This is a genomic window from Erysipelatoclostridium sp. DFI.2.3 (genome assembly GCF_019132535.1).
In the GTDB taxonomy this organism is placed as follows: Bacteria; Bacillota_I; Bacilli_A; order Erysipelotrichales; family Erysipelotrichaceae; genus Clostridium_AQ; species Clostridium_AQ innocuum.
Map to the genome: position 1 here is coordinate 1 of NZ_JAHOOJ010000014.1, position 107,999 is coordinate 107,999.

Sequence of the window (107,999 nt, forward strand, 5' to 3'; positions counted from 1 at the left end):
TCATAGATATAAAAAAGGATATATGAAAGACTAAATGCAATTGTAAGTGTAAATTCAACTAGATTGTTGTGTAAGAGTCTTTTCTACTTAGCTACTTTGAAAGTGGAATTTAACTTTTCACTTCAGCTTCATGAAAATTTTTTCAAAACCATATTGACTTCAAAAGTGAATGTCTTTATAATGTATTAAAATATCAATTTTTAATTGGGAAAGTTTATAAAAAATTGAATATGGAAAAGGAGATGTGAAAATGGCATATTATTTTAATGAACCTTCACGTACATTCAGTGAGTATCTTATTGTTCCGGGATATTCCTCAGCAGAATGTACCCCAGCAAACGTTTCTTTAAAAACACCACTGGTAAAATTTAGAAAAGGAAAGGAAGAACCGGAGCTTTCCTTGAATATACCGATGGTTTCCGCAATCATGCAGTCTGTTTCAGGCGAAAAGATGGCATGTGCACTGGCTAGAGAGGGAGGCATTTCCTTCATCTACGGTTCTCAGACAATTGAGAATGAGGCTGCCATGGTTCGCCGTGTAAAGGCGACAAAGGCAGGCTTTGTATACAGTGATTCCAATATCCGTCCGGATGCTACGCTGCAGGATGTACTGGATCTGAAGGATGAAACCGGACATGCGACTATGGCGGTTACGGAAGACGGTACACCGGAGGGAAAGCTGCTCGGTATTATCACAAGCAGAGATTACCGTACCTCCCGTATGGATCCATCCACCAAAGTAGCGGATTTCATGACGCCGTTTGAAAAGCTCATTTACGGCAACGAGGGCTGCACACTGAGTGAGGCAAACGATATGATCTGGGAACACAAGCTGAACCAGCTGCCGATCATTGATGAAAATCAGCATTTGAAGGCATTCGTATTCCGCAAGGATTATGATTCCCACAAGGAGCATCCAAATGAATTGCTGGATGATCAGAAGCGGTATATCGTTGGTGCCGGTATCAATACCCGCGATTATGAGGAACGTATTCCTGCTTTGATCGAAGCCGGTGCGGATGTTTTATGCATTGATTCCAGCGAAGGATTCAGCGAATGGCAGGCACGCACATTGAAATGGGTTCGTGAGAAATACGGTGACAGTGTAAAGGTCGGTGCCGGTAACGTCGTGGATGCGGAGGGCTTCCGTTTCCTGGCCGAGGCAGGCGCAGACTTTGTGAAAATCGGAATCGGTGGCGGTTCCATCTGTATTACCCGTGAACAGAAGGGAATCGGGCGCGGACAGGCAACGGCTACGATTGATGTTGCGAAAGCGCGTGACGAATATTATAAGGAAACGGGAATCTATGTTCCAATCTGCAGCGATGGCGGTATCGTTCATGACTACCACATCACGCTGGCGCTTGCTATGGGCGCAGACTTCGTCATGCTGGGAAGATACTTCTCCAGATTTGAAGAATCTCCAACCAAAAAGGTTACAATCAACGGTACCTATATGAAGGAATACTGGGGAGAAGGAAGCGCACGCGCCAGAAACTGGCAGCGATATGACATGGGAGGCAGTAAAAAGCTGTCCTTCGTGGAAGGTGTGGATTCCTATGTTCCATATGCAGGAGCCTTAAAGGATAATGTCGATCTGACGCTGAGCAAGGTAAAGCATACCATGTGCAACTGCGGAACGCTGACCATTGAGGAGCTGCAGAAAAATGCCAAAATCACACTCGTGTCTTCTACAAGTATCGTAGAAGGCGGGGCACATGATGTTGTTGTGAAGGACAACACACTGGATGCCAAAGTAAAATAAATTTTCCAATATATATAAGGAAAGCGGAATGGAAGGAAAAACCACGCCGCTTTTTTTAACTTTACGGGAAATAGGATATAAATAGAAATAGATTACAACCATAACAAAATCAGATAGAATTTGCAGAACAGGGAAAGTATAGTTACTGATATCCATATTATAAGTATGATGCAATGCTGATTGAGAAGGGAAATACGTTTGTAGATACCATCGATACAAAAGAAAAATATCTTAAGAAAAGAAGGTATAAAACAAAGGCTAAGCTGAATATATATTTGAGCATACGTGTTCCTGAATTTGATTTTGGCAGATTACATGAAATTTATAAAAATTTTCCATGGGAACAGCATAACCATATTAAGACTGCATTATCGAAGTTAAAAAATTTGGAAAGTGATACATAACATAAGAAAAGCCGTTATTACCTACAGAATAACGGCTTTTTTGTATGAATCGTCACAGAACACATGCCTGCTGGTATTTTATTACCTGCGTCTTTTTTATATACATACATGCTTTTCCAGCCTCTGAATGGCATTCACAAATATGTCTATATACATACCAAACAAAAAGAACCCGCCTATGCATATCGGCATGAAATAAAAGCATTCATACATGCAAAAGACATGAACAATCAATAGCTAAAAAGATATTCCCGGGAAAGGAATATCATAAAACTAAGTATGCTGAGCTTTCCCGGCAATAAGCTGCTGCTGTTTCTTTGTCAGCGTACACAGAAAGCCTGTATAGCTCTTCTCCATGAGGTCCATCAACAAATCCCGGGAGGCCAGATCGTATCGTACACTGATCCAATGCACCTTGTTCATATAATAGCCCTCTGTTATAAACGCATACTCCTCGCGATACCAGGCACCATCCTGCGGCGGTAGCTTCAGCGTAAGAATCGGCTCCTGCTGTTTGTTGAATCCCAGCATGGCAAACATTTTATCAAACAGAAGAAAACGAAAGGCATCCCACTCCAGCTTGAAATCCATTACAACACCGTTTTTTGCCTGTAATGCGGATTGGATGCTTTCAGCATCCATCAGCCCGGAATACCTTCCTTCCAGCAGCGGCAGGTCTTTAGGCGTTCTCCCCCATCCCCCTGTTTTTCATCATAGGCAAACGCTTTCGCAAGCTCACAGGGAAACGTTTCGCATTCTCCGCAGTGCTGCAGCTTTTTTTCTTCCACACAGCTCTTCACCGGACAGCCTTCCCCCCAGAACGGCTTCTGTATGTGCAGACAGCCGGTGCATCCCATCTGCTCTTTGTAAGCACAGCTTCCGCATTTGATACCGCAACGTGATTCTATCATATCACCACACTCCTTTTCCTTCATAGAATATATACGCTATTATAAAGGAGGTACTGTATTTTGTATTGTAAAAAACCGCCATAAAGGCAGCGGTCATTTCTTACATAGTCTATAAGCAGCAGCTGTGTCGGTTTCTTTCGCTGTTTTTTGCCTGATAAAGTGCCGTATCCGCCATCGTGATGGCAGTTTCCAAATCAAAGCCTTCATCATTATCAAACAGGGAATATCCGATAGATACGGTGGCAAGAGAAGCTGCAGGGGATGTGGCATGCTCGATATGAGCCAGCCTTAAATCCTCATAGACCCTTTTCAGGTAGCTTTCAATTTCTTCTTTTTCTGTATTGACGCACAGACAGATGAATTCATCGCCGCCGTAGCGTGCCGCAAAGAAACGGGAGTCACCGTTTTCATCCAGACACAAGGCAACCCTGCGCAACAGCTCATCCCCCTTGTAATGTCCATACAGATCATTGTACTCCTTGAAATAGTCAACATCAACCAGGATGATACCGATGGCTTTAACATCCGGATTGTTCTGCATGACATCGCACAGGGTATTGAAATAGCTGCGATTGAACAGGCCGGTAAGTCCATCGATTTTCACGCGCGCCTCCAGCACATTTTTCTCACGGACTATGCGCTCCTGTTCCTCCAGCATATGCTCCATCAAAATCTTTTCCTTCATACTTTCCGCCTTGGTCTTGTTGGTGACATTCACCACCATTTTCTGCAGCAGATAATACTGCTTATAGGAATTGATGAGCGTATCCTCCATATGAAACACCTCTGCGAAGTTGATCCAGCTCAGGTGCAGCTGCAGCTGCTGTTCGATGTCATCCTCCAGACAGATTTCCCCCATATACTGCAGGAACTGTTCACAGCGCTTTTTATCCTTTATGTTCAGCAGAATGTCAAAGATATCATTATAGAAAGCAAAATACATACTGCGGTTGAGATGATGATGCAGCTTGGCGGAAGCAAAGTAATCCGCAATTTTCTGTATCTCATCGCTTCGGTGAAAGGCGTCCGCCAGAAACAGCTCACACAGCATAGCCACATGCAGACGAAGACCCTTTGCCTGCCCCTCATGCAGCAGCGGTCCATAGGCAGCATATATATTCACGGCCTCATTCAGCTGGCCGTTGCGGATATACAGCTCCACGAGGTTGAGAATAACAATCAGCTGTGCATGATCTTCGGGCGGTGTCTGCTGCTTTAGAAACACCTCATAGGCATTGCGGATATAGCGCAGGGCTTCAACCGTATCGTTCTTCTGCATAAACAGAACACAGAGATTGTTGAGAATCACCATCTGTTCATGCAGATTATTCTGTTCCAGAGCGATATGATAGGCTTTCATATAATACTGAACGGCGCTGATTTCATCAAAATGCGAGTTGTAATACAATCCGGCAATCGTGTAGCACATAAGCAGCAGATCGTCATAATGGTTTTCTTCCGAACAGGAAATCGCCTCGTGCAGATGCTGAAGACAAATGTCCTGCTGTCTGGTCAGAATGTAATAATCCGCAAGATAGGCGTGGGCAAATGCAAGGGCATAGCTGTCCTGCTGCTGGTTACCCAGATTCAAAAGCATTACGGAACAGCGGTACTCCTCTTCCATATCGCTGTTTTTGGATCTTTTTATGATATCCATGAGATCCTGCATGGTTTCCTTTATCGTATCCATAAAATGCTCCTTACTGTATGGTAGCTCGTATTCACATTATACTATAAATGTTGTCCTAAAAACACAGAAAACCGCAGCTTCCATATGATTTTCTTGAAAATATCCAGAATTGTGATTTTTTTCGCAAAAAGTGAAATTTCGTTTACGAAAAAGGCTCTTGGTGGTATAATAAAGCCGATACATAAGGAGGAATTTTACTATGGCCAAAAGAACTGTAAAAGATTTAGATGTTGCTGGAAAACGTGTCATCGTACGCTGCGATTTCAACGTTCCTAGAAAAGATGGCAAGATTACAAACGACAACCGTATTATTCAGGCTCTGCCAACCATCAAATATTTAGTGGAAAACAACGCAAAGATTATTTTGATGTCCCACCTTGGAAAGGTGAAGACAGAAGAGGATAAAGCAAAGAACGATCTGCGCTGTGTAGCTGAGCGTTTAAATGAACTGGTTGATACGAAGGTGACTTTCGTTCCGGTTACACGTGGTGAAGAACTGGAAAATGCAGTCGCTGCACTGAATGACGGTGAAATCGTCGTTATGCAGAATACTCGTTATGAAAAAGGCGAAAGCAAAAATGATCCGGAGCTGGCTGCTTACTGGGCAAAGCTGGGTGACCTGTTTGTTGAGGATGCATTCGGTAGTGTTCACCGTGCACATGCTTCCACTGCAGGTATCGCATCCATTCTGCCGAATGCGCTGGGCTTCCTGGTAGAAAAAGAAGTGAAGATGCTGGGAGCTGCTGTGGATACTCCTGAACGTCCGTTTGTCGCAATCATCGGTGGAGCTAAGGTTTCCGATAAGATTGCTGTTGTGGACAACCTGCTGAAAAAGGCTGACAAGGTCCTGATCGGTGGCGGTATGGCTTATACCTTCCTGAAGGCTATGGGCTGCAATGTTGGTAAGTCTCTTGTTGAAGAAGACAAGGTGGAACTTGCAAAGGAATACATCGAAAAAGCTGAAGGCAAGCTGATCCTGCCTGTTGACCACGTATGTGCTGATAAATTTGCAGAGGATGCAAACACAGTGATTGCTGACAATGACAGCATTCCTGCAGACTACATGGGTCTGGATATCGGTCCGAAATCTATCGAACTGTACAAGGAAGCACTTACCGGTGCAAAAACCGTTGTATGGAACGGGCCTATGGGTGTATTTGAAATGGCACCGTTTGCGAAGGGTACACTGGAAGTATGTACTGCTATTTCCGAGCTGCCAGGAGCTACGACTGTAATCGGTGGCGGAGACAGTGCTGCTGCTGCAATTCAGCTGGGATTCGCAGAAAAATTCTCTCACATTTCCACAGGTGGCGGAGCTTCTCTGGAATATATGGAAGGGAAAGTCCTGCCTGGAATCGCTGTAATCGCAGATAAATAATAAAAAACGAAAATAGGAGAACGAGACATGAGAAAACCAATTATTGTTGGAAACTGGAAAATGAACAAAACCATGAAGGAAACAAAGGAATTCATGGAAGCTGTAGATGCTGCTGCCGCAAGTGAAAATGCCGTATTCGGTATTGGTGCTCCTTACACGGCACTGTCTGCTGCTGTTGCCGGTGCGAAAAACCTGGTAATCGCTGCAGAAAACTGCCACTGGGAGGACAGTGGAGCCTTCACTGGTGAAATTTCTGTACCTATGCTGCAGGAGGTTGGTGTTACACACTGTATCATCGGACATTCTGAGCGTCGTGAAATGTTCAATGACACAGACGAAACTGTAAACAAAAAGGCAAAACGCCTGATCGATGCCGGTATTACACCAATTCTGTGTATCGGTGAAACAGAGGCTCAGTATGATGCCGGAGATTCTGAAAAAGTAATCCGTGATCAGCTGACTGGTTCTCTTGCGGATATGTGTCCAAAATGTGTTGGAAACATGGTAATCGCTTACGAGCCAATCTGGGCAATCGGAACAGGAAAGAGCGCTTCTGTGGAAATCGCAGAAAACTGCTGCCGTATCGTTCGTGACCAGGTACGTGTTATGTATGGTGACGAGGCTGCTGAAAATGTTCGTGTACAGTATGGTGGATCTGTTAAGCCTAACAACATCGTTGAATACATGGCGCAGCCGGATATCGATGGTGCACTGATCGGTGGCGCAAGTCTGAAGGCAGACAGCTTCATTGAAATCATCGAGAAAACAAAATAAGCTGCAGATAAACAGTATGTAAGGGATCAAATATATGGAATGAAAAATACGTCCGATTTCCTAAAGGACGTATTTTTTTTCTGCATTGCTTTTAAATCTGATCTGAATGCGTATCAGATAGGGGTATTATAAGGGATAATGTGGATGCCTCCACAATGTAACCAGACCGGCTGGTAAAGCATCATACAGATCATGTTGAAGGAATGAAGTAGGTAAGGCATACTGAAAAATCAGATCAACGGTATATCTTAAATTTTTGTTATATTTAACTGCATGTCTTGCGTATGCATCTGTTTTGTTTTACAATAAGGCAACAAGGTGGTGAGCGTATGAAGAAGAAAAAGAACATGGGAATCCGCATTCTCTGTGCATTGATTTTTCTGGGGGTCTGCGGTTCCGTTATGTTTGCAATCTACTCGTTATCGGCAGAGGACGGACAGATGTCCAATGCACGAAGTGAGATTGTAACGGAAAAAATCAAGGAACAGGTGAATACCAGACTGGAAACCACCGAAGAGGGAATAGCATTAAGTGAACGCATCAAGTACTTCGTTATTCTGCACTCTCCCTATGGCAGTGACTGGAATGCCAATATCAGAAAGCTTGCCCACTTTTCCATTTACTTTACACTGGCTGCCGGTATTTATATCACACTGGCGATTTTGGGAGTCAATAAATTCTGGCGTTTTCTGCTTACTGTCGGTATCTGCTTCTGCTTTGCTTTCGGAGATGAATATCATCAGAAATTTACCGGCCGCACATCATCGATGAGTGATGTGTATCTGGATACATTCGGAGCACTGGTATCCACCTGTATCTGGACGGTGATTTCCATCATATACAGCGGAATACATCTATTAGTGAACAAGGCCTATGGGGACGCTTAGTTCTTACAGTATTGAAAGATGACTGCGGTCATCTTTTCTTTTTCCTTACGGCTATTGTATAATGGGTGAGAGGCTTACAGCATCCCAAGGATGAAATATGAAATGCCTCCATTTCATTTTAGGTGTTATAAAGCTGTTGTTCCTATATGAAACAGAAAAGAGAGGAAATGCGTATGTATACGATTTTAATAATTGAAGATGATGAGGCAATCTGCAGAGAACTGCAGATGCTGCTGCAGAAACAGGGGTATGAGGCGATTTGCTGGAATATGCAGGAGGATATCAGAGAGCTTGTGAAAACGCATGATCCACACATTATCCTGCTGGATATCAATCTGCCGCAGATGGACGGCTTTACAGTTTGTTCCCAGCTTCGCAGCTTTTCCAAGGTTCCTATTATTTTTGTGACGAGCCGGAATACCGATATGGATGAGCTGTGCAGTATGCAGATGGGCGGTGACGATTTTATTACCAAGCCATACAATACAAGTATTCTGCTTGCCCGTATTGCGGCACTACTGAAGCGCTCCTATGAATGGAAGGATCAGAATCTGACACATCATGGTGTTCTGCTGGATGTCGCAATGAGCCGTATTGAATATCAAAATAATACAAGAGAACTGACAAAGAATGAGGTGAAAATCCTGCATTACATGTTCCAGCATAAAGGGGAAATCATTCCGCGGGAGGATCTGATTGACTATCTGTGGGATAATAAGCTGTTTATCGATGATAATGCCCTCAGTGTCAATGTTACCAGAATCCGCAATAAGCTGCGTGAGCTGGGGGTGGAGGATTTTATTGTGACACGTCACCGGCAGGGATATCAGATATGAAGCTGCATGAATATCTGGAGGATCATGGAATTCTCATGGCCGGTATGCTGCTGGTTTTTCTGCTGCAGTGTGTACTGCTCGTTTTCTTAGGCATGCCTGCAGGACTTGCGATTTTGCTGTGCGGAATGTGGCTCCTGTTTTTCTTATTGTATTTCATTCAGGATTATCACAGAAAAAACAGGCGCAGAAAAGAGCTGTGCGCAATTATCGATTCCATGGAAAAACGCTATCTCATGCATGAGATGCTGCCCAAAGGGGCAAACCATGAAGAGGCATTTTACCGGCGGCTGTTGTATCTCGGTAATAAATCCATGCTGGAGGAAATCGGTACTGTTCAGCGCTCCCGCCGGGAATATCAGGATTATGTCGAGCAGTGGGTACATGAAATCAAAACACCGATTGCAGCAATGAAGCTGTCCATCGAGAATCAGCAGGGGGAACGAAAACGACAGCTGTTTCAGCAGCTGGAGCGCGTGGAGCATTATGTGGAGCAGGTGCTGTTTTATGCGAGAAGTGAATCTGTGGAAAAGGATTTTCGTATCCAGCAGGTATCACTATCCTCCTGCATTCAGGAGGCACTGCTGCAATGTAAATATCTGTGTACACAGGCTTCTATGTCGATTCGTTTTCCCGAGCAGGATGCTCTTGTCTATACAGATGAAAAATGGCTGATTTTTCTATTGAATCAGCTGATTGAAAACGCAGTGAAATATAGGCGTAAAAAGGGTGCGGTTTTAAGTCTGGCAATACAAAAGGATGCGCGCCATGTTGTGCTGACGGTAAAAGATAATGGCATTGGAATTCCGGAACATGACCTGCCAAGAATATTCGATAAGGGCTTTACCGGGGATAACGGAAGACTGATTCATTCGCATTCCACAGGCATAGGTCTGTATTTATGCAAAAAGCTCTGTACATCACTGCAGATCGATCTGCATGCGGATTCAGATCAGGAGGGAACCGTGATGAGTCTGGAGTTCTCCCATGTATAAAGTTACAGAACTGTCATATTCCTGTAAGGAAACCTCCTACACTTACCTGGGCATATTTTGTATACTTCAGGTAGAGAGGACGTGAAGTATATGAGTGTTGTTATAGTTTCCCACGTGGAAAAATTTTATGGAAATCAGGGGAATATCACACAGGCATTGAATGATATATCCTTTGCAGTTGAAAAGCAGGAGTTTACAGCGGTTATGGGAGCAAGCGGCAGTGGAAAAACCACCCTGCTGAATGTCATTTCAACCATCGATGCTGTAAGCGCAGGAAATATAGAAATCAACGGAAACAGTATTTGTGAGCTGCGGGAAAATGAGCTGGCTGAATTCCGTAAAAAGGAGCTGGGATTTATTTTTCAGGATTTTAATCTTCTGGATACTCTGACCCTGCAGGAAAATATCGCATTGCCATTGACTCTTTTGAAGAAAAGGGCGGAGCAGATTGATCCACAGGTAAATGCATTGGCAGAAATTCTTCAGATTCAGGATATACTGGAAAAATATCCGTATCAGGTAAGCGGTGGTCAGCGTCAGCGGTGTGCCTGTGCAAGAGCGATGATTCATGATCCGAGTCTGATTCTGGCGGATGAGCCGACGGGTGCACTGGATTCACATTCCTCCTATCTGCTTATGGAACAGTTTCAGAGAATGAATACAGAGCTTCAGGCAACAATTCTGATGGTTACACATGATGCGTTTTCAGCATCTTATGCAAAGCGTGTTTTGTTTTTGAAGGATGGAACTATCTTCAATGAAATCTATCGCGGCTCCCTGACAAGAAAAGCATTCTTTCAGAAAATACTGGATGTGATGCAGCTGCTGGGTGGTGATGTGCATGCTGTACGTTAAACTTGCACTTCGCAATCTGAAACGAAGTCTGAAGGAATACAGTATTTATGTTTTTACAGTGACGATTACGATGACACTGCTGTATGCGTTTTTCGCGATTGCCTTTTCCGGTGAAATGCAGGATCTGGTTACAACCTATGACAATGTCAAAAGCATCATGATTATGGTCAGTATTCTGGTAACCCTGATTATCGCCTGGCTGATTTATTATATATCGAATTTTATTCTACAGAAACGAAGCCGTGAATTTGGTATGTATCTGCTTTTGGGGATGAAGCGAACACAGGTTAGCCGTATGTTCCTGTTTGAACAGCTGGCTCTTGGGGCTGTCGGTTTTTTTATCGGCTGTGTTCTCGGTATTTTTGTCTATGAGATATTGCACGCAATACTGTTGAATATCTTTGGTTTTGCATATGCATTTCAGCTTTCCTTCTCCTGGAGCGCATGCGGTGCTGCATTTCTCTGCTTCCTGAGTATTTATCTGCTGGAGATGATCAGGGAAGGGATTGCTTTGAAAAAGCAGAGCATTCATACCATGCTGTATAATGCGAGCAGGAATGAAAAAACAGCAAAGGGTTCTCGTTTATCCGGATTCTACTTCCTTGCAGCTGTCCTTCTGGCAGTAGCAGGATTATATGTGACACAGCAGTATCTGAGAAGTATGGTAAACGGCCAAAGCTCAGATTCCATGCTGCTCATGCTGGGGGTATTTGCGATTATCGTATCCGTCTATCTGTTCTTTTATGGCATATCGGCAGTGCTTGGGATTTTTCTGAATCGTCACAGAAAAATCAAATATAAGGGAAACTGCATGTATCTGTACGGGCAGATAGCGGGTCGCTTGCGTTCCAACCGAACGGTGCTTGCGACTCTGTCACTGCTGACACTGCTGACGCTGCTGTTTCTCTGTATTGCATTGAAATTCAATGAGGTGAAGGAGCTGAGTAATGCACGCTTTGTACCATTTGATATCATGGCAAGCAGCAGTGAAAAGCTCAATATGAAATCAATTGAAAGCTATTTGCAGGAACATAAGATTTCGTATCAGTCAGCGGATATTCATTACTATCAGAAGGAAGAGCGTGATGATTTCTATTCTGTAGTAAAGGGGAAAAGCTATTATACCGAGGATGAAAAGCATTCGGTTTATATGAAGCAAAGCGATTTTAATAAGCTTCGTTCCTTAAAGGGAAAACCGTCTGTAACGCTGAAGGCTGATGAATATTTGATCGTATGCGCAACAGATATTAAGGATAGCCTGCAGGAATATGGCGCACAGCATACTCTGCATCTGCAGGGGAAGCGTCTGCAGCTACGTGGTGTAGATGATACGGAATATGGACAGACACGGAACAGTGGCTATTATCTTATCGTTGCGGATGAGCATGTCAAGCATGCCAAGCCGTATTTTCGAGAATGGGTGGCGAATACGGATCCTGAGACGGAGGTGTCCTGGTATCAGGATACGGTCAATCAGTTTTTTGACGATAACAAAGAGCAGGTAGGGGACAGCTTTTACAGCTATGCCTCCTATCGTGTGAAGGCAAAATGGTTTGAGGAAAATGCAGTGGGCTTTGTCAGTATCTGCTTCTCCCTGTTCTATCTGTCTTTTATCTTCATCTGCATCAGTGCAACCATACTCGCCGTGCAGCAGCTTTCCGATGCTCACCGGCAGCGGTATTCCTACGCAATGCTGCATAAAATGGGGGTGAATCAAAGACAGCTTCATGCATTACTGGCTAAGCAGATTGCGGTTTATTTCATCATTCCGCTGGTACTTCCTATCGTGTATCTGCTTCCGATTATCCGTATGCTTGATGAGCTTTTCGAGATGACCTATGCCAGTGCGAATATGTTTATTTATCTGGGGGGAAGTATGCTGTTCTTCCTCGCTGTTTACGGCTGTTATTATGTGATGGCGTATCTTGGCTGCAAGAGGAATATCGATCAGATGTAATCAGAAACAGGGATTCTATACAGGAATCCCTGTTCAGTTAAAAATACCTGGCAAGACGGTTTGCGCCACGGATAAGGGTTACCTGCTGTTCCTGCAGGGGTGACATTTATGAAACTTGTAATTCCTTCAAAATATGATATACTAACACTATTCTATTGGAGGAATGTTTATGGATATTCGTGGTTTTTTTGCTAATCTGATCTATATACTGCCTGCGGTTGCGATTGCACTTTCCGTGCATGAATTCGCACATGCATTTGTTTCCTATAAGCTGGGTGATATCTCTCAAAAGCAACGTGGCAGACTTACCCTAAATCCCCTAAAGCATCTGGATCCGTTTGGAACTCTGTCCCTGATTTTCTTTGGCTTTGGATGGGCAAAGCCGGTACAGGTGGATCCATATTTTTATCGCAATAAGAAAGACGGTATGATCTGGACCGCAATGGCGGGACCGCTGATGAATTTCATCGTCGGCTTTCTGATGGTCATATTGTATATGCTGTTCATACGCTTTGGATTGCTGTATAAAAATGAATTCACTTATTATCTGTTTCAGGTAATCGGCACAACGGCATCCATCAATATTGGTCTTGGAATTTTCAATCTGATTCCGATTCCACCACTGGATGGCTCCAAGATTCTAATGGGAATCTTAAAGGAGGAAACCTATTTCAAGCTGATGCAATATGAAATGTATCTATCCTTCATCATGATATTCCTGTTAATGTCAGGTGTTTTGGATGGCCCGCTGATTCATGCCAGAGAGGCTATTCTGGATGTGTTCGTCAAAGCGGCAAGCATGATCACTGGCCTTGGCTAAATGAAGCTGTTGTTTCATAAAGCATCACCACAGCATGCAGCGCCCTTAACAGCCCTGCAGCATGTCTGTACGGATTTCTTACTTGCAAAGGGGATTCGCCAATGGACCTATATGTCGGAAGGTGATGTTATAAAGGAGCTTCCGTTTACCTATGTGCTTTTGTCAGACCATACCGTGGTTGCTTCCTTTTGCATAAAGCCGTATGAAAAGGATACAGCGTATGCAACCCGTATTGCTGTGCATCCCGATTATCAGGGAGCAGGCATAGGAAAGGCAATCTGTACCTGGCTGAAAGGCTATGAACAGCCTGTTTATCTGGATTGCTGGAACGGTAACGAGAAATTGAAGAGCTTCTATAAGGAAAATGGCGGACACATAATTGGCGTGTTTCCGGAAGCAGATTATGAAATTTGCGTTTTTTGTTTCTAAAAAAGGGATCGTGGCGGAAATCAGCGTTATGATCCCTTTTCGCTGAAAGGAGAACGAAGGACTTCTAAGACTGATATGTTTCCTATACCGGCAATTATCTGCATATCAATCCTTTGGGGATAATGAAAAAAAGCTTCATCCAGATTTGCACATAAAAAGGGCATTTTCCATGCCCTCTTTTCTATATTTAACCGCAGATGTGCAAACGTGTGTGTAGTATCAGGAAATTGAATGTAAGCGCACATCTTACGTTAAATACCTTATTCTACAGTGACAGACTTTGCCAGATTACGCGGCTGATCGATTTCACACCCGCGCAGCCTGGCGATTTCATATGCCATCAGCTGTAAAGGGATTACCGTCAGGATTCCCTGAATCAGCTTATCCACCTTTGGTATCACCAGCACATCATCATAATAATCCGAAGCGATATCAAGGTCATCGCTGATTAACAGCACAACATAAGCACCGCGTGCCTTAACCTCCTTGATATTGCTGATTGTTTTCTCATATAAATCCTCATCGGTCGCAAGTGCAATCACCGGTGTTCCCTTTTCAATAAGGGAAATGGTTCCATGCTTCAATTCTCCGGCAGCGTAGGCCTCGGAATGGATATAGGAAATTTCCTTCAGCTTCAGACTGCCCTCCATGGATAGTGAATAATCCAGACCGCGACCGATAAAGAAGACATCGTTGTGCTCATATATTTTTTTAGCAAATGCCTTGTACTGGTCGGAATCGATCAGCTGTTGCATATGCTGCGGCAAATCCTTTAGTTCCTTCGTAATGCGTGCCGCTTCCTCTGCATCAATATTTCCATGAACATAGGCCAGATTACAGGCAATCAGAGATAATACGGCAACCTGTGTACAATATGCCTTTGTAGTCGCTACACAGATTTCCGGACCTGCCTTTGTATAGATAACAAAGCTCGCCTCTCTGGCGATTGTAGAGCCGACAACATTGACAATTGCCAGAGTATCCACACCGTGCTCTTTCGCAAGCTGCAATGCCGCAATCGTATCGGCGGTTTCTCCGGATTGGGATACCAGAATAACAAGAGTCTTATCCGTGAATATCGGATTTGCATAGCGATACTCACTGGCGCACACACAGTCCACATGAATCCGTGCTCTGGTTTCAATCAGAGATTTTGCAATCATCCCCGCATACATGGCACTTCCGCAGGCAACAATGTGAATATCGTTGTACTTTGCCAGATTCGGCATGGTATTCAACAGGTCCTTCATATCCACCTGCATTAAAGAATCAATCGTTTTCTTAACGACCTCCGGCTCCTCATGAATTTCCTTCAGCATGAAATGCTCAAAGCCATCCTTTTGAATATCCTTTATATCCAAATCGGTCACAAGGATATCGCGTTTCACAAAATCACCGTCCAGTGTCTTGATAATAATACCTTCACTGCTGCAGCGGGCAATTTCTTCATGCTCCAGAAGCAGGTATTTATTCGTATACTTCAGAAATGCGGAAATATCACTTGCAAGGAATGCCTTGTCACTTGCAACACCAAGTACAAGCGGAGAATTCTTTCGCATGGCATAGATGACATCCGCCTCATCCGCAAATATAATGGCAAATGCAAAGGAGCCGCGGAAATGATGATAAGCACATGCAAGAGCCTGCTGCTTGTCCTTTTTCAAAAAATAACAGTAGTCGATATACGCGCAGGCGATTTCACTGTCAGTGTCACTCTTGAATGTATAGCCTGCATTTTCTAGTTCTTTTTTCAGCTCATTATAGTTTTCGATAATACCGTTGTGAACCAGCGTGGTATTGCCGCTTTGATGCGGATGGGAATTGATTTCGCTCGGTTCACCATGTGTTGCCCAGCGCGTGTGTGCGATTCCCACCTGACCGCCGGCTAAGCCTACAGCCTCCATTTTTTCCTTTAGAAAGCTGACCTTGCCCTTTGCCTTAACGACCTGAACCTCGCCGTCATGTACAACGGCGACTCCGGCAGAGTCATAGCCTCGATACTCCAGAGCCTCCAGACCCTCAATTAAAACACTATTTGAGATATTGCATAATCCCGCATAGCCTATGATTCCACACATAAATTGTCCTCCATTTTCGTTATTGTCAATTTTATGATGAAACTGCATACTAAAAAAATGTGTTTGTATACGCATGTACTGCAATGCGTATACGCAAATTCGTGAAGAGCATGATAAAAAAATGAAAATTCTGTTGTATGATATATAAATGTGTGATGAAATCAGTTTTGTAGCAGTATGATCTTGCTTTTGTCTGAAATCTTTCGATCCACACATAACCGTAACAGTACCCGCCGAATCTTTCGATAACTGTTATCCTCGTCAACCACGTAGGTCCTGGCGCTCATTACTATATTCCTCATGTCCCTCCCTGAAACATAATAACTGTTACTAGTATACTATACTTTTATGAGAATGCAACTTAAATTTTTTATAAATTTAGCTTCTCAAGGAAGGATTTTAAAAAAGAAGGTGTCGAATATAACAGGGATTCTTACTCACTTTGGGTGCAAGTATAAATAAGGAAAAATGAGGAAGTAATTATCCTGTGAATTTAGAAACTTCATGTTTTCTTTCTTTTAAACTGTTTTATCAATTCTCCTTTCCAAGTAAAAACCTTAGCACAGATTTCACGGCTTATTATCAGAAACGGGTGTAACTTTTCCGGTTCCATGTACGCATTCAACAAGCTTTCATGCTCCTTGTTATTTAATGACAGTACAGCTTCTGCAGAATACATCGCCTATCATTTGTTCAAGATGTATAAATTAAATACAATATCCTTGTTTACAATTTCTGCATTGAAATAAAACATTCATTTTATTTCAGAAAATTTCCATAAAATGTTAAGAAAACGCTTGCATTTATTTTTGTGTCCTAGTATTATATGGTATAGACCAAGTGGTATATACCATTTGCGATGAATGTGGCAATGACCATCACAGCACTGCTGCAGATTAGGAAGAGAGAGGAAAGAGACAAATGAAAAAAACGTTATTTATGGGTGCTTTAGCACTTACAATCGCTACATCCATGGTTGCGGGAACCATGGCCGTTTACACACATGCAGATACACTTGCCGGAGCAACGAATGATACGGTAAGCGCGAAAAAGTTTTATATAAACTCTACAGCAACGGATAAAATTAACATAAAGCTGGCTCCGGGAAACGAAGAATTCTGGGATTTCCAGGTGACGAATCATAAGGAGCATATCGTTACCGAGGTTCCGATGGATTTGAAGCTGAAGGTGGATTTGAAAAATGCAGCGGCACTGCCGGATCTTGTATGCACGTTATATCGCGTGGATGGTGATAAGGATGTCGCACTGGCAAGTGGAACAAGAGCAGATGGCAGCACAACGATTGAATTAGAGAAGCTCGGTGAATTTGCTCCGAATGTTGAAAAAGACAGCACCTATAAGCTTGGCTTCTATTGGAAGGATACGGCTGGAAGCAATGATGCGCTGGATACGGCAATCGGTAGTGATGGCGCTATTAAAGATGACGGACAGGCGAATCCGGGAGACACGCTATCCGGTATTTCTGTAACAGTGACCGGTACGCAGACCACGGATGCAGCAATCTTGCAGAGTATGAACCAGCCGGAATATAAGCCCGCCAATAAATAAGTAAGGAACATACAGGAAATGAAGCAGGATGTGTATACCAGCGAAGCACAGCTGCAGGCAATGCTGGACGAACTGGAGCATGCACATGATCTCGACAGCAAGGCACATACGCGCATTGCCAGAAGAAAGCTGTTCAAGCTGATTGGTAATCTGGCAGGCGTGCTTATCATTGCCTTTCTGTTTATCACATGGCTGCAGGTGGAGGATGCAAGAAGCAGGGGAGAGGTACCGACTGTATGCGGTTATCAGATATATGAAGTGAAAACCGGCAGTATGGTACCGACTATCCCTGTAAAATCACTCATCCTCTCCCGCATTCCAAAGGACGCGGCAAAGCTTGCGGTCGGAGATATTGTCACCTTTCAGGATAACGGAGTAACTATAACACACCGTATTGTTGAGGTGATACAGGAAAAGGGAGCGATTGGATATCGTACCAAGGGCGATAATCCCGCTAATTCTGTAGACCCCAATATCCTCACACCGGATCGCATACAGGCCGTTTATGTGATGAAGCTACCCTTCCGGTTCACATCGGAAAGTGATTAGGTGATCGCTATGGAACAAGCGAAGAAACGCGCTCAGTGCGTACTGATGGAGCATGTCGGCTCCATGGAATATTATCAGAGTCCGCAGCAGGATCCAAAACAGGTGTTTTCGGATATTAACTTTGAGGCGCTGGAGGGCGAGGTGTGGGCCATCCTTGGCACCAGTGCGTTCGAAGTGCGACTGCTGCTGGAAATTATAGCAAATGCAAGACCCTACAAGGACGGACGCTGTGTACTTGCGCAAAAGGGCATGATGCGCAAAAAAAGAACCATCCTTCCACATGTATATTATATAGGAAGTACAAATATGCTGTTTACCAATATGAATGTACTGGAGTATCTGATGTATATCACAGCGCGTGAGCAGGGGGATGCGGCAGTCAGGCAGAAACGTATACTGGAGAAAATCATGGAACTGAACATGGGCTATGTCGCGTTATCCGTAATAGGAAATCTCACACCGTCTGAGCGATCTGTGGTCACACTTCTTGTATCACTGTTCACGGAAAGTAAACTGATTATCTGGAATCTGGCACGGTTGGAATACGATGAACGCAGTCTTCAGGCAATTGCCGCAATCTGTGAAGAAATCCAAAAACAGAAGCGAACACTGCTGTTTTCCACATTTGACTATCAGCTGATCGAACGCTGTGCAACGCATATCGCTCCTTTATATGATGGCAGGCTGCTCTATACGGGAACGGTAGAAGCCTTTGTGCAAACCTGGGATCACCTGAGTACGATTATACAGGATGCACATATTACAGCTATACGACATGCGATAGAAACGGCGCACAGCGACTATACGGTTCTGGAACGGGAGCAAACGTTATATGTTTGGGATCAGGAACAGAAAACGGATACCTATCACAGCATCTGGAAACTGCTTACCGAGCATCAGCTGCATCCGGATAGTATCCGCCGCCATCCACTGTGTGTGGAAAATGCCTGGAAGGAAATAAGAAACCATCATGATTTACAACCATAATATAATTACAAAGGAACAGAAGCAGGCGTTTGTTGAAAGAAAAGAGAGCCGCAACAAGATTTTCTTTTACGGAATCATCGTAGCTCTTTTAACCTTTTCCCTGCATTTCATGCTGCAGACCCTGACGCGCAGCGTATTATCCACCGCTCTGCCGCAGCTGATGATGCCAAGCTACTTTTCCACACTCTCCCTGTATATTGTCATGGCCTTTATCTTATACACGGCCTACATGATTCGCTATTATGATTTTCTGACCTATGCGGAAATCTCACAAAATAAATGGTATACTCTGGCAAAAAACGGTTATGCGCCTCATCGCATGATTCTCGTCAAGCTGCTGATGCGGTTGTCCGAGGTGATTGCCTACTATACCATCGGTTTTTTGGCAACGCTGTTTCTGACCATGTTTCTGAAATATCCGTTTGTCGTATCATATATGCTTCCCTTATATATATGCGGACTGATTGATCTGATCTTTTTGTCCCTGATCACCATGAGCGCCTCTTTGTTCATCAGCCGTCAGAGGAATGCACGGTATGTGATTATCATCGGTGCGGTATGCATCTGGATGCTGCGACTGCAATGCGGTTATTATCATCTGATCAGTGATCGTATATGGATGAGTACACCCGGGAATTTATTTGATCTGTCGCAATGCTCCTACCTGTTGTACTTTATCATTATGATTATCCTCTGTGTTCTAGTGGTTGTCTTTCGGGCGAAGCGAATTGCCCAGTATACTAATTTTCCATTTTATGAACGGGATATGGATATGGGTGAGGATGTGAATATCGTTGTTCTTCAGGAGGACGGATATCGTGAGGTCGAGGAGCAGTATGTACGCAGACAGCGCAGAAAGGGAATGGATACACTGGTGAATCTGGCCATGGTTTTACTAATCACGGCCGGTGTTCTGATCAATGTGTTCGTGCTGTTTGTATCCTTATCCTCACCGGAGCGGGAAACCAACTTCTTCGGTGTGATACCGTTTGTCTTCCATACGGAATCCATGGAGCCGCAGATTATGTATAATGATTTGGCGTTCTTTGATGCAATCGACAAACAGGAGCCACTGCATGCCGGGCATAGTGTTCTGTACCATGAGGATGACGGTCCGCAGGTCGCAAGCATCAAGGCGGTAAAGGGAGAAAAGCTTTCCGTTGATATTTTGAAGTATACGGACGATGTGAAAAAAGGAGCCTATGAAAAAGTCATAGCACGCGATGCGGTCTATGGACGCTACAGCGGAAGAAGCCGATGGCTGGGGGCGATCATCCTGTTTGCCAATACTGTTTTAGGAAGGCTGATTCTATTGTTGATTCCGGCGTTTATGCTGTATTACTACAAACCGATTCTCGCCTATCTGAAAAAGAAAGGGTTTATTACAGAGTAAGGAGGAATGCAGGAATGAGAAATTATGCAATGCTTGCTGTTGTTCTGCTGTGCGCGATTGTGCTATCTTCCGTTTCGGATAGCGCCGCAGTCTATACGCATTCTCAATCCTACAGCGGTGAGCTTACCTTTCACCGAGAAATTACGATCGATGATTTCTTTCACTATGAAATGGTGGATACCGTGGCAGACAGCACTGCTGTCTATGACAAGGAACAGAAAAGCATTATCCTGCAAAATGAATCGGGAGCTTTTATACAGCATACCAAGCTACCCGCAAAGGGGGATTACATGGCCTCAGTGGAACTGACATCAATTATGCCGGATACCCTGCAATCCATCGCCTTTCAATTTGGCGGCTCTGCGAATGTGACCAGTGAAGGAGAGGAAGGCAGAACGAACTATACTGCAATGGGGAATATTTTGAAGTTTGAGGACAATGGGGATCTTGTGATTATCAATCAGGGATTTCAGAAAAATCTCAATCAACATGATCAGTATGTGGAGTATTCCAATCATCAGGTATATCATCGGATTCCAAAAGCCGAACTGCCTGCTTTGAATGGCCGTCCGGTTACGCTTCGGGTGTTTGTGAAATATAACAGAGATAATGAAAACTGCTCCATTTACATTGTGATCAACGATACTCTGCTAAATAAGGATGCTTTGATTCCGGCAGGCAGAGCAATGAATACCCAGTTTGCGGATCAGGTGGGCGCTAATCAGATCATCACAGGTGTATCCTCCTATGGCGCTGGTAAGCAGGTCACCTTTACAAAGCTGAAAATCGAACCTTGGGATGGAGAACGAAGCTCTGTTTATTAAAGCAGGGCTTTTTTTTAATCAAAAGCCATATCGGAATGCTGCCGGTATGGCTTTTACCCATTGAATAAGAAAAAACCTGACTATTACAAACTGCATTGCAAGAAAAACAGATGGAGTACTGTAATAAATTACATAATGTCATGAAAATGTGTGAAAAATTTGCAGAAAACACTTGAAAAAGAATCCGTGAGCGAATATAATAGAACTATCAATTTTAACGGTAATTGATATAAGGAAAATGAAAAGAGGAGAGAGGAACATGGGAAATTTTAAGAAATTTATGGCCATGGCAGCAGTCAGCTGTATGGCTTTGACAACGATGACAGCCTGTGGAAACAGCGGTGATGCAGGCTCCGGTGATGGAGATACAAACGAAATCAAAATCGGTTTAAACTATGAGCTGTCCGGGGAGACAGCAAACTATGGTACGCCGGAATACAACGGCTCCATGCTGGCCATCAAACAGGCAAATGCAAACAAGGACAACAAGTTCAGCTATAAGGCAATAAAAGGGGATAATAAATCACAGGCGGATGAATCCACAAACGTAGCTACCAAGCTGATTACATCCGATGGTGTAAAGGGGATTGTAGGACCGGCAACCTCCGGCGCTTCTGCGGCAACCTACCAGATTGCTACCGATAATAAGGTGCTGGTTGTTTCACCATCCGCAACTGCAACCAATGTGACGCTGCAGGACGGTAAGACGAAGGAAAGCGTGTATCCGTATGTATTCCGTGTCTGCTTCGAAGACCCTTATCAGGGAGCTGCCATGGCAGTTTATGCTAAGGATACCTTAAAGAAAACCAAGGCTGCTGTCATTTCCGACTCCAGCTCTGATTATGCAAAAGGTTTATCAAAAGCATTCCAAGATAAATTCAAGGAAAAAGGCGGAAACATCGTAACCGAGCTGAACTATCAGGCAAAGGATACCGATTTCAACGTACAGCTGACAAAAATCAAGGGAATGGACTTTGATGTGATCTATATCCCAGGCTATTATAATGAGGTAGGTCTGATTATCAAGCAGGCTCGTGAAATGGGAATTGATGTACCAATCGTCGGCGGTGACGGATTCGATTCTACCGACCTTGTGAAGCTGGCAGGAAACAAGAACCTGAACGATGTATTCTTTACAACAGCCTATACAACCGTGGATGCAAGTGATGCACTGACACAGTTTATTGCGGACTACAAGAAAGAATATAATGAAGATCCAAGCATGTTCTCCGCTCTGGCATATGATGCGACGAACGTCTTGATTCAATCCTTTGAAAAAGCAGGAAGTGCAGATACGGAAGCAGCACAGAAGGCTATGACTGAGCTTGATTTCAAGGGAGTAACCGGAGATTTCACATTTGATGAAACACATACACCGAAGAAGGCTGCACTTGTTGTTGAGCTGGTAGACGGCGAACAGAAAAATGCAGTTGAAGTTGATCCAAACAAATAGTAGAATACGATGAAGTATAGAATAGGGGAAAGATATTCTTTCTCCTATTTTCCAGTATAGAGGGGTGAAGTTATGACAGAATTTTTTCAACAGCTGGTAAACGGTCTTTCCATTGGCAGTATCTATGCTCTGATTGCATTGGGATATACGATGGTGTATGGTATTATCAAGCTGATCAACTTTGCGCATGGTGATATTTACATGCTTGGTGCCTATGTGGGATTCATCTCCATAGCACAGTTACATTTGGGCTTTTTTCCGGCACTGCTGCTGGCCATGGTGGTTTGCGGTGTGCTGGGTGTTATTATCGAACGCATTGCGTATAAACCACTGCGTAATGCTACACGAATTGCGGCATTGATTACGGCAATCGGTGTCAGCTATTTTCTGGAATATTCCACACAGAAGATCATGGGGCCGGGGGTTAAAACCTATCCGTCTGTATTGAGCAATCAAACCTTCCATGTGTTCGGCATCCAGATTCAGATGCAGCAGATTTACATTCTGGCGATCACCATCATTCTGATGCTTGCACTGCAGTTTATCGTACGCAAGACGAAAATCGGACGCTCCATGCGTGCTGTTTCCGTGGATGCGGATGCGGCAAAGCTGATGGGGATCAATGTGGACGCAACGATTTCCTATACCTTTGCCATCGGTTCCGCACTGGCCGGAGCCGGCGGTGTTCTGGTTGGTATGTATTACAATACGATCAACCCGCTGATGGGAATGGTTCCCGGTATCAAGGCGTTTGTCGCTGCGGTATTCGGCGGAATCGGTATCATTCCGGGTGCGATGTTCGGCGGCTTCTTCATCGGCATTGTAGAGGCGCTTGTCACAGCATACGGAAGCTCCTTATATAAGGATGCCGTTGTATATGCCATTTTGATTCTGATCCTCATCATCAAGCCGGCAGGACTGCTGGGCAAAAATGTGAAAGAGAAGGTGTAGGCGTATGAAACATATCTTTAGTAAGCTGAACCTTTGCTGGATTTTATTCACAACGGCATTGTTAACGATCATCACGCTGCTCATGCAGGGCGGTGTAATCAACTTCTATTATCAGAGTACCTTATATACCATCGGAATCAACATGATTCTGGCAATCTCCCTGAACCTGATCATCGGAGTGACCGGTCAGTTCTCTCTGGGACATGCCGGCTTTATGTGTATTGGTGCCTATGCGGCTGCCATCATTACCAAGGCAACACCGAATCTGGGCGGCTTTGCGCTTGCCGTTGTGATCGGCGGTGTGATCTCCGCGCTTGTCGCTCTGGTTGTTGCGATACCAACCCTGCGCTTGAAGGGGGACTATCTGGCGATAGCGACGCTTGGTTTTTCTGAAATCGTTCGTATCATCGTATTGAATATGACGATTACCAACGGGGCTGCCGGACTGTTCGGTATTCCGAAGCTGACGACCTGGCCGCTGCTGCTGTTCTGCCTGATCGTATCCCTGTTAATTGTACTGAACTTTTCACGCAGTGCACCCGGGCGTGCCTGTATTTCCATCCGTGAGGATGAAATAGCATCCGAGGCAATGGGAATCAATACGACAAAATATAAGACAATCGCCTTTGTGATCGGTGCTGTTCTGGCATCTCTGGCAGGTGCCTTGTATGCCTGCAACTTCTATGTTGTAAAGCCGGACCTGTTCACCTTCAATAAATCCGTGGACATCCTGATTCTGGTGGTGTTCGGCGGTATGGGAAGCTTTACCGGATCCATTGTTGCGGCGGTTGTTATCGGCTTTATCAATATGTATCTTCAGAATTTCGCAGATGTCCGTATGATTATTTACGGGGCAGCACTGGTACTGATCATGGTCTTTCGTCCGGAGGGCCTGTTTGGAACCAAGGAATTCACCTTCTCGGGTCTGCTGAGGCGGTTCTCGAAAAAGAAGGAGGTGCGTTAATATGGCATTGTTGAAGGTCAGCGGACTGACAAAGAACTTTGGTGGTCTTTGTGCGGTGTCCAATGTAAATATGGAAATCAATGAACAGGAGCTGATTGGACTGATTGGTCCAAACGGTGCCGGAAAGACGACGCTGTTCAACCTGCTTACCGGTGTTTATGAACCGAGTGAGGGGAAAATCGAGCTGAATGTCGATGGCGCGATGAAGGAAATCGGCGGTATGAAGCCGTATGCGGTAACGCGTATGGGGCTGGCGAGAACCTTCCAGAATATCCGTCTGTTTAAAAATCTGACAGCGCTGGATAATGTGAAAATCGCAATGCATAAGAATATTAAATACGGAACCCTGCAGGCAATCCTGCGTACACCAAACTATTATCGTGAGGAGGAACGTGTGGAGCAGCAGGCAGAGGAGCTGTTAAAGGTGGTTCATCTGTACGACAAGCGAAATGAGCTTGCCAGCAACCTTCCCTATGGGGAACAGCGCCGTCTGGAAATCGCCAGAGCGCTTGCCACAAAGCCGAAGGTATTGTTTCTGGATGAACCGGCAGCCGGTATGAATCCACAGGAAACAGCAGATCTGACCAGACTGATTCACCAGATCAAGGATGACTTCCATCTGACCGTGATCCTGATTGAGCATGATATGTCGCTGGTCATGACGATTTGTGAGCGAATTTATGTGCTGGATTATGGAAAATGCATTGCCAACGGCGTTCCGGAAGTGATTAAGAATGACAAGCGCGTCATCAAGGCGTACTTGGGGGAGGATATTTAAGATGCTGAAGGTAGAAAAATTAAATGTCCACTATGGCGTAATTCATGCATTGAAGGATGTATCCATGGAGGTTAAGGAAGGCGAAATCGTTTCGCTGATCGGTGCCAACGGCGCCGGTAAGACAACGCTGCTTCAAACCATCAGCGGCCTGCTGAAGAAGACGAGCGGAGAGGTTGTGTTCCTTGGAAAATCCATGAACAAGGTCAGTGCCAAGAATATCGTAAAGGAAGGTATCACACAGGTACCGGAGGGACGGCATATCTTCTCCGGTATGAGTGTATATGAAAATCTTCTGATGGGTGCCTATCTGCGTAAGGACAAGGACGGCATCAAAGCGGATCTGCAGGATATCTACCAGCGGTTTCCGATTCTGGAGAAGCGAAGCTCACAGGATGCTTCCACCTTATCCGGAGGAGAACAGCAGATGCTGGCGATGGGAAGGGCACTGATGGCCCGGCCGAAGATTCTGCTGCTGGATGAGCCGAGCATGGGGCTTGCGCCGATTCTGGTAAAGGAAATCTTCAATATCATCAAGGATATCAATGAAAAAGGGACAACCGTTCTGCTTGTTGAACAGAATGCAAAGATGGCATTGTCCATTGCGGATCGTGCCTATGTTATGGAAACCGGCAATATCGTCATGACGGGAACCGGTGCAGAACTGGTCAACAGTCCGGAAATTCAGAAAGCATACCTGGGAGGATAATACTATGTACGTAAAAAACAGAATGACAAAGCATCCGATCTGTATCGATGTGAACAGTAAAATCAGCGATGTTGTCGATATCATGAGTGAAAAGGAGCTGCACCGTATTCCGGTCATCAGCGGTAAAAAGCTGGTCGGACTGGTTACGGAGGGCATGATCTCCAAAAAGGGTGCCAGCAAGGCAACCAGTCTGAGTATTTATGAGCTGAATTACCTGCTTTCAAAGACAAGCGTGGACGCGATTATGATTCGCGATGTTATCACGATTCACGAGGACCGTTTTCTGGAGGATGCGGCACTGCTGATGTATAAGCATGATATCGGCTGTCTGCCGGTTGTCAATGATGCCAATGAGGTTGTCGGCATTCTGACCAGCAACGATGTTCTTTCTGCATTCCTGGATATTCTGGGCTATCGTACAAGCGGAAGCCGTGTCTGCATTGAAGTCAAGGACGAGCTGGGAACGATCGGTAAAATCTCGGAAATCTTTGTCCGCAATAACTGTAATATCACCCATCTGGGGGTATACTCTCAGCACAACGGCTTTGCGGATATGATCATCCGTATTGATACCTTCCAGACAGACGCGTTGGCAAGTGATCTGGAAGCAAATGGATACAAGGTGTTAAGTATTACCAAAAATCCGAATTAACACAGCGGGATATAGTCATCGGGAGTATCCTTCTATTATAGAATGAGAAAAGGGGTTGTTTGAATGCCAAAGTATATCATCAAACGTGTGCTGATCGGATTTGTGACACTGTTTGTATTAGCCAGCGTTACATTTTTTCTGATGAAGGCAACGCCGGGATCACCATTTTCCCTGGCGAAGTATAAGACACCGGAGGCACTGGCTGCCGCAGAGGCAAAGTATAATCTGGATAAGCCGCTGGTGGAGCAGTATGTGATCTACCTGAAGGGGGTCGCACAGGGGAATCTCGGAGAAAGTATGATCAATACCGGACGCAGCGTTTCCTATTATATTAAAACCGGCTTTCCGGTAACCGCACGTCTGGGGCTGATTGCCTTTGTCCTGGCACTGGTGGGAGGAATCGCACTGGGAACCGGGGCAGCGTTATCACGGCATAAGTGGGTGAACAACCTGTGTATGTTTGTGGCAACGATCGGTGTCAGCGTACCGTCGTTTCTGATTGCGATGATCATGCTGATCGTATTTGGGGTACAGCTGCATATTTTGCCGTTTATCGGCTTGAACAGCCCGCTGAATTACATCATGCCGGCGCTTTCACTTGCGTTTTATCCAATCGCTATGATAGCCAGACTGACCCGTTCCAGTATGCTGGAGGTTATGAATCAGGACTATATCATTCTGGCTCGCTCCAAAGGTACGCCGTATAAGAAGGTTGTCATCAAGCATGCTTTGAAGAATGCCATGCTGCCGGTGGTGACCTATGCAGGTCCGATGTTCGCCTTCATGCTGACGGGAAGCTTCGTCATCGAGAGTGTTTTCTCGATACCGGGTATCGGCAGTGCATTTGTATCCTGTATTACAACACGAGATTATCCGATTATCATGGGGCTGACGATATTCCTTGGTTTTCTTGTCATCACCTTTAATCTGATTACAGATATCCTGTCCGCCATTATTGATCCGCGGATCAAGCTGGATTAGGAGGTGAAGGCTATGAGTGATAAATTATTGCAGGAAGAATTGAGCGACGATCTGTTTGAACGTCTGGATGATTCTGAAAAAAATGCGGAAAAAATAGCATATGAAAGCCGGACCTATCTGGCGGATGCATGGCATCGGTTCCGACAGAACAAGCTGGCATTTGTAGGCTTCTGCTTTCTGATGTTCATGCTGCTGTGTGCGATTATCATACCAATGATATCCCCCTATACCTATGACGGACAGAATCTGGAGCTGCGCAATATAGGTCCGTCCCTTCAGCATTTGATGGGTACCGATAAATTCGGTCGTGACATTCTGGTTCGTATCATGTGGGGCGGACGTGTTTCCTTAAGCGTCGGCTTTGCGGCAGCGCTGATTTCTCTTGGTGTCGGTGTTCTCTACGGAGGAATAGCCGGCTACTTCGGCGGTAAAATTGATATGGCAATGATGCGGTTTGTGGATATGATGTATTCCATCCCGGATATGCTGTATGTCATTATGATCGTTGTGGTCATGGGACCGTCGATGAGCTCCATTCTGATCGGTATCTGTATCTCCTCCTGGATGGGGATGGCCCGGCAGGTACGAGCACAGGTCATGACGCTGAAGGAACAGGAGTTTTCCCTTGCAGCCAAGGTGCTGGGAGCGGGAACCGGACGTATTATTTTCAAGCATCTGATTATCAACAGTATGGGGCCGATCATCGTATCTGTCACAATGCTGGTTCCAAGTGCGATATTCTATGAAGCCTTTCTGGGCTTTCTGGGCATCGGTCTGAGCGCACCGCAGGCAAGCTGGGGAACGCTGGCAAATGAGGCAAGAAGTACCCTGACCTCGTATCCGCTGCAGACACTGTGGCCGATTCTGGCAATCTGTCTGACGATGCTTGCATTAAACTTTATCGGTGACGGTCTGGGGGATGCCCTGGATCCGAAGAAAAAGAAGAAGTAGGGAGGGAATCATATGAGTATGCTGGAAATACAACACCTCTCTACCGATTTTGAAACAGAAAACGGTATGGTACACACCGTGCGTGATGTGTCTTTGTCTGTGGATAAGGGAGAGGTTTTGGGAATCGTAGGGGAATCCGGTTCCGGAAAGAGTCAGACGATGTTTTCCGTTATGGGGCTGCTGTCAGGCAACGGGATCGTGAAGGATGGCAGTATCACCATTGACGGCAAGGAAATATCGCCAAAGGCTTTTTCCGACCGTAAGGAATATGAACAGGTAATGGATCACATCCGTGGAAATGATCTGGCAATGATCTTTCAAGACCCGATGACCTTTCTGAATCCGGTTCTGCGTATTGAAACGCAGTTAATGGAGCCGATTCTGAATCACATGGATATATCAAAGGAAGAAGCGAAAAAGCGCGCAATCGAATTGATGCGAAAGGTTGGCATTCCTTCTCCGGAAGCCAGAATACGACAGTATCCGCATCAGTTTTCCGGTGGCATGCGGCAGCGTATCATCATTGCAATCGCACTCGCCTGTGATCCGAAAATCATTATCGCGGATGAGCCGACAACGGCGCTGGATGTGACCATACAGGCACAGGTTCTGGAATTGATTTCCCATCTGAAGGAGGAAATTGATTCCGGTATTATCATGATTACGCATGATCTTGGTGTTGTGGCAAGTATCTGTGATCGTATCGCGATTATGTATGGTGGAAAAATCGTTGAAACCGGGACAGTATTTGAAATCTTTGAACATCCGCAGCATCCGTATACGATCGGTCTGCTGTCCTGTATTTCCAATCCGAATGAGCTGGAAAAAAAGGAGCTGCATCCGATTCCCGGAAGTCCTCCCGATTTATTGAATATTCAGGAGAATTGTCCGTTTGCGGATCGCTGTGCATCTGCAATGAAGATATGTAAGCTGCATATGCCTCAGGAAACACAGATATCTGCTACGCATCGCTGTTCCTGCTGGCTGCAGCATCCCAAGGCATGCAAAGGTGGTGAAGTCCAATGAGTGATGCAGTATTGAAGGTGGAAAACCTGAAGGTGCATTTCCCGGTCAAGGGCGGTCTGTTCACAAAAAAGCAGGTGGTAAAGGCCGTGGACGGTGTCAGCTTTGAAATCTATCCGAGAGAAACCTTTGGACTTGTTGGAGAAAGCGGCTGTGGAAAAAGTACCACCGGTCGTGCAATCGTCAAGCTTTATGAGCCCACAAGCGGAACGGTGTATTACCATGGAGAGGATGTTACGAAAATCAAAGGCAGCCATCTTGCGGAATTCCGCAGGAATGTACAGATGATTTTTCAGGATCCCTATGCAAGTCTGAATCCCCGTATGACGGTAGGAGAAATTATCCGTGAGCCAATGGATATTCATCATATTTTCAACACGAAGGAAGAACGGGAGCAGCGGGTTCGCGAGCTGCTGGATATCGTCGGGCTGAAGCCGGATCACATCCGCCGTTACCCGCATGAATTTTCCGGCGGACAGCGTCAGCGTATTGGAATTGCCAGAACACTTGCCCTGAATCCGCAGTTCATCGTCTGTGATGAGCCCATCAGTGCACTGGATGTTTCCATACAGGCACAGGTTATCAATCTGCTGGAGCATATCCAGAAGGAAATGGGCATTTCCTATCTGTTTATTGCGCATGATTTAAGCATGGTAAAGCATATATCCGACCGAATCGGTGTCATGTATCTGGGAAATCTGGTGGAAATCGGAGACAGTGATGATGTGTATCACCGCCCGCTTCACCCGTATACACAGGCTTTATTATCAGCGGTACCGATTCCCGATCCCCGTGTTGCCAGAGAAAAAAAGCGCATTGTACTGGAGGGCGAGCTGCCGAGTCCGCTGGATACCCCGAGCGGCTGCGTATTCCGTACCCGCTGTCCCAATGCCACAGAGCGCTGTGCCAGGGAAAAGCCGGGAATGGTAAACGTAGGGAAACGAACGGTTGCCTGCTTCCTGTATGAAAAATAATGTGATCATATAAAAGGAAAACGAAGCACTGTCCATCCGGCTGTGTTTTCGTTTTTTTGAAAGAAAGGAAAAGGTATGGTATGCGGCACTCATTCCTGCTGCATAAGATACCGGGAGGAAACATCATGAACAAGGGTTTGCTGTTTGTATTAACCGGCGCCAGCAGTGTGGGAAAAAAGGATATCCGTGACCGGCTGCTTGGTGATGAACAACTACATCTGAATTATTCCATTTCCATGACAACCCGTCCAAAACGCGGGGAGGAAGTGGATGGCAGGGATTATTATTTTGTCAATCATGAAGCCTTTGCGCAGGCTTTGCGAAATCGTGAGCTGCTGGAGTATACAGAGTTTGACGGCTATTACTATGGAACACCAAAGCATCAGGTGGATTTTCTGCTAAATAGTGGGAAAAATGTCATGGTTGAGGTGGAAGCACAGGGTGTTGGGCAGATCAAGCTGCAATATCCGGACGCTCTGTGCGTATTCGTGGAACCGGAAAGCATGGAGGAACTGGAGAAACAGATCATGCTGCGGTATCGGGATGATGCGGCAAGCGCACAGCGCAGAATTAACAAGGCGCTTGTTGAACTGGAGCTGTCCACACTCTTTCGCCATACTGTGAAGAATACGGATGTCAATGCGGCATATGAGGAAATCTGTGAACTATTGAAAGAGCATATGCAGGAAAGAGGAAATAAGGGATGAAAAAGGGTGTAGAGAAAACCGATCTCTATCAGCTGCATCTGTTGAGCGGCTTGAAAGCATCACCTTCCGGAAACCGTCTGGTTTATGTGCATACGCAGATGGCGGAAGCAAGTGATACGTACGAAAAAAATCTGTGGCTGTTGGAGGGAAAGAGGAATTTCTGTATCTATCAGAAGCAGAAGTTTTCCGCCTTTCTGTGGGAAAATGAACATACGCTGCTGATTCAAAAGCCTGCAAAGGAACAGAAAACGGAATTTGTTCGTCTGCATCTGGATACCTTATGCACCACACCGGCTTTTACAATACCTGCGAATGTTGTCCAGCTGGAGAGGATAAGTGTGCAGCACTATGCCTATCTGGCAGAGGAATCCGTACAGAAACAGAATGATGATGACACCATCGTGCTGACACAGATTCCCTTCTGGGATAACGGTGTCGGCTATATCAGCGGGAAACGAAACCACCTGTATGTCTATTATGAGGAAAGTCAGACATCCAAAGCGTTGTTTGCAGGAAACTGGCATGTGGAAAACCTGTCGGTTTCAAATACGCAAATTGTATGTAGCGCGCAGGAGTATTCCACAAAGAAGCCGCTGACACAGGGGATTTTTACCTTTACCACAGATACCCTGCGTCAAACAGAGCTTCTCAACTGTGACACCTTACGCATTGAAGCAGTTACCTGTGAGAAGGATACCGTTGTTTTCACAGGAACGGATATGCAGCAGTATGGCAATGAAGAGGCGGCGGATATTTATGTCTGGACGAAAGAACAGGGTGTGAAAAAGCTGCTGGACTGCGAGCATTACGCATATTGCAATATAGTGAGTGACTGCCATGTCGGAGCCTCCACATCCATCATGATGAAGAACCAGATTGTTTACCATCTGAAAAATGAGGAAGGTCGCTGCCTGCTGTACGCATTGTCCATGGATGGCAGGGATATCTGTCTGACACCAAAAGCCAATGTGATACGGGATATTGCCGTGAGCGCACAGGGCTGGTATACACTGGAAATGGAAGAAAATGCGCTGGAGGAAATTTATTACCGCAAGCAGGATGATTGTCAGAAGCTCACAGCATGGAATGCGGAGTATTTACAGACGCATCGGCATGTGCAGCCAAAAGAAATTCTGTATACCAATCGTGAGGGAGGTATACAGAAGGGCTGGATTTTATATCCGGCTGACTATGTGGAAGGAAACCGGTATCCGGGTCTGTTGAGTATTCATGGAGGACCGCGCTGCGCATATGGAAATGTTTTCAACCATGAAATGCAGATGTTTGCATCCATGGGGTATATGGTATTTTACACAAACCCAAGGGGCAGTGATTCCTTCGGTGAGGAGTATGCGGACCTGCGGGGGAAATACGGTACGATAGATTATGAGGATTTGATGGCGTTTACGGATGTGGTGCTGCAGGAAACCCCACAACTGGACAGCGGGCGCTTGGGTGTGCTTGGCGGAAGCTATGGAGGTTTTATGACAAACTGGATCATCACACAGACAGACCGGTTTCAGGCAGCCGCTTCCCAGCGCAGTGTCGCAAACTGGACATCGGATTTCGGTACGAGCTGTATCGGCTATACCTTTGATCCTAATGAGATGCAGACAACACCGTGGAAGGATGTCATGACGATGTGGACGGCTTCTCCGCTGGCATATGCAAACAAGGTAAAGACGCCAACCCTGTTTATCCATTCCCTGGAGGATTATAATTGTCCGCTGAGTGAAGGACTGCAGATGTTTACGGCTTTACAGTATCATGATGTGGAAAGCCGCATGTGTCTGTTTCCACAGGAGAATCATGAGCTGAGCAGGAGTGGAAAACCAAAGCATAGATTACGCAGACTGCAGGAAATGGCAGACTGGTTCGACGCACATTTGAAGTAGCATAGCAAAAGGCGGTTCAGCAATAGAATCGCTTTTTTCATTTTTACAATTTAAACTCATGACTGCGGGAAATGTTTATAGAACAAACTTGAAATATACGAATGTTGATGAGATCCTTAGGATATGCCTGTTCCATCATCGTAATGAATTTGAAATGATATCGTATTCTCCTACAATATTCTTTATTCCCCTATTTTATACAATATTATAGGAGAATATGGGAATTGATAGGAGATTATCTTTATTATTCTCCTATGAGCCTTAGCTTTTCTCCTGAATTTTTGCTATAATAGGAGAATAATGAGGTGGTACAGAATGAGATCTTTTGACTATCTGAAGATTAGAGATAAAAAATGGGATTTGGAAGTCTTAACATTGATTGCTAAAATCCATGAATACAAGGGAAAACAGGAACTCTATATCAAACAGAAACCGATGAGTTTGGAAAAGCTAGTGGAAATTGCGAAAGTACAAAGTACGGAAGCATCCAATCAAATTGAAGGTATTGTTACGACGGATACAAGAATTAAACAGCTGGTCAACGAGAAGACATCACCGCGAAACAGGGATGAAGAAGAGATTGCCGGCTATCGAGATGTTCTGAACATGATTCATGAAAGTCATGAATATATACCAATCCAAAGCAATTATATCCTGCAGCTTCATAAGGTTCTATATAGTTATTCAGGAGAATCCTTTGGTGGAAAATTCAAGAATACGCAAAATTACATTACAGAAGTACGAGCGGATGGAACCAGAGCTGTTCGATTTCAGCCGTTAGCTCCCTATGAAACATCACAGGCAATCCATGTAATTTGTGAAAGCTACAATCAGGCAATCGCTGCTGATATTGAACCCTTGCTGTTAATTCCATCCTTTATCACAGATTTTCTGTGTATTCATCCTTTTAATGATGGTAATGGTCGCATGTCAAGACTTATGACCGCATTGCTTCTTTATAAGAGCGGATTTGAGGTGGGAAAATATATCAGTATAGAAACTAAAATCGCTAAAACAAAATTAAATTATTATGAAGCATTGCAGGATATCGATGAGGGATGGCATGAAGGAGACAATGATGTCACACCCTTTATCAAATATCTTCTAGGCGTCATTTTAGCTTGCTATAGAGATTTCGAAAATCGTTTAGAATTGGTCGAAGAAAAGAAACCGGCTCTGGAAATGGTGCGAAATGCCGTAAAGGAACAAATAGGCAAATTTACAAAAGCTCAGATCGTTGAGTACTTACCTGCACTTCGGCGTGCTGCAGTTGAAAAGGCCCTGAAGATATTGGTGGATGAGGGTGAAATCACCCGTCATGGCGGTGGTAGATCTACGTTTTATACTAGAAATGATTAGGGGGAAATACGCCAAAGACATGGGAGGTATTCAAGGAAATAAAAACACTCTACTGAAAATAGGATATGATAATAAATAAAGCATAGTTCCATATGCATGTTTCTCTCCGTTTACCTCAAAAAGAGAACTTGGAAAGATAAAAATGTGATATAATGACGATACTATAAAAAGGAGCTGATGATCCTATGAAAATGCTGCCGATTGGAATAGAAAACTTCAAAGAATTGATTGATAATAAGTATTATTATGTAGATAAAACGGCGCTGATTAAAGATGTTTCTAGCGAAAAGGTTGCTTTGTACACCAGACCAAGAAGATTTGGGAAAACGCTAAATATGAGCAGGCGCTGCCCGCCCATGGCGTGTTATACTATTTCTTTTCCAACAAGGAAAAAGAAAACAGCTATTTGTTTAATGGATTAGAAATCTCAAAGGATAAAGAAGCATGTAAACATCAGAATCAGTATCCTGTTTTGTTTTTGACATTGAAGGATATGAAAAGGAATCATTTTGAAGCGCAAATAGATAAATTTAAATCTATCATCTCTATGCTGGTTGATCAATACGCTGAGCTGTTGGATAGCCCTAAATTACGAGAGTCAGAAAGAAAACTATTGTCACAGTATTTGAATGAAGCTGCCCCAGTAAATAAACTTATGGATGCCTTATTCAATTTAAGTGTTTTTCTGGAAAAACATTATGAACAAAAGACGATCATTTTAATTGATGAATAGGCACTGCCCGCCCAAGGCGCGATGTTCCACTGCAAAGCGCCTATCTTAATGGCTACTATGATGAAATGATAGAGTTTCTTAGAAATGTATTCAGTACAGCTTTGAAAACGAATGACGCGTTAGGGAAAGGCGTATTGACAGGCTGTTTAAGAATCGCCAAAGAGAGCGTATTTACAGGCTTGAATAATTTTAATGTATATTCTATACTTCAAAGAAAATCAAGCAGTTGTTTTGGCTTTACATCAGAAGAAACAAAAGAACTATTAGAATCCTATGATATGATTTCTTGCGAAGCAACTGTGAAAGAGTGGTAGGCGCTGCCCGCCCAAGGCGTGATGGTTATTTGTTCAATCAAACGGAGGTATATAATCCCTGGAGCGTTTTGAAGTATGTAAAAAAAGGTATGGAGGAATCGCCAGTACCTGAATCATTCTGGGCAAACACCAGTGGTAATGAGATCATTTATCGCTACATTCAACAGGGAACTGCACAGATGAAAGTCGAGTTTGATGAATTGATGAAAGGAAATGCAATTGAAAAGAATATTAAATCAGAATTAACGTATCGAGAAATGGATGATATTGATAATATTTACAGTTTTCTGTTATTTACTGGATATTTAAAAATTGAAAAATCATCAGACTTATACCGATATTACTTAAAGATTCCAAATAAAGAAATCGAAATGATTTATGTTCAGATATTCTCACAGTGGTTTGATGCAGTCATAAAGAAAAACAGTACTTCCTTTTATACAGCATTATACAAAGGAGATGAAGAAGAAGCAAGAAAAGTATTGAATGCAATTTTATTTCAATCCATCAGTTATTTTGATGCGAAGGAAGATTTCTATCATGGATTTCTGACAGGTATGCTTCAGGAATTTCATGTCATTTCAAATCGTGAATCTGGAATGGGAAGGTTTGATTTGGCTGTGATACCGGATGATTTTTCGAAAAGAGGACTGATCATCGAGTGCAAACATGCTGCATCCCTGAGAAGTTTAAAAGCGGAGAGTGAAGCAGCCGCAGAACAAATTAGAGAAAAACAATATATCGAGGGATATCTTGCAGATGGATATACTGATTTTATTGGATATGGAATTGCATTTTATAAGAAATCCTGTTATATAACAAAGCTTAATAAAAACAGATAAAAGAAAAGAATTGATGCTGTTTGTGATACTGGAATCATTTGGGACAACAAACAGTCGTGAAATCGAAAAACACGCAAAATCCTATTTGATCAAACAGAGAAAGCGTGTTTTTCGTATAGCATTCAAAAATTGATATTACTGGAGAAGCGTTAGCTTTAGGATACCATCTTATTTGTCACAACCTATTAACGAAAAATTTCGATTATAGTCGATAAAGTGATTAAAAACATAATTTATTTCGAGTATAATCGAAATGAAGGGGTGAAGTTTATGCTATATCGTGAGAATTACATTCTAAAATTGCTTGCTTTAAAGATATGGATGTAATTAAAGTGATTACAGGATTGCGAAGATCTGGAAAATTGACAATCATGAGGCAGGTTCAGGAATATTATAAAACGCTTAATACCACTAGAAAAAGCAGAGGATTTTAAGTCCTCTGCTTTTCCACGCAGTTTGTTTCAGAGTAAAAAATATATCAGCATTCACCGGTAAGAAGTTTAATGAACGCATCGTAGGACTTTACTTTGATCAATTCCTGTATGATGGTCATATCTTGGAGCTTTTCCAATAAATTACTATAAAGCTCTTTAAAAAATCTTCTCTGATTGTGATTTATACCAATCATAATTATAATATTGACCTCAAAATAGCCCCATTTCATTGGCGTTTTATTGACGATTACATAAGAGCAGTTTCTGCTTGTCGAACAAAGTATAGAATGTGGTATTGCAACTTTGTTGTCAAAGCTTGTTGAGGTTATTTCTTCACGCTCCAAGACAGACTGTGTGAAGGATGCAGGTGCAATTCCTGCATCAATAAGTTTTTGTGAGATATATCTTATCATGGCATTTGCATCAAGCTCGTAATGCTCCAGTTCAAACATATCCTTAGAGAAAAAGGAATGGAATTGATGCTTCATCGTATTTGTATGTTGCTGGTCAATAAGTTTATTAAGGAAATCATATACTTTATTCAAATCTTTTCTATCGAAAAGAGGGCTGATATATACCATTGGAACAGCATATGATCTGTTTTGTTCTCCGGACGCATCTATGATAAAATCTATACCTTCTGTATCTATCGAATGAATACTTTGCATAATGGAAACTATGTCAATTTTATTCTGAAATTCTTTTTGGAATTGATAAAGGTAATTTGAAACCGGATAATAGTATTCATTCATTATAAGCAGGGCTTTATACGTATGGCTTTCTTCCGCTTTTTTTTCGATAACTGCTCCAATATGTAAAGATATGAAGGTGATTTCATCTTTATTCAGCTTACAGTGATATCTATTTCGAATTTCATTCGCTATATAAACGGCAATATCATAGATGAGCGGATTCTGAATAAAAATCTGATCACTGAAAGGATTGGTATTAAAGGTATTGTTGTTCCATCGAAACAATACGTTTTTCAAATGGAGGGAGAAAAAGTTAATAAAATCAGAATCGTTTAGATCAATATAATAAATATAATTGATATTCTCTACCAACTGTTTTGTAAACTCTATGTATTCCAGACTTATGAAATCCTGTGTATACTTTCTAGTTTGATTATTGTGATCCAATCTAGTAGTTTTACTCATAAGTAAAAATATCAGCTGATTTTTCTCCTCTGTATTAAACATAATATTATAGTTTGTTTCTATTTCCTGAATGATATTTGCTGCACAAATGCTTTCCGGTTCCTTTTCCTTTGCCGAAGGAGAACTTTGTAATTGCAAAGAATACTTATTTTGTAATCTTGATAAAGTTATAATGACATGTGTTAAAATATTTTTTATCGCATAATCACTGGCATAAAGCTTTTGCTGACGGGTTTGATAAGTAATCAGATCCTTAAGCGTATCGAAGGGAATATGTATATCTTTACATATGGCATGGAGCGTATTTTGCACAGTTGCAGAATCTTGTTGAGAAAGCAGATAGCGTATAAAAGAACGCTTGCTCTCTTCACTACCTTGGATGGTGGCTTTCCCGTTACCACGCAGAAGAGTGAGATGGAAATCTTTTATAATACCGCGAATTTGTATCAGGTCTTTCTCAATGGTGGAATAGCTGATATAAATGTCATCTGCTATATCATAAAGATCTGCTTCCTCTGATGAAGTGATGATCCTTTCTGCTATATATAAAAGACGTTCATTTTGTGACGAGAAATCATAAACGAGGGAACTTTCAATCTTCCTTTTATTACATGGACTATCTAATACTGTTATCCAGTAGCCATTGCTAGAAGATTGAATGATAAGTTTTTCCTCATTTATTTCACGGATATAATTTCGAATCGTACGATCTGAAACGTTGAGGCGTGAAGAAAGCTCTTTTCCTGTAACAGGATGATTTGCACTTGATAATAAAGCAAGCAGTTTCTTTTTCTTATCCATAACGATCTCCTTATTCTCCCAATATACCCTCTATGTATATATTATAAATATATTTACCAAAAGGTACCAAATAATTCTTTTCCTATACCTAGGAAATTTATGGAAAGACAGATGTTCGAGCTTATGTGATAATGAAAATGCAAAGAGTGAAAGGAGATGAATTACATGAAGATTTTACTGATTTGCGGAAATGGTGTATCAAGTGGAATGATTGCACAGAAGATTAGAAAGGCAGGAATAGCGAGGGGCTATGATGCTGTTTCTGATGCATACAGTTATTCTCAGCTGTCAGAGGTTGTCGATGAATTTGATGTGGTACTCGTTGCACCGCAAATGAAATTCAATGAGGACATGATACGGGATATTTGTGCTGTGCATCATAAACCATATGCAGTACTGGATAATTTCGTTTATTCAACATTGGACGGAGAAAAAGGATTTGACACTGTGCTGTCATTGTTAAATGAGTGAGGGAAAAGGAGAAAATATGAAAAACATTTATGTGAGGATAACTGCCTGGCTGGCAGGTCCATTTAGTTCAAAGATATCAAAGTTTACACAAAATGCCTATGTAATGGCAATACAAAACGGCTTTCAGACAGTATTGCCAATGATCCTGGTAGGATCCATTGCTAGTCTGATCAATACTCTGCGTAATTTTTGGGAATGGGTACCGGATTTGTCTTTAGTAAATCAGTATTCCTTTGGATTGATTGGCATTTTTCTGGCCTTTATACTTCCGTATAATATCATGGAAAATAAGAAACAGAATCGTGCGAAACTCATATCCGGATTTACCGGTGTTTCTGTATTACTGGCGTTGTGTAATCCGGTATTCAAGGAAGGTAATATTTCATTAAATGCAGGTTATATCGGAACTGGAGGGATGACGGTAGGACTGCTGGTCGGCTTATTGATTGGTGCAATCTTCGCTGTTTATTTCAAGCATGGTCTTTTTTCAAAGGATACGAGTCTGCCTTCTATTGTTGTGAACTGGTTTGAATCTATCGTGCCTGTGTTTCTTGTTATCGGCATCGCTATCCTGATTGCTGGCAATGGTGTTAACCTGTTCGATCTGATGGAAGAAGTAGTGTCTCCAATAGCAGCTATTGGAAATACATACTTAGGCTTTGTATTATTGTATTTTATTATGGCATTATGCTACAGTCTCGGACTGAGCGCATGGGCTGTGTATCCGATTTTCCTTGCATTGGCGTTAAATAATATTGCTGCCAATATAGATTTGGTCGCAGCGGGTAAGGATGCAGTTTTCATCACTACAGTTGAGGTGGTATTCTGCGGTTGGTGCTGCATGGGTGGTATGGGCTGTACAATGCCATTAAATATTCAAATGCTTCGTTCAAAATCAAAAAAAATAAATGCGATTGGGAAGGCAGCTATATTTCCATCCCTGTTCAATATCAATGAGCCTGTTATGTACGGCTTGCCTGTCGTATGGAATCCGATTATGATGATTCCCTACCTTCTGGTCTCCTTTATAGTACCTTCGCTCGTCTATCTGGTTCTTACAGTGGGTTTTGTGGATATTCCTGCTAGAGCATTTCAAATGAACTTCCTTCTACAGCCTGTAGCAACCTTCCTTACAAATTATGACTTCAGAGGGGTGATTTTCTGGATTCTGTTATTTATATTGATTTATCTGATTTATCTTCCGTTTTTTAAAGTATATGAGAATCAGGAAATGAAAAAAGAAGCAGCGGAAGAAGGAAAGGAAACGGTATAGACAGTATGAAACAGACAAAAGAAGAATGCGTGATCACAGCTGCAATGAATATTATCCTGCATGCCGGAAATGCCAGAAATATTTTACGGGATGCAGGAAAATGTATCGCAGAGGGGAAAAACTTGGATGCAATCGCACAACAGCTGGAGGAAGCTAGGGGTAGCATTCTACTTGCACACAAGGCGCAGACGGATATACTGCATGAAGAAGCTGAAGGTAAACATATTGAGGTAACCGTTTTGTTCTCTCATGCACAGGATACGCTTATGACAACACAAAGTGAATTATTCTTTGTGGAAACATTATATGAACTGGAAATGAATAGGAGGAAACAAACGTTATGAAGTCAACTTTTTTATGGGGTGTTGCCACTGCAGCGAACCAATGCGAGGGTGCCTGGCAGGAGGGAGGAAAAGGTATTTCCACTGCAGATATTCTATACGATGGAACTGCCGGAGAATACCCGGAGAATTTAAAGATTTATCCGGAACGTTATTATACTTATCATACAGGAAATGATTTTTATCACCGTTATAAAGAAGATATCGCTTTAATGAAGGAAATGGGAATTAAGTGTTTCCGCATGTCAATTGCATGGACAAGAATTTATCCGAAGGGAATTGAAGATAAACCAAATGAGGAAGGACTGGCCTTTTATGATCGCGTTTTTGATGAGCTGAAAAAGCAGGGAATCCAACCGCTTGTAACAATATCACATTATGAAATGCCATTGTATCTGGTACAGGCATATGGCGGATGGAAACATAGATGCGTTATTGACCATTATGTAAAATATGCGAAAACAGTACTTGACCGCTTTCATGAAAAAGTTAAATACTGGATTACCTTTAATGAAATGAATTTTATCAGTACGATACCGTTTTGTGCGGGAGGTCTGTTGATCAGAGGTAAGGATAATAAGGAACAGGATATGTTTCAGGGAGCACATCATCAGCTACTTGCACATGCACTTGTGACAGCCTACAGTCATGGATCATATCCGGATTTAAAGATTGGGTGCATGGTTTGCGGTACACTTGCCTACGCACAGACACCAAATCCACAGGATGCTATGGAACAGCTGGAATGTGACAGGGAAACTTACTATTATACAGATGTGTTTGTAAGAGGAAGATATCCGAATTATGCGGACAGCTTTCTGAAAAAAAAGCAGGTTGTTTTACATAAACAGGAAGGTGACGATGAAATCTTAGCAGAGGGAAAGGTGGATTTCCTTGCATTCAGCTATTATTTCACTAGAATTGCCCCGATAAATCCGAATAACGATCCAGATTTAACAGATAATGAACGTATGCTTGGAAAGCTCGAAAATCCATATTTACAACGAACACAATGGGGTTGGGTAATCGATCCTGTAGGCTTCCGTCTTGCCTTGAATAAATTTTATGACCGTTACCAGGTACCGCTGTTTGTAACTGAAAATGGTCTTGGCGCAAGAGATGTATTGTGTGAGGACAAAAGGATTCATGATGACTACCGTATTGATTATCTCAGACAGCATATTCGGGAATTGAAAAAAGCAGTTGAAATAGATGGTGTTGATGTTATGGGCTATACCTCATGGAGTGGCATTGATCTGGTTTCCGCAACAAGTGCACAAATCACGAAGCGCTACGGACACGTTTACGTAGATTATGATGATCAGGGAAACGGTACGGGAAATCGATTTAAAAAAGATAGCTTTGCGTGGTATAAGAGAGTTATTGAAACAAACGGTGAGCAATTATAATAGAGGAGTCTGTAAAAGGAGTTCGTTACAGGCTCCTTTTATGCAGGTCTTATAATCAGGCGAATTTAACATTTACAAACGACCGGTATGCTTAATTTTCTGTAAACACGTTTACTTTTATATAAGTTTTATGTTGAAAGTATTTACATTTATTGAAAAATATTCGAAAAGAAGGTATGATAATAAATGTAAAAAGGAGAGAAACTGTATGAAAAAGCTAAAAAAACTAATGTTATCACTCTTCATGGGTATCAGTATTCTCAGCCTGAGTGCCTGCGGGGGCGGGGAAGAAAGCAGCAGTGAGCTCAAGGTTGCACTTGGCGGACAGATTACCAGTCTGGATCCGGCGCTTGCGGATGACACATATTCCATGATTGTAATTCAGAACATGTATCGTACCTTGTTCAAGCTGGACGAAGAAGGGAAGCTGGTAAAGGATCTTTGTGAAGACTATAAAGTCAGTGAGGATGGAAAGACCTACACATTTACTATTAAGGATGCAAAATGGAGTGATGGGGAAGCAGTAAAGGCAGATGATTTTGTTTACGGTATCAAGCGAGGACTTTCTTACGGTCCTGAGAATTCTTATAATGCACAGGATGGAAGAAAATACATTGTCGGAGCGCAAAAGGCTTATGAAAAGAATATGAAAATTAAGGATATGAAAGATGTTGGCGTAAAAAAGGTGGATGACAAAACCTTTACCATTGAATTGATTCAGCCTGTTCAATATTTTGACAAGCTGATGACACAGGGAATCTATACGCCGCTTCGTTCCGATATCGCAAAGGAAAAGGATTCTGAATGGTCTTTATCCGCAGATGTACCGGTAAACGGACCGTTCAAAGCGGAAAGTGTGAATCCTGCAGATGCCGTTGATCTGGTAAAGAATACAGAATATTATGAGGCAGACAAAACAACGCTGGAAAAGCTGCACTTCAAGATTATGGAAGACAGTGTTTCTCAATACCAGGGCTATGATGCAGGAGAGATTGATTTCGCTACCTATGTTGCAAATGAAGGATATACCAATTATAAAGGTAAGGATGATCTGTATCGGGTAGATCCATATGTATCCAATTACTTTATTGACATCAACTCCTTATCTACAGAAAATAAAGCACTGCAGGACGTCAATGTTCGTAAGGCAATGGCAATGGCAGTTGATCGTGACGGTATCGTAAAGGTACTGGATACAGGAGATTATGTAACGCCACTGTTTGGTCTGGTTCCACATGGAATTCAGGGAGAAAAGGAAGATTTCCGTAAAGAAGCGGATGATGCAGGTGATTTAATTAAATATGATCTGAAGGGTGCACAGGCACTGATGAAGAAAGCTGGATACTCTGACAGCAAAAAGCTGACAATCAAATACAAGACGACCGGTCAGCAGGTAAATATGGATATTGCTCAAATACTGCAGGAACAGTTCAAGAAAATTTATATTGATTTGAAAATTGAACAGGTGGAACAGGGTGTCTTCTATCAGCAGGTAGACGGCGGTCAGTTTGAAACAAGCCGTTATGGTCTGAGTGCCACCACACTGGATCCTGCCGCAGCATATCTTGGTATGTGGCAGAAGGAATCTCAAGCGGTCCTGATTTTCGATGATGCAGAATACGAGGATCTGATGGCGAAGGCTGCACTGGAAACGGATGCTGCGAAGCGTATGCAGCTGCTGCATGATGCAGAGAATCGAATGATTGTTGAACAGGCTTATTTCATTCCACTGGTAACAAATACACAGGTGATGCTGAAAAAGCCGAGTGTGAAGGGGCTGGAACGTACACCGGCAGCAATGTTCTACTTTGAACATGTAACAATCGAATAGCACAAGAAAGAAACAGAGAGCCCATCTCTGTTTCTTATTCCATGTGAAAGTCTTAATACAACTGCATAAAAAGCAAGCTGTAAACGGATATGTAAATACTGATGTTAGTATTTTTAAGGTAATATCAATGAGAATAGTGGAGGCTACGATATGAAAGAGGAAAGAAAAAAGCAGCTGGAAGAGCTGTATGCGGCAAAGGTGCAGGCCAAAGCTGAGGAAATCAGCAAATGGATATACGAACATCCCGAAGATGGTGATCAGGAATTTTTGTCAAGTGCCTATATTTGTGAACAGCTGAAGGAGACAGGCTTTTCTGTACAGCTCCCGTACGGTTCTTTGAAGACAGCATTTCGATGCGAGCTGAAGGGCAGTAAGCCGGGAGCAACCTATGCATTTTTGGCAGAATATGATGCCTTGCCAGGGTATGGTGAGCAGCACGATGAGCTTGCACATGCCTGTGGACACAACTGGATCGGAGCGGTATGTGCGGGTGTGGGGCTCATGTTTGCACAGATGCAGGAGGAACTGGAGGGTACCATTGTTATTATGGGAACCCCTGCAGAGGAAACAACCGGTGGAAAATGTGTGCTTGTTGAGGAAGGTGCATTTGATGATGTGGATTTTGCTTTTCAGCTGCATCTGGGTGCAGAAAATAATGCACATGTCGTTACACTTGCCATGGACTCTCTAGAATTCACTTTCCATGGAAAAGCAGCTCATGCAGCTGCCTATCCGCATCTGGGAGTCAATGCCTTGGATGCGGTCAATCTGATGTTTACGGGAATCAGCTATCTGCGCCAGCAGCTGCGCTGTGACACACGGGTGCACGGTATTATCACCAAGGGTGGAGAAGCATGCAATATCATTCCGGATTTGTGTGCGTGCAAATTTTACATCCGCGCAGCCGATAAGGCATATATGGAGGAAATCAGTGCGAAAATCGTCAATATCGCAAAGGGAGCTTCTTTCATGACGGGAACGCAGATGGAATATCGTAATTTTGAAAATACCTATTATGATCTGGTCAACTTGGAAAGCTTTCAGCAGCTGTATGTGGAAAATGCAAAGCTTTGCGGCTCCGGTGACTTTGTGGACAGTGATGCGGATGCCAGCGGCTCCAGTGATGTAGGAAATGTATCGCATGTCTGCCCGATGATGTACAGTGAGCTGGCATTGAAAGGACCAACACCCGCTTATGCGCATGATGTTAATTTTCTCGAATATCTGAAGCTGCCTTGTGCGGATGACAAGCTGAGAAAGGGAATCATCAGTCTGTGTTTAACCGTGTTCGATTTGTATGATGAAAAACAGCGTGAAGATATTATGAATGAATTTGATACTAGAAAAGAGTAAGCAGATATCGATATATCCTGAGAAGGCAGGAGCATATAGACACAAATAGAATTGCTGAACAATGAATGAAAACTGTCGGAAAAAATACCGGCAGTTTTTCCTTTAAGTATTTTAATATGATTCAGGTAAAAAAAGGTATTGCATAATGTAATAAATTCCAGTTGTAAAAAGGAAAAAGACGAAATTTATATATTTTTAAATTCACTATAATAAAAGTAGATAAAGGAGAAGGAATATGGAGCTGAGAAAGATATTGCATGAAGATGATATTCTGATTCCCATGCAGGCAGATTCAAAAGAGGAAGCAATACGGCAGCTTGCTGAAATGCTGAAGGCACATGAAGTCGTAATGGATATGGATGCGTTTATGAGTGATGTCTTTTTACGGGAAGCGGAAGGAGTTACAGGAATTGGAGACTATATTGCAATACCGCATGGAAAATCGAAGGGAGTGAAAGAAAACAGAATTGCGGTTGGCATATTGCAGGAGCCCATTTACTGGGAGAGTATTGATGAGCTTCCGGTAAAAGTGGTTATCCTCTTTGCAGTCTGCGCCCGAAAGCACGATGCTGATCAGAGTCATTTATCGATGATGGCGGCTGTTGCTAAATCACTGGCTTATGATGATGTGAAGCAGCGACTGTATGAGGCGGAAAGCAGACAGGATGTCATGGAGGCTATTTTATCAAGACAGTGAAAGAAAGGTGAGCGTATGAAAATTGTAGGTATAACAGCATGTACAGCAGGAATTGCACACACGTATCTGGTAAGAGAGAAGCTTGTAAATGCAGCAAGGGAGCTGGGACATGAAATAAAGATTGAAACACAGGGCAGCATTGGCGTTGAGGATATTCTGGACGATCAGGATATTGCACAAGCAGATGTGGTCATTATTTCAGCAGATATTGAAATATCCGGAAGGGAACGCTTTAAAGGGAAAAAAATTCTGGATATGCCAATGAAAATGGTAATGAAGGCACCAAAAAAATTATTGATGCAGATAGAAGAAAAATTGAAAGAAAGCTGAGGTGGAGATAGTGAAAAAATTGCAACTGAAAAAACATGTTCTTACGGGTATTGCCTATATGATACCGGTGGTTGTAGCAGGCGGTATCTGTCTGGGGATTTCCAGGATTTTTGGAGGGGTGGATATTCAGGAAGGAACGATTGCGGCAGCGTTGGAGCAGATTGGAAATGCGGCGATTGGATTCACGGTTCCTGTTATCGCAGCGGGAATCGCGTATTCGATAGCAAATCGCCCGGGTATTGCTCCGGGTCTTGCGGCGGGTACCCTTGCAAATGTTGTTGGTGCAGGATTTCTTGGAGGTCTTGCAGGTGGCTTTATCGCTGGTTACTTTGCATGGCTTGCAAAAACCTATATTAAGCCGCCGAAGCTGATTGAAGGCCTGATGCCAGTGCTTGTTATCCCGGTATTGTCAACGCTTGCTGTTGGCTTGGTATTTATGTATCTGATTGGTACACCTTTGGCAATGATACAGCAGGGTATGACTGACTGGCTTCTCTCCCTGCAGGGGGAATCAGGCTTTTTGATGGGTGCTATTATTGGCGGTATGCGCTTTGATATGGGTGGTCCGTTTGCGCAGGCAGCAGGCGCTTTCTGTGATGCAATGCTTACACAGGGGGTCTATGCACCGAAGGCAGCAAGCATGGTCAGTGGAATGACACCGCCTGTTGGTGTTGCCATCGCAGTATTCTTAGCAAGAAAACGGTTTACAAAGGCAGAGCATGAAGCCGCAAAAACAGCACTTCCGCTAGGCTTATGCTTTATTACAGAAGGTGTCTTTCCATTCCTTGCAAGTGATCCGCTGCGTATTGTAGCGGCATGTACTGCGGGAAGTGCAATTTCCGGTGGTTTGGCAGTAATTTTCGGATGTCTGTGTCCGATTCCGGCAGGTGGTATTTTCGCGATACCGTTTATCACAGAGCCATTCCTGTTTGTGGTTGCTTTCCTTGCTGGTGTAGCTGTAACTGCAGGTGTACTGCTTCTGTTAAAGCCGAATCGTAGCGCAGCTGCCGAGGATACCGAGGAAGACTATGATTTCACCATTGAATTCAATACAAAATAAGAAGGAGAATAGAAAATGCTTGTACCAATGAGGGATTTGCTGGATAAGGCGACGATAGAGGGCTATGGTGTGGTGGCACCAAATGTTATCAACGAATGCACCGCCCGCGTATGTATAGAGGCGGCAGAGGAACTGCATGCACCGCTGATCTTGGATGTAGGCTATGTATTTCACCCGGATTTGGTTTTTCTGGGGCGTATGCTGGAAGAAATGGCTGTTCGATCATCAGTCCCTATTGCCGTTAATCTGGATCATGGTGCAACCTATGAACAGGTCATGTGGGCATTGCGTGCCGGATTTACATCTGTTATGATAGATCGCAGTACTGCATCCTTTGAGGTGAATGTACGTGATACTGCTGAAATCGTAAAAGCTGCACACGCTGTACAGGTCAGTGTGGAGGCAGAACTGGGGCATGTCGGAGACGGCTGTTCCTATGGACGTGAGGCTTGTCTGTATACAGATCCAATACAGGCCGTTGAATTTGTAAAGCAGACAAGTGTGGATTGCCTGGCGATTTCTGTAGGAACTGCACATGGTGTCTATGCGGGAAAGCCGCAGCTCGATTTTAAACGTATCCGTGAAATTCGACAGGCTGTTGATATACCGCTGGTCCTGCATGGCGGCAGTGGAAGCGGTGATGCAAACCTGCAGAAAGCAATACAATGCGGTATTTCCAAAATCAATATTGGCACCGATAATTTTGCAGCTGCTATCAAAGCGGGTGGGCAGGCAGGTGAACCTCATATGGTCTACCATCGGATGCAGCAAGGGTTTAAGGATATGGTTAAGCATTATATGCATATTTTTCATCAGGAGGGGAAAGCATAGAAAGGGGACAGTCTGTCCCCTTTTATAAAAGGAGGTATACCTATGCTGAGCAGAAGGCAGAAAGATATCCTGCAGCAGCTGGAGCGCGCAGATGATTTTATCAGTATACGCACCCTGTGTGAAACCTGTTCCCTGTCTGAAAAGACGATGCTTTCAGAACTAACAGTAATTGAAGCCATCCTTCAGGAACAGGAAATCGGTGTGTTAATTCGCAAACGAGGTAGCGGAGTGTCTCTGCAGCTGCAAAAGAATAAACACAGGCAATACGAAATGCTGCTGCATACCCGGCAGGATCAGGAGGAGGCATTCATTGTAAGGAGTCTGTTCTTTCATAATGCAGACCACGTATGGAGTGAAAAGCGTTTTTGTGAGGTTCTGCATGCGGGACGCCATGTTGTTCACGGCTACCTGCGTGAGCTTTCTGAGTTCTGCTGCAATTATAACATAGTGATCCGCAATCGACAGAAATATGGCATTTTAGTAAAGGGAGATGAGTTTCATATCCGTGATTGTATCATTGCCCTGTTCATGGAACGAAGCGATTACCCGTTTGTAAAGGGGAAGGTTGGACAGATTCTGGATGAGCAGCAGAGCAAGCAGTTTCAAGAGCTGTTTCAGGGATTTTTGTATCATCCGCTTGAAACCTGTGTGTTGGAGCTGGAAAAGGACTGTCATGTATATCTGGATCATATCAGTCGTTTAAATGTCTTCCTGCATCTTTGCATGTGTATTCTGCGTGTCCAGCAGAAGGCTTTTGTGGACATGCGGCAGGAGCAGATGGATATGCTGCATAAAAAGCAGCGCAGCAATCGACTTTTAAAGGTCTTTGAAACACTGGAAGCAATATATCATATTCTTTTGCCGGAGCAGGAAAAATGCTATATTCAGCTGTATCTTGATATTTACGGTCTGGTAGATGATAGTATGTTTGATGTGGTACGTGAGGATTTGGAGCATACCGAGCATTTTCATACCTTTGTAGACCAGTTTCTGGATATATTAAATGGCATTTTGAGTATCAGCATAGATCGTGAGGAGGAATTGATGGAGGGACTGCTCACACATCTTGCAGGAACGATAATACGTTTGAAAAACGGTGTTCGGATTCATAATCCGCTGCTTCATGAGGTTCGCAGCAGCTTTTCATCCATATATCAGGCTACCTGGGCAACCAGTATTTTATTTGACCAATATTATAGCGTGACGATTACAGAGGATGAAATTGCCTACATAGCTTTATATCTTGGTGTCGTTAGAGAAAAGACAGACTACGATTTGCATGTCTGCCTCCTTGTAAAGCGCTATGACAATGTGATTCGTATTTTGCGGGAACAGATTCAGAAGCTGCATCATGCCATAAGGATCGATGATATTATGACTGAACAGGAATATCAGAGCAGGAAGCAGCATCGAAGATGGGATTTAGTGATTGCTACGATTGATCTTCATGATGATTTTCCTCAAATTCATGTAAATGAAATTTTAAAGGAGGAGGATTGCCTGTACATTCGCTCCATTGTAAATCATATATTGGACAAGAAGATTCTGCATAGTGAAAACAATCTGCCGCATGCAGATAGCATGTTCGATGAGAATCTGATTTTTCTTGAACAGTCGGTGGAAAACAAGGAGGAGCTTTTGAAGCAGATTTGTGAAAAACTGCTGAAGGCTGGTTATGTAAAGGAGCCGTTTTTCTCTTCTGTCATGCAAAGAGAACGCGAAATATCAACAGAGATCGGATCAGGTGTTGCCATTCCACACGGCAATGCGCAATATGTTAACGATACAGTGATCGTGTATGCCGGATTGCAGAAGACCATTCCTTGGGGTCGTGACGAGCACGTACAGCATGTGTTTCTGCCGGTGATATCCGTAAGCAATAAAAATGAGGTTGAACGCTCCATCAAGAATTTTTACCGCAGGCTGATTGCTTTGATTGAGCATGGGGAAATCAGAAGGCTGCTGGATATGCGGGATGCCTCAGAGGTAATTGCACATTTTGAAGACATATAAACAGTATACACTTTCAACAAAAAGGAATCGTATACTGTTTTTCAATATCAATTCGCGAAATATGCTATTATCTACTTGACACTCCTGTGCACAGGAACGTTTACAATAAAGCAGAGGGAGGTGAAGCATTATGTACACCATCAGCCAGTTTTCCAAATTGTGCGGTTTAACAGTAAAAGCATTGCGGTATTATGACACGGAGGGAATGCTGAAGCCATCCTTTCGAAAAGCAGAGAACCAGTACCGTTATTACAGTGATGAGGATTTAAAAACGGCACAGATGATTCAGTATCTGCGCTCCCTTGAATTTACCATCATGGAAATAAAGGATATTCTGAATAATAGCAGAGGGGAAGACCTCTCCTATATTCTGCAGGAAAAAATCAGCCGGATGGAGGCTAATATACAGAAAGAAAGGGAGCTGATTCAGCGAATGCGGGAGCATAGCTTTGCACAGGGTGAGGAATATGTGGAAAATACATATGCGATTAATACGGCTACCGTTGCAGGACAACTGATCGCATCCATTCGCTTTACAGGCAGATACCAGGATCTGGATTTGTACATTCCGTTGCTTTACAAAGCTGTAAAAGGAAATGCGAACGATAAACATTTCAATCTGTATCACGATGAGGAATGTAAGGAAGCTGCCGATATTGAATTATGTATTCCCGTGAAAAAGGAGATACACCATCCCTTGCTAACCTGCAGATATCTTGAGAAGCTGCATGCTCTGCATACAACACATCATGGCGGCTATGACACACTCTGGATTGCCTATAAGGCTTTGTTTGCCTATGCGAATGACCAAGGAATTCGCATTCTGACACCATCCAGAGAGGATTACGTGAAGGGACCGGGAATGCTGTTTCGCGGTAACCCGGATGCCTATGTAACGGAAATCTATTTGCCCTTTGCAAGAGAGGAGAACCGTAGATGAAAAATACAGTGGAGAATTTCGTCCCGCAGGGAGGGAAGCACTGCATTACCAATTCCCTGAAACAAATCTTTACGTATTACGGATATCCGATGTCAGAGGAGTTAATGTTTGGGCTGGCCTCGGGATTATCTTTTCTCTATCTGAATCAGGCAGCCTCTCCCATGATCAACGGACGTACCAAGGTATTCGAATTTGAAAAAAAGCTGGCAGACAGATTACAGATTACCATTCACTGTCGGGCCGGTAAGAATTATGAGAGAATATTTCAGACAACAAAGCAAATGATTGATGCCGGCGAACCCGTTCTGGTTTATGTGGATATGCCGTTTCTTCCCTATCTCGGACTGGATGCGCAAAGCCATTTTGGCGGACATGCCGTTGTGCTGTTTGGCTACGATGAGGAACAGCACAAATTTCTCGTCAGTGACAGGGATCAGCAGGATGCTCCCATACAAACGCCCAACGGACTGGTTGCTAAGGACTATCACATGGTGGATTATGAGGATATCAAGCGTGCCCGCAGCAGCAGCTTTCGTCCGTTTCCTGCACAGAATAAGTATCTGACCTTTGATTTTCAGGGATATCGCACCGTGGATAAACAAATATTACGGGAAGCGATTCTGGATACCTGTGACAGCATGCTGCATCCACCGGCTCAGCTGTTGGGTGTTTCCGGTATACTGAAATTCTCCAGAGAAATCAATAAGTGGAAAGCATTTCATGCAGAAAAGCTGAAGCTGGCAGGAATAACAAACTATTTTCAAATCAATGAGAGAGGCGGAACCGGAGGGGGAATCTTTCGCAGAATGTATGGTGATTTTCTGAAGGAAGCTGCCGGTATATGGCAGGATACGCGTTTATTTGAGCTGGGAGAACAGTTTATTGCGGTATCCTTTTTATGGGATGCTGTTGCAGAGCTGCTGTGGAAGCTGTCGCAAACCAAAGATATACGACTGCTGGAAATGATTTCACAGCGTGTGCTGGTGATTTATGAGCGGGAAAGCTCCTTGTATCATGCGCTGTATGCACTTGCCGCTTAGAGGAAGAGGAGGTAATACAGCAGACGAAAGGATAAATCGGAAGATTTCCACGGTACTTCATTCGTGAGAAAAAAGGAAACATTTACCAATGTATATAGCCATGCTGTCTGCTTTCCTGTAAAATATAGCTGAATAGATGCAGACAGGAATTCGTATCGATGGCTGCACAGGTGGAGGAAATGAACATGAATCTGATTACGGAGCAACATATCATATTGGATATGGAAGGCAATACCCAAAAGGAAATTCTGCATGCACTTGCAGAAATTGCATTTCGTGAGGGAAAGGTGAGTGATGCAGATACCTTCTTTCAGGAGCTGTGCAAGCGGGAACAGGAATGCACAACCGGCTTTGGAAAAGGAATTGCCATCCCGCATGCCCGTCATGCCTGTATAAAGGAAGCAGGAATTCTGTTCGTCAGAATGAAACATAAAATAGAGTGGAAATCCATAGATGAAAAGCCGGTGGAAGCAGCTGTCTGCCTGCTTGCCCCGGATGATAAACATGACTTTCACCTCAAGGCATTGTCAAAGCTTGCCCGCAGACTGATGCATGAGGATTTTGTTGACATATTAAAAACGGCAGAGAAACAGCAGATTTTAAGTGAAATTATGGATACGGTATGCTGAAGGATAAATGTGACATCACATGGAAGCTTCCACATGGTATGAATTTCCCGGAAAATATCTGTACAAAGACCTTTTTGACATTTGTCTGTTTTCCATAGGACAAACACTGAAAAAACAGCTATGTTCAAGCTGCTGTGAACGTTGTATAATAAAAGCAAGGAGGGTTTTTGATTATGGAAAACTTTATTTACTCAATTCCCACAGAAATTTATTTTGGTAAGGGGCAGATAGCCAATATCGGCAGAATCGTTTCCGGCTATGGTAGGAAGGCATTGCTGGTTTATGGTGGCGGCAGTATCAAGCGCAACGGTATTTATGATGATGTTGTAAAAATTTTCAAAGAGAACGGCATCGCATGGTGCGAGCTGTCCGGCGTGGAGCCGAATCCGAGAATTACAACGGTGCGCGAGGGTGTGAAGCTGTGCCGTGAGGAAGGTGTTGAAGTTTTAGTACCGATTGGTGGCGGTAGTACCATTGACTGCGCCAAGGTGATTGCTGGTGCTGTCAGCTATGACGGCGATGCATGGGATATCGTTTTAAATCCTGCAAAGGTAGTTAGTGTGCTTCCAATCGTAACAGTTTTGACCCTGTCGGCAACCGGTAGTGAAATGGATACCTTTGCCGTTATCAGTAATCTGGAAACCAATGATAAAATCGGAACGGGGCATGAGGATATGCGGCCGAAGGCATCAATTCTGGACCCAAGCTATACCTGCAGTGTATCCGCATACCAGACTGCGGCAGGTACGGCGGATATTATGAGTCATATCTTCGAATGCTATTTCTCCAATGTACAGGGCTATATGCAGGATCGCATGGCGGAAGGACTGTTAAAGACATGCATTGAATTCGGTGTACGTGCAGTACAAAATCCTGAGGATTATGAAGCGCGGGCAAACCTGATGTGGACCAGTAGCTGGGCAATCAACAATTTCATTAAGCTGGGAAAAACGGTGGAATGGACGGTGCATCCGATGGAGCATCAGCTTTCTGCATATTATGACATCACACATGGTGTGGGGCTGGCTATTTTAACGCCGCACTGGATGGAATACGTGCTGAATGAGGAAACTGTGGAAAAATTTAAAGACTATGGTGTTAATGTATGGGGCATTGACAGGGAAAAGGATCCGTTTGAAATTGCGCATGAAGCCATCAAAAAGACGAAAGACTATTTTGTTGCTATGGGAATTCCGACAACGATGCGCGAAGTGGGAATTAAAGATGAAACAAACTTTGATGTCATGGCGGAAAAAGCTGCAGCGGATTTGAAGGGAGCTTATGTAGAGCTTACGAAAGAGGATGTAAAAAACATCTACCGCGCCGCATTATAAGTATTTTATAAGGAAGCCAAGGCTGCTTTCATACGCAATATAGAGAAAGCCTGTAATACATAAGGTTCTTTCTCGATTGTGGGTAAACTTAACATAGGGAGACTTCCATACGATTGTAGTTAACAATAGTATGAAAGTCTCCCTTTTGCAAACACTCTAACGTTAGAAAGAACCGTGCATAAGCAGGGTTTTTTTCATATGAATCAGTGAGTGAACAATATGCTGGATAAGACTATACAGTTTCTGATGAAGGGTTTCTAAGCAATAACATGATGAGGTTCAAAATAGAACTTCAAGCTTATATAAGGACGCTTACGAAAGGAAGCCTATCTGCCGGTAGATGGTGAAAAAGAATCTGGGATGATACTCGCAGTGTTCGTTGAAATGGCAGGCTATAGCACTTCCTGTACAGGGAGCGATGTGTGATAGCATACTCATATAATGGAATTTCAGTATTTGCTGTTATTTTGGAAAGTAAGAAACCAGTAAACAGAAGCTACATCATTCACTCTTTCCATATAAAAAAAGAGTTGCAGGGCTTTGTAGGATAGCGAAACATTCTGCAGGTCTTGACAGGAGAAACTGAAAGATTGATGAAAAGAAAAAGAAGAGAAGGCATTCATTTTGTCAGGAGTTGTGATGGAACGGATATCATTTTTTTTCGTTTTGTGTCACTATGAATCTGCTTGGTCTATTATAGGAAAGTGATTAGGAAAAGATTTCCTGTTTTTGCCGCAGATAGTGGAAAATGATAGCCTATCAATCCCCCCAATGCTCTTTTATAATAAGACCATAAGCAAGGAGGGAACAGTATTGGAACTATATAACAAACGTATGATTCAGATTCTGGAACTGCTGACACAAAACCGAAAGGTATTGAGCAGCGACCAAATTGCTTTGTCGATCGGCGTGTCATCAAGAACGATTCGAAACGATATAAAGGAATTGAACGGCATCCTTCATGCTCATGGTGCAACCATTCTTTCCGAAGCAGGCAGTGGATATTATCTGAATACGGAACAACCAGAGGCTTTCACAGAGCTCATGGATCAATTGCATGCCGAGGAAGAAAAGGATGCGGATACGATTATCCCCAGTGATCCCAGAGACAGGGCAGCCTATATCATGCAGCATCTGTTAAAAAACACGTTGCGCAATGAAGAAATTATTGATCCCAACGATTTGGCGGATGAGGTGTTTGTCAGTATGTCCACGCTGAAAAAGGATATCCGGCAGATTGATAAAATGCTGGAGCGCTTTTCCTTAAAGGTCGGTATCAGCACAAAGAAAGGTGTGCATATCATCGGAAGTGAAGCCAATATCCGTTATTGCATATCGGAATTTATTTTCAAGCACAACGATGCGCGTGCATCCAGAGAAACGGGATTTTTTGATGATATCGTTAGTGAAGAGCTCTTTTCCCAGCTGCATGAAATCCTTCTGGAAACCATGAAAAAGTATGATATGCGTCTTACGGATATCGCATTCAAGAACCTGATCGTACATATTGTCATTATCTTAAAGCGCTCCTTTCATGAACGGCGTGTGGATTATGAAGAAGCGGAAATCCGTCAGCTGGAAAGTCATATGGAGTTTGCGGCGGCAAAGGAGGTTCTGGCTGTTATTTATCATAAACTGCACATTGATATCACCGATGAGGTGTACTATCTGACGCAGCATTTGATATCCAGTAAGAAGTTTCTTACCACAAACTTTACGGATGAAAATGAGGAGTATGAATTTAAGAAGGAAATTCAGGCAATTCTGTATCGAATCAGGGAGGATACCAATGTTGATCTTTCGGATGATACGCAATTGATCAATGGTTTGGCAGTTCACCTCAGTGTTGCGGTTCAGCGGCTTCGATTCCATATGAATATACGCAACGACTTTCTGGACTATATGAAAAACAATTATCCCTTTGCATTCGAGCTGGCAGTCAAGGCGAGTGAAATCGTGGAGCATGTTTTCTCCATTAAGACAAATGAAAATGAAATTGGTCTTCTTGCGATTCATTTCGGTGCAGCACTGGAGCGGAAGGGCCTGAATGAAAAGCAGAAAATCTTTGAAGCTGTCATCGTATGTGCCTCCGGAATGGCAACCGCAATGCTGATGAAGGAAAGAGTGAAACAGTTTTTCCAGAACCGGATTCATATTGTGAAAACCTGCCCGCTGTATGAGGTAACACAGGCACTGATTGACAGTGTGGACCTCGTACTGACAAGTGTGCCTGTGGAGGCATTCCACAGTGAAAAAATCCTGCAGACACAATTATTGCTGGATGACCGGGATGTCCGCAATATTGAAACCTTCATGACGCATCACCATGAGGACAGCGGATATTTCAAGGAAATCTTTCGGGAGGATCTGTATTTCACAAATCTGAAGCTGAAAACAAGAGATGAGGTACTGCATTTTATTACCGATGCTATGATTGAAAAGGGGTATATGAAGGAGGAAAACAAACAATCCGTATTCAAACGGGAGGCTATGGCGACGACTGAGCTGGGCAGTATGGTTGCCATGCCGCATTCCCTGGAAAATGATATGCTGGAGGCCAGTGTATCCGTAACGATTCTGGATAAACCGATCGTCTGGGATCAGGAAAAGGTACAGGTTGTCCTGCTGTTAAATATACCGAAAAGCAAATACGGCATGTGGGAAGATGTCTTCAAAACACTGTATAAATATCTGATACGTGATTTTGGTGTTCGCAGGCTTGCCAAGGGCTGTACCTATGAAGAGTTTATACGGGATTTGGAATATCAGAGGCAGGGAAAGGAATGAGGTTATGAAGGGAATTGAATTAAGTGAGAAAAATGTAAGGCTGCATGTAAGTGCAAGGGACTGGGAGGAAGCAGTCCGCATCGGCGGCAGGATTCTGGTGGAAAACGGAACCGCAAGGGAAAGCTATGTGGAGGGTATTGTAAATTCAATCAAAGAATACGGACCGTATGTTGTCATATCAAAGGGATTTGCCATTCCGCATACAAGAGCGGAGGATGGTTCTCTGGGCATCGGGTTTTCTCTGATTACACTCAGGGAACCGGTTTACTTCGACCCCAAGGATGATCCGGTTGAGGTCATGATCTGTTTTTCCGCAATTGATTCCCAGACACATCTGGACATATTGAAAATGATTGTGACCTTTGTGGAAAAAGGGTATGTGGAGAAAATTGCAAAGCTGGATACGATCGATGAGCTCAACGCCCTGTTACAGAATGAAGAATAAGGTAGAAACGGCAACCCCGTGAAGATTGGAGGAAAATATGAAAATTTTAATGGTATGCGGTAACGGTCTGGGAAGCAGCTTTGCCTGTCAGATGACAGTGGAAACCGTGCTTCAGGAGCTTGGTGTCAGTGCCTCGCTGGATCATTGTGATCTATCCAGTGTGAAGGGAATGAAGGCGGATCTGATTCTTTCGGGTAAAAACTTTGAGAGCCAGTTCGCAAATCTGGAGCTGACGACACCGACCATCTTTTTGAACCGTCTGGTGGACAAAAATGAAATCAGGGAAAAGCTTGTACCATTCCTGAAGGAACAGGGCAAACTTTAAATTTTAAAAACAAGAGAGGAAGGGAACTACTATGCAAATTATAAATTTTATCATTGACAACATTCTGACACAGGCACCGATCACCATCGCATTGATTGCGATGCTGGGATTGCTGCTGCAGAAAAAGCCGACGGGACAGGTGATCTCGGGAACCTTTAAAACACTGCTGGGCTTCATGGTGTTATCAGCTGGTTCCAATGTCATTGTACAGGCACTTACGTATTTTGGGGCAATCTTTACCGAAGGCTTTGGCATGCAGGGGCTGGTGCCCTCCATCGAAGCGATTAACGGACAGGCAATGGGGGAGCTTGGTCTGGGAAGTGAAATCGCACTGACACTGGGGGCAATCTTCATCTTCAATATCATCATTGCGCGCTTCACAAAATGGAAATATATCTTTCTGACAGGACAGGCACTGCTCTGGATGTCAACGATCTGCGCTGTCTTCGGATACTGGTGCGGACTGCGCGGGGTAACGCTAATTCTTGTCGGTGGACTGATTGGTGGAATCTTCGCTGTTGCCATGCCTGCGATTGCACAGCCTTATGTTAGAAAAATTACCGGCAACGATGATATTGCACTCGGGCATTTCTGTACTGTAGGCTATGTATTAACTGCATGGGTAGGTAAGCTGACCGGTGGTAAGAAATCAGTTTCCACAGAGGAGCTGCAGCTGCCAAAGGGTCTGGAATTTTTACAGGATACCTACTTGTCTATCGGTATCGTCATGATTCCGCTGTTTCTGGTAACGGCTTTCTTTGCGGGACCTGAGTTCTGTGCGGAATATGCAGGGGCAACAAATTATCTGGTACACGCCTTCCTGCAGGCAGTTCAATTTGTCGTAGGCGTATATGTATTGCTAGCCGGTGTCCGTCTGTTACTGGCAGAAATCGTTCCTGCGTTCCGTGGTATTGCTATGAAGCTGGTTCCGGATGCAAAGCCTGCACTGGACTGTCCGGTCTTGTTCCCATATGCACCTAACGCAGTTATTATCGGCTTTGTGAGTACGACGATCGGTTCTGTTATCGGCATGTTTCTCTTCCCGATGTTCGGTCTTCCGATGATCCTTCCGGGAATGATGACCAACTTCTTTGCCGGAGGCTGTGCCGGAATCTTCGGAAATGCGATGGGAGGTACCAGAGGTTGCATTATCTCCGGCATCATTCACGGCTTGTTTATCACACTCCTGCCTGCAATCCTGTCACCGATGCTGGCAGATATCGGATTCCTGAATGCGACCTGTACAGATGTGGATACCATCGTATGCGGGCTGCTGTATGGCTGGCTGTTAAAACCGGTTCTCGGCTTGTTTTAGGAGCTTGTATATGTTCTTTAAACGCAAAGAAAAGAAAGAGGAGCCTGTACAGGAAGAGGTGGTACAGGATACTGGTGAGCTGCTGGCAAACGCACAACGAGCTGTTGCAGAGCTTAAGGATAAGAGTGGAGAGGAACGCATTGCGGCATTAAACGAAATAGGAATCCTGTATGCGGAAGCAAAACAGACTGATGAAGCTATCACATATCTGGAAATGAGTCTTTCGGAAAAGAAGAATCTGGGGAAGGGATATCGTACACTGCTGAATCTGTATAATACCAAACGAAGAGAGGCCGCAAAGGCAAAGGATGATGAGCAGATTCAGTATTATCTTCGTAAGATTGATGAAATGATGGCGATTTCCAAGGAAGTCACGAGAGCCAGCTTTTAAAACCGGAAATGGTATAACAAAAACAAGGAGGAGTTTGGAATGTATAAGAATCTGATAGAAATGTTTAGGGAAAATGAAGGAAAGGGAGCTGTGGGAGCCTTCAATCTGCACTGCTTTGAAATGCTGCCGGCAATGATTGCGGCCGCACAGGAATTGGGAACACCCATCATTATTCAGACGTCTCTGGGGACTGCGGAATATATTGGCTTTGAGGCACTGATTGCTGCTGTCAAAGCATTGGCAAAGAAAGCGGATATCAACGTATGTCTGCATATGGATCACTGCAAATCCATAGAAGCGTTAAAAAAAGCAATTGATCTGGGATATTCCAGTGTTATGTATGACGGCAGTGATCTGCCGCTGGAGGAGAATATCAAAAACACACAGGAGGTCGTTGCCTACGCCCATGAGCGCAATGTATCTGTGGAAGGGGAAATCGGAAGCATTGGAGGAGCAGAGGATGGTATTGTTGTGGAAAAAAGCGATGCCGCCTACACTAAGCCTGCGGATGCAATCCGTTTTGTAAAGGAAACGAATGTGGATGCTTTGGCAGTCGCAATCGGAACTACTCATGGACAGTATAAATCCAAGGCAAACATAAATTATGAGCTGCTGGAAACCTTACAGGATAAGCTGCCGGATGTCGGACTGGTGCTGCATGGCGGTACCGGTGTCAGTGATGAGGATATGAAGCGATGTGCAAAGGGTATGAAGAAAATCAATGTCGGCACGGAATTAAATAAATCTTATATTGAAGAAGTGAATGCCAGCTTCCCGGATGCAACACCGTTAACATCTTTACGAAAGCTGTTTACGCCGGCAAACGATCATATCAAACGTATCATCACAGAAAAATCCACATTATTTAAGATATAGCCAAATGCCCACGGAACGGTGGGCATTTGTATAACAGAATCAGATAACACCTGATGAAAACAAACAAAGGAGAAGCTGTAAAGTGAAAAAGACACTCGTATTGCTGGCAGGCTATCCGGGTACCGGAAAATCCTATCTGATGCGTCAGATTCAGGAAGCATATCCAACATTCCAAATCCTTTCCCCGGATGCCTATAAAGAAGAAATGTGGGATCGTTACGGTTTTGATACGATGGAGGAAAAAGAAGCCGATATACAAAAGGCTTGGATGGAATATTACAAGGATATGGAGGATATGATGCAGATGGATATATCCATTCTGAGCGATTATCCCTTCAGTGATAAACAAAAAAGCAGACTGGGACAATTGGCAGCCACACACGCCTATCAGATTGTGACCATACGGCTTGTGGCAGATTTAGACATCTTGTATGAACGCCAAAGAGCACGTGATCTGGATGATACACGCCACCCGGGACATATTGCCGGCAGCTTTCACAAGGGAGATATACTTCAGAGCAGGGATGAGCAGCCCTGTATGGTCGGTTATGAGGAATTCATGAACCGGTGTAAGAACCGTGGGTATGGAACCTTTGCATTGGGTACGGTGCTAGAGCTTGATGTTACCGATTTCAGCCGTGCGGATTATCCTGCCCTCATGCAGAACCTGAACAGAATATTATGATAAGTCAGTAACTCAGAAAAGCGGTATTTTACATATAAGCGACTAGCTGCTGCTATATCCTTCTGATATACGAAATTAGATAATAGAAATCAAGCTTAAATTTCAGAAAATAATACTTCATTACCAGCAGATCACTTGTCTGCGACAAAAAGATGGAATCTTCCATTTTTTTGAGAAATATGTATAATATAAATTGGCTATCTTTGAAAGATAGTGTTGTTCTTGCACATACCGTAAATGATTTTAGCTAGTTTAGCGGTACATGCAACCTTGGCGGCTTTTGAATTTAACGGGTTCAATTGCTGCCTTTTCTTTTGATAAAACTGATTGATGGGAACATGTTTTATACTCTTTTCGGTGAAAAAGAAAACTATCAGAATCATATAAAATGGCTGCTGTATTAAAAAATGTTTGATAAACAAGAAAATTGAAAAATGAATGAATTTACGAAGATGACAAACGCTTACTGCCTTGTCATCTTTCTTTAAATAACCATGGACATCATTTTTTGCTTCAAATGCCTTAAACTATAATGTTATATCATATAGAAATGAATGAATCTGGTATCATTTATAATGAGTTGAAGAAAATTGATTTTCTTTCATCTTTTCACAATTCACTGCGTTATACAGAATGAGGAGGGGCGTCATGCAGATGAAAATAAATAAACATGCTGTTTCTAAGGAAGCAGAGCTGGAAACAGCCATACGGGATGCCTATCCGAAAGTGTATTCCTACCTGTATCATCGAACACTGGATGCGGCACTGTCCAAGGATCTGACACAGGAAACCTTTTACCGGTTTTACAGACATCTGGATCAATATGAGGAACAGGGAAAGCTGCTGAATTTTCTATACCGTATTGCTAGGCATTTGGTGTATGACCATACCCGCTCCAGACGGTATACGGACGAGCTGCAGGAGGAGCAGATGCGCGATGATACGTATAATGGTGAGCGGCTGTTTCAGAAGAAGGAGGAATTTGTAATTCTTCGTTCATGGATAAGCGAGCGGCCTCCGCATTTGCAGGATGTGCTTCTGCTGCGGTATGATGAAGGACTGAAATACCGGGATATCTCACAGGTTACGGGAATTCATGTTTCCACTGTGAAATCGCAGGTAAGGCTGGCACTCCATATATTGAAAAAACGTGCTCAGAAGGAGGGATGGAAGTGAAAAAAGAAAGGATTCGCCTGGAAACGCTGGAAATACCGGACATACCAGAGGACGATATTGTGGAGGTTATCACAAACGTAAAGGAACTGCTACAAAAGCGTGCTGTGAAAAAATATGAAAGCAGTATACTGAAAAGTCTGCGTGAGCTGCTGTATGTACATGGTTGGAAAAGTATTGTATTACAGGGGGGACTGACACTGCTTGTGGCACTAGCTGTATGGCTGTGTCTGCCAAATGGATATAAAATGAATTCTGTAGCCTTTCTTTCACTTGGAAGCTCTCTGTTGTCTGTTGCTGTTACAGTAGAGGTTTTCCGATGTGATATCTATGGTATGAAGGAGCTGGAAATGGCGTCGCCTTATTCGCCGCAGCGTATGCTTATGTGGAAAATGCTTCTGCTGGGGGGGATCTCCTTTCTGGGTATTCTGATTATCGCAGTCAGCATCTCCCTGCAAACGGATATTCATCTGCTTACGCTGCTGTATAGCGGCTTTATTCCGTTTTTGCTGCTGAATGCCTTTACCTTACACCTATATGCCCATGATCAGGTTTTGCAGGTGTTTCTGACGGTATACGGCTTTGCGGCAGGTGGTCTTGTCCTGCTGGAGCTGTTTGGAGTGGGATATTGGATCGGTTTTCTGGAACAATATGGCGGGCAGCTGTTTCTTGCTGTTCTGGTATACAGCGGTTATGTCCTGTGGGATCATTGCAGGAGGAATCTTCATGTGTAGACTGTGTCTGCGTGAGCTGCATAAATTTTTCCACTCCCGGCTGCATTGTGCCCTGCTGTGTGTCCTGCTGCTGTTTCCGCTTCTGCATCTTGCTTTTACGCTGCATGCGCAGACACAGGAGCGCTACGCCTTGCTCAATGATAAGGTATTGAACGCAAAAGAAGCAAAAGCCATAGCGGACGATCTGCGCAGAAGCATGTCCGGGACAGTGCAGAAGAGCTGGATTGCCGATCGAAAGCAGGAGCTGGAAAAGCTTGTCGAGCAGGGAATCCAGAAAGAGGATATTCGCTATCAAACACTGGATCAGGCATACTGGGACGGCTATCGTACCATGGAAATGGTGGATGCCATACGATTGGACCCGCAGACACCTGCTATCGTACGACATGATTTGAACACACACCAATGGCGCTATGGTCCATACGAGGGCTGGATGAGCCGCATGAAGATATTTGAGGACACTGCCAAGCTGTATGCACTCTTCTGCCTGTTTCTGTTTGGAAGCATGTTTAATCAGGAGGAATCCTGCGATATGCTGGAGCTGTTGAAAAGCTGCCGAAAGGGGAGAAGGAAGCTTGCCTGTGCCAAACTGATTGTCTCTTTTTCACTGGCACTCATGCTGGCGGCCGCGCTGTATATCATACTGTCTGTATCAACCTCCATGATCCTGGACTTATCCGGTGGGGATACGACACTCATGATGCTGAGAACACTGCATATCTATACATTTTCACAGATTGATTTGCAGGCGCTTGGATTGTTGCTGCTGAGTGGAATAGCGTGTACTCTGTTTGCTGTCTTCACCTCCGTCATAGTAAAAAAACCGGCAGTTTCGCTGGGACTTGGCATGCTCTTTTTTCTATTGCCGATGCTGATAGCGATGGATGGTCTGCAAACCTCGTGGACATCATTTTTTCCATCCAATTTCCTTTCCTTTCGGGCAATTGATCAGCTTATGACAACGCCATGGCTTGCTGTTTTGGGAAACCTCTATCATCGTCTGCCCCTGTTGTCCGTTGTATGGAGCTTTCTGTGTATCGTGCTGATTCCGGTTATGATTGCAAAACACAGCAGCATCCGTTCATGGTCGATCATGCGCATGATGAGTACATTGGGGAAGAGTACAAAACGGAAACCGAACCATACCGATCATAATATCCGTTCATAGGCTAATCATAGAAGTCTGTACAGCTTCCGCGATGAAGGTGGAGTGAGGGAAAGAACAGAAATGAAGTGATCCGGCAAATGAAACATGCAGAAAATTATATACTTGTATTCAGCAAGAGATAGGAGATTTATATGAATGTAAAACTGGAACAGCTGTCCAAGCACTTTGGAAGCGTCATTGCGGTTCAACATATGAATGCCGTATTAAAGCCGGGAATCACCGGTCTTCTGGGAGCGAATGGCAGCGGAAAAACCACACTGCTGCGCATGATGGTCAACGTACTGCCTCCGGATGAGGGACATATCCTATACGGTGATATTGACATACGGGAAAAACGGGAGGAATATCTTGCCAATATCGGCTATATGCCGCAGCATCTGGGTATGTATCCAACCTTTCGGGTTGAGGAATTCCTTCAGTATATGGGGGCTGTCAAGGGCTTGACGAAGTCCTATACGACGCAGCGTATACAGGAGCTTCTTCCTGCAGTTCACCTGGAGCCACAGCGGAAAAAGAAGATTCGGACGCTTTCCGGCGGCATGCGGCAGCGCCTTGGCATTGCACAGGCACTCCTGAACGATCCTGCTGTCCTGATTCTCGATGAACCGACCGCAGGGCTGGATCCAAAGGAACGAAACCAGTTTTTCCAGCTTTTAAGCGAGATGTCCAAGGATAAAATCATTTTACTGTCAACACATATTGTCAGTGATGTGGAAGCCATAGCCGATCAGATTATGATCATGAAAAAGGGTTGTCTGATTGCCCATGATACACCGCAAAAGCTTCTTTCGATGCTGGACGGCAGGGTGAAGGAGCGTCAGGTATCACAAAAAGAGCTGGAGCAGCTGCGTGGGCATGCCGTTATTTGCTATCAGCGTGCATCAACACAGGGAACACTTGTCCGCTATCTGGATGAAACAGGCAGGGATGCCTGCAGTGTGGAGCCGACCCTGAACGATTTGTATTTATATCATTTTCAGGAGGAAGAGGCATGAGACTGTATTTGCTGGAATGTAAAAAAATAATGACCTCCCGCTTTCATCTGATTCTTTTACTGCTGTTTATGATGCTTCCGATGGTCATTTTTCAAAATAGAATTACGGATACCGGAGAAAATACGAATCCTTATCGGCATGCGGATGGAAGCAGGATGAGCAAGGAAGAAATTCAGGAGGAAGTGCATCATGAAAAATTAAAATGGACCGGTACCATGGATACGGCGTGGTGGAACCGTTTAAAGGTGGCAAAAAAAGCGGCAGATAAACGCATAGATACACATTTTTTCAACATGGAGAAAATGAATGCACTGTATGGGAAAGACTGGTATGAGGATTATCAAAGCAATAAAAGAGGTTACGCCTATGCAGATGATACAAAGGAAGCAAAAAAAGGAAAGCGGATTCTCTATCTGCGCGAGGAGTTTCTACCGAATTATAAAGAGGATATCGCAGATGAGGTGGTCAGCATGCTATATTTGAATTATGGAAAGACTATGCTAGCGGATAAGCCATGGAACAGTGAGGATGGCACCTTTGGGACGATGTACAGCTCATTTAATAATGAAAAGGTCGCAGCCCCGGTATATTCCCTTGATGTGAGCAGGGCTGAGCTTCAGCTGCTGAAGGATTACATGAATGAAAAGAAATCCTTTCATTATGGAGACAGCAGAGAATGGTTTTCCTTACTGGAAACCTACTCCACAGTAGGCATCGTGCTTATGGTGTGGGTACTGGTGATATCCAGCAGTGTGATCAACAGGGAGCGTAAACAGAATATGCTGGAGGTGCTCAGCTCCTGCAGCAGAGGCGGCAGCGCTTTATTCTTGTCCAAGCTGGCCGCTGTGATAACCTGTGCACTGATCGGCTTGCTGCTGATGATTCTGCCGGTAACACTGTATGCGTGGCTGTCCGGAAATCTTGGTGATATGGCAGTAAATATAACCGAGGGTCTGCATATGATTTCTGTATTTACCTATCAGGAGGGATTCTTCATATCAATGGAGGTCCTTGTACTGGGAGCTGTGGTCTGTGCAATTCTGGGAACACTTGCCTCCACCTGTCTGAAATCCTCCTATGTATCTCTTGGACTCTGCATGCTGTGTATGCTTGCAGGTACTGCTCTGTCCTCCTACGCATCGTGGATGAAGCTGTTTCCCTTTAAATTTATGGAACTTACATGTGTCGCAGTCAGAGGCTTCACCTGCAATCTGTTTGATCAGGCCTTTTTCCTCTGGAAGCTGCTTCCTCTTGTATGGATTCCCTGCAGTTTTCTGCTTTGCTATGCAACCCTGCGCATCTATCGTTCCCGCTCTTATCACAGAATTTAGAAGCTATAAAGCATGAAAAGGAACATGCTGTCCATGAAAGAGGATGCAAGGCTTAGCTGTAGCTGGAATAAGCTGAAATGAGGATATATATCCTATACGTGATTGATTGCACCCCTGTGGATATGAGGAAGGGGGGACCTTTATTCATAAACAAGGTCAATGGACTTAACTGGTAACAGATATGTTTGCACAGCATAGAGCTAACGTAGTTGTTTGAAAGACAAACTTATATGGAAAACAGTGTACGAACAGGCCGGAATATGATATATTTATAACAAATTCAAAAGCGAGGGATAAGCAATGAAGAAATATATATATTTTCTGATTCCTGTATATGCACTGTACATATTCGGAATGTTTTATGTGATGCTGCCACCATTGAACTGGCATGCACCAGCTTTCTGGAAGTTTCTGGCACTGAGTGCAGGACCGCTTCTGGTGCTGCTGATCGTGTTTTCCTTTACCAAGCGTCAGATCGATTCCTTTCAGAACTGGCGTTCATCCTTTCATAACAAGAATGCCGTTAACCTGACCAGTGAACAGAAGCGCTGGGGAACAATCTGCAAGGCTTCCATTCTGGCACTGATGTTTGTGGTTGTCTTTCCATCCGCAGCTACTCTGGTTACTTCACGCATTTTCCATGCAAAGGCATTCTCACAGAGAATTGAACCAAAGGATGTGGAATTCAGCGAGGTTCCGCAGGTGGATTTCAAAAAGACACCGATTATTGACCGTGACAGCTCCATCCGTCTGGGAGATAAGGTTATGGGAAACATGACCGAATGGGTTTCGCAGTTTGATGTCAGCAATGAGTATACACAGATTTCCTATAAGGACAGTGTGTATCGTGTGACACCGTTAACCTATAACGGATTTATCAAATACTTTAAAAACAAGAGCGGCGGGGTGCCTGCCTATATCACGGTGGACAGCACCAGTGGGAAAACAAAGCTGGTAAAGCTGAAGGATCTCGGAATGGATGGTATGAAGTATGTTCCATCTGCGTATTTCAATGAAAACCTGAGCCGTCATTTGCGTTTCCAGTATCCGACTGAAATTTTCGGAGAGCCATCCTTTGAAATTGATGAGGAAGGAAGACCATGGTACATTTGTACAACCTACACGTATTCCGGCGTTGGAAATAAGAAACGTGTCACCGGAGCTGTGTTTCTGGATCCGATTACCGGTAAGAGTGAGAAATATGACACCAAGCATATTCCATCCTGGGCAGACCGCATTTATCCGGAATCTCTGGTCGTGGAGGAGCTGGATGACAATGGCAGTCTGAAGAAGGGGTTCTGGAACTCCCAGTTTGGACAGACCGGTGTCATTGTAACCTCCGAGGGCTATAACTATCTGGAGAAAAACGGCGATATCTGGCTGTATAGCGGACTGACCTCGGCGAATGCGGATGAATCCAATCTGGGCTTTGTACTGGTAAATCTGCGTACACATGAAGCCATGAAAATCGCTACGGCGGGCGCCAATGAAAAGAGCGCGATGAAGAGTGCGCAGTCTGAGGTGAAAAACTACGGTTATCAGTCCACCTTCCCGTTACTGATCAATATTAAGGGGAATCCGGTATATCTGATGTCGTTAAAGGATAACGGTCTGATTAAGATGTATGCGACGGTTTCTGCTGTGGATTATCAGAAGGTGGCTACTGTATATACGGATGAAGGTCTGGATGCACTGTTTAAAAAGACACTGAATCTTTTAGGAAGCGGCAGTGAGGACAGTATCAGTAAGGAGTCCTTAAAAACAGAAGATATCACGGTTGCCGGAGTGGAAAAAATCAACATGGACGGTAATACGATTTACTATATTCAATCGGAAAAGGGCGATATCTACAAAATCAGCTTTACGACGAAATATGAAAACCAGCTTGTCTTCTTAAAAAGCGGCGATAAGCTGAGCATATCCTATATCGATGCCGAGGGCATTAAGACGATTAAGGAATTGAAATAATAAGAAAGCCTCCACTCATGGAAATGTATCTTTACCTCCGTGAATGCGAGGCTTTTATGTTTGCATCTTTATTTTTTATATACGGACTAAAAGAGATGCGATACGGTATGTAAAATCGGTTTAAATATAGGAAAAAGGTTTCCAATCCGTGCTATTTACTCGCTTTTCCTGTATAATATTGCCATACGAATAAAAGGAGAAATGCATGGAACAAATAAAAGAAACGCCTAAAGTTTTCAGAATCACCGCTGTGTCCGATTGCGGCTGATGTCATCAGTGATGGAGAAAGTATTTATTTTTATATGTATGATCTGGATTTTGAAAATGAACGGCTGATTGCCCGCTCTGCCTGCTGGGTGAAAAATCTGGTGGAGGCACCTCTTACCTTTCAGAAAGATAAAATCGAAGAGGATCATCAGCCGGTACTGCCAAGTATGTTTGTGGATGAGGATATGGATATAAAGCCGTGGAATGAGGCTGAGCTGGAAATTGTCTGGAGTAAGGAAGGACATATCGCCGGTTTACTGCATAACGATGAAATCGTCTGCGTCATACCATCCTGGGCAGACGGTCATAACTTTCCCGGCTATGCGCTGTATGCGAAGGAAAACAATATGGTTGCGTGGAAGCTGAAGGATGCCAGTCCCATGGTGGAACGGATACTGGAAGGGAAGGCTTTCTGGAAACAGGAATTTAATGAGGTGTGGAAAACCTATAACACTCCTTATTTCTCACAGCTCAGTGATTTGTTCGGGGCTGCTACCAACTGCTATGACTTAAACAAGGACCGTTTTCCAAGCAGACTGCTGTTAACCTTTGAAAAGGATGGGATGTCGTATGCCTTTACCATTGGTGCCGGTATGTTTTCCATGCCGAATGCAGACCGTTATTATGCGGAGTATGAAGACTACGCCCGATGTGAATACGCAGTTCAATACCCGAGCAGTTTGTTGAGCAGGGAAGAGGAAATGGAGCTGTTCTCCTCGATTGCCGGCCTGTGTTCACTTCCATGGCATGCGATTGACTGTGTCGGACATGGGCATACACTGGATATCCCAATCAAAGATAAGTATGGCTGTGTGCTGATCGATGATGAAAAAAGCGGGGATCCGTTACCTCTGCATTTAAAAAAGGAAGGCGTACATGTATACTGGATTCGCAGTGTGGAGGATGAGGTTTTTGCACAGCTCAAGGATGAGGAAAAGAAAGAGCAGCTGCTGGAGCAGCTCTGCCTGCATACCGAATTGCTGTAAGGTACAGTACGAAAACATCTATATACGTATACGGGAGAAAGGCAAAAAGAACAGAACCATATGTGAGCGCTCTGTTCTTTTTATCTGGAATCCTCTGTATTTTCCTGCATCTATTCTTTCCTTAACAAGGCGATTTCCTCTTTCAGTAGCTGCTGTACACTGTCAAATGATAAGATGGAAGACTGTGCCATATCCTCTAACATATCTTTTATGTGCGTCTGCATGATTCCCTTGGAAAGCCCCTGAGCGTTCAGCTCTACATGATCAAACCAGGGAATGTCATGTAGCTGCATCTGCCGCTGCTTCTGTAGATTGTCCATTGATTTCAACTGCTCGATATATTCCTTTACATAGCGAAGAGTGGCTGCTTCATCATGCAGTGCCGCACTGTAGATATACAGCTGAGACATTACCGAGAGAGGGAGCTGAAACAGGTGGCTTAAGCCTTCCATCAGCTGCAGATAGCTTCTTAACATATCCATACGGTTGTTGCGCTTTGCCAGATTACACATATTTAACAGGATCATGCCTATCTGATGATAGTGGGAAAACAGCTGAGCCTGCAGCATATGCATAGCCTCGTCTTCATCCTTGATCTGCATGGCAAGCGTACCTTCCAGAGAAGAGGTATCCGCAAGTCTGGGCAGTTTCTGCAGCAGCTGCAGACCTTCCTCATAGCGCTGTTCCATTGCCAGAAAATTCACCAGGAGGATGCCGGCAAGCTGCTTTTTCTCTAAATCCGCTGACTGTGAAACCTCCTGTGCCAGCTGCTTTGCCAGTGCCAGAAACTCATTTGCCTGACCTTCCTCCTGAAGCAGAAGAAGTACCTGCATAGATAAGCGGGCAAACGATAATTTCAGGCTCTCACTGTTGGGATACTGCCGTAAAACTTTTTTCACATATGCCATGGCTTCAGGGAAAGGTGCACTTTGAAACTGTCCCAGCATTTCTTCACATAGCCTGTTCACCTGCTCCTCGCTCAGATTTTTTTCAAAATTCAACAGCTCATCAATACTGATATCAAAAATTCGTGCTAAAATGGGAAGTGTAGATATATCGGGACAGCTGCTGCCCGTTTCCCTTAATTAAAGATATTGTTGGGTAAAAAAGAAAGGTCAGTCGATTTTGCCGATGAAGCGGTAGTAGATTTCTACTTCCTGCTCACGACTTCCGTCCTCGCCCTTGACAGCTTCGTGGACGGTTACTTTTTCAATTAGAGTGTTCAGAAGTTCGGCGGTCAGCTCCACAGGGTTGACATACTGTTTCATTAGGGCAATCCACTTTTCAGCATCCGCTGCGGTCTGTACGGCGGCTTCCATCATTTCGTGAAGCTGTCTTATTTTTGTTTCAAGCTCCTTTTGCTCGTTCTGGTACTTCTCGGACAGCATATTGAAGTTATACTCGGTTATGCGTCCGGCAGACCAGTCCTCATACATTTTAGCAAACAGCCCGTCAACCTCGGCTTTACGCTTCTCTGCCTTTTTCAGCTCCGCAGCCTGCTTTTTCTTCGCAGAGTTTCTTTCCCTGTCGCTGGCATTGAGTAGCCGTTTCAGCAGCTTGTCCTCGTCTTTCTGTACCATCATAGACCAGTATTGCAGTCTTGCAAGCACATAGGCATACAGTACATCATAGCGGATATAGTGCATGGAACACTGGCGTAATCCCTGTCCGTTCTTGCTGCAATGGTAGTACCCGTATGGGTTTTTGTTCTGCTTGTTTTCCCCATAGGCTAAAGACCATCCGCAGTCTGCACATTTTATCAATCCTGCGAAAATCTGTGTCGTACCGTTTCTGCGTTTCCTGCGTCTGCTTGCAATCAGCTCTTGAACTTTTTGGAACACTTCTTCGGAAATGATGGCTTCGTGGGTATTTTCCACACGATACCATTCTTCCTGCGGCTTCCGCACCTTTTTCTTGTTCTTGAATGAAATGTTGCTCTGCTTGTTGTGAACGCTGTGACCGATGTAGGTTTCCTCTTTCAAAATGCTCTTGACCTGTGCAATCGTCCACGCATAGGCTTTTTCTGCGGGCGCACCGGCGTAGATATTGGCGAAAGTCCCGTATCTTTCATAGTTCAGCCAGCCGGGGGTAGGTACTTTTTCCTCCACCAGAATCCGTGTAATGCTGGCGGCTCCACGCCCGTGTACAGCAAGGTCAAAAATCTTCTCTACAATCCAGCGTGTTTCCGGGTCGATCAGAAGATGACCTTTTTTGTCCGGGTCTTTTACATAGCCCAGCGGTGCATAGGCTCCATAGTGTGCGCCATTGGCAAATCTTGTGTGCATGGCAGCCTTGACCTTTTTGCTGGTCTGTCGGGCGTGCATTTCATTCAGGATGTTTAAGAACGGTGCAAGCTCGCTTTCTCCGTTGATGGTGTCCACATTGTCATTGATGGCAATGTAGCGTACTCCCTTGCTGGGGAAATAGATTTCCGTGTACTGACCGGTCAGGATATAGTTTCTTCCCAGACGGGATAAGTCCTTTGTGACAACGCAGTTGATTTTCCCGTCTTCGATGTCATCAATCATCCTTTGGAAACTTGGACGCTCGAAATTTGTCCCACTCCATCCGTCGTCAATGTACTCGTCTACAACGGTCAGCCCATGCTCTGCGGCATACTGTCTTAGCATCATGCGCTGGGTCTGGATACTGCCGCTTTCCCCCTGTAATTCATCGTCACGGCTCAATCTCAAATATAGTGCAGTGTTATAAATCGTTGTATTGTATGGTTGTTTCACGGTTAAAAATCCTCCTTCTAAAAGAAACAACCCACGCTTATACAATACTCGCTGGTACAAGTATATCATAAGCGTGGGCTGATTGACAGTCGTTATTCCGTATTTTTTCAGGAAGCGGCGGCAGCGTGCTGGATCACATCTTCCAGTAGGCTGTCAAGCGGCTTCCCATCCTGTGCGAAATGCTCCGATACCTTGATACGGACTTTCCCCATGACAAAATACTGGGTGCCGTCTTTTTCGGTAAGCAGGGTGCCGCTGTTTTTGTTATTGCTCTCGTTTTTGTTTTTTGCCATAGGCAGTTACCTCCATAAATGAAATATGCCCGACAAGGGAATGTCAGGCAGGTGTACAGCCGCAGACTGTCTCCATGTCAACCGAACCGTGTCAACCGGCAGAAAAGACTTTGAAAACAATCCATAGGCGCTCTATGATTACTTTTTACTTTTTCTTTAATTTCTTGGTTGACATGGTTGACAAAGGGGAGAAATGCCCCAAATATCAGGCTTTTCCCCGTCAACCGGCTGTCAACCGAAGCGTCAACCAAACTGTCAACCGGTGGCTTTTCAGAATGGCAGTTCCATTTGCCGGGCTTCTTCTTCCGTGATTTCCTGAAAACCGTCCCCCTCCGGCGGGGCTTGGTTGACACGCTCCCACCCTTTTTGAGAACCGTATTTCTTATACCGCTTTGGGCTTTTGTAGGCTGCCCAGCCCTGTATGATGCCGCCCGCAATGCCGGTATTCATAATCTCGCAGATTGCCCGTGTCTCCCAGTCTGCCGGGGAATTTAAGTTCCCCAATGCTTCCTCATAAAGCTGCTTGGAGCATACCCTGTCGCCGGTGTAGTCCTCCAAATAGGCGTAGATCATGCCAGCCTGTGTGTCCTCCTGCATGAAGTCCTGCTGATGGGCGTTCAGGTATCGGTTCATTTCCATGCTGAATGACAGCTTATACTTCCCACTGCGGTAAACCGTCATGGCTTCCGCCCACATCTGTTCGATATACGCCCTCGCCGCCGCTTCATCGTCCAGTATGTGAACCTCCGCCCGTTCCGGGTACACCGTCACGGGGAGAAAGCGCCGGTTGCCGGTGCGGTCACGGGGTAAAAAGTCCTGCCGGTTGGTCGTCCCTCCAAATACACATTGCCGCAGCCGGTCTGCCGGATGTGTCTCATACGGCACTTTGTAGGTTTCTTTCTGGCGGCTTAAGAATGACTTGATTTCCTCAATACTCTTGGCGTTGGCTGTGGCGATCATCTCCGACATCTCGATAATCCAATGCCCTTGCAGCTTGCGGTACACATTTTCATCGTCCAGCTTCTTCAAATCGTCTGAAAACCATTCGTCCCTGCCTGCCAGCAGCCGGAAAAAGGTAGATTTCCCGGCTCCCTGACCACCAACCAGACAGAGCATGACCTCAAACTTGCTCCCCGGTCTGAATACCCGCCGGATGGCTCCCATCAGGAACAGTTTCAAGGCTTCATAAGTGTATTCGTCCGTATCGGCTCCCAGAAAGTGATGCAGGGCGTAACGGATGCGCTCTGTGCCGTCCCATTGCAGGTTGTTCAGGTAATCCCTGACCGGATGGTAGCGGTTTTCATTGGCAACAATCTTGATGGCGCTCTGCACCTTTTTCTCGCTGGTAAGCCCGTAATTTTCTTCCAGATACAAAAGCAGGTAGTTCATGTCCATGTCGGTCAGCGTGGTACTGGTGCGCTCCCAGCCCAGCGGCTTCACAATGTCAATCTGCTCCGTCAAAAGGTTCAGACGCAGTGCCCCACGAAACAGCGGGTCACGCTGGAACACCGTCAGGCAGTTTCGGATGCTGTTCTTCACGCCGCCTTTCTGCGTCCCCTCTAACGTCTCCCGGATTTCTTCCGGTGTCTGCGCCGGTTCCATTGTGTCCATCGTCCTTTTGACCGCTTCCTGCGTTTCCGGCGGCAAGCTCTGAAATTCGCTGTTCAAGCCGCAACACCTCCTTTCCCTGTGCGGCGATCAATGTCGCTTTTTCTTCTATTTCTCCGTATAACAAAATATCCAAAAGGTATTCTGTGTAGCTTATCCTCTGCAACGCTTCCACAAAAAGAGGATGCCAGATGGCATCCTGCGGCTGTGGGGCGTGTGCTGTTTTCCAATGCTCCAGCAGGCGCAGATAATCGCATAGCACCCGGAAACAATACCGTTCCGTTTCCTGAAATCTCTGCTCCGCTGATTTTTGTCGGGGCTGTGACCTGTTGTGACGCTTCCTATCTGGCGGCGCATTGCCGGATTTCTCATAGGAAACGCCGAAGTCCTCCGCAAGCCTGACCGCAGCTTCCCGTTTCCCCAATCCATGCAGCAAAGCGGCAAAGTCGATCACATCCCCGGAAGCCCCGCAGCCGAAGCAGTAAAAGCGGCTGTCCACTTTCATGCTGGGCGTGCGGTCATTGTGGAATGGACAGCAGACCATGCCGTTTCTCCCCACCCGGATTCCATAGAATGAAGCAGCCTGCCGGGTGGTAACAGACTGTTTCACCGCTTCAAATACATTCAAATGCTCCCTCCATAAAAATACTGGTAGCGGTAAAGCTGCCGGTTATATCATAGCTCCATCTCATGTTTCTTTCTCTGTACTGCCTGTGGCTGCTCCCTCCGGCGCAGTGCGGTATCTACGGCGTTCTGCACCTGCCGTAGCCGTATGACTTCCTCCCGGAGTGGCTTGTGCTGCGGAGACAGTTCGGCATACTCTGTTTTTAACTGTGCGTATTCCTGTTTCCATGCTTTCAGGGCAATGGGTTTTCCGCCCAGTTTTTCTTTCAAAATACGGCGGGCGGCATAAAACAGCCGTAACTCCGCATCGTGGGATGTTTCAAATTTCTCCCTCTGTTTCTTAAACTTGATATTGTTCAATTCCGTATGAACAGGTTTTAGCCGCTGGTAATTCTCGCCCTCCCGTATCAATTCCTGCAATTCCTTTATCCGGGCAGATTTCTTTTTCATGGAGTCGCTTAACGCTTCAAATTCTTCGTTGACAGAGGAAAGACGCTCCTGCAAATCCTCTAATGTGAGCAGCTTGTTTTCCGTCAGATAATTGACGGCTTCGGCAAACTGCTTTAAGTTTCCGGTTCTGGCTTTATTGCTCCATGCCCCTGCGTTGCGCTGGTTGTAATAAGCGATCAGCAGGTCGGCAAGGCTCGGTGTCTGCGGTTTGGAAAGTTCTTCTTTTACCTCTGCCATCCAGACAAACAGGGCTTTGATCTTCTTCCTCACATCCTGCATGAGCCGGTTGGTGGCTTTAATCCAGCGGTTCAGTTCCCCTTTCTCGGTGCGGATGCCCTTTGCTTCCATCTGCCGGACATTAGCTCCCTCGTGGACAGTAGGTATCAGGTCAAGCCCCTGCCGCACATAGGAACGGTGGTCGATACGCACATCCAGCCCTTTTTCCTCAAATTTTGTATTAACGGCAGCCGCCCACTGCTCCCGCCAGTGTTCCAGCGTTTCCGGCTCATGCCAGTCTGTTGTATGGACAGCGTTAAACATATAATCGCCGTTTTTATCCCGGATTCGGTTTCCATCTTCATCAAGAAGATATTCCCGACGCTGTTTTTGTCCCCATGTGCCATCCGGGTTCAAAGGGCGCATGGTTGTCATCACATGAAAATGCGGGTTAGGGATGCCGCCGTCCTCTTTCTCCGGGCTGTGAAAAGCAAGGTCGGCAATCATGCCTTTTGTCACAAACTGCTCCTGTACGAACTTCCTCGCCAGCTCCATGTTTTCTTCCAGCGTCAATTCATTCTGCATGGCAATATCAAAGGAATAGGCAAGCTGTGCTTTTGGATGTTTCTCGCAGTTCTCCACAGCATTCCAGAGGGTCGCCCGGTCAAGATATATTTCCGGCGCATGGGGCGGCAGCATGATTTCCGAAGCGATCACGCCGCCCTTTTTGGTGTAGTCGCTGACTTCTCCATAGTAGCTGCTGTAAAGACGCTCCCCGGCTCGGTAGGCTGCGCTGGCAATGGCGCTCTGACCGGCGCTGCGCTTGATCTGTGCGATTGAAAAATGATAAAGTGCTATCCTTAGTCACCGCCTTTCTCCTGCCCGGAAATACGGGCGTGGTTCTCTGCGGCAGACCGGATGAAATGCTCCGCCTGCGGCAGATTCAAAATGCTTTCCATGAGGGAATAAAATTCCGCTTCGGATAGCTCCTTTGTCTGTGGTGCAATGCTCTCAATAGCTGCCCCACGGGTAATCAGCCGGTGCGTCCTCTGTTTCCGGGAACCGCTTTCCAGATACGCCTGCCGGTTTTTCAAACGCTGCATTTTCCGTTTTTCCTGTTCCAGCAGGACAGTGGTTTTTTCATATTCCTGCTTCAACTGTTCCAAAGATTTTTCCATGTTCTCACATCCTTTGCTGATAAGATAAAGAAAGACCATCCGCAGACAGTCCGTGTGTCAGTGCTTCTATAAAACCCGATGAAAAGGGAAAACCGCAGAGCGGATTTCTCTTTGCGGCGGGTACACAGGGGATAGCCGCTTTAGCGGCGCAAGGGGGTGCAGCCGCCTTGTCGGAGCGAAGCGAACGCAGACCTCGGATTGCTGATTTTATCAGCGGCAGAGGTAAGCTCCGCAGGACGCACGATACATGGTCTTTAGACTATGTATAGAAGTGCGCCCTTAGTTCCTAAGGGATTTTTCCGTTTCCGGCAGTCTTGTCCTTTTTCTTGGAACGCTTGGAAAGATACTTCGGGCAGTCAACCACAACCGCCCGGAAGCTCTGTTTACATTCGTGCTGGCATTTCCGGCACAGTTCGTTGTAAGTGATACGGCTGCGGTCATTTAAGAAGAAAGACCATTCCAGCCGCCGCTTGTTGCTCATTCTTGCCATAACCGGCTCCTTTCTCCGTTTCTATCTGATGTACGCAGATAGGCTGTTTTGGTGTAGCGTCTCGGTATCATTTTTAAGGTTTTTTCTCTCTGTATGCCCCTTTGGAAAGTGCGGCAGTATTGCAGTCAGGGAATGATACCTCACGCTTATTTGTCGCTTCCCGGTACGGTTTCGGAGCCTTTTGCCATCCATTCAAAGAAAGCAATTTTGCTGACCTTGATAAGCCTCCCCCTGCGGAACGCCGGAAAGCCGGGGGTGTGTACCAGCTCATAGGCGCTCGCTCTTGAAATTCCCATAATCCGCTGAATGTCCGCCACATCCAGAACCAGCGGTAAATCCTCGTAGCTGTTCAATCTCTTTTTATCGTTCATTCTGTTCCTCCCATAAATCAAATAGGTTAAAATGCTTCCTGCTGCCGCTCTCCCCAAAAGCCGTTTTCCTGCCCCATTCCTGCGGTGTTTCCCTGCATTGGTGCGCCGGATGCGTCACTTCTCCTGCCGGTCATATCCTTTTTGGACGGTCATTCACTTGTCAAGGTACTGTGCGGTACGAAATTACCAACCGCAATCATCATAGCGTACTATCCTTGACAAAACAATGATTATGCGATACCATGAGTGTAACTGATATAACTGAATTATATAATTACCATAAACAAAGGCAGGGGATAGGGATGGAGAATCAGTTTATACGGCATGAGCCATGTTTTGAGAGGATTTTGTTTGTCCTGACGCTGGACAGGAAGAAAATGAAAGAGCGGATTTTGATTGGGGAAGAACAGCAGATCCGCTTCCGGCTGAACGGGAGCCAAAACGCAGAGGTGCTTTGTGATATGACACGCCCGCTGGGAACTTTTTTGATAAACTTTGAGCGTGACACGGACAGAGATTGGAACTTATACGGGCTTTCTCCGCTGCGGCAAGCCCTCCACTCCAACCGACGGAAACAGCCGGAGCTGGAGCAGACGGCAAGCGAATTTCTCTGGGGAAAATATCTTAGCAATGACCCTCTGAAAATGTATGTGGCGTTCCGTATCTGGAACAGCTATCTGCTTGCCAGAGAACCCCGTGACCGTAACGCTGCCTGTGACCGCTTCATGGATAAAATGAGCAGCCTGACCGGGGTATTCCATAACGAAGCCATGAGCTTTGACAGGGAGACAGGAAAACCGAAACATTTTCAAGCTGGCAGCCTTTATTTCAAAGGCGCACCGTCAGAAGATACCCGGCTTGACCTCTGGTTACCGGACAACCGGCGCACAGAAGAATGTGTGTCTGCCTATGCGTCCCTCTACCCGTTGATTACCTATTATCTGAACAGGCTGAATGACTGGGGGCTTTGCTTCCGGCGGTGCAAGGTCTGCGGGAAATATTTTCTGGCAAAGAGCCAGCGGTATGAGCTGTGCAGCGACAAGTGCCGAAAAGCACAGGCACTTCAAAACAAGCGGGAATTTGACGAGAGGGCAAGAGAAAATAACTATGACCTGCTTTATAAAAATGAATGCCAGAACTGGCGCAACAAAATAAACCGGGTAAAAAATACCGCAGGCTTTCCGGCTGACCGTCTGGAAAAAATACAGGCTGCCTTTTCCGACTTTAAGAAAGAAGCCTTACAGAGAAAAAAGGCTGTAAAAACAGGAACAGCCAGCCCGAAAGAATTTACGGACTGGCTGTATCTGCAAAGTAATGTAATTGTGAGGCTGACTGAATACTAAATTTTTTTCTCGTTGTGAGGTTTCTGTGACATTTGCCTGATGGCAGTATCGAAATTGCAGTAATTACTCATGCAAAATGCTTCTTCGTTTTATACACTATACCTATATGGTGGAGCACCAAATGAAAGGAGCAAAAAATATGTCTGAGATTCAAAATGCGATTGAAGTAAAGAACTTAAAAAAAGGTTTTGGTGGCAGAGTTTTGTTTGAGAATTTTAGCCTGAATGTAAAAGCAAATACAATCCATGCGATTATTGGCCCGAACGGTTCTGGAAAGACAACACTGCTACGCTTGATTACAGGGGTATACCAGCCAAATGCAGGGACAATCAACATTGCAGGGAAATATGCAATGCAGCTTGAAAATGACTATCTGTATGAAGAACAGACTGGTCTTGAAAATTTGAAAATTTTTGGGAAATACTTTGGATTTGAAATAAATGATCGTTCAGACGGCTATTGTACGCAATTAGGATTGACCGAGCATTTAGGAAAGCGTGTTAGCACTTATTCTAAAGGAATGAAAAGAAAACTGTCCCTTTTGATTGTGATTATGATGGGACGGGATATTCTGCTCATGGATGAACCAACATCGGGTGTAGACCCCATATCCAGAGTAGAAATCCGTAGTTTGATAGAGGCTCTAAAAGCTGACGGAAAAACGGTTATTATCACTTCACATGACCTTAGCGAGATTGAAAAGTGCGCTGATGATGTATCTATGATTAAAAATGGCAGATTGCTGTTTGATAAGGGTATTCAAGAAATGCAAGGACAATCATTGGAAGAAATCTTTATTAAGGAGGGCAATCGGCATGAGTAACATGGGAAAAGGCGCAGGCTACTATCTTACCAGAAGTAAAAGCCTCCTAATTGATACTGCGATTGTTGCCATTCTGGCGATTTTTATGAGCTTTGCAATGCAGATGGACGCCTTGCAGTCTAAGGGAGAAGATTATTTAGTCCTAATGCTCTATGCGGTTATTTTTGGTCTTACCTCCCTGCAATCCGGTGCTATGATTGTAGATTTGACAGCAAAGGATAAGTTAAGCCGGAGAGTTGAATTTTTTGCAGCTTCTGGAATTGCGGTAAAAGAGATTATAAAACAGTATTCGATACAGATTTTCCGATTTTCTGGTATTATCCCGTTCTTTGTTTTTATGAGTTGCTATTACTTTACCGACTGGACAATGAGCTTTGGGCGGATCGTATGCGTTTATCTTAGTATTCTTGTACTTAGTTTTTGTGAGATTGTCGCTTTGAATATCATTGTACTGGATGTAAAACGAGTAAAACTGTTCAAAAATGTTCTGTTCTTTGGTAATTTTGCACTGGTTTATTTGATTGCGATGTCGGCAGAACGAATTACAGAGTTTGTGAATCAACATCATATAGGAATTGACTATTTGATTATTGTGGTTGATGTTGCACTTTGCATGATGTTTGCACTATTAAGTTTCTTTAAGGCTCGGCACATGAGCAACGAAACAGTCATCAGGAGGGATGGCGAATGGGTTTGATAACATTAAACCTTAAAAGGGTATTGAACTGGAATTTTATATTTATGAGTGCGGTAGCAGCTATCTTCGGCATGATCTCTCTGATGAACTTTGGGGATATTTCAGAAAACATTGTATTTGGCGTTGATATAAAGTATTTTATGCTTGATGGATACCTGTGCTTATTTATCTTTTTTGCCGGAGAAATAAGCAAGGATATGTTGCAGCAAGAAAAAATCACAAAGAGAATAGAATGGAAACTTGCTAATGGTATTAAAATTTCAAGTATTGTTAAGGAGAATCTGCTATCACTATGGATTGGAACGCTGATCCTTTTGTTTCCTCTACTTTTGATAATTTCCATTCGCCTGCCAAACCTTATCTTGTTATTAGGCACCTATTTTCTGATCCTTAGCATATTGTATTCGGCATTTATAAATGTTTTGATTCTCTGGATTAGAAATATGAACTGGTTTAAGAGTATTCCTATCTTTGCAACACTGCTTCATATTTTGCTGGTTGTCTTAAAATGTGGGATATTTATGAAAACGAATAATGTGTGGGTGTTGCTACTATTTTCTCCAGTGAGTATAATAGTTTTGACTGCGTGTGGTTTATGTCTGATGACTAAAGAACGGATCGTATCATCATATTACTAACATAATGAATTTTAGCTGAAAGGAGGGGGGTCTATGCAGGATAAACGCTTCTATCCGTATCTGTTTCTTCATGCGGGTATTGTGACTTTATGGGTTATATTGGATAGAACACATAAAGGAATTGCGAATGACGGAGCCATCAACTTATTGTCGATTGCCGTCTTGCTTTGTTATTTCAATCTGCTCTATCTACATGTAATGACATCACGGCGAAAGGCAACAATATCTGAATGTGGCTGGAACCTGCTTTCTGTTTCCTTTATTGCGGCGCTGATGTATGATGGATTTTCCACCTTATACACGGGTGCATTTCTGGTTTTTGCATTGATTATCGGAATAATGCTGGTAAGAACTGACGCAAGCCGGGGAAAAATGGTTCGCTTGCTGTTTGGAATTGCGTCTATCATACTGTCGTTTTTCAATTTCCGAATTCTACCTGCGGTAACTATGTTAATTGGAATGTTCGTGGGAATTTTCCTTGATTATAAATATATAAATTTGAAACAGGTTAATATTCTTCCGATTGCCCAGAGGAAAGCAAGATATGTCCTTGTTTTCATGATTCCTTTGCTTACAATCGTACTTTATTGCTTTGATTTGTCCACCCTGCAAGTCAATGTATTTTTTCAGCTTATAATGCTTTTATTTGAGGCTTTTGCTGTCATTCATCTTGGCGACATGGAAGCTCGTTACAACGAGCTGACAAAGTATTATGAATTAACGAACTATATTGCAAGTGAGAGGGAAGATTTTTCAATGCTACTTCACAACGATGTGCTTCAAGATATTGGAGGTGCCAAAAATCTTCTGTCGCTTCGCTCACCAGCTATTGATGAAACAAAAAGGATATTGTCTGATTTGGAATTGCGGGTAAGAAATATGATGAATTTCTATTCCTCTAATATCTTTTCGGGGTATGCTTCATGGGAACATATCGGATATATGCTTGACGCGATTAAGAAGCTGTACCCAAAGAAGAATATACTTGTAGATTTCACGATTGACAGCGAAGCAAGGATTGCTTTGAAAAAAGATAACAGTTTGGAACAGACTATGCAGATAATCAAAGAACTTGTCAACAATGTTTATAAACACGCTGCCGCTACTTTTATTCATTTGGAAATCGCGCTAAATGAAGAAAGTAGACTCGTAATTACCTGTCAAAATGATGGAGCGAAACCAAATGACATTGAAAATATTCTTTCTTCCAAAGGTGGTATGCTGTTCTTGACGGTGTTGATAAATGGGAATGGTGGTAACATTCAGTATTTAGAGAAAGATGGTATTTTAACTGCAACGGCAGTTTTGGGGAGAAAAAATGAAGATATTACTATTTGATGATCACAGGATATTTGGAGAGAGTTTAAGCAAACTTCTGGAAGATTGGGATGAAATCTCTATCTGTCGCTATGTAAGTAATGAAACAGAGTTTTGGAATATTCTTTCCGTAGACGAATGGGACATTGTATTACTTGATGTCAACCTAAGAGAGCAGTCAAAAAGTTCTGGCATTGATCTGATAGAAACGATATATAGTAAAAAGCCAAAAATAAAGGTGGTTATGCTATCCTCTTATGATATGCCAGTTTATAGACAGGAGGCACTTAAAAAAGGCGCCGTAAGTTATATTGATAAGTCTGCTTCTGCTGACGAGTTGGTAAAAAAACTCACAGCTATTAGTAAAGGTCACAAGTCCACTACGCCCCCTTTATTAGATCCCCTGACAGATCGTGAAGCGGAAATTATTAAGGCGATTGGAACAGGGAAAACAAAGCATGAAATAGCGCAAGAACTGTATATCAGTGAACGGACACTTTACAACCATATCCAAAGCATCTATGATAAGCTGGGGGCTAAAAATGCTATCGAAGCCTATAACAAGGCTATTGCACTTGGATATATCACACCCTTAATATGAGTTTAGGCAATAAGAGGGACAGATATATCAGAACACAAGTGACAAGTATGCACATTATGTAAGCAGATAGCAAAAACAAGTATCATTGAACGACTTCATCAAAACAATAAAGAAAAGCTGGGAGCAAAATTAAGTCTGCTTCCAGCTTTTTTGTATTTGTTATTGTATGTGGTTGACTAAGGAATATTGTTTAAGCGTGAGTTTGTGATATTGGGTGTGGTATCTTTAACTATGGGAAACTCCGTGCTCCCATTTACTCACTGCCGCAGAGCTGACATGAAGAAGTGATGCCAGCATTTCCTGTGTATAACCCTTTTCATTGCGCAGACGAACGATGTTTTTACCTATATCCATATATATGCATACCCCTTACTTTCTACAGGTACCTGTAACTATAGTATAAAGCAGGACAGGGCTTCCTGCAATGGAAGAAGAGTTAACATACTGTGGTATAAATCAACTGCTGGTTAAGGCATAAAGGAGGGATGTTTTTGAGTACCTATGTGATGAGTGATGTCCATGGCCTTAAGGACCGCTACGATGCCATGCTGGAGGCACTTGCGTTACAGAATGAGGATACGCTGTTTGTACTGGGGGATGTGATTGACCGCGGAAGGGATGGAATTGCCATCCTTCTAGATATTATGAATAGAGATAATGTATATATGCTGCTGAGAAATCATGAATATATGATGAAGCAGTATTATGAGGCGGTGCACCATGTGATAACCGATATGCAGGAGGCATGGGTGGTAACCGATCGCTGGCAACGCAATCACTGCAGCCCGACGATCGATGCCTTTGAACGTCTGAATGAAAGGAAGCAGCGTGAGCTTCTGGATTATCTGGATGAACTGCCGATTGCAATCTGTGACCTTAAAGTGCATGAGGAACTGTTTTACTTAACACATGGCAGTGCGCAGCCACAGTTTACGCATGGTATCGTAACACAGCAGGATGTGAAAGACAGTGATGTTACAATGGAACGCTTTGTATGGGACCGTATGGATGTACATGAGCGTCTGTTTGATGACCGCAGTGTGATTGTCGGTCATACACCTACCCTGTTTTTTCAGGAGGCACATCCTTATGCTATTTGGACAGATACCGGTGATGTAAAGACTGCACGTATTATGGATATCGACTGCGGGTGTGCGGCAAATGATATTCACAGCAGACTGGGGGTTGTCTGTCTGGATACAAGAACCGTACAGTATTTCTAACAGCGGGTTGACTCTGACATTGTGTCATGGCGTATACTTCCTGTGAGCTCAGAAAGCGAGGTGCCTTGCATGTTAAGGATTGGTGATTTTTCGAAGCTGTCCAGGATCAGTATCCGGATGCTGCGGTATTATGAAAAGCATAATCTGTTGAAGCCCCGTTATGTGGATGAGGAAAGCGGATATCGCTTTTATGCACATGAACAGATTTTCGAGGCTGCCAAAATACGGTTTCTAAGAGAAGCCGGCTTCAGTGTCGCCATGATGGAGGAAATCATGGCGCAGTATGACAGTCCGCAGGAGATTCAGCGGTATTTTCAGATACGCATGAAGGAGCTGGAAGAGGAACGGCAAAGGATTTCGAATACATTGATCCGACTGGAACGGGCGCAGAAGCTGCTCGATACGGAGGATACGTTTATGAAGTATACGGTAGAAGTAAAACAAATCAAGGGAATGTATGCCGCAACCCTGCGCAGCATGATTCCCACATATGAGCGTGAGGATCTGGTATGGAAGAGGATGTACAGCATCCTTGCGGAAAAGCATCTGGATATCACCTTTGCACAACCGCAAAATGCACGGGCATATTTCTTTGATGAGGGATTTGCAGAAAAGAATGTGGATATAGAAATCGCCACGGAGGTAGTCGGCAGCTATGAGGATGTTGAGGATATCTGCTTTCGTCAGCTGAAGGATGAAATGGTTGCCAGTGTTACTTTTACCGGTGATTACAGCCAGATTACGGAGGTCTGCATGGCGATTACGATGTGGATCAAGGAAAACGGCTATGAGCTGGATGGAGCGAATTTCTGCATTTATCACAAGGGCTGGGGGCAGTGTGACAATCCAAAGGAATTTGTGACAGAAATCTGTTTTCCAATTCGTAAATAAGAAAAGAAGGTAGAAGAAAACAATCCTGTTTAAGGAGTACGCAGGATTGTTTTTTGTTGTTTCTGAAGGTATCTTAAGGATACCTTCCATATGCATTATTTCATATGCTCATCGAGGAAGTGGAAAATCTTCTGATAATACGCCTTTGGCTGTTCATACATATTGGCTCTGTGTCCGCTGTTTTCCACAATGTAGAGATCCTTCGCGGACTGACAGGCATCATATAGGCGAAATGCCATATCACAGGGCACATGCACATCCTTTTCACCATGGAGAAACAGAGTTGGAAGAACCGCCTTTTCCATCTTCGGCAATGCGCTTGCCTTGCGGATGCCGAAGTTCATTTTCTGTTTTACAAGGACACCCATGGAATCCAGAATCGGGAATGGAGGCATTTTATAATAGTGCGTCATCTGCCATGATAATATATCATACACCGAGGTGTATCCGCCGTCTTCAATGATACAGCGTACTGCGGCAGGCAGTTTTTCCTGCGGACAGAACAGAATTGTGTCCGCTCCCATGGAAATACCGTACAATACGATTTCCGCCTGAGAATCCATTTCCAGAACCGCATCGATCCAGCGAAGTAAATCCTTACGCTCATTCCAGCCAAGTGATATCAAAGAGCCTTCGCTCTCTCCGTGTGCGCGTGCATCCGGGGTAAGCACATGATAGCCCTGTTCATGAAAGGCTCTTGCGACTGTCCGCATATCCTCCTTGGTGCAGGCGTAGTCATGCAAAACGAATGCCCAGCGGTGTGATGTATGGTCATGGGAAGGATAAATCATACCAACCAGCTGCAGACCGTCTTCACTTTCTACAGATACCTTGTCAACTGCAACATTCTGTATCCATTTCTTACAGAGCAGCAGCTCCTTGTGGCGCCGTGTTTTTTGTTCATCATTCAGATCCGCGTCTGCCAGACTCAGCTGCTTCCCCTTTTTCAGTTTTTTCCGGTTTAGCGTCTGGTCAAACAGTGTCCGGCACAGAAAGAAATCGGTTGCGGCCGCAAGTGTGGACGCTGCCCCCAGCCCGGTAATGATTTTTGATTTTTTGCTCATGTTGTCAGCTCCCATCTAATTTGTTTCATTATCTATATTATTATATAATGAAATCTGTGAAATTACGAGCGGAAACGTTTACATATCGTATGAAAGGTACAAAAAAGTTGTTTTTAGCACGTTGCAGGCTGAGCATTCTGCAAGGGGATGTTTTAAGATGGAAAGCCAGGGCGGTATCTGTCATAAAAGGCAGGTCTGTAAGGTAGAAGGGGATGAGGTACACCATGGTTGTCTAATGGTAAGAATGTCTTTTTATTGTGATAAGGGAAATTAAGACTGTTAATCTATCGTGCTAAAAAACAAATAGTAGTAAACATCAGGGATATTCATAATAAACGTAAGCAAGGCAGTGATATTGCAGAAATAATGATATGGATATGCAGGAGAATCTGCTGTATTCTGTATGGGATATACATAGATTCAATGCAATGAATCTATGCATTTGCAGAAACCTTATGCTTTGCTGTATGCCGTAACCTGCTGTAAGGGCTTTGTAGTTAGCGTTATTCTGCTGTCGTGGATGCTATTGATATAGAAAGCCGCCTGTGGATAATCTTTGATTCCTTCAGCTGTAGCAGGTATGGATGACTGAAAAAATCTCTTTTTCTGAATACAAAAGAAGCGATAAAAGAGAAAGGGATATTACTTGCGTAATTTATGAAAAAAACAGTTGCAATTCCAATAGAATCATATTACAATACTAAGTACCGCGGTTTCGTGGTATTTTCATGCGTGGGAGAAGGAGGCAACCCTTCATTCTGACCACTGCATAAGACTTTTTAAATATAGGAGGAATGTCTTGTGAGTAAGAAAGTTGCAAAAGTTTGTAAACTTCAGTTCCCTGCAGGGGGAGCTAGACCGGGACCTGCACTGGCTTCTGCCGGTATCAACATGCCGCAGTTCTGTACAGCATTCAATGATGCTACAAAAGAGCGTGCCGGTGATGTCGTTCCAGTTATCATTACTGCATACGAAGACAAGAGCTTTGACTTCGTAATCAAAACAACTCCGGCTGCTATGATGATCAAAAAAGCTGCTGGAATCAAAAAAGCTTCAGGAAACCAGAAAGAGATCTCTGGAAAAATCACAGTAGATCAGCTGCGTGAAATCGCAGAATACAAAATGCCAGACTTGAATGCCAATGATGTGGAAGCTGCTATGCGTATTGTCGCAGGAACTGCTAAAAACATGGGTGTTGAAGTTGAAGGTTTTGAATAAGAAAGGCGGAAAACAAAATGGCAAAATTCGGTAAAAAATATGTAGAAGCTGCTAAAAAAGTTGATCGCACAAAAACTTATTCAGTAGCCGAGGCAGTAAAATTAGCAAAAGAAACAAACATCGCTAAATTCGACGCATCTGTTGAAGTTAGCTTCAAATTAAATGTGGATCCTCGTCACGCTGATCAGCAGATCCGTGGTGCGATGGTGCTTCCACACGGAACCGGTAAAACACAGAAGGTCTGTGTTATTACACAGGGACCGAAAGAGCAGGAAGCGAAAGATGCCGGTGCAGATTTCGTCGGTGGAAAAGAACTGCTGGAAGACATCCAGAAGGGATGGTTCGACTTCGATGTTATCGTTGCGACTCCGAACATGATGGGTGAGCTTGGTAAGCTGGGACGTCTGTTGGGACCAAAGGGCTTAATGCCAAATCCTAAGACTGGTACAGTTACCATGGATGTAGCAAAAGCTGTTGAAGATATCAAAAAGGGTAAGGTTGAATACCGTGTTGACAAAGAAGGAAATATCAACCTGATGATCGGAAAAGTAAGCTTTGACGATGAGAAGCTGGTTGACAACTTCAATGCACTGCTGAAGGTAATCTCAAAAGCACGTCCTGCGGCTGTAAAGGGTACTTACATCAAAAACCTGGTGATTTCCACTACCATGGGACCTGGTGTCAAAGTAACTGTTGAAAAATAACGATTGACAAAATCTCGTTAGCAGGTTAGAATATCAGATGTTATCAATATACCATAGACAGTAACGGCCCTACGGCTTAATCATGTTACCGAGGTAAAAGTTGGATACTAAACTTTCACCCGTAGTCTGTCTATGCCTGCGGGTGTTTTTATATCACTCTTAAAGGGTATATTGTTACATATAAATTTAGGAGGTGTGAAGTTATGAACCAGGCGATTATCGATAGCAAGAAAGCGGTCGTTTCTGAAATTGCTCAGAAAATGAAAGAATCTCAGTCAACTGTTGTTGTTGAGTACCGTGGACTTAGCGTTGCCGAAGTAACCGAGTTACGTAGAAATCTGCGCGAAGAAGGTGTTGAGTTCAAGGTTTACAAAAACTCACTGGCTCAGCGTGCTGCTGTTGAAGCAGGTGCGGATGATCTTACAAAGGATCTGATCGGACCAAACGCCATCGCATTCGGTGGTGACGCAGTTGCTCCTGCGCGTGTTCTGGCAAAATTCGCTAAGAAACATGAACACTTGGTATTGAAAAGCGGAATCGTAGAAGGAAAAGTTGTTGGTGTAGATACCATTAAGGAACTGTCCAGTCTGCCGAACCGTGAAGGTATGTTATCAATGCTGTTAAGCTGTCTGCAGTCTCCAGTACGTGGATTTGCATGTGCTGTTAAGGCAGTGGCTGACGCAAAAGACGGAGGTTCTGCTGAAGAAGCAGCTCCACAGGAATAAACTTACAGGAGGAAAATGAAAATGGCAAAATTAGCACAGGAAGATATCTTAGCTTACTTAGAAGAAGCTACCATCTTAGAACTTAACGAATTAGTAAAAGCAATCGAAGAAAAATTCGGTGTAACAGCTGCTGCACCAGTTGCTGTAGCTGCTGTAGCAGACGACGCTGCTGCTGCAGGACCTAGCGAAGTAACAGTAACTCTGACTGACATCGGTGGAACAAAGGTTGCTGTCATCAAGGCAGTACGTGAAATCACTGGTTTAGGTCTGGTTGACGCTAAGGGTCTGGTTGACAAGGCACCAAGTGTAATCAAGGAAAACATCAAACCAGAAGAAGCAGAAGAAATCAAGAAGAAACTGATGGACGCTGGTGCTTCTGTAGAAATCAAGTAATTCATACTTACACATTTTACAAACAACAAAAAGCCGAGAGGCTTTTTGTCACCTAAAAAGGCGGGATAACGATGGATCATTACTTTACAGATAATCGTCATTTAGCAGAAAACCGGAAGGAAATATCTTTCCGGTTTTGGTGTTTTAACGTTTCTTTTATTACTGATAACGGTGTGTTCTCCAAAGACAGTGTCGATTTTGGTACACGGGTACTGCTCAACACGCTGCATGAGCATGAGGAAGAGCTGGGAAATCAACTTCTGGACATGGGCTGCGGCTATGGTGTTGTGGGAATCGTTGCCAAAAAGGCATGGCCGGATAAACAGGTTGAAATGGTGGATGTCAATCCCAGGGCGGTGGAGCTTGCCAGGGATAATGCTGAAAAAAATAATATCGAGGCAAACATTCATGTATCCGATGTATATGAGCAGGTAAGTGGGAATACTTTTACTGATATCATAACAAATCCTCCGATTCGTGCCGGTAAAAACGTCATCTATAACATCTTTGAGGAGGCATGGAATCACCTTGCGGACCAGGGAACACTTTGGGTTGTGATTCGCAAACAGCAGGGAGCACGCAGCGCCGTGACGAAAATAAAAGAAGTGTTTGGAAATTGCGATATCATTCACAAGGAAAAAGGATATTTCATACTAAAAGCAAAAAAAGCATTGACAATTTGACAAACAGTTGATATTATAATAAATTGCATAATACTAAAATATTAAAATGGGTTTTTATGCCTTATTTTGATAGGTGAAACTTGTAGAAAGGATGGCGTACATGGACAAAAAACAGCCTTATCGTATTGTCGCTTCCGGTAAAAAGGCAGAGCGTCGAGACTACTCAAAAGTAAGCGGGCATCTGGAACTGCCAAATCTGGTAGAAATCCAGACAGACTCCTTCGAGTGGTTCAAGAACGAAGGAATTGGGGAAGTTTTCAATGAGATTTACCCGATTCAAAACTATGGAGGAAATATCAAGCTGAAATTCGCCGGCTATGAATTCGGAGAGCCGAAATTCAATGCGGAGGAATCAATGTATCGCGAATGTAATTTCGCGGCACCTTTGAAAGCCCGTATGGAGCTTGAAATTACAGATAACACAACTGGTGAGGTTATCAACAAGTGGGAGGATGTCTTCCTTGGGGACTTCCCGCTGATGACGGAAACCGGTACCTTTATTATCAATGGAGCGGAGCGTGTCATCGTTTCGCAGATTGTGCGTTCCCCGGGTGCGTACTTTTCCACTGGTTATGAGGAAAAAACAGGGAAGGAATCCTTTGCCTGCGAATTGATTCCAAGCCGTGGAACCTGGCTGGAGTTTCTGACAGAAGTGAAAAAGGCGTCTACAGGACGTGTTTTAAACATGAGCATTGACCGGAAACGTAAAATGCTGTCTTCTATTCTGTTCAAAGCAATCGGTATGTCTGTGGATCTGGACAGAAGTGAGGATGCACATGACACGATGCAGATCAAAACCTTCCTGAAGGCTATGGGAAGAGATATCGTGGAAAATGTAGCGATTGATGATGAAGATCGCGAGTTCATGAATCTGTACCTTACATTATATGCATCCTTCTTCGGCAAATACGAGGAAATTGAAAACACGCTGATGGCAGATAAGGTCAAGACAACACAGGAGGCGTTGCTGTCCATTTACGAAAACCAGCGTTCTGATGAAATCCCTACACTGGATGGTTCCATTACGTTAATGAATGCGAAATTCTTCGATCCGCGCCGTTACGATCTGACAAAGGCCGGACGTTATAAGCTGCGTAAAAAGCTAAACGCGATCAACCGTGTTGATAAGCACCACCTTGCGCAGGATATTCTGGATGCGGATGGATCTGTATTCATGCCAAGTGGTACGATGGTCAACCGCGATGAGCGAAATGCACTTCGCAAAGAGCTGGAAAAAGGTATGCATGTCAATGCATTCCCGTTCAATCCACTGTTCAATCATCCGGATAAGGTATCTGTACCAAGCAGCAATCACCTTGGTCTTGTCGGACGTGTTCTGGCGGGCGATGTGGAGCTGGAAGACGGTACGCTGTATGAAGGAAGCATTCTGAGTGAGCAGGATGTGGAAGCAATCGTCAAGGGTGTGGAAAAGGTAGCTGTACATGGCGGTATCATCGCCAAGAAGGTTGCTTTAACAAGCGCTAACGTGAATGCCGTATTGAACTACGGACAGAGAATGTACGCGTTTGCCCGTTTGACGGACGCAAATGGAGAAGATGTAGTCAACGAGGAAGGCGATTTCTTCGTGGATGGCTATACTCCTCGCCACAAGCCGGAAGCACTCAGTGTGACTGCCGTAGATGAAATCAAAGCAAAAGTTAACAACGGTGCTGTATTATATGCATGGCTGGTCGGAGCTGCGATTCAGGAAATCCTGATCCGTGACCACGACGGTGCAGTTGTGAAGGTTATGGGAAATGACCCGTATGCTGACAAGCACACCATTACTATTTCCGATATGTATGCATTCTATGCCTACAATCTGAACAATATGGAAGGTGTTGGAGATACCGATGATATCGATATGCTGGGTAACCGTCGTATCCGTTCCGTCGGAGAGCTGATTCAGAATCAGTTCCGTATCGGTTTAAGCCGTATGGAGCGTGTGGTTAAGGAACGTATGTCCATTGCGGATATCGCGACCCTGACGCCGAAGAAGCTGACCAATATCCGTCCGCTGACAGCGGCAATCAAGGAGTTCTTCTCTTCTTCTCAGCTGTCTCAGTTCATGGATCAGCAGAATCCGCTTGCTGAGCTGACAAACAAGCGTCGTATTTCCGCATTGGGTCCTGGTGGTATCACCCGTGACCGTGCGAGCTACGAGGTTCGTGACGTTCACAGCTCTCACTATGGGCGTATCTGTCCGATCGAGACACCGGAAGGTCCAAACATCGGTCTGATTTCCAATCTGACAACGTATGGAAAAATCAATGAATACGGCTTCATTCAGACTCCGTACCGTATCGTAAATGCGGATGGAACTGTACAGGAAGAGGCACTTTACCTGTCTGCGGATGAAGAAGCTGATTATGTAATCGCACAGGCCAACGAGGTTGTGGAAGGCCGTCTGATCAACGAGCATGTCGTAGCACGTAAAGCCGGAGATACCATCATCGCAAGACGTGAAGAGGTAGAGCTGACCGACGTTTCTCCGAAACAGATCGTATCCGTTGCGACTGCCTGTGTACCGTTCCTGGAAAACGATGATGCTTCCCGTGCCCTCATGGGTGCGAACATGCAGCGTCAGGCCGTCCCTCTGCTGCAGCCGCATTCCCCGTATGTCGGGACCGGTGTAGAGTTCAAAATTGCAAAGGACTCCGGTGTCGGTATCGTCGCAAGAGAAAACGGTGTCGTGGAGTATGTTGACTCCCAGAGAATCATCGTCAGCGAAAACGATGGAAACCGCAGAGAATACCGTCTGCGTAAATTCCAGCGTTCCAACAACGGAACCAACATCAACCAGAGCCCGATCATTTCCAAGGGAGAACGTATCGAGAAGGGTGATATCCTTGCCGATGGTCCATCCATGGAACGCGGCGAGCTGGCACTTGGACAAAACGTAACCATCGCCTATATGACATGGTACGGATATAACTACGAGGATGCCATCATCATGAGTGAACGTCTGGTTCGCGATGATGTGTATACCTCCATTCATATTGAAGAATACGACATTGACTGCCGTGAAACAAAGCTGGGGCCTGAAGAAATCACCCGCGATATTCCTAACGTGAGTGAAAACGCATGCCGTAATCTGGACAGCCGTGGTATCATCATGGTCGGTGCAGAGGTTATGGAAGGCGATATTCTGGTCGGTAAGGTAACGCCGAAGGGGCAGAGCGAAATCTCTCCTGAGGAAAAACTGCTGCTGGCGATATTCGGTGAGAAATCACGTGAGGTACGTGACAACTCTTTGAAGGTACCGCATGGTGGTGCCGGAATCGTTCACTCCATCCGCGTCTTCAAAAGAAGCGAAGGACACGATCTGCCGCCTGGAGTCAATGAAACAGTAAAAGTATACATCGTTCAGAAACGTAAGATTTCTGAGGGTGACAAAATGGCCGGACGTCACGGTAACAAGGGTGTCATCTCCAAGATTCTTCCTGTAGAGGATATGCCTTACATGCCGGATGGAACACCGATTGATATCATGCTGAACCCGTTTGGTGTGCCTTCCCGTATGAACATCGGTCAGGTACTGGAAATCCATCTGGGATATGCTGCCAAGAAGCTGGGAGTGAAATTCTCCACACCGGTATTCGATGGTATCAACAACACCGAGCTGAGCGATATCATGAAGGAAGCGGAAATGACCGTGGATGGTAAACAGGTACTGTATGACGGCCGTACCGGGGAACCGTTTGATGAACGTATTTCCGTCGGCGTCATGTACATGATCAAGCTGGCCCACATGGTTGACGATAAGCTGCATGCCCGTGCAACCGGACCATACTCTCTGGTAACTCAGCAGCCGTTGGGTGGTAAGGCACAAAACGGTGGTCAGAGATTCGGTGAGATGGAGGTCTGGGCACTGGAGGCTTATGGTGCCGCTCATACACTGCAGGAAATCCTGACAGTGAAATCCGATGATATCGTTGGTCGTACAAAGACCTATGAAGCAATCATCAAGGGAAAAGATATTCCGGAACCGGGTATCCCGGAATCCTTCCGCGTATTGAAGCACGAGCTGCAGGCTCTTGCCATTGACGTGAAGATGCTGGATGAAGACGGTAACGAAGTAGATATCAGCAAGGAGGATAACAGCGAAGCAGCTGCAACTCTGCCTCCGATTCCTGCCGCTGAGCCTGTCGGTGAGGAAGACATCAATGATCTGGAAGTAGAAGAGGAAGATGCTGTCGCAGATGACGAATCCGAAGATGAAATTCTTCTGGATGACGATGCAGAGGCTGATGACTTCATAGAAGATGAAGACATTGAGCTGAGCGATGATGAAAACGAAGAGGAGGCGTAAGTAAATGAGTGTTAATAATTTTGCCTCAATTCAGGTAAGCCTGGCTTCACCTGATAGAATCCACGAATGGAGTCATGGTGAAGTAAAGAAACCAGAGACGATCAACTACCGTTCTCAGAAGCCTGAAAGAGATGGATTGTTCTGTGAAAGAATTTTCGGACCGAGCAAGGACTGGGAATGTTACTGTGGAAAATATAAGAAGGTACGCTACAAGGGGGTTGTCTGTGACCGCTGTGGTGTAGAAATTACAAAATCCAGCGTTCGTCGTGAACGTATGGGACACATTGAGCTTGCGGCTCCGGTTGCGCACATCTGGTATCTGCGCGGTATACCAAGCCGTATGGCACTGCTGCTGGATGTAACACCGAAGCAGCTGGAAGAGGTTGTGTACTTCGTGTCCTGGATTGTAACAGATCCTAAGGATACAAAGCTGGAATACAAGCAGGTGCTCTCTGAACGTGAGTACCGCGAAAATATGGCAATTTACGGTCCGGGCAGCTTTACTGCCCAGACTGGTGCCGAGGCTGCGCTGACGCTGCTGACAGAGGTTGACCTGGAGGCTGAATTCAAGCATATTCAGGATGCACTGGAGTCTGCACAGGGTGAAAAGCGTAAAAAGCTGATCAAGCGTCTGGATACCGTAGAAGCCTTCCGTAACTCCGACAATAAGCCGGAATGGATGGTAATGACGGTAATTCCGGTAATCCCGCCTGATCTGCGTCCGATGCTGCAGCTGGACGGCGGACGTTTTGCGACAAGTGATCTGAATGATCTGTATCGCCGTGTCATCACACGTAACAACCGTCTGAAAAAGCTGCTGGAGCTGGGAACCCCGGCTATCATCGTACAGAATGAGAAGCGAATGCTGCAGGAAGCGGTGGATGCGCTGATTGATAACGGACGTCGTTCCAAACCGATCACCGGAGCCGGTGGACGTGCATTAAAATCTCTGTCACATTCCTTAAAGGGAAAACAGGGACGTTTCCGTCAGAACCTGCTCGGTAAGCGTGTTGACTTCTCCGGTCGTTCTGTTATCGCGGTCGGACCGGATTTGAAAATGTATCAGTGCGGTCTGCCTCGTGAAATGGCAATTCAGCTGTTCAAGCCGTTTGTCATCAATGAAATCGTAAATAAAGAAATCGCAAGCAATCCAAAAACTGCGGAGAAGCTGATCGATCGTCAGGATCCACGTATCTGGGATATTGTGGAAAGTGTCATTGACGGCTATCCGGTTCTGATGAACCGTGCGCCTACACTGCACCGTCTGGGTATCCAGGCCTTCAAACCGAAGCTGGTAGAAGGACGTGCCATGCGTCTGCATCCACTGGTATGTACTGCCTTCAACGCCGACTTTGACGGTGACCAGATGGCTGTTCACGTACCGTTGAGTGAAGAAGCAAGAGCCGAAGCACTTGTCATGATGCTTGGTAGCAACAACATCCTTGGTCCAAAGGATGGAAAGCCAATCGTTACACCTGGTCAGGACATGGTCATGGGGAACTTCTATCTGACGATGGAGGAAACCGCAGAGGAATTCTATCAGGAGGCTGATCGCTATAATGCGGTTGATTGCCCGAAATCCGCTGCGATCTGGACCCGCTATGGTGATAATGAGGGACATGTGTTTGGCAGCATCAATGAAATCCTGATGGCATATCAGACACAGCAGATTCATCTGCACTCCCGTATTGCGATTCCTGCACGTGCATTAAAGAAAGAAAGCTTTACAGAAGAACAAAATAAGAAATACCTGCTGACGACCGTTGGTAAGGTAATCTTCAACAATATGTTCCCAACCGACTTCCCGTTCCTGAACGAAGTCAGTGCGGAAAACTTTGTCGCAACACCGGAGCGTTTCTTCCTGGAGATGGGAAAAGACGTGAAGGAGGCAATCAAGTCCATGCCGGTAACCGCGGCTTTCAAAAAGAAGGACCTCGGTAAAATCATCGGTGAAATCTTTAAACGCTATTCCACAGAGAAAACAAGTGAGATCCTTGACCAGATCAAGGATATGGGATTCCAGTATTCCACCGTTGCCGGTGTTACCGTATCCCTGTCCGATATCGAGGTCGCACCTCACAAGGAAGAGCATGTGGAATATGGTAAACAGAAGGCCGAAGAGCTGAAAACACTGCGTAAAAAGGGTAAGCTTACCATGATGGAGTGGGAGCGTCACCTGAATAAGCTGTGGGCGGATGTCAAGGATGATATCGCCGAGGAGCTGCTGGGAAACCTTCCTCGTAAAAATCCAATCAGTATGATGGCGCGTTCCGGTGCCCGTGGTAATACCTCCAACTTTACACAGCTGGCTGGTATGCGTGGTCTGATGGCAAAGCCAAACCAGTCCAAATCTGCCAAGGGTGAATATGTGCCTACCATCATAGAGGTTCCGATCTACTCCTGTTTCCGTGAGGGTCTGAATGTGTCCGAATTCTTTATCTCCACACACGGTGTGCGTAAAGGTCTGACCGATACCGCCCTGAAAACAGCTGAGTCTGGATATCTGACACGTCGTCTGGTTGACGTAGCACAGGATGTTATCGTTAAGCAGGAGGACTGTGGAACGGATAAGGGCTACTGGGTGGAAGCAATCGTTGACCGTAAGACAAATACGATCATCGAGAGTCTGTTTGACCGTCTGGTAGGACGTTACAGCAAGCAGGAAATCACAGATCCGAAGACCGGAGAGGTCATTCTGGAAAGTGATGAATTTATTACCGATGCACTTGCACAGAAGGTTGTGGATGCCGGTGTTGAGGGAATGTATATCCGTAGTGCGTTTACTTGTAAATCCATCTATGGTGTATGTAAGAAATGTTACGGACGCAACATGGCGACCGGCAAGGATGTTGAAGTCGGAGAAGCTGTCGGAATCATGGCTGCCCAGTCTATCGGTGAGCCAGGTACGCAGCTGACCATGCGTACCTTCCATACCGGTGGTGTGGCAAGTGCCGACGGTGGAGATATCACACAGGGTCTTCCTCGTGTCGAGGAGCTGTTTGAGGCTCGTTGTCCGAAGGGTGTTGCCGTACTGGCACAGATCACAGGTGAAATCACCGATGTTCATCAGATTGATACAGGATATGAGGTTACCGTATCCAATGATAAAGAAAGCATTGTCCACAAGGTTACCCTGATCCAGGCAATTCGTCCTTGGATGAAGGTGGGAGCACATGTGGAAGCCGGTGACAAGATTACCGAGGGTCAGGTTGATCCGAAGGAGCTTTTAAAGGTTGCCGGTGTACGTCAGGTACAGAACTACATTCTGAAGGAAGTCAAGAAGGTTTATCAGAGTCAGGGTATTGAAATCAGTGACAAGCACGTTGAGGTTATGATTCGTCAGATGCTTCGCAAGGTTGTCGTACTGGAAGGTAACGATACACACCTGAACCCTGGTGTTCAGATTTCCCTGACGGAAATTACGAAGATCAACCGTAAGGCACTGCTGAGCGGTCAGGTGCCGGCTACCTTCAAACCGGTATTGCTGGGTATATCCAAGGCGTCTGTTGAAACTGATTCCTTCCTGTCTGCCGCATCCTTCCAGGAAACCACAAAGGTTCTGACCGATGCCGCAATCAAGGGTAAAAAGGATTACCTGATTGGTCTGAAGGAGAACGTTATCATCGGTAAGCTGATTCCTGCCGGAACCGGTGTAGGCGATGAGCGTCCAATGAATCTGATTATCGGAGAAAAGGCAAAAGAACTGAAGGAAATCCGTGAGGAGCGCAACCATAAGGAAGACGATGACAACTTTATGGCATACGTGCCTGCCGGTCCGGAACGTCTGACCACTGAGATGGTTCAGCAGATCATGGACGGTGAGGATACCACCCTGGAACAGCCTGCTGTAGAAGTACAGGAATAACATAAAAAACATGTAGTAGTGGTGCTATGCCATACTGCATGTTTTTTCTTATCATTTTAAAAAGAATATAGAATGAAATATCATATAAAGCAGAATGATTTTACAAATAGTCTTGAAAAAGGCCTGTATTCTGTTATATAATCTTCAATGGATATGCAGCAGTGGCAGAGTTTGGTTTAATGCACCGGTTTCGAAAACCGGCGTGTCATTGACACCGGAGGTTCAAATCCTTTCTGCTGCGCCAGAAAAAGATACAGGTATATTTACATCCCAGAGGCAAACGTAGACTTTGCGATGCTTTTATACCTTTTTATATGCTAGTTTAAAGAGGCAATTATTAGGATTATAAATAACTTTATTATGCAAAAATGCAGAGAAGGGGAAGCTATGATAAAATTCTTAAGTAGGTTTTGTAGGATTCTAACATTTTCTCAACAAGCTGATCTACCATATCAAAAGAATTATGCTGTGAACGTATCAAACGATTATGGTTCAGTATGGAAGCCGATTGATTAAAATGAAAAATATGTCAAAAAACATAAGGAATGTTATTATCTGGTATATTATCTTTATTTTTGCTACATGGTTTTTCCTGTCACTAACTCTGTTGAATGCATTTGATTTTCTGATATGGTATATTTCCATTATATCGTTGGCTTTACTTATCGCCATAAGTATTATAGTCTGTGAACTCTTTAAAGCTTTGCAAACTATGAATGAAAAGTAATTATACAAATATGTGAAGATGGTTTTAATTTTCTTTCATAAATGTACTTAATTAAGTGAGAGTAGAGTGGTCTGGTTTGGAATAAATTATGAAGGCTGATGTCTCATTGACACAAGTTATTGAAAAAAGGCGATCGAATGAAAGGGTTAAACCTTGTTTGATCGTCTTTTATTGTGCCGAGATTAACAGCTTTGATTATCTTTTGTGATAAGAAACGTAGAATCAAGCAATTCGTTGGCGCATATGCAAATAGGGTTTCATAATCCGTGTTCTTTGGATCATTCTGCAGCTTTGTTAACTCATGCTCCATTGTATTGTAGAATGCATCATACTTTTTCCAAAATTCCTTTTTCTGAATCATTCTTATATTAAAAGACCAGAATCCGACATTCTCTGTTGTCATTTCTATGATCTTCCTTTTTTTTGTCAACTTTTTTAACTAAATGGCATGTTGAATACAGCCGAACGTTTTTTTTACGTTTATTGATTCCTATAAATTCAATGTAACTGTTTTAAGCATCGACAAATTGATCCTCAATACTCTGCAGTTGCTCCTCATCCTCAACCGGTTCCCATGATTGACTGAAATCTACCTCTTTAAACAATGCGGCAAGTCCTGTAATCTGCTTTAATCTCAGTATTTCATCACGATCCATACCCAAATGCTTTGCAATCCATGCATCTGAACGTCCAAGCTCATGTAATTCCTTAACAATGTTACTCATCAAATCCACATCGTGACTACCTCTTGCTCGATTGTGCCGTATAGTACTGGCCATACGCTGGTCAAGCGGCTTATTGATTACTGAAACCGGTAAAACCCCCTTCTCACGCTCATAGATATCCGGGTATTCCTTCATGATGCGATATCTGTGAAAGCCGTCAACAATGATATAATGATCGCTAGCCTCATCGTAATAGCATACGATTGGCATGGTGTAGCCGTCGGCCTTTATACTGTCATACAATAATTTCATTTCAGGTGGCGCAACGGCATTCGGGTTATAATCATTCGGTATGATTTTTTCTATTGGAACTGCACGTATATGATAAACCGGACTCTTACTCATCATCTAAACCTCCGTACCCTTGTATTTTTCTTTTAAATGATCCAGTCGTCTCTGCTGTTCCCGTGTTAATCCAAACCCCATGGAACGGCAGATATGGTCATTCTTTAAAATGCAGAAGCACATACGCTTCCAACTGGGGATATCCTTTGTGGATTTTATATCGTCGGTATCATCCGGTATACGATCCAGAAATATGATTCTGGAATTTTTAAAAATTGTATAATTGGATACCCCGTTTCGCTTTATGTGATAGCCATGCTCCTTTAGCTCTTCGATTGTTTCTTCCTCAAGCCCTCCTCCTACCGTATGCCAGAAGGTTATCGATTTATTGAATTTTTCAATATAGTTTTGCCGCAGCCGTTTGGGAAGTGTTGCCAACAGGAACATTGTATACGATTTCCAGGTATGTCCCTCCGGCAGTTTTATGGTTCGATATCCGACTGCCTTTGTTTTGGCATAGATTGCCGCAAAATTCGCTCCCTGAACACGGCCCAGCAGCTTCACCCACATCTGTGGATCAATCACGCGATATAGATTCAATGATTCCTTAGCATAATCCTGAAATGGAGAAGCCACCCGCATTTGTGAAATTGTCAATCCCGCCTTGTAATACAAATCATACAAACTGTTATAGCTATATCCGAACTTATAATAGGCATGCCATATATCCTCGACTGACCAGTCATACAGAGGCGAACCTGTCCAAACCTCCTTGAATTGCTGTGTAATCCAGCATTTGCCTTTATAGCTGTGCTTTTTATTAACAAAACCGCTGTAACGCTGCATAGACTCATCAGCACGTAGACCCAGCAGACAAACCGTTTTTTTGTTATCATGCACACTGCGATACCATCTGCCGAATTGCTTGGCCAGATCCTCCTGATGCATTTTATAGTGATATGTCGCTACAGGATTATTTTTCAGGTTAATGACATAATCATATTCAGGCATTGGCCGTACCCATAATGTCTCTTTTTTATCATCCCATGGATACCAGTACATTTCAAAGCTGCTTAACGCTGTTCTTGTTGCCATCGGTAGGCAAAGCCAATACAATTCCACCCCGGGGCGTTTTTCCAGCATCCTGAACGTTTCTTCTACATACTCCGTAGTAGCACGGTACTGAGCTTCGAAATCCTGGTGAAATACACCGATGGATGTCGAGGGATAAAATTTATCTCGAAAGTCCAAAAGAATATTCAGCAGCAGCCCGCTGTCCTTTCCTCCTGAAAAAGACACATATACGACATCAAATTCATGAAATATAAAGTGGAGACGCTCCAATAAGGCCTGATATACATTTTGTTGCAAATATCGTTTTTTCATAAGCTATTTTGTTTACACAGCAATATTTCATTACAGGATTCGAAGAATAAACCACAAATACAAATATCAGTATGCAGAGAATCACACAAGATCACGTTCATGCCAATTCCTGAAATAAAAACATAAAGGGTATTGCAGGTCCTGCAAAAAATCTGATACGGCATATGATATCAGGAAAGCGATTGCCATGTAAAAGATGTCTCCCTCCCTTTCGATCAAGCATTTATAATTTGTCTTATTCAATGATTTGTATAATGATTTCTTCTGTTTCTAAAGCTTGCAGTGATAAATACCGATTATATAAAACAAATTATGTAATATTATAGCACTGATGGAAAAAATTGTATAGATAACGACCCGGATATTCACATAAGTAGACATAAATATAATTACATTCACGACGCAACTACTGCGAATCCTGCAGAAAACATAAGCGATAACAGGGGGGATCTATCATAGTGCGGATTTTCCTGATGTATGGAAATTCTGTAATTCTCTCAAGGATTGATCGTTGAATAGCTGCAAAAGGAAGCCTTATAAATGAATAAGAAAATACCTTTTCCAGTGTTTTATTCAAAACAAGAACAAAGGTATGCGGCAGCTGCTGGCATACAGAATGCTCCGTTTACGAAAGGGGGGGGAATGCCACGTATAGCTTTTTGTTCTCTTTTCAGATTATTTTGAAAATAGAATCAAGGAAATTCAATAGGCGGTAGTGGTGAATAAAATACATCTTTCACATAGCATAAGGAGAAGGTGAGGTGAAAATCTATGAATGAACACTATCCTTTTGTATTGCCACCGCTTCCGTATCGGTATTATGCACTGGAGCCGTATCTGGAGGAACAGACCATCCGCATTCATCACGATACACTTTTTCAGGGATATGTTGACAGATTAAATGCAGCTCTCCAGAAATATCCACGCTTTCAACGCTGGAATCTGGAACGACTGATCGTAGACAATGATCGTCTGCCTGTGGAAATACGAACTACGGTATATAATAATGCAGGCGGTGTATATAACCATGATGCCTACTTTGCAGCCATGACGCCCAAGTATCGCCGGCCGAGTAACTATATGCGTAATGTTCTGGAGGAATCTTTTGGCTCTTTTGAAAATTTCAAGGAACAAATGCTGAATGCAGGACTGCGTGTGTTTGGTTCCGGCTGGGCATGGCTGGTACAAGATCGCGGTACTAAACTGCGTATCGTTACAACAAAGAATCAGGATACGCCGCTGCCACAGGGACTTGTACCACTGCTACCGCTGGATGTCTGGGAGCATTCCTACTTTCTGCAATATTACAGTGAACGCGCTGCCTATATCAAAAACTGGTTCGCGCTGATTGATTGGAGCTATGTGGAAAAACGTTATTTAAATGAGCATTCATAAAGACCTGCACGGGTCTTTTTCGTTTCCGGCGAAGCAGGTATCCTTATGAGTGGCTCAATCAGAAAAGCTGATTTGGCACAACTCCGGAAGTATGATAAAATCGTTATAAGTATACGAAATTCGCAAAACATATAAGTAGAAAGCAGGAGGATATCGAATGGGAAAAAAGAAAGACAGCTATATGCATGTGTTTACACAGCCCACTAAAGACTGGATCAGCCATACCTTCGCTGCACCAACCGCTGTACAGCAGGAAGCATGGCCTGTAATTGCGGAAGGCGGCTCTGTTTTGATCAGCGCTCCAACCGGAACAGGAAAAACACTCTCTGCCTTTCTGGTTTTTATCGATAAGCTGCAGGCATTGGCTCATCAGGGAAAACTGAAGAATCAGCTGTACCTGATTTACGTATCTCCCTTGAAATCACTCGCACAGGATATTCGTGAAAATCTGAATAAGCCCTTATCTGGTATTGCACAGGAACAAAACGGGCAAGGCGCAGCGAATATCACAATAGGCATACGTACCGGTGATACACCGCAAAGAGATCGGCAGAGAATGATCAAGCATCCTCCTCATATTTTGATTATTACACCGGAATCTCTGTTTTTAATGCTGACTGGCACTGGAGGTCAAACGATATTGCATACGGCAGAGGCATTGATCATCGATGAGCTGCATGCCCTCATTGACACCAAACGAGGTGCGCATCTCATGCTTTCCATAGCCAGGCTGGAAAAGCTATGTAAACGAAAGCTGCAGCGCATTGGCCTGTCGGCAACAATTGAGCCGCTGCAGACAGCCGCTGACTACCTGTCTCTGGATACCGTAAGCATGATCGCTCCCAGTATGCAGAAGCAAATACATATCGAGGTGAACGGCTTGACTCCTGCGCTGGGCAGAAGAAAGGATCCGGTCTGGGAGGAGCTCGCAGAAAGTGTTTATGCAAAATGCCTGGAAAGCAGAAGTGTCATCGCATTTTCAGAGGGACGCAGATATGCTGAAAAGCTGGCCTATTATGTAAACCAGCTTGGCGGTGAGGACTTTGCGCGTGTACATCACGGCAGTATGTCAAAGGAACAGCGTTTAGAGGTAGAGGCATCCCTGAGAAACGGTACACTTCGTCTGCTCTGCGCCACCTCCTCCATGGAACTGGGGATTGATGTGGGAAGTATTGATCAGGTTTTACAGATTGGCTGCCCACGCTCGATCTCCAGTACGATGCAGCGTCTTGGACGTGCCGGTCACAATCCCGGTCAAACCAGCTATATGTTTATGTACCCAAGAACCTCACAGGAAACACTGTTTTGCGGTATGAGTGCAGCTGTTGCGAAAGCCGGCGGTATTGAGCAGGCATCCCCGCCGAAGAAATGTCTGGATGTTCTGGCACAGCATCTCGTCTCCATGGCCGCAATCGCAAGCAGTTCCCATACGGAGCTTGAAAGAAAATGGCATCTTACCGGGATCGCCTATACGATTGACGATGTCATGGAGCTTTTGCAAAGCACCTACACCTTCCAGGATGTCAGCAAACAGGAGGTAACCGCTATTCTATGCATGCTGGCTGGGGATTTTGAGCATAAAAGAGAGGTTCCGGTTCGCCCGCGCATACTTTATGACCGATTACACGGATGTGTTCTTGCGGAAGCCTACAGCAGAATGCTCGCTGTCGCTGCCGGGGGAACTATCCCTGATAAAGGACTGTATGCGGCAAAAACTGAGGATGGTGTTAAAGTCGGAGAGCTTGATGAGGAATTTGTCTATGAAACCCGTCTGGGAGATCGCTTTATGCTGGGGGCGAATGCCTGGCAGGTTGTCGGAATGGATCGAGACAGTGTGGTCGTGACGCCGACCTATCCGCAGGGGGCCCGTCTGCCCTTTTGGAAAGGGGAAATCAAGGGGCGGAGTCTGAAAACAAGTCTGGCCTTTGGCGCTATTATGAGGAAGCTGTCAGAGGCATATCGTCAAAATACACTGCAACAGGAATTACAGACGCTGGGGCTGGATGCTGCAGCAGTCGAAAATACGAGCGAGTTTCTAAAACGGCAGATCAAGGCAACCAAAATCCTGCCGGATGATCAGACGATTCTGATTGAGCATTTTAGAGATTCCTCCGGAAGTCCGCAGGCTATGCTTCATACCATGTTCGGTCGAAGAATCAATGCTCCTCTTGCCCTGCTTCTGCAGGATGCTGCTCAGAGAGTGACCAGGACGCATATCGGAAGTGTGGATGAAGAAGACGGTATTCTTTTATATTCCTATGGTGAAGGGAAAATCGAAGAAGGGCTGCTGTACAATATTAATCCGGAAGCAGCTTCGAAAATTCTGGAAATCATGCTTCCACTGACACCTGTTTTCAGTATGAATTTCCGCTATAATGCTGCACGTGCTCTCATGATGGGAATGCGTAGAAACAAAAGACAGCCATTGTGGATGCAGCGGCTTCGCAGTACGGAAATGCTGGAAGCACTGCTGCAGGAGGAACATCATCCTCTGATTGTGGAAACCAAACGCGAATGCATGGAGGATCAGTGGGATTTAAAGGGATTACTGGAAATTCTATATGCAATTCGCAGTGGGGATATCCATGTGCATGAACTGCAGCTGGACACGCCTTCCCCGTTATCACTGCCACTGCAGTGGCGTGTGGAAGCTGCAGAAATGTATGAATATACACCAACAACACCGGGGATCCAGCAGGCAGTATATGAAGAATTACAGCAAATGGAACAAATAAAGCCTTCCCTGGAGGCACTAAAGCATATGGGGAAGCGGAAAAAGACGATTCAATCTGCCAATGAGCTGCATACGCTGCTTATGATGGAAGGGGATATGACAGCACAGGAAATTAAGGCTGCATGTACGGACGAAATGGATGTTAAACATGCGGAAGGTCGGATAGCGGACTGGCTGCATGAACTGACCTCTCAGGAATTGATCACCTACATAGAACCCGGTCTCTGGATCGCCGCAGAACAGCGCGAGGAGTATGAGCAGGCACTGCTGGAGCATAAGTCTGAAGCCGGAATGCATATCATACGCCGCATGCTGTACTATCGGCAGGCACAGACGCTAAAGCAGCTGCAGGAGCGATATCTTGCGCAGGAGGAAGCTGTACAATTCTGGTTGCAGCAGCTTTGTTCGGAAAAAGAAGTCATCGAGGATGGTGGCTGCTATTATCATTCCAAACAGTATGAACGTGCAAGAAAACAAACAATCCGCAATTTACGCATTCAGGCTGTAACACAGCCATCTCATCACTATGCCGCTCTCCTTGTGAGCCGTGTTTTTCACAATGCCCCTGTCAAAGATCAGCTGAAGGATACACTGGATCTATTCTGTAATCAGAAACATGCAGCCTCATTATGGGAAACGGTTTTATTGCCATCCCGTATAAGCGGCTATCAGCCGGAGCTGCTGGATCAGGAGCTGGCACAGGGAGAATATTTCTGGAAGCTGCATCCCGATGGCATGCTGAGCTTTCATCGTTACGAGGATATCGACTGGGAACAATCCACAGCTGCTGTAAACGACGGCAGCAGGGAAATGCAGACAGAGGACACGCAGGAGCAGCGGATTTATCAACGACTCAAAATTCAGGGAGCAAGCTTTCTGCATGCACTCAATCGTATACCGCAGGCCGGAGATGTGCATGCTAATCTGCTGCGGCTTGCAGAGCAGGGCCTTGTCTGTGCGGACAGCTTTACGCCGGTGCGACAATGGCTGAATCGAAAGAAAATGAAAAAGGCATCCGCTAAGCAGCAGCTCCATGCCAGAGCCTATGCAATGTCATCCGGAAGGTGGGATATACTGCGTCCGTTAAAGTCGATCCCGGAAGAGGCGCTGATTCAGGCATGCTTTCAAGAATACGGTATTGTATGCAGAGAAACCTTTCGCATATTCCTACAACAGCAGGAACAGGAACAAAATTTCAGCTGGCGGGATGCTTTGCATCTGCTTAGTATCTGGGAATTCACCGGCCGTGTACGCAGAGGATATTTTGTAAAAGGGATGTCCGGTGCGCAATTTATTAGAAAGCAGGAATATGAAGGCAGTATGCATATTCTGGCTCATCCAAAGCAACAAATCTGCTGGTTGAATGCTCAGGATCCTATGCAGCCATGGGGGAAGCTATTGGAGCATAAGGATTCTGCGGCCTTTATGAATATAGCAGGAACTGCGGTGGCTCTGGCAGGAGGAACTGCTATCATGGTTTTTGAACGTCAGGGAACTGTTTTAAAAATTTTTGATATAAGCTTGGCTGAAGAAGCACTGCATGCCTTTGTTCAGACGTATCGTGAGCAACGGATTTATCCTGATAAAAAACGTCTGCTTGTGAAAGAGTATCCAAAAGCAGCTGCAGCGTTGTTGGAAAGGGCTGGGTTTTATAAAGATATGCTGGATTATATGCTGTATCGTTAAATACATATATGAAATGAAAAAAAGCAGGCTTGCTGAATGTGCATTGCTGCCTATAAAAAGGAAATTTAAAATACATTGACCCGCGCAATCTTTTGGATTTCCTTTTTTCATATCGAAATGATTTGATACTTCTTTTTCGGTGATAACGCAGCTGGGGATACAGAAGAGAAAGAAAAGGGGTGGAGGAGAAAACCTGCAAGCCAAGGTTAATGTATTGCAGATAGATACCGATACAAAGAAGATGTTATCATTCATATATATTAAAGAATGGTAGCGAATAGAAGCTGCACTTGGTATGTGAATCACAGTGACAGTATTTGTCACATGCGAGTGTGCTGGTAAGGTGCTTCCTTGTCATAATTGCATGATTGTGATGTCTGTATATGTGCTATGATTGCAGGAGAATGCTCCTTACTCATTTTGATTACAGAAGAAACGCTGTGTTAGCTGCTGACCTATGAATGTAGGAAGGAAATGAAGTACAATAGCATGCAGGAGCTGGAAAGCACATAAACAGGTGTAAAAGAAGAAAAGGTCTGTTATAGGTAAGGATTCTATAAAGAAATAGGCGATAAATTGAAAAAATGTTACATTCATAGCGGTTTAAAATAAAAAGGACAAAAAAATATAAAAAAAGAGTAGAAAATCGTTGACAATCATCCTTAAAAGAGGTATTATATACAGGCACCGAACGAAATAGCGGCGCACGAAATAGAAATTTCGGTCTTTGAAAACTGAACAGGAAACGTCAATTATTTGAGAAAACAATATTCTCGGTATAACGATAACAAAAATGAAATTCAAACGCAAGTCATGCGTTAGAGC

General features: G+C 44.3%; 98 protein-coding genes, 1 tRNA gene and 1 other annotated feature. Of the genes, 80 read left to right on the forward strand and 19 right to left on the reverse strand.

Annotated features, from left to right (window positions below; genetic code table 11):
• Window positions 1–250: 250 nt before the first annotated feature.
• Together KSZ58_RS14490 and KSZ58_RS14495 are read left to right on the forward strand one after the other, a co-directional pair.
• Window positions 251–1,765 carry an IMP dehydrogenase gene (locus KSZ58_RS14490; RefSeq protein WP_008818512.1) on the forward strand — a complete coding sequence of 505 codons (1,515 nt, stop codon included), beginning with the start codon at window positions 251–253 and terminating at the stop codon, window positions 1,763–1,765.
• A 173-nt stretch (window positions 1,766–1,938) separates the two neighbouring features.
• The gene (locus KSZ58_RS14495; RefSeq protein ID WP_008818513.1) at window positions 1,939–2,169 is read left to right on the forward strand and encodes a hypothetical protein; all 231 of its coding nucleotides are present in this window, start codon (window positions 1,939–1,941) and stop codon (window positions 2,167–2,169) included.
• Between the two features lie 273 nt (window positions 2,170–2,442).
• Here KSZ58_RS14495 and KSZ58_RS14500 read toward each other — a convergent pair whose 3' ends face one another.
• The 3 genes from KSZ58_RS14500 to KSZ58_RS14510 form a co-directional block, all read right to left on the reverse strand.
• A complete protein-coding gene (locus tag KSZ58_RS14500) occupies window positions 2,443–2,811 on the reverse strand; it encodes an MmcQ/YjbR family DNA-binding protein (RefSeq protein ID WP_009588179.1) in 369 nt (122 codons plus the stop codon).
• Entirely contained in the window at window positions 2,811–3,080 is a 270-nt protein-coding gene (locus KSZ58_RS14505) for a DUF3795 domain-containing protein (RefSeq protein ID WP_009269804.1), read from the reverse strand. Before KSZ58_RS14505 ends, KSZ58_RS14500 begins: the two co-directional genes overlap by 1 nt.
• A 109-nt stretch (window positions 3,081–3,189) precedes the next feature.
• Window positions 3,190–4,770 (reverse strand): GGDEF domain-containing protein, encoded by a 1,581-nt coding sequence (locus KSZ58_RS14510; protein ID WP_217752789.1) that lies wholly within the window; start codon window positions 4,768–4,770, stop codon window positions 3,190–3,192.
• Between the two features lie 199 nt (window positions 4,771–4,969).
• Here KSZ58_RS14510 and pgk point away from each other — a divergent pair, with 199 nt between their 5' ends.
• The 9 genes from pgk (at window position 4,970) to KSZ58_RS14555 (ending at window position 13,698) form a co-directional block, all read left to right on the forward strand.
• Window positions 4,970–6,148 carry a phosphoglycerate kinase gene (pgk, locus tag KSZ58_RS14515; protein ID WP_009588173.1) on the forward strand — a complete coding sequence of 393 codons (1,179 nt, stop codon included), beginning with the start codon at window positions 4,970–4,972 and terminating at the stop codon, window positions 6,146–6,148.
• A gap of 27 nt (window positions 6,149–6,175) precedes the next feature.
• A complete protein-coding gene (gene tpiA / locus KSZ58_RS14520; RefSeq protein ID WP_002607306.1) occupies window positions 6,176–6,922 on the forward strand; it encodes a triose-phosphate isomerase in 747 nt (248 codons plus the stop codon).
• A gap of 329 nt (window positions 6,923–7,251) precedes the next feature.
• Window positions 7,252–7,809 carry a VanZ family protein gene (locus KSZ58_RS14525; RefSeq protein ID WP_002607307.1) on the forward strand — a complete coding sequence of 186 codons (558 nt, stop codon included), beginning with the start codon at window positions 7,252–7,254 and terminating at the stop codon, window positions 7,807–7,809.
• 173 nt (window positions 7,810–7,982) lie between these two features.
• Window positions 7,983–8,645: a response regulator transcription factor gene (locus KSZ58_RS14530; protein ID WP_021420318.1), complete on the forward strand. Its 663-nt coding sequence runs from the start codon at window positions 7,983–7,985 to the stop codon at window positions 8,643–8,645.
• Window positions 8,642–9,637, forward strand: coding sequence for a HAMP domain-containing sensor histidine kinase (locus KSZ58_RS14535; protein WP_008818521.1), 996 nt, complete (start codon window positions 8,642–8,644; stop codon window positions 9,635–9,637). Before KSZ58_RS14530 ends, KSZ58_RS14535 begins: the two co-directional genes overlap by 4 nt.
• A 90-nt stretch (window positions 9,638–9,727) precedes the next feature.
• Window positions 9,728–10,492, forward strand: coding sequence for an ABC transporter ATP-binding protein (locus KSZ58_RS14540; RefSeq protein WP_008818523.1), 765 nt, complete (start codon window positions 9,728–9,730; stop codon window positions 10,490–10,492).
• Window positions 10,479–12,449 carry an ABC transporter permease gene (locus tag KSZ58_RS14545; protein ID WP_008818524.1) on the forward strand — a complete coding sequence of 657 codons (1,971 nt, stop codon included), beginning with the start codon at window positions 10,479–10,481 and terminating at the stop codon, window positions 12,447–12,449. Before KSZ58_RS14540 ends, KSZ58_RS14545 begins: the two co-directional genes overlap by 14 nt.
• A gap of 169 nt (window positions 12,450–12,618) precedes the next feature.
• Window positions 12,619–13,269 (forward strand): site-2 protease family protein, encoded by a 651-nt coding sequence (locus tag KSZ58_RS14550; RefSeq protein ID WP_002607312.1) that lies wholly within the window; start codon window positions 12,619–12,621, stop codon window positions 13,267–13,269.
• Window positions 13,270–13,698, forward strand: a complete 429-nt coding sequence (locus tag KSZ58_RS14555; protein WP_008818525.1) for a GNAT family N-acetyltransferase — start codon at window positions 13,270–13,272, stop codon at window positions 13,696–13,698.
• A 260-nt stretch (window positions 13,699–13,958) separates the two neighbouring features.
• Here the strand turns inward: KSZ58_RS14555 and glmS are convergent, their stop codons facing one another.
• Complete coding sequence (gene glmS, locus KSZ58_RS14560) at window positions 13,959–15,776, reverse strand: glutamine--fructose-6-phosphate transaminase (isomerizing) (protein WP_008818527.1); 1,818 nt, start codon at window positions 15,774–15,776, stop codon at window positions 13,959–13,961.
• A 921-nt stretch (window positions 15,777–16,697) separates the two neighbouring features.
• Between glmS and KSZ58_RS14565 the strand changes: the two genes are divergently transcribed.
• The 22 genes from KSZ58_RS14565 to KSZ58_RS14670 all read left to right on the forward strand — a co-directional run bounded on the left by KSZ58_RS14565 (window position 16,698) and on the right by KSZ58_RS14670 (window position 36,381).
• Window positions 16,698–17,345 (forward strand): hypothetical protein, encoded by a 648-nt coding sequence (locus KSZ58_RS14565; RefSeq protein ID WP_009269795.1) that lies wholly within the window; start codon window positions 16,698–16,700, stop codon window positions 17,343–17,345.
• A gap of 18 nt (window positions 17,346–17,363) precedes the next feature.
• Window positions 17,364–17,894 (forward strand): signal peptidase I, encoded by a 531-nt coding sequence (locus KSZ58_RS14570; RefSeq protein ID WP_008818530.1) that lies wholly within the window; start codon window positions 17,364–17,366, stop codon window positions 17,892–17,894.
• 9 nt (window positions 17,895–17,903) lie between these two features.
• Window positions 17,904–18,881: a hypothetical protein gene (locus KSZ58_RS14575; RefSeq protein ID WP_009269794.1), complete on the forward strand. Its 978-nt coding sequence runs from the start codon at window positions 17,904–17,906 to the stop codon at window positions 18,879–18,881.
• Window positions 18,865–20,274, forward strand: coding sequence for a hypothetical protein (locus tag KSZ58_RS14580; protein WP_009269793.1), 1,410 nt, complete (start codon window positions 18,865–18,867; stop codon window positions 20,272–20,274). The genes KSZ58_RS14575 and KSZ58_RS14580 overlap by 17 nt, the downstream gene beginning before the upstream one ends.
• Before the next feature lie 14 nt (window positions 20,275–20,288).
• Entirely contained in the window at window positions 20,289–21,098 is an 810-nt protein-coding gene (locus KSZ58_RS14585; protein ID WP_008818533.1) for a hypothetical protein, read from the forward strand.
• A 259-nt stretch (window positions 21,099–21,357) separates the two neighbouring features.
• Window positions 21,358–22,551 carry an ABC transporter substrate-binding protein gene (locus KSZ58_RS14590; protein WP_002607321.1) on the forward strand — a complete coding sequence of 398 codons (1,194 nt, stop codon included), beginning with the start codon at window positions 21,358–21,360 and terminating at the stop codon, window positions 22,549–22,551.
• A 72-nt stretch (window positions 22,552–22,623) separates the two neighbouring features.
• Window positions 22,624–23,502, forward strand: a complete 879-nt coding sequence (locus tag KSZ58_RS14595; RefSeq protein ID WP_002607322.1) for a branched-chain amino acid ABC transporter permease — start codon at window positions 22,624–22,626, stop codon at window positions 23,500–23,502.
• Between the two features lie 4 nt (window positions 23,503–23,506).
• Complete coding sequence (locus KSZ58_RS14600) at window positions 23,507–24,466, forward strand: branched-chain amino acid ABC transporter permease (RefSeq protein WP_008818534.1); 960 nt, start codon at window positions 23,507–23,509, stop codon at window positions 24,464–24,466.
• A gap of 1 nt (window position 24,467) precedes the next feature.
• Complete coding sequence (locus KSZ58_RS14605; RefSeq protein WP_008818535.1) at window positions 24,468–25,244, forward strand: ABC transporter ATP-binding protein; 777 nt, start codon at window positions 24,468–24,470, stop codon at window positions 25,242–25,244.
• A 1-nt stretch (window position 25,245) separates the two neighbouring features.
• Entirely contained in the window at window positions 25,246–25,950 is a 705-nt protein-coding gene (locus KSZ58_RS14610; protein WP_002607325.1) for an ABC transporter ATP-binding protein, read from the forward strand.
• Between the two features lie 4 nt (window positions 25,951–25,954).
• On the forward strand, window positions 25,955–26,602 hold the full coding sequence (locus KSZ58_RS14615; protein WP_002607326.1) for a CBS and ACT domain-containing protein: 648 nt from the start codon (window positions 25,955–25,957) through the stop codon (window positions 26,600–26,602).
• A 63-nt stretch (window positions 26,603–26,665) separates the two neighbouring features.
• The gene (locus tag KSZ58_RS14620; protein ID WP_008818536.1) at window positions 26,666–27,583 is read left to right on the forward strand and encodes an ABC transporter permease; all 918 of its coding nucleotides are present in this window, start codon (window positions 26,666–26,668) and stop codon (window positions 27,581–27,583) included.
• Window positions 27,584–27,595: 12 nt separating this feature from the next.
• A complete protein-coding gene (locus KSZ58_RS14625) occupies window positions 27,596–28,534 on the forward strand; it encodes an ABC transporter permease (RefSeq protein WP_008818537.1) in 939 nt (312 codons plus the stop codon).
• Window positions 28,535–28,546: 12 nt separating this feature from the next.
• Window positions 28,547–29,560, forward strand: a complete 1,014-nt coding sequence (locus KSZ58_RS14630) for an ABC transporter ATP-binding protein (RefSeq protein ID WP_009269791.1) — start codon at window positions 28,547–28,549, stop codon at window positions 29,558–29,560.
• Window positions 29,557–30,531, forward strand: coding sequence for an ABC transporter ATP-binding protein (locus KSZ58_RS14635; RefSeq protein ID WP_009269790.1), 975 nt, complete (start codon window positions 29,557–29,559; stop codon window positions 30,529–30,531). The genes KSZ58_RS14630 and KSZ58_RS14635 overlap by 4 nt, the downstream gene beginning before the upstream one ends.
• Before the next feature lie 125 nt (window positions 30,532–30,656).
• Window positions 30,657–31,238, forward strand: a complete 582-nt coding sequence (gene gmk, locus KSZ58_RS14640; RefSeq protein ID WP_021420132.1) for a guanylate kinase — start codon at window positions 30,657–30,659, stop codon at window positions 31,236–31,238.
• Window positions 31,235–33,133, forward strand: coding sequence for a S9 family peptidase (locus KSZ58_RS14645; protein ID WP_009269788.1), 1,899 nt, complete (start codon window positions 31,235–31,237; stop codon window positions 33,131–33,133). The genes gmk and KSZ58_RS14645 overlap by 4 nt, the downstream gene beginning before the upstream one ends.
• Before the next feature lie 315 nt (window positions 33,134–33,448).
• Window positions 33,449–34,492: a Fic family protein gene (locus KSZ58_RS14650; protein WP_008818542.1), complete on the forward strand. Its 1,044-nt coding sequence runs from the start codon at window positions 33,449–33,451 to the stop codon at window positions 34,490–34,492.
• Between the two features lie 185 nt (window positions 34,493–34,677).
• Window positions 34,678–34,914, forward strand: coding sequence for an AAA family ATPase (locus KSZ58_RS14655; RefSeq protein WP_008818543.1), 237 nt, complete (start codon window positions 34,678–34,680; stop codon window positions 34,912–34,914).
• Window positions 34,899–35,225, forward strand: a complete 327-nt coding sequence (locus tag KSZ58_RS14660) for an AAA family ATPase (RefSeq protein WP_009587790.1) — start codon at window positions 34,899–34,901, stop codon at window positions 35,223–35,225. Before KSZ58_RS14655 ends, KSZ58_RS14660 begins: the two co-directional genes overlap by 16 nt.
• A 65-nt stretch (window positions 35,226–35,290) precedes the next feature.
• On the forward strand, window positions 35,291–35,539 hold the full coding sequence (locus tag KSZ58_RS14665) for an AAA family ATPase (RefSeq protein ID WP_009587805.1): 249 nt from the start codon (window positions 35,291–35,293) through the stop codon (window positions 35,537–35,539).
• 68 nt (window positions 35,540–35,607) lie between these two features.
• Window positions 35,608–36,381, forward strand: a complete 774-nt coding sequence (locus tag KSZ58_RS14670; protein ID WP_008818545.1) for a PD-(D/E)XK nuclease domain-containing protein — start codon at window positions 35,608–35,610, stop codon at window positions 36,379–36,381.
• A gap of 478 nt (window positions 36,382–36,859) precedes the next feature.
• Here the strand turns inward: KSZ58_RS14670 and KSZ58_RS14675 are convergent, their stop codons facing one another.
• Window positions 36,860–38,773, reverse strand: coding sequence for a PTS sugar transporter subunit IIA (locus KSZ58_RS14675; protein WP_009269787.1), 1,914 nt, complete (start codon window positions 38,771–38,773; stop codon window positions 36,860–36,862).
• 165 nt (window positions 38,774–38,938) lie between these two features.
• Here KSZ58_RS14675 and KSZ58_RS14680 point away from each other — a divergent pair, with 165 nt between their 5' ends.
• The 29 genes from KSZ58_RS14680 to KSZ58_RS14820 all read left to right on the forward strand — a co-directional run bounded on the left by KSZ58_RS14680 (window position 38,939) and on the right by KSZ58_RS14820 (window position 69,771).
• Entirely contained in the window at window positions 38,939–39,244 is a 306-nt protein-coding gene (locus KSZ58_RS14680) for a PTS sugar transporter subunit IIB (RefSeq protein ID WP_008818547.1), read from the forward strand.
• Window positions 39,245–39,260: 16 nt separating this feature from the next.
• Window positions 39,261–40,517: a PTS sugar transporter subunit IIC gene (locus tag KSZ58_RS14685; RefSeq protein ID WP_022300283.1), complete on the forward strand. Its 1,257-nt coding sequence runs from the start codon at window positions 39,261–39,263 to the stop codon at window positions 40,515–40,517.
• A 5-nt stretch (window positions 40,518–40,522) separates the two neighbouring features.
• Window positions 40,523–40,861: a PTS lactose/cellobiose transporter subunit IIA gene (locus tag KSZ58_RS14690; protein WP_008818549.1), complete on the forward strand. Its 339-nt coding sequence runs from the start codon at window positions 40,523–40,525 to the stop codon at window positions 40,859–40,861.
• Window positions 40,858–42,267, forward strand: coding sequence for a glycoside hydrolase family 1 protein (locus tag KSZ58_RS14695; protein WP_008818550.1), 1,410 nt, complete (start codon window positions 40,858–40,860; stop codon window positions 42,265–42,267). The genes KSZ58_RS14690 and KSZ58_RS14695 overlap by 4 nt, the downstream gene beginning before the upstream one ends.
• A 208-nt stretch (window positions 42,268–42,475) precedes the next feature.
• The gene (locus KSZ58_RS14700) at window positions 42,476–44,098 is read left to right on the forward strand and encodes a peptide ABC transporter substrate-binding protein (protein ID WP_008818551.1); all 1,623 of its coding nucleotides are present in this window, start codon (window positions 42,476–42,478) and stop codon (window positions 44,096–44,098) included.
• Between the two features lie 150 nt (window positions 44,099–44,248).
• A complete protein-coding gene (locus KSZ58_RS14705) occupies window positions 44,249–45,451 on the forward strand; it encodes an amidohydrolase (protein WP_008818552.1) in 1,203 nt (400 codons plus the stop codon).
• Window positions 45,452–45,686: 235 nt separating this feature from the next.
• Window positions 45,687–46,148 (forward strand): PTS sugar transporter subunit IIA, encoded by a 462-nt coding sequence (locus tag KSZ58_RS14710; protein WP_008818553.1) that lies wholly within the window; start codon window positions 45,687–45,689, stop codon window positions 46,146–46,148.
• Between the two features lie 15 nt (window positions 46,149–46,163).
• The gene (locus KSZ58_RS14715) at window positions 46,164–46,478 is read left to right on the forward strand and encodes a PTS fructose transporter subunit IIB (RefSeq protein WP_008818554.1); all 315 of its coding nucleotides are present in this window, start codon (window positions 46,164–46,166) and stop codon (window positions 46,476–46,478) included.
• Between the two features lie 10 nt (window positions 46,479–46,488).
• A complete protein-coding gene (locus KSZ58_RS14720) occupies window positions 46,489–47,538 on the forward strand; it encodes a PTS fructose transporter subunit IIC (RefSeq protein ID WP_217752790.1) in 1,050 nt (349 codons plus the stop codon).
• 15 nt (window positions 47,539–47,553) lie between these two features.
• Window positions 47,554–48,369: a class II fructose-bisphosphate aldolase gene (locus KSZ58_RS14725; protein ID WP_008818556.1), complete on the forward strand. Its 816-nt coding sequence runs from the start codon at window positions 47,554–47,556 to the stop codon at window positions 48,367–48,369.
• 42 nt (window positions 48,370–48,411) lie between these two features.
• The gene (locus KSZ58_RS14730; RefSeq protein ID WP_008818557.1) at window positions 48,412–50,382 is read left to right on the forward strand and encodes a transcription antiterminator; all 1,971 of its coding nucleotides are present in this window, start codon (window positions 48,412–48,414) and stop codon (window positions 50,380–50,382) included.
• Window positions 50,383–50,512: 130 nt separating this feature from the next.
• Window positions 50,513–51,322, forward strand: coding sequence for a MerR family transcriptional regulator (locus KSZ58_RS14735; RefSeq protein ID WP_008818558.1), 810 nt, complete (start codon window positions 50,513–50,515; stop codon window positions 51,320–51,322).
• A complete protein-coding gene (locus tag KSZ58_RS14740) occupies window positions 51,319–52,362 on the forward strand; it encodes a BtrH N-terminal domain-containing protein (RefSeq protein WP_142419877.1) in 1,044 nt (347 codons plus the stop codon). The genes KSZ58_RS14735 and KSZ58_RS14740 overlap by 4 nt, the downstream gene beginning before the upstream one ends.
• A gap of 158 nt (window positions 52,363–52,520) precedes the next feature.
• The gene (locus KSZ58_RS14745; protein WP_055201199.1) at window positions 52,521–52,991 is read left to right on the forward strand and encodes a PTS fructose transporter subunit IIA; all 471 of its coding nucleotides are present in this window, start codon (window positions 52,521–52,523) and stop codon (window positions 52,989–52,991) included.
• A gap of 173 nt (window positions 52,992–53,164) precedes the next feature.
• Window positions 53,165–54,325, forward strand: a complete 1,161-nt coding sequence (locus KSZ58_RS14750) for an iron-containing alcohol dehydrogenase (protein WP_002607351.1) — start codon at window positions 53,165–53,167, stop codon at window positions 54,323–54,325.
• Between the two features lie 813 nt (window positions 54,326–55,138).
• Complete coding sequence (locus KSZ58_RS14755) at window positions 55,139–57,112, forward strand: transcription antiterminator (RefSeq protein WP_175627905.1); 1,974 nt, start codon at window positions 55,139–55,141, stop codon at window positions 57,110–57,112.
• A 4-nt stretch (window positions 57,113–57,116) separates the two neighbouring features.
• The gene (locus KSZ58_RS14760) at window positions 57,117–57,557 is read left to right on the forward strand and encodes a PTS sugar transporter subunit IIA (RefSeq protein ID WP_008818563.1); all 441 of its coding nucleotides are present in this window, start codon (window positions 57,117–57,119) and stop codon (window positions 57,555–57,557) included.
• Between the two features lie 37 nt (window positions 57,558–57,594).
• Window positions 57,595–57,882 carry a PTS sugar transporter subunit IIB gene (locus KSZ58_RS14765; protein ID WP_009269779.1) on the forward strand — a complete coding sequence of 96 codons (288 nt, stop codon included), beginning with the start codon at window positions 57,595–57,597 and terminating at the stop codon, window positions 57,880–57,882.
• Window positions 57,883–57,913: 31 nt separating this feature from the next.
• A complete protein-coding gene (locus KSZ58_RS14770; protein ID WP_009269778.1) occupies window positions 57,914–59,197 on the forward strand; it encodes a PTS sugar transporter subunit IIC in 1,284 nt (427 codons plus the stop codon).
• 10 nt (window positions 59,198–59,207) lie between these two features.
• A complete protein-coding gene (locus KSZ58_RS14775) occupies window positions 59,208–59,588 on the forward strand; it encodes a hypothetical protein (RefSeq protein WP_054344285.1) in 381 nt (126 codons plus the stop codon).
• 39 nt (window positions 59,589–59,627) lie between these two features.
• Entirely contained in the window at window positions 59,628–60,464 is an 837-nt protein-coding gene (locus tag KSZ58_RS14780) for a class II fructose-bisphosphate aldolase (protein ID WP_009587779.1), read from the forward strand.
• 82 nt (window positions 60,465–60,546) lie between these two features.
• Window positions 60,547–61,149, forward strand: a complete 603-nt coding sequence (locus KSZ58_RS14785) for an AAA family ATPase (protein ID WP_009587782.1) — start codon at window positions 60,547–60,549, stop codon at window positions 61,147–61,149.
• A 648-nt stretch (window positions 61,150–61,797) separates the two neighbouring features.
• Window positions 61,798–62,325, forward strand: coding sequence for an RNA polymerase sigma factor (locus tag KSZ58_RS14790; RefSeq protein WP_008818569.1), 528 nt, complete (start codon window positions 61,798–61,800; stop codon window positions 62,323–62,325).
• Window positions 62,316–63,056: a hypothetical protein gene (locus KSZ58_RS14795; RefSeq protein WP_008818570.1), complete on the forward strand. Its 741-nt coding sequence runs from the start codon at window positions 62,316–62,318 to the stop codon at window positions 63,054–63,056. The genes KSZ58_RS14790 and KSZ58_RS14795 overlap by 10 nt, the downstream gene beginning before the upstream one ends.
• On the forward strand, window positions 63,049–64,224 hold the full coding sequence (locus KSZ58_RS14800) for a hypothetical protein (protein WP_008818571.1): 1,176 nt from the start codon (window positions 63,049–63,051) through the stop codon (window positions 64,222–64,224). Before KSZ58_RS14795 ends, KSZ58_RS14800 begins: the two co-directional genes overlap by 8 nt.
• 131 nt (window positions 64,225–64,355) lie before the next feature.
• On the forward strand, window positions 64,356–65,219 hold the full coding sequence (locus tag KSZ58_RS14805; protein ID WP_009269776.1) for an ATP-binding cassette domain-containing protein: 864 nt from the start codon (window positions 64,356–64,358) through the stop codon (window positions 65,217–65,219).
• Entirely contained in the window at window positions 65,216–66,550 is a 1,335-nt protein-coding gene (locus tag KSZ58_RS14810; RefSeq protein WP_009269775.1) for an ABC transporter permease, read from the forward strand. Before KSZ58_RS14805 ends, KSZ58_RS14810 begins: the two co-directional genes overlap by 4 nt.
• A gap of 300 nt (window positions 66,551–66,850) precedes the next feature.
• A complete protein-coding gene (locus tag KSZ58_RS14815; protein WP_008818574.1) occupies window positions 66,851–68,518 on the forward strand; it encodes a hypothetical protein in 1,668 nt (555 codons plus the stop codon).
• 302 nt (window positions 68,519–68,820) lie between these two features.
• Window positions 68,821–69,771: a hypothetical protein gene (locus KSZ58_RS14820; protein ID WP_233104401.1), complete on the forward strand. Its 951-nt coding sequence runs from the start codon at window positions 68,821–68,823 to the stop codon at window positions 69,769–69,771.
• 110 nt (window positions 69,772–69,881) lie between these two features.
• On the opposite strand, the gene KSZ58_RS14825 is transcribed toward KSZ58_RS14820, so the two are convergent.
• From KSZ58_RS14825 to KSZ58_RS14865, 9 genes are all read right to left on the reverse strand, one after another.
• Window positions 69,882–70,772 carry an XRE family transcriptional regulator gene (locus KSZ58_RS14825; protein ID WP_217752791.1) on the reverse strand — a complete coding sequence of 297 codons (891 nt, stop codon included), beginning with the start codon at window positions 70,770–70,772 and terminating at the stop codon, window positions 69,882–69,884.
• A 114-nt stretch (window positions 70,773–70,886) separates the two neighbouring features.
• A complete protein-coding gene (locus KSZ58_RS14830) occupies window positions 70,887–72,509 on the reverse strand; it encodes a recombinase family protein (RefSeq protein ID WP_117943393.1) in 1,623 nt (540 codons plus the stop codon).
• 107 nt (window positions 72,510–72,616) lie between these two features.
• The gene (locus tag KSZ58_RS14835) at window positions 72,617–72,802 is read right to left on the reverse strand and encodes a hypothetical protein (protein WP_004614956.1); all 186 of its coding nucleotides are present in this window, start codon (window positions 72,800–72,802) and stop codon (window positions 72,617–72,619) included.
• A gap of 270 nt (window positions 72,803–73,072) precedes the next feature.
• Entirely contained in the window at window positions 73,073–74,413 is a 1,341-nt protein-coding gene (locus KSZ58_RS14840) for a virulence-associated E family protein (RefSeq protein ID WP_118655702.1), read from the reverse strand.
• Window positions 74,298–75,038 carry a CHC2 zinc finger domain-containing protein gene (locus KSZ58_RS14845; protein ID WP_118719094.1) on the reverse strand — a complete coding sequence of 247 codons (741 nt, stop codon included), beginning with the start codon at window positions 75,036–75,038 and terminating at the stop codon, window positions 74,298–74,300. The genes KSZ58_RS14840 and KSZ58_RS14845 overlap by 116 nt, the downstream gene beginning before the upstream one ends.
• Window positions 75,039–75,085: 47 nt before the next feature.
• Window positions 75,086–76,558 (reverse strand): MobQ family relaxase, encoded by a 1,473-nt coding sequence (gene mobQ / locus KSZ58_RS14850; protein ID WP_217752795.1) that lies wholly within the window; start codon window positions 76,556–76,558, stop codon window positions 75,086–75,088.
• Between the two features lie 2 nt (window positions 76,559–76,560).
• Complete coding sequence (locus KSZ58_RS14855; protein ID WP_182436539.1) at window positions 76,561–76,878, reverse strand: DUF3847 domain-containing protein; 318 nt, start codon at window positions 76,876–76,878, stop codon at window positions 76,561–76,563.
• Between the two features lie 286 nt (window positions 76,879–77,164).
• Complete coding sequence (locus KSZ58_RS14860; RefSeq protein WP_004614949.1) at window positions 77,165–77,368, reverse strand: hypothetical protein; 204 nt, start codon at window positions 77,366–77,368, stop codon at window positions 77,165–77,167.
• A 146-nt stretch (window positions 77,369–77,514) separates the two neighbouring features.
• Window positions 77,515–77,739 carry a helix-turn-helix domain-containing protein gene (locus KSZ58_RS14865; RefSeq protein ID WP_005362423.1) on the reverse strand — a complete coding sequence of 75 codons (225 nt, stop codon included), beginning with the start codon at window positions 77,737–77,739 and terminating at the stop codon, window positions 77,515–77,517.
• Window positions 77,740–78,041: 302 nt separating this feature from the next.
• Here KSZ58_RS14865 and KSZ58_RS14870 point away from each other — a divergent pair, with 302 nt between their 5' ends.
• The 6 genes from KSZ58_RS14870 (at window position 78,042) to KSZ58_RS23235 (ending at window position 83,158) form a co-directional block, all read left to right on the forward strand.
• On the forward strand, window positions 78,042–79,082 hold the full coding sequence (locus KSZ58_RS14870; RefSeq protein ID WP_217752792.1) for a DUF6076 domain-containing protein: 1,041 nt from the start codon (window positions 78,042–78,044) through the stop codon (window positions 79,080–79,082).
• Window positions 79,083–79,203: 121 nt separating this feature from the next.
• Window positions 79,204–79,905 (forward strand): ABC transporter ATP-binding protein, encoded by a 702-nt coding sequence (locus KSZ58_RS14875; RefSeq protein ID WP_118316602.1) that lies wholly within the window; start codon window positions 79,204–79,206, stop codon window positions 79,903–79,905.
• Window positions 79,898–80,602 (forward strand): hypothetical protein, encoded by a 705-nt coding sequence (locus KSZ58_RS14880; RefSeq protein WP_024726894.1) that lies wholly within the window; start codon window positions 79,898–79,900, stop codon window positions 80,600–80,602. Before KSZ58_RS14875 ends, KSZ58_RS14880 begins: the two co-directional genes overlap by 8 nt.
• Window positions 80,593–81,240 carry a hypothetical protein gene (locus KSZ58_RS14885; protein ID WP_021738928.1) on the forward strand — a complete coding sequence of 216 codons (648 nt, stop codon included), beginning with the start codon at window positions 80,593–80,595 and terminating at the stop codon, window positions 81,238–81,240. The genes KSZ58_RS14880 and KSZ58_RS14885 overlap by 10 nt, the downstream gene beginning before the upstream one ends.
• A 33-nt stretch (window positions 81,241–81,273) precedes the next feature.
• Window positions 81,274–82,578 carry a hypothetical protein gene (locus KSZ58_RS14890; RefSeq protein WP_217752793.1) on the forward strand — a complete coding sequence of 435 codons (1,305 nt, stop codon included), beginning with the start codon at window positions 81,274–81,276 and terminating at the stop codon, window positions 82,576–82,578.
• Window positions 82,559–83,158: a response regulator gene (locus tag KSZ58_RS23235; protein ID WP_009243057.1), complete on the forward strand. Its 600-nt coding sequence runs from the start codon at window positions 82,559–82,561 to the stop codon at window positions 83,156–83,158. Before KSZ58_RS14890 ends, KSZ58_RS23235 begins: the two co-directional genes overlap by 20 nt.
• A 225-nt stretch (window positions 83,159–83,383) precedes the next feature.
• Here the strand turns inward: KSZ58_RS23235 and KSZ58_RS14900 are convergent, their stop codons facing one another.
• Complete coding sequence (locus KSZ58_RS14900; RefSeq protein WP_217752794.1) at window positions 83,384–83,512, reverse strand: helix-turn-helix domain-containing protein; 129 nt, start codon at window positions 83,510–83,512, stop codon at window positions 83,384–83,386.
• Between the two features lie 131 nt (window positions 83,513–83,643).
• Between KSZ58_RS14900 and KSZ58_RS14905 the strand changes: the two genes are divergently transcribed.
• Together KSZ58_RS14905 and KSZ58_RS14910 are read left to right on the forward strand one after the other, a co-directional pair.
• On the forward strand, window positions 83,644–84,381 hold the full coding sequence (locus tag KSZ58_RS14905; RefSeq protein ID WP_233104473.1) for a metallophosphoesterase: 738 nt from the start codon (window positions 83,644–83,646) through the stop codon (window positions 84,379–84,381).
• Window positions 84,382–84,450: 69 nt separating this feature from the next.
• Window positions 84,451–85,272, forward strand: coding sequence for a MerR family transcriptional regulator (locus tag KSZ58_RS14910; protein WP_008818578.1), 822 nt, complete (start codon window positions 84,451–84,453; stop codon window positions 85,270–85,272).
• 95 nt (window positions 85,273–85,367) lie between these two features.
• Here the strand turns inward: KSZ58_RS14910 and KSZ58_RS14915 are convergent, their stop codons facing one another.
• Window positions 85,368–86,336, reverse strand: coding sequence for an alpha/beta hydrolase (locus tag KSZ58_RS14915; protein ID WP_008818579.1), 969 nt, complete (start codon window positions 86,334–86,336; stop codon window positions 85,368–85,370).
• 801 nt (window positions 86,337–87,137) lie between these two features.
• Here KSZ58_RS14915 and rplK point away from each other — a divergent pair.
• The 8 genes from rplK to KSZ58_RS14955 all read left to right on the forward strand — a co-directional run bounded on the left by rplK (window position 87,138) and on the right by KSZ58_RS14955 (window position 98,480).
• Entirely contained in the window at window positions 87,138–87,554 is a 417-nt protein-coding gene (gene rplK, locus KSZ58_RS14920; RefSeq protein ID WP_002607384.1) for a 50S ribosomal protein L11, read from the forward strand.
• Between the two features lie 17 nt (window positions 87,555–87,571).
• Window positions 87,572–88,258 (forward strand): 50S ribosomal protein L1, encoded by a 687-nt coding sequence (rplA, locus tag KSZ58_RS14925; protein WP_002607385.1) that lies wholly within the window; start codon window positions 87,572–87,574, stop codon window positions 88,256–88,258.
• A 33-nt stretch (window positions 88,259–88,291) separates the two neighbouring features.
• Window positions 88,292–88,418 (forward strand) — a sequence feature (ribosomal protein L10 leader region).
• Window positions 88,419–88,461: 43 nt separating this feature from the next.
• Complete coding sequence (gene rplJ / locus KSZ58_RS14930) at window positions 88,462–88,983, forward strand: 50S ribosomal protein L10 (protein ID WP_002607386.1); 522 nt, start codon at window positions 88,462–88,464, stop codon at window positions 88,981–88,983.
• 21 nt (window positions 88,984–89,004) lie between these two features.
• Complete coding sequence (gene rplL, locus KSZ58_RS14935; RefSeq protein ID WP_002607387.1) at window positions 89,005–89,376, forward strand: 50S ribosomal protein L7/L12; 372 nt, start codon at window positions 89,005–89,007, stop codon at window positions 89,374–89,376.
• Window positions 89,377–89,447: 71 nt separating this feature from the next.
• Entirely contained in the window at window positions 89,448–90,059 is a 612-nt protein-coding gene (locus KSZ58_RS14940; protein WP_009269769.1) for a class I SAM-dependent methyltransferase, read from the forward strand.
• A 100-nt stretch (window positions 90,060–90,159) separates the two neighbouring features.
• Complete coding sequence (locus KSZ58_RS14945) at window positions 90,160–94,371, forward strand: DNA-directed RNA polymerase subunit beta (RefSeq protein WP_009269768.1); 4,212 nt, start codon at window positions 90,160–90,162, stop codon at window positions 94,369–94,371.
• 4 nt (window positions 94,372–94,375) lie between these two features.
• Window positions 94,376–98,236: a DNA-directed RNA polymerase subunit beta' gene (rpoC, locus tag KSZ58_RS14950; protein ID WP_008728941.1), complete on the forward strand. Its 3,861-nt coding sequence runs from the start codon at window positions 94,376–94,378 to the stop codon at window positions 98,234–98,236.
• 155 nt (window positions 98,237–98,391) lie between these two features.
• Window positions 98,392–98,480: transfer RNA gene (locus KSZ58_RS14955), tRNA-Ser, on the forward strand.
• Between the two features lie 586 nt (window positions 98,481–99,066).
• On the opposite strand, the gene KSZ58_RS14960 is transcribed toward KSZ58_RS14955, so the two are convergent.
• The 3 genes from KSZ58_RS14960 to KSZ58_RS14970 form a co-directional block, all read right to left on the reverse strand.
• Window positions 99,067–99,366 (reverse strand): hypothetical protein, encoded by a 300-nt coding sequence (locus KSZ58_RS14960; protein ID WP_002607391.1) that lies wholly within the window; start codon window positions 99,364–99,366, stop codon window positions 99,067–99,069.
• A gap of 109 nt (window positions 99,367–99,475) precedes the next feature.
• On the reverse strand, window positions 99,476–100,036 hold the full coding sequence (locus KSZ58_RS14965) for a ParB/RepB/Spo0J family partition protein (protein WP_002607392.1): 561 nt from the start codon (window positions 100,034–100,036) through the stop codon (window positions 99,476–99,478).
• Window positions 100,037–101,359: a phosphoadenosine phosphosulfate reductase gene (locus tag KSZ58_RS14970; protein ID WP_008818583.1), complete on the reverse strand. Its 1,323-nt coding sequence runs from the start codon at window positions 101,357–101,359 to the stop codon at window positions 100,037–100,039.
• A 771-nt stretch (window positions 101,360–102,130) separates the two neighbouring features.
• On the opposite strand from KSZ58_RS14970, the gene KSZ58_RS14975 reads away from it, so the two are divergent.
• Together KSZ58_RS14975 and KSZ58_RS14980 are read left to right on the forward strand one after the other, a co-directional pair.
• Window positions 102,131–102,754, forward strand: coding sequence for a superoxide dismutase (locus tag KSZ58_RS14975; protein ID WP_002607394.1), 624 nt, complete (start codon window positions 102,131–102,133; stop codon window positions 102,752–102,754).
• Between the two features lie 157 nt (window positions 102,755–102,911).
• Entirely contained in the window at window positions 102,912–107,174 is a 4,263-nt protein-coding gene (locus KSZ58_RS14980; RefSeq protein ID WP_009587794.1) for a DEAD/DEAH box helicase, read from the forward strand.
• Window positions 107,175–107,999 lie beyond the last annotated feature (825 nt).

Coding starts and splice junctions, on each gene's coding strand:
- KSZ58_RS14490 (WP_008818512.1), top strand. CDS start 251: ATGGCATATTATTTTAATGAACCTTCACGTACATTCAGTGAGTATCTT.
- KSZ58_RS14495 (WP_008818513.1), top strand. CDS start 1,939: ATGCTGATTGAGAAGGGAAATACGTTTGTAGATACCATCGATACAAAA.
- KSZ58_RS14500 (WP_009588179.1), bottom strand. CDS start 2,811: ATGGATGCTGAAAGCATCCAATCCGCATTACAGGCAAAAAACGGTGTT.
- KSZ58_RS14505 (WP_009269804.1), bottom strand. CDS start 3,080: ATGATAGAATCACGTTGCGGTATCAAATGCGGAAGCTGTGCTTACAAA.
- KSZ58_RS14510 (WP_217752789.1), bottom strand. CDS start 4,770: ATGGATACGATAAAGGAAACCATGCAGGATCTCATGGATATCATAAAA.
- pgk (WP_009588173.1), top strand. CDS start 4,970: ATGGCCAAAAGAACTGTAAAAGATTTAGATGTTGCTGGAAAACGTGTC.
- tpiA (WP_002607306.1), top strand. CDS start 6,176: ATGAGAAAACCAATTATTGTTGGAAACTGGAAAATGAACAAAACCATG.
- KSZ58_RS14525 (WP_002607307.1), top strand. CDS start 7,252: ATGAAGAAGAAAAAGAACATGGGAATCCGCATTCTCTGTGCATTGATT.
- KSZ58_RS14530 (WP_021420318.1), top strand. CDS start 7,983: ATGTATACGATTTTAATAATTGAAGATGATGAGGCAATCTGCAGAGAA.
- KSZ58_RS14535 (WP_008818521.1), top strand. CDS start 8,642: ATGAAGCTGCATGAATATCTGGAGGATCATGGAATTCTCATGGCCGGT.
- KSZ58_RS14540 (WP_008818523.1), top strand. CDS start 9,728: ATGAGTGTTGTTATAGTTTCCCACGTGGAAAAATTTTATGGAAATCAG.
- KSZ58_RS14545 (WP_008818524.1), top strand. CDS start 10,479: ATGCTGTACGTTAAACTTGCACTTCGCAATCTGAAACGAAGTCTGAAG.
- KSZ58_RS14550 (WP_002607312.1), top strand. CDS start 12,619: ATGGATATTCGTGGTTTTTTTGCTAATCTGATCTATATACTGCCTGCG.
- KSZ58_RS14555 (WP_008818525.1), top strand. CDS start 13,270: ATGAAGCTGTTGTTTCATAAAGCATCACCACAGCATGCAGCGCCCTTA.
- glmS (WP_008818527.1), bottom strand. CDS start 15,776: ATGTGTGGAATCATAGGCTATGCGGGATTATGCAATATCTCAAATAGT.
- KSZ58_RS14565 (WP_009269795.1), top strand. CDS start 16,698: ATGAAAAAAACGTTATTTATGGGTGCTTTAGCACTTACAATCGCTACA.
- KSZ58_RS14570 (WP_008818530.1), top strand. CDS start 17,364: ATGAAGCAGGATGTGTATACCAGCGAAGCACAGCTGCAGGCAATGCTG.
- KSZ58_RS14575 (WP_009269794.1), top strand. CDS start 17,904: ATGGAACAAGCGAAGAAACGCGCTCAGTGCGTACTGATGGAGCATGTC.
- KSZ58_RS14580 (WP_009269793.1), top strand. CDS start 18,865: ATGATTTACAACCATAATATAATTACAAAGGAACAGAAGCAGGCGTTT.
- KSZ58_RS14585 (WP_008818533.1), top strand. CDS start 20,289: ATGAGAAATTATGCAATGCTTGCTGTTGTTCTGCTGTGCGCGATTGTG.
- KSZ58_RS14590 (WP_002607321.1), top strand. CDS start 21,358: ATGGGAAATTTTAAGAAATTTATGGCCATGGCAGCAGTCAGCTGTATG.
- KSZ58_RS14595 (WP_002607322.1), top strand. CDS start 22,624: ATGACAGAATTTTTTCAACAGCTGGTAAACGGTCTTTCCATTGGCAGT.
- KSZ58_RS14600 (WP_008818534.1), top strand. CDS start 23,507: ATGAAACATATCTTTAGTAAGCTGAACCTTTGCTGGATTTTATTCACA.
- KSZ58_RS14605 (WP_008818535.1), top strand. CDS start 24,468: ATGGCATTGTTGAAGGTCAGCGGACTGACAAAGAACTTTGGTGGTCTT.
- KSZ58_RS14610 (WP_002607325.1), top strand. CDS start 25,246: ATGCTGAAGGTAGAAAAATTAAATGTCCACTATGGCGTAATTCATGCA.
- KSZ58_RS14615 (WP_002607326.1), top strand. CDS start 25,955: ATGTACGTAAAAAACAGAATGACAAAGCATCCGATCTGTATCGATGTG.
- KSZ58_RS14620 (WP_008818536.1), top strand. CDS start 26,666: ATGCCAAAGTATATCATCAAACGTGTGCTGATCGGATTTGTGACACTG.
- KSZ58_RS14625 (WP_008818537.1), top strand. CDS start 27,596: ATGAGTGATAAATTATTGCAGGAAGAATTGAGCGACGATCTGTTTGAA.
- KSZ58_RS14630 (WP_009269791.1), top strand. CDS start 28,547: ATGAGTATGCTGGAAATACAACACCTCTCTACCGATTTTGAAACAGAA.
- KSZ58_RS14635 (WP_009269790.1), top strand. CDS start 29,557: ATGAGTGATGCAGTATTGAAGGTGGAAAACCTGAAGGTGCATTTCCCG.
- gmk (WP_021420132.1), top strand. CDS start 30,657: ATGAACAAGGGTTTGCTGTTTGTATTAACCGGCGCCAGCAGTGTGGGA.
- KSZ58_RS14645 (WP_009269788.1), top strand. CDS start 31,235: ATGAAAAAGGGTGTAGAGAAAACCGATCTCTATCAGCTGCATCTGTTG.
- KSZ58_RS14650 (WP_008818542.1), top strand. CDS start 33,449: ATGAGATCTTTTGACTATCTGAAGATTAGAGATAAAAAATGGGATTTG.
- KSZ58_RS14655 (WP_008818543.1), top strand. CDS start 34,678: ATGAAAATGCTGCCGATTGGAATAGAAAACTTCAAAGAATTGATTGAT.
- KSZ58_RS14665 (WP_009587805.1), top strand. CDS start 35,291: ATGATAGAGTTTCTTAGAAATGTATTCAGTACAGCTTTGAAAACGAAT.
- KSZ58_RS14675 (WP_009269787.1), bottom strand. CDS start 38,773: ATGGATAAGAAAAAGAAACTGCTTGCTTTATTATCAAGTGCAAATCAT.
- KSZ58_RS14680 (WP_008818547.1), top strand. CDS start 38,939: ATGAAGATTTTACTGATTTGCGGAAATGGTGTATCAAGTGGAATGATT.
- KSZ58_RS14685 (WP_022300283.1), top strand. CDS start 39,261: ATGAAAAACATTTATGTGAGGATAACTGCCTGGCTGGCAGGTCCATTT.
- KSZ58_RS14690 (WP_008818549.1), top strand. CDS start 40,523: ATGAAACAGACAAAAGAAGAATGCGTGATCACAGCTGCAATGAATATT.
- KSZ58_RS14695 (WP_008818550.1), top strand. CDS start 40,858: ATGAAGTCAACTTTTTTATGGGGTGTTGCCACTGCAGCGAACCAATGC.
- KSZ58_RS14700 (WP_008818551.1), top strand. CDS start 42,476: ATGAAAAAGCTAAAAAAACTAATGTTATCACTCTTCATGGGTATCAGT.
- KSZ58_RS14705 (WP_008818552.1), top strand. CDS start 44,249: ATGAAAGAGGAAAGAAAAAAGCAGCTGGAAGAGCTGTATGCGGCAAAG.
- KSZ58_RS14710 (WP_008818553.1), top strand. CDS start 45,687: ATGGAGCTGAGAAAGATATTGCATGAAGATGATATTCTGATTCCCATG.
- KSZ58_RS14715 (WP_008818554.1), top strand. CDS start 46,164: ATGAAAATTGTAGGTATAACAGCATGTACAGCAGGAATTGCACACACG.
- KSZ58_RS14725 (WP_008818556.1), top strand. CDS start 47,554: ATGCTTGTACCAATGAGGGATTTGCTGGATAAGGCGACGATAGAGGGC.
- KSZ58_RS14730 (WP_008818557.1), top strand. CDS start 48,412: ATGCTGAGCAGAAGGCAGAAAGATATCCTGCAGCAGCTGGAGCGCGCA.
- KSZ58_RS14735 (WP_008818558.1), top strand. CDS start 50,513: ATGTACACCATCAGCCAGTTTTCCAAATTGTGCGGTTTAACAGTAAAA.
- KSZ58_RS14740 (WP_142419877.1), top strand. CDS start 51,319: ATGAAAAATACAGTGGAGAATTTCGTCCCGCAGGGAGGGAAGCACTGC.
- KSZ58_RS14745 (WP_055201199.1), top strand. CDS start 52,521: ATGGCTGCACAGGTGGAGGAAATGAACATGAATCTGATTACGGAGCAA.
- KSZ58_RS14750 (WP_002607351.1), top strand. CDS start 53,165: ATGGAAAACTTTATTTACTCAATTCCCACAGAAATTTATTTTGGTAAG.
- KSZ58_RS14760 (WP_008818563.1), top strand. CDS start 57,117: ATGAAGGGAATTGAATTAAGTGAGAAAAATGTAAGGCTGCATGTAAGT.
- KSZ58_RS14765 (WP_009269779.1), top strand. CDS start 57,595: ATGAAAATTTTAATGGTATGCGGTAACGGTCTGGGAAGCAGCTTTGCC.
- KSZ58_RS14770 (WP_009269778.1), top strand. CDS start 57,914: ATGCAAATTATAAATTTTATCATTGACAACATTCTGACACAGGCACCG.
- KSZ58_RS14775 (WP_054344285.1), top strand. CDS start 59,208: ATGTTCTTTAAACGCAAAGAAAAGAAAGAGGAGCCTGTACAGGAAGAG.
- KSZ58_RS14780 (WP_009587779.1), top strand. CDS start 59,628: ATGTATAAGAATCTGATAGAAATGTTTAGGGAAAATGAAGGAAAGGGA.
- KSZ58_RS14790 (WP_008818569.1), top strand. CDS start 61,798: ATGCAGATGAAAATAAATAAACATGCTGTTTCTAAGGAAGCAGAGCTG.
- KSZ58_RS14795 (WP_008818570.1), top strand. CDS start 62,316: ATGGAAGTGAAAAAAGAAAGGATTCGCCTGGAAACGCTGGAAATACCG.
- KSZ58_RS14800 (WP_008818571.1), top strand. CDS start 63,049: ATGTGTAGACTGTGTCTGCGTGAGCTGCATAAATTTTTCCACTCCCGG.
- KSZ58_RS14805 (WP_009269776.1), top strand. CDS start 64,356: ATGAATGTAAAACTGGAACAGCTGTCCAAGCACTTTGGAAGCGTCATT.
- KSZ58_RS14810 (WP_009269775.1), top strand. CDS start 65,216: ATGAGACTGTATTTGCTGGAATGTAAAAAAATAATGACCTCCCGCTTT.
- KSZ58_RS14815 (WP_008818574.1), top strand. CDS start 66,851: ATGAAGAAATATATATATTTTCTGATTCCTGTATATGCACTGTACATA.
- KSZ58_RS14820 (WP_233104401.1), top strand. CDS start 68,821: ATGTATGATCTGGATTTTGAAAATGAACGGCTGATTGCCCGCTCTGCC.
- KSZ58_RS14835 (WP_004614956.1), bottom strand. CDS start 72,802: ATGGCAAAAAACAAAAACGAGAGCAATAACAAAAACAGCGGCACCCTG.
- KSZ58_RS14840 (WP_118655702.1), bottom strand. CDS start 74,413: ATGGACACAATGGAACCGGCGCAGACACCGGAAGAAATCCGGGAGACG.
- KSZ58_RS14855 (WP_182436539.1), bottom strand. CDS start 76,878: ATGGAAAAATCTTTGGAACAGTTGAAGCAGGAATATGAAAAAACCACT.
- KSZ58_RS14860 (WP_004614949.1), bottom strand. CDS start 77,368: ATGGCAAGAATGAGCAACAAGCGGCGGCTGGAATGGTCTTTCTTCTTA.
- KSZ58_RS14865 (WP_005362423.1), bottom strand. CDS start 77,739: ATGAACGATAAAAAGAGATTGAACAGCTACGAGGATTTACCGCTGGTT.
- KSZ58_RS14870 (WP_217752792.1), top strand. CDS start 78,042: ATGGAGAATCAGTTTATACGGCATGAGCCATGTTTTGAGAGGATTTTG.
- KSZ58_RS14875 (WP_118316602.1), top strand. CDS start 79,204: ATGAAAGGAGCAAAAAATATGTCTGAGATTCAAAATGCGATTGAAGTA.
- KSZ58_RS14880 (WP_024726894.1), top strand. CDS start 79,898: ATGAGTAACATGGGAAAAGGCGCAGGCTACTATCTTACCAGAAGTAAA.
- KSZ58_RS14885 (WP_021738928.1), top strand. CDS start 80,593: ATGGGTTTGATAACATTAAACCTTAAAAGGGTATTGAACTGGAATTTT.
- KSZ58_RS14890 (WP_217752793.1), top strand. CDS start 81,274: ATGCAGGATAAACGCTTCTATCCGTATCTGTTTCTTCATGCGGGTATT.
- KSZ58_RS23235 (WP_009243057.1), top strand. CDS start 82,559: ATGAAGATATTACTATTTGATGATCACAGGATATTTGGAGAGAGTTTA.
- KSZ58_RS14900 (WP_217752794.1), bottom strand. CDS start 83,512: ATGGATATAGGTAAAAACATCGTTCGTCTGCGCAATGAAAAGGGTTAT.
- KSZ58_RS14905 (WP_233104473.1), top strand. CDS start 83,644: ATGTTTTTGAGTACCTATGTGATGAGTGATGTCCATGGCCTTAAGGAC.
- KSZ58_RS14910 (WP_008818578.1), top strand. CDS start 84,451: ATGTTAAGGATTGGTGATTTTTCGAAGCTGTCCAGGATCAGTATCCGG.
- KSZ58_RS14915 (WP_008818579.1), bottom strand. CDS start 86,336: ATGAGCAAAAAATCAAAAATCATTACCGGGCTGGGGGCAGCGTCCACA.
- rplA (WP_002607385.1), top strand. CDS start 87,572: ATGGCAAAATTCGGTAAAAAATATGTAGAAGCTGCTAAAAAAGTTGAT.
- rplJ (WP_002607386.1), top strand. CDS start 88,462: ATGAACCAGGCGATTATCGATAGCAAGAAAGCGGTCGTTTCTGAAATT.
- rplL (WP_002607387.1), top strand. CDS start 89,005: ATGGCAAAATTAGCACAGGAAGATATCTTAGCTTACTTAGAAGAAGCT.
- KSZ58_RS14940 (WP_009269769.1), top strand. CDS start 89,448: ATGGATCATTACTTTACAGATAATCGTCATTTAGCAGAAAACCGGAAG.
- KSZ58_RS14945 (WP_009269768.1), top strand. CDS start 90,160: ATGGACAAAAAACAGCCTTATCGTATTGTCGCTTCCGGTAAAAAGGCA.
- rpoC (WP_008728941.1), top strand. CDS start 94,376: ATGAGTGTTAATAATTTTGCCTCAATTCAGGTAAGCCTGGCTTCACCT.
- KSZ58_RS14960 (WP_002607391.1), bottom strand. CDS start 99,366: ATGACAACAGAGAATGTCGGATTCTGGTCTTTTAATATAAGAATGATT.
- KSZ58_RS14965 (WP_002607392.1), bottom strand. CDS start 100,036: ATGATGAGTAAGAGTCCGGTTTATCATATACGTGCAGTTCCAATAGAA.
- KSZ58_RS14970 (WP_008818583.1), bottom strand. CDS start 101,359: ATGAAAAAACGATATTTGCAACAAAATGTATATCAGGCCTTATTGGAG.
- KSZ58_RS14975 (WP_002607394.1), top strand. CDS start 102,131: ATGAATGAACACTATCCTTTTGTATTGCCACCGCTTCCGTATCGGTAT.
- KSZ58_RS14980 (WP_009587794.1), top strand. CDS start 102,912: ATGGGAAAAAAGAAAGACAGCTATATGCATGTGTTTACACAGCCCACT.